This is a genomic window from Paenibacillus pinistramenti (assembly GCF_005869875.1).
GTDB classification, from domain to species: Bacteria; Bacillota; Bacilli; order Paenibacillales; family Paenibacillaceae; genus Fontibacillus; species Fontibacillus pinistramenti.
The window spans coordinates 519,045-634,387 of sequence record NZ_VAWG01000001.1; the positions used below are offsets into that span (position 1 = coordinate 519,045).

General features: G+C 51.7%; 82 protein-coding genes, 2 pseudogenes, 1 CRISPR repeat array and 1 riboswitch (2 of these 86 cut by a window edge). Of the genes and pseudogenes, 20 read left to right on the plus strand and 64 right to left on the minus strand.

The features are described 5' to 3' along the window. The 3 genes from FCN15_RS02380 to yicI all read right to left on the minus strand — a co-directional run. Positions 1 to 624: the 5' portion of an ABC transporter permease gene (locus tag FCN15_RS02380; protein ID WP_138493437.1), read on the minus strand. It extends 420 nt beyond the left edge of the window; only the first 624 of its 1,044 coding nucleotides appear in the window; it begins with the start codon at positions 622 to 624; its stop codon lies off the left edge, out of view. A gap of 150 nt (positions 625 to 774) precedes the next feature. After that, positions 775 to 2,559: a cache domain-containing sensor histidine kinase gene (locus FCN15_RS02385; RefSeq protein ID WP_238996465.1), complete on the minus strand. Its 1,785-nt coding sequence runs from the start codon at positions 2,557 to 2,559 to the stop codon at positions 775 to 777. A 185-nt stretch (positions 2,560 to 2,744) separates the two neighbouring features. Further along, positions 2,745 to 5,063, minus strand: a complete 2,319-nt coding sequence (yicI, locus tag FCN15_RS02390; RefSeq protein WP_138493321.1) for an alpha-xylosidase — start codon at positions 5,061 to 5,063, stop codon at positions 2,745 to 2,747. Between the two features lie 135 nt (positions 5,064 to 5,198). On the opposite strand from yicI, the gene FCN15_RS02395 reads away from it, so the two are divergent. Then, a complete protein-coding gene (locus FCN15_RS02395; RefSeq protein ID WP_138493322.1) occupies positions 5,199 to 6,095 on the plus strand; it encodes an AraC family transcriptional regulator in 897 nt (298 codons plus the stop codon). A 114-nt stretch (positions 6,096 to 6,209) separates the two neighbouring features. Further along, a complete protein-coding gene (locus tag FCN15_RS02400; RefSeq protein ID WP_138493323.1) occupies positions 6,210 to 7,172 on the plus strand; it encodes an S-layer homology domain-containing protein in 963 nt (320 codons plus the stop codon). A 142-nt stretch (positions 7,173 to 7,314) separates the two neighbouring features. Here the strand turns inward: FCN15_RS02400 and FCN15_RS02405 are convergent, their stop codons facing one another. Then, positions 7,315 to 8,895, minus strand: coding sequence for a response regulator transcription factor (locus FCN15_RS02405; protein ID WP_138493324.1), 1,581 nt, complete (start codon positions 8,893 to 8,895; stop codon positions 7,315 to 7,317). 799 nt (positions 8,896 to 9,694) lie between these two features. Here FCN15_RS02405 and FCN15_RS02410 point away from each other — a divergent pair. Beyond that, a complete protein-coding gene (locus tag FCN15_RS02410; protein ID WP_138493325.1) occupies positions 9,695 to 10,996 on the plus strand; it encodes an NCS2 family permease in 1,302 nt (433 codons plus the stop codon). A gap of 67 nt (positions 10,997 to 11,063) precedes the next feature. Here FCN15_RS02410 and wsfD read toward each other — a convergent pair whose 3' ends face one another. From wsfD to FCN15_RS02425, 3 genes are read right to left on the minus strand one after another with little or no spacing between them, the layout of a single operon-like run. Further along, the gene (wsfD, locus tag FCN15_RS02415) at positions 11,064 to 12,488 is read right to left on the minus strand and encodes a glycan biosynthesis hexose transferase WsfD (RefSeq protein WP_138493326.1); all 1,425 of its coding nucleotides are present in this window, start codon (positions 12,486 to 12,488) and stop codon (positions 11,064 to 11,066) included. Beyond that, the gene (locus FCN15_RS02420) at positions 12,485 to 12,973 is read right to left on the minus strand and encodes a GtrA family protein (protein ID WP_138493327.1); all 489 of its coding nucleotides are present in this window, start codon (positions 12,971 to 12,973) and stop codon (positions 12,485 to 12,487) included. Before FCN15_RS02420 ends, wsfD begins: the two co-directional genes overlap by 4 nt. Beyond that, complete coding sequence (locus FCN15_RS02425) at positions 12,963 to 13,985, minus strand: glycosyltransferase family 2 protein (protein ID WP_138493328.1); 1,023 nt, start codon at positions 13,983 to 13,985, stop codon at positions 12,963 to 12,965. Before FCN15_RS02425 ends, FCN15_RS02420 begins: the two co-directional genes overlap by 11 nt. Before the next feature lie 119 nt (positions 13,986 to 14,104). Here FCN15_RS02425 and FCN15_RS19100 point away from each other — a divergent pair, with 119 nt between their 5' ends. Then, entirely contained in the window at positions 14,105 to 14,248 is a 144-nt protein-coding gene (locus tag FCN15_RS19100) for a hypothetical protein (protein ID WP_162515268.1), read from the plus strand. 139 nt (positions 14,249 to 14,387) lie between these two features. Here the strand turns inward: FCN15_RS19100 and hutP are convergent, their stop codons facing one another. The 3 genes from hutP to FCN15_RS02440 all read right to left on the minus strand — a co-directional run bounded on the left by hutP (position 14,388) and on the right by FCN15_RS02440 (position 17,892). Next, complete coding sequence (hutP, locus tag FCN15_RS02430) at positions 14,388 to 14,846, minus strand: hut operon transcriptional regulator HutP (RefSeq protein WP_138493329.1); 459 nt, start codon at positions 14,844 to 14,846, stop codon at positions 14,388 to 14,390. A 154-nt stretch (positions 14,847 to 15,000) separates the two neighbouring features. Next, positions 15,001 to 15,819 (minus strand): SPL family radical SAM protein, encoded by an 819-nt coding sequence (locus FCN15_RS02435; RefSeq protein ID WP_138493330.1) that lies wholly within the window; start codon positions 15,817 to 15,819, stop codon positions 15,001 to 15,003. Positions 15,820 to 16,083: 264 nt separating this feature from the next. Beyond that, positions 16,084 to 17,892 (minus strand): sensor histidine kinase, encoded by a 1,809-nt coding sequence (locus FCN15_RS02440; RefSeq protein WP_162515269.1) that lies wholly within the window; start codon positions 17,890 to 17,892, stop codon positions 16,084 to 16,086. A 300-nt stretch (positions 17,893 to 18,192) separates the two neighbouring features. Between FCN15_RS02440 and FCN15_RS02445 the strand changes: the two genes are divergently transcribed. After that, positions 18,193 to 19,113, plus strand: a complete 921-nt coding sequence (locus tag FCN15_RS02445; protein ID WP_138493332.1) for an aldo/keto reductase — start codon at positions 18,193 to 18,195, stop codon at positions 19,111 to 19,113. 152 nt (positions 19,114 to 19,265) lie between these two features. Here the strand turns inward: FCN15_RS02445 and FCN15_RS02450 are convergent, their stop codons facing one another. The 4 genes from FCN15_RS02450 to FCN15_RS02465 all read right to left on the minus strand — a co-directional run bounded on the left by FCN15_RS02450 (position 19,266) and on the right by FCN15_RS02465 (position 28,757). After that, positions 19,266 to 24,890 carry a hemoblobin-interacting domain-containing protein gene (locus FCN15_RS02450; protein ID WP_162515270.1) on the minus strand — a complete coding sequence of 1,875 codons (5,625 nt, stop codon included), beginning with the start codon at positions 24,888 to 24,890 and terminating at the stop codon, positions 19,266 to 19,268. A 177-nt stretch (positions 24,891 to 25,067) separates the two neighbouring features. Further along, positions 25,068 to 26,864, minus strand: coding sequence for an extracellular solute-binding protein (locus tag FCN15_RS02455; protein ID WP_138493334.1), 1,797 nt, complete (start codon positions 26,862 to 26,864; stop codon positions 25,068 to 25,070). Positions 26,865 to 27,008: 144 nt separating this feature from the next. Further along, positions 27,009 to 27,887, minus strand: a complete 879-nt coding sequence (locus FCN15_RS02460; RefSeq protein WP_138493335.1) for a carbohydrate ABC transporter permease — start codon at positions 27,885 to 27,887, stop codon at positions 27,009 to 27,011. 12 nt (positions 27,888 to 27,899) lie between these two features. Further along, on the minus strand, positions 27,900 to 28,757 hold the full coding sequence (locus FCN15_RS02465) for an ABC transporter permease (RefSeq protein ID WP_238996483.1): 858 nt from the start codon (positions 28,755 to 28,757) through the stop codon (positions 27,900 to 27,902). 335 nt (positions 28,758 to 29,092) lie between these two features. Between FCN15_RS02465 and FCN15_RS02470 the strand changes: the two genes are divergently transcribed. Both FCN15_RS02470 and FCN15_RS02475 read left to right on the plus strand, forming a co-directional pair. Next, on the plus strand, positions 29,093 to 30,823 hold the full coding sequence (locus FCN15_RS02470) for a sensor histidine kinase (RefSeq protein WP_162515271.1): 1,731 nt from the start codon (positions 29,093 to 29,095) through the stop codon (positions 30,821 to 30,823). A 29-nt stretch (positions 30,824 to 30,852) separates the two neighbouring features. Beyond that, positions 30,853 to 32,529, plus strand: a complete 1,677-nt coding sequence (locus tag FCN15_RS02475) for a response regulator (protein ID WP_138493337.1) — start codon at positions 30,853 to 30,855, stop codon at positions 32,527 to 32,529. An 86-nt stretch (positions 32,530 to 32,615) separates the two neighbouring features. Here FCN15_RS02475 and FCN15_RS02480 read toward each other — a convergent pair whose 3' ends face one another. The 3 genes from FCN15_RS02480 to FCN15_RS02490 are packed head-to-tail and all read right to left on the minus strand — an operon-like array spanning position 32,616 to position 35,056. Next, complete coding sequence (locus FCN15_RS02480) at positions 32,616 to 32,816, minus strand: FeoB-associated Cys-rich membrane protein (RefSeq protein WP_420819533.1); 201 nt, start codon at positions 32,814 to 32,816, stop codon at positions 32,616 to 32,618. Positions 32,817 to 32,825: 9 nt separating this feature from the next. Next, positions 32,826 to 34,832, minus strand: a complete 2,007-nt coding sequence (feoB, locus tag FCN15_RS02485; RefSeq protein ID WP_138493339.1) for a ferrous iron transport protein B — start codon at positions 34,830 to 34,832, stop codon at positions 32,826 to 32,828. Then, positions 34,829 to 35,056, minus strand: coding sequence for a FeoA family protein (locus tag FCN15_RS02490; RefSeq protein WP_138493440.1), 228 nt, complete (start codon positions 35,054 to 35,056; stop codon positions 34,829 to 34,831). Before FCN15_RS02490 ends, feoB begins: the two co-directional genes overlap by 4 nt. A gap of 283 nt (positions 35,057 to 35,339) precedes the next feature. On the opposite strand from FCN15_RS02490, the gene FCN15_RS02495 reads away from it, so the two are divergent. Both FCN15_RS02495 and FCN15_RS02500 read left to right on the plus strand, forming a co-directional pair. Beyond that, positions 35,340 to 36,518 (plus strand): serine hydrolase domain-containing protein, encoded by a 1,179-nt coding sequence (locus FCN15_RS02495; RefSeq protein ID WP_138493340.1) that lies wholly within the window; start codon positions 35,340 to 35,342, stop codon positions 36,516 to 36,518. 122 nt (positions 36,519 to 36,640) lie between these two features. After that, a complete protein-coding gene (locus tag FCN15_RS02500) occupies positions 36,641 to 37,297 on the plus strand; it encodes a TetR/AcrR family transcriptional regulator (protein ID WP_138493341.1) in 657 nt (218 codons plus the stop codon). Positions 37,298 to 37,459: 162 nt separating this feature from the next. Here FCN15_RS02500 and FCN15_RS02505 read toward each other — a convergent pair whose 3' ends face one another. Continuing rightward, positions 37,460 to 39,436, minus strand: coding sequence for a glycoside hydrolase family 127 protein (locus tag FCN15_RS02505; protein WP_138493441.1), 1,977 nt, complete (start codon positions 39,434 to 39,436; stop codon positions 37,460 to 37,462). A gap of 145 nt (positions 39,437 to 39,581) precedes the next feature. On the opposite strand from FCN15_RS02505, the gene FCN15_RS02510 reads away from it, so the two are divergent. Continuing rightward, positions 39,582 to 40,379, plus strand: a complete 798-nt coding sequence (locus FCN15_RS02510) for a helix-turn-helix domain-containing protein (protein ID WP_162515272.1) — start codon at positions 39,582 to 39,584, stop codon at positions 40,377 to 40,379. A gap of 132 nt (positions 40,380 to 40,511) precedes the next feature. Here the strand turns inward: FCN15_RS02510 and FCN15_RS02515 are convergent, their stop codons facing one another. Both FCN15_RS02515 and FCN15_RS02520 read right to left on the minus strand, forming a co-directional pair. Further along, on the minus strand, positions 40,512 to 41,966 hold the full coding sequence (locus FCN15_RS02515; protein ID WP_138493343.1) for an amino acid permease: 1,455 nt from the start codon (positions 41,964 to 41,966) through the stop codon (positions 40,512 to 40,514). Positions 41,967 to 42,094: 128 nt separating this feature from the next. Then, a riboswitch (Lysine riboswitch) is annotated at positions 42,095 to 42,291 on the minus strand. Between the two features lie 175 nt (positions 42,292 to 42,466). Next, entirely contained in the window at positions 42,467 to 43,018 is a 552-nt protein-coding gene (locus tag FCN15_RS02520) for a DoxX family protein (RefSeq protein ID WP_138493344.1), read from the minus strand. A gap of 246 nt (positions 43,019 to 43,264) precedes the next feature. On the opposite strand from FCN15_RS02520, the gene FCN15_RS02525 reads away from it, so the two are divergent. Continuing rightward, a complete protein-coding gene (locus tag FCN15_RS02525; protein ID WP_138493345.1) occupies positions 43,265 to 43,750 on the plus strand; it encodes a DUF2975 domain-containing protein in 486 nt (161 codons plus the stop codon). Positions 43,751 to 43,840: 90 nt separating this feature from the next. On the opposite strand, the gene FCN15_RS02530 is transcribed toward FCN15_RS02525, so the two are convergent. The 4 genes from FCN15_RS02530 to FCN15_RS02545 form a co-directional block, all read right to left on the minus strand. Beyond that, positions 43,841 to 45,406, minus strand: coding sequence for a beta-N-acetylhexosaminidase (locus tag FCN15_RS02530; RefSeq protein WP_238996467.1), 1,566 nt, complete (start codon positions 45,404 to 45,406; stop codon positions 43,841 to 43,843). Between the two features lie 59 nt (positions 45,407 to 45,465). Further along, entirely contained in the window at positions 45,466 to 46,377 is a 912-nt protein-coding gene (locus FCN15_RS02535; RefSeq protein WP_138493346.1) for a carbohydrate ABC transporter permease, read from the minus strand. Positions 46,378 to 46,422: 45 nt separating this feature from the next. Continuing rightward, positions 46,423 to 47,301: a carbohydrate ABC transporter permease gene (locus FCN15_RS02540; RefSeq protein WP_138493347.1), complete on the minus strand. Its 879-nt coding sequence runs from the start codon at positions 47,299 to 47,301 to the stop codon at positions 46,423 to 46,425. 75 nt (positions 47,302 to 47,376) lie between these two features. Continuing rightward, on the minus strand, positions 47,377 to 48,594 hold the full coding sequence (locus FCN15_RS02545) for an extracellular solute-binding protein (protein ID WP_238996484.1): 1,218 nt from the start codon (positions 48,592 to 48,594) through the stop codon (positions 47,377 to 47,379). A 346-nt stretch (positions 48,595 to 48,940) separates the two neighbouring features. Between FCN15_RS02545 and FCN15_RS02550 the strand changes: the two genes are divergently transcribed. Then, positions 48,941 to 49,843, plus strand: coding sequence for an ArsR/SmtB family transcription factor (locus FCN15_RS02550; RefSeq protein ID WP_138493443.1), 903 nt, complete (start codon positions 48,941 to 48,943; stop codon positions 49,841 to 49,843). A 228-nt stretch (positions 49,844 to 50,071) separates the two neighbouring features. Next, positions 50,072 to 52,621 (plus strand): lipocalin-like domain-containing protein, encoded by a 2,550-nt coding sequence (locus FCN15_RS02555; protein ID WP_138493349.1) that lies wholly within the window; start codon positions 50,072 to 50,074, stop codon positions 52,619 to 52,621. 101 nt (positions 52,622 to 52,722) lie between these two features. Here the strand turns inward: FCN15_RS02555 and FCN15_RS02560 are convergent, their stop codons facing one another. The 6 genes from FCN15_RS02560 to FCN15_RS02585 all read right to left on the minus strand — a co-directional run bounded on the left by FCN15_RS02560 (position 52,723) and on the right by FCN15_RS02585 (position 58,970). Beyond that, entirely contained in the window at positions 52,723 to 53,763 is a 1,041-nt protein-coding gene (locus FCN15_RS02560; RefSeq protein WP_238996468.1) for an NAD(P)-dependent alcohol dehydrogenase, read from the minus strand. Positions 53,764 to 53,945: 182 nt separating this feature from the next. Further along, a complete protein-coding gene (locus tag FCN15_RS02565) occupies positions 53,946 to 54,800 on the minus strand; it encodes a carbohydrate ABC transporter permease (protein ID WP_138493350.1) in 855 nt (284 codons plus the stop codon). A gap of 3 nt (positions 54,801 to 54,803) precedes the next feature. Further along, a complete protein-coding gene (locus FCN15_RS02570) occupies positions 54,804 to 55,781 on the minus strand; it encodes a carbohydrate ABC transporter permease (RefSeq protein ID WP_138493351.1) in 978 nt (325 codons plus the stop codon). A gap of 67 nt (positions 55,782 to 55,848) precedes the next feature. Next, on the minus strand, positions 55,849 to 57,267 hold the full coding sequence (locus tag FCN15_RS02575; protein ID WP_138493352.1) for an ABC transporter substrate-binding protein: 1,419 nt from the start codon (positions 57,265 to 57,267) through the stop codon (positions 55,849 to 55,851). 264 nt (positions 57,268 to 57,531) lie between these two features. Next, positions 57,532 to 58,398, minus strand: a complete 867-nt coding sequence (locus FCN15_RS02580; RefSeq protein WP_138493353.1) for an NAD(P)-dependent oxidoreductase — start codon at positions 58,396 to 58,398, stop codon at positions 57,532 to 57,534. 53 nt (positions 58,399 to 58,451) lie between these two features. Beyond that, complete coding sequence (locus tag FCN15_RS02585; protein WP_203232066.1) at positions 58,452 to 58,970, minus strand: SRPBCC family protein; 519 nt, start codon at positions 58,968 to 58,970, stop codon at positions 58,452 to 58,454. Positions 58,971 to 59,252: 282 nt separating this feature from the next. Between FCN15_RS02585 and FCN15_RS02590 the strand changes: the two genes are divergently transcribed. Then, positions 59,253 to 59,687, plus strand: a complete 435-nt coding sequence (locus FCN15_RS02590) for a MarR family winged helix-turn-helix transcriptional regulator (protein ID WP_138493354.1) — start codon at positions 59,253 to 59,255, stop codon at positions 59,685 to 59,687. Between the two features lie 146 nt (positions 59,688 to 59,833). Here the strand turns inward: FCN15_RS02590 and FCN15_RS02595 are convergent, their stop codons facing one another. The 31 genes and pseudogenes from FCN15_RS02595 to FCN15_RS02740 form a co-directional block, all read right to left on the minus strand. Continuing rightward, a complete protein-coding gene (locus FCN15_RS02595; RefSeq protein WP_138493355.1) occupies positions 59,834 to 60,973 on the minus strand; it encodes a S1C family serine protease in 1,140 nt (379 codons plus the stop codon). A gap of 11 nt (positions 60,974 to 60,984) precedes the next feature. Then, positions 60,985 to 62,163, minus strand: a complete 1,179-nt coding sequence (locus FCN15_RS02600; RefSeq protein ID WP_238996469.1) for an FxLYD domain-containing protein — start codon at positions 62,161 to 62,163, stop codon at positions 60,985 to 60,987. A 6-nt stretch (positions 62,164 to 62,169) separates the two neighbouring features. Further along, positions 62,170 to 62,235, minus strand: a pseudogene (locus FCN15_RS19685) (zinc-ribbon domain-containing protein); the annotation flags it as partial. A gap of 361 nt (positions 62,236 to 62,596) precedes the next feature. Continuing rightward, positions 62,597 to 64,537: a subtype A tannase gene (locus FCN15_RS02605; RefSeq protein WP_138493357.1), complete on the minus strand. Its 1,941-nt coding sequence runs from the start codon at positions 64,535 to 64,537 to the stop codon at positions 62,597 to 62,599. 188 nt (positions 64,538 to 64,725) lie between these two features. Beyond that, positions 64,726 to 65,115 (minus strand): C-glycoside deglycosidase beta subunit domain-containing protein, encoded by a 390-nt coding sequence (locus tag FCN15_RS02610; protein WP_138493358.1) that lies wholly within the window; start codon positions 65,113 to 65,115, stop codon positions 64,726 to 64,728. Positions 65,116 to 65,175: 60 nt separating this feature from the next. Next, a complete protein-coding gene (locus FCN15_RS02615; RefSeq protein WP_138493359.1) occupies positions 65,176 to 66,165 on the minus strand; it encodes a sugar phosphate isomerase/epimerase family protein in 990 nt (329 codons plus the stop codon). A gap of 30 nt (positions 66,166 to 66,195) precedes the next feature. Beyond that, positions 66,196 to 68,685, minus strand: a complete 2,490-nt coding sequence (locus tag FCN15_RS02620) for a GH39 family glycosyl hydrolase (RefSeq protein ID WP_138493360.1) — start codon at positions 68,683 to 68,685, stop codon at positions 66,196 to 66,198. Positions 68,686 to 68,717: 32 nt separating this feature from the next. Beyond that, complete coding sequence (locus FCN15_RS02625; protein WP_138493361.1) at positions 68,718 to 69,686, minus strand: sugar phosphate isomerase/epimerase family protein; 969 nt, start codon at positions 69,684 to 69,686, stop codon at positions 68,718 to 68,720. Positions 69,687 to 69,713: 27 nt separating this feature from the next. Next, on the minus strand, positions 69,714 to 70,814 hold the full coding sequence (locus tag FCN15_RS02630; protein ID WP_238996470.1) for a Gfo/Idh/MocA family protein: 1,101 nt from the start codon (positions 70,812 to 70,814) through the stop codon (positions 69,714 to 69,716). Positions 70,815 to 71,032: 218 nt separating this feature from the next. Then, positions 71,033 to 72,124, minus strand: a complete 1,092-nt coding sequence (locus FCN15_RS02635; RefSeq protein WP_138493363.1) for a Gfo/Idh/MocA family protein — start codon at positions 72,122 to 72,124, stop codon at positions 71,033 to 71,035. A 25-nt stretch (positions 72,125 to 72,149) separates the two neighbouring features. Continuing rightward, positions 72,150 to 72,941, minus strand: coding sequence for a sugar phosphate isomerase/epimerase family protein (locus FCN15_RS02640; protein WP_138493364.1), 792 nt, complete (start codon positions 72,939 to 72,941; stop codon positions 72,150 to 72,152). Positions 72,942 to 73,156: 215 nt separating this feature from the next. Further along, on the minus strand, positions 73,157 to 73,795 hold the full coding sequence (locus tag FCN15_RS02645) for a TetR/AcrR family transcriptional regulator (protein WP_162515274.1): 639 nt from the start codon (positions 73,793 to 73,795) through the stop codon (positions 73,157 to 73,159). 102 nt (positions 73,796 to 73,897) lie between these two features. Further along, on the minus strand, positions 73,898 to 74,854 hold the full coding sequence (locus tag FCN15_RS02650) for an ROK family glucokinase (protein WP_138493366.1): 957 nt from the start codon (positions 74,852 to 74,854) through the stop codon (positions 73,898 to 73,900). A gap of 185 nt (positions 74,855 to 75,039) precedes the next feature. Next, positions 75,040 to 76,443 (minus strand): MFS transporter, encoded by a 1,404-nt coding sequence (locus FCN15_RS02655; RefSeq protein ID WP_138493367.1) that lies wholly within the window; start codon positions 76,441 to 76,443, stop codon positions 75,040 to 75,042. A gap of 194 nt (positions 76,444 to 76,637) precedes the next feature. Next, positions 76,638 to 77,690, minus strand: a complete 1,053-nt coding sequence (locus FCN15_RS02660; RefSeq protein ID WP_138493368.1) for a Gfo/Idh/MocA family protein — start codon at positions 77,688 to 77,690, stop codon at positions 76,638 to 76,640. 250 nt (positions 77,691 to 77,940) lie between these two features. Then, positions 77,941 to 80,499, minus strand: a pseudogene (locus FCN15_RS02665) (Ig-like domain-containing protein); the annotation flags it as partial. Between the two features lie 155 nt (positions 80,500 to 80,654). Further along, the gene (locus tag FCN15_RS02670; protein ID WP_138493369.1) at positions 80,655 to 82,388 is read right to left on the minus strand and encodes a family 10 glycosylhydrolase; all 1,734 of its coding nucleotides are present in this window, start codon (positions 82,386 to 82,388) and stop codon (positions 80,655 to 80,657) included. A 68-nt stretch (positions 82,389 to 82,456) separates the two neighbouring features. After that, positions 82,457 to 84,100, minus strand: coding sequence for an extracellular solute-binding protein (locus tag FCN15_RS02675; RefSeq protein ID WP_138493370.1), 1,644 nt, complete (start codon positions 84,098 to 84,100; stop codon positions 82,457 to 82,459). Positions 84,101 to 84,134: 34 nt separating this feature from the next. After that, positions 84,135 to 84,998 (minus strand): carbohydrate ABC transporter permease, encoded by an 864-nt coding sequence (locus FCN15_RS02680; RefSeq protein ID WP_138493446.1) that lies wholly within the window; start codon positions 84,996 to 84,998, stop codon positions 84,135 to 84,137. Between the two features lie 55 nt (positions 84,999 to 85,053). Beyond that, positions 85,054 to 85,980, minus strand: coding sequence for an ABC transporter permease (locus FCN15_RS02685; protein ID WP_138493371.1), 927 nt, complete (start codon positions 85,978 to 85,980; stop codon positions 85,054 to 85,056). A 54-nt stretch (positions 85,981 to 86,034) separates the two neighbouring features. Continuing rightward, positions 86,035 to 87,333: a 6-phospho-beta-glucosidase gene (locus FCN15_RS02690; protein ID WP_138493372.1), complete on the minus strand. Its 1,299-nt coding sequence runs from the start codon at positions 87,331 to 87,333 to the stop codon at positions 86,035 to 86,037. Between the two features lie 56 nt (positions 87,334 to 87,389). After that, a complete protein-coding gene (locus FCN15_RS02695) occupies positions 87,390 to 88,364 on the minus strand; it encodes an N-acetylglucosamine kinase (RefSeq protein ID WP_138493373.1) in 975 nt (324 codons plus the stop codon). 21 nt (positions 88,365 to 88,385) lie between these two features. Then, positions 88,386 to 89,375, minus strand: a complete 990-nt coding sequence (locus tag FCN15_RS02700; protein WP_138493374.1) for a LacI family DNA-binding transcriptional regulator — start codon at positions 89,373 to 89,375, stop codon at positions 88,386 to 88,388. A gap of 322 nt (positions 89,376 to 89,697) precedes the next feature. Further along, complete coding sequence (locus FCN15_RS02705; protein ID WP_138493375.1) at positions 89,698 to 91,665, minus strand: glycoside hydrolase family 31 protein; 1,968 nt, start codon at positions 91,663 to 91,665, stop codon at positions 89,698 to 89,700. Positions 91,666 to 91,715: 50 nt separating this feature from the next. After that, the gene (locus tag FCN15_RS02710; protein ID WP_138493376.1) at positions 91,716 to 92,600 is read right to left on the minus strand and encodes a carbohydrate ABC transporter permease; all 885 of its coding nucleotides are present in this window, start codon (positions 92,598 to 92,600) and stop codon (positions 91,716 to 91,718) included. Between the two features lie 41 nt (positions 92,601 to 92,641). Continuing rightward, positions 92,642 to 93,508 (minus strand): ABC transporter permease, encoded by an 867-nt coding sequence (locus FCN15_RS02715; protein WP_420819537.1) that lies wholly within the window; start codon positions 93,506 to 93,508, stop codon positions 92,642 to 92,644. A 218-nt stretch (positions 93,509 to 93,726) separates the two neighbouring features. After that, positions 93,727 to 95,373 (minus strand): DUF3502 domain-containing protein, encoded by a 1,647-nt coding sequence (locus tag FCN15_RS02720; RefSeq protein ID WP_138493377.1) that lies wholly within the window; start codon positions 95,371 to 95,373, stop codon positions 93,727 to 93,729. A 138-nt stretch (positions 95,374 to 95,511) separates the two neighbouring features. Beyond that, positions 95,512 to 97,311 carry a sensor histidine kinase gene (locus tag FCN15_RS02725; protein WP_238996472.1) on the minus strand — a complete coding sequence of 600 codons (1,800 nt, stop codon included), beginning with the start codon at positions 97,309 to 97,311 and terminating at the stop codon, positions 95,512 to 95,514. 11 nt (positions 97,312 to 97,322) lie between these two features. Then, positions 97,323 to 98,921, minus strand: a complete 1,599-nt coding sequence (locus tag FCN15_RS02730; RefSeq protein WP_138493379.1) for a helix-turn-helix domain-containing protein — start codon at positions 98,919 to 98,921, stop codon at positions 97,323 to 97,325. 246 nt (positions 98,922 to 99,167) lie between these two features. Further along, positions 99,168 to 101,525: a beta-galactosidase gene (locus tag FCN15_RS02735; protein WP_138493380.1), complete on the minus strand. Its 2,358-nt coding sequence runs from the start codon at positions 101,523 to 101,525 to the stop codon at positions 99,168 to 99,170. 13 nt (positions 101,526 to 101,538) lie between these two features. Then, positions 101,539 to 104,868 (minus strand): DUF5107 domain-containing protein, encoded by a 3,330-nt coding sequence (locus FCN15_RS02740; protein ID WP_238996473.1) that lies wholly within the window; start codon positions 104,866 to 104,868, stop codon positions 101,539 to 101,541. Between the two features lie 198 nt (positions 104,869 to 105,066). Between FCN15_RS02740 and FCN15_RS02745 the strand changes: the two genes are divergently transcribed. The 5 genes from FCN15_RS02745 (at position 105,067) to FCN15_RS02765 (ending at position 111,560) form a co-directional block, all read left to right on the plus strand. Beyond that, entirely contained in the window at positions 105,067 to 105,942 is an 876-nt protein-coding gene (locus tag FCN15_RS02745) for an AraC family transcriptional regulator (protein WP_138493381.1), read from the plus strand. A 235-nt stretch (positions 105,943 to 106,177) separates the two neighbouring features. Then, a complete protein-coding gene (locus FCN15_RS02750; protein ID WP_138493382.1) occupies positions 106,178 to 107,518 on the plus strand; it encodes a metallophosphoesterase in 1,341 nt (446 codons plus the stop codon). A 226-nt stretch (positions 107,519 to 107,744) separates the two neighbouring features. After that, a CRISPR array of direct repeats spans positions 107,745 to 108,244; the repeat unit is 32 nt; unit sequence GTCGCACTCTACGTGAGTGCGTGGATTGAAAT. A 542-nt stretch (positions 108,245 to 108,786) separates the two neighbouring features. Then, complete coding sequence (locus tag FCN15_RS02755; RefSeq protein WP_138493383.1) at positions 108,787 to 109,647, plus strand: inositol monophosphatase family protein; 861 nt, start codon at positions 108,787 to 108,789, stop codon at positions 109,645 to 109,647. Positions 109,648 to 109,707: 60 nt separating this feature from the next. Next, complete coding sequence (locus FCN15_RS02760; protein ID WP_238996474.1) at positions 109,708 to 110,046, plus strand: hypothetical protein; 339 nt, start codon at positions 109,708 to 109,710, stop codon at positions 110,044 to 110,046. 257 nt (positions 110,047 to 110,303) lie between these two features. Then, complete coding sequence (locus FCN15_RS02765) at positions 110,304 to 111,560, plus strand: stalk domain-containing protein (protein ID WP_138493384.1); 1,257 nt, start codon at positions 110,304 to 110,306, stop codon at positions 111,558 to 111,560. Between the two features lie 111 nt (positions 111,561 to 111,671). Here FCN15_RS02765 and FCN15_RS02770 read toward each other — a convergent pair whose 3' ends face one another. After that, on the minus strand, positions 111,672 to 112,382 hold the full coding sequence (locus tag FCN15_RS02770) for an SDR family NAD(P)-dependent oxidoreductase (protein WP_138493385.1): 711 nt from the start codon (positions 112,380 to 112,382) through the stop codon (positions 111,672 to 111,674). A gap of 102 nt (positions 112,383 to 112,484) precedes the next feature. Here FCN15_RS02770 and FCN15_RS02775 point away from each other — a divergent pair, with 102 nt between their 5' ends. Further along, positions 112,485 to 112,844 (plus strand): MerR family transcriptional regulator, encoded by a 360-nt coding sequence (locus tag FCN15_RS02775; protein ID WP_138493386.1) that lies wholly within the window; start codon positions 112,485 to 112,487, stop codon positions 112,842 to 112,844. Between the two features lie 104 nt (positions 112,845 to 112,948). On the opposite strand, the gene FCN15_RS02780 is transcribed toward FCN15_RS02775, so the two are convergent. Together FCN15_RS02780 and FCN15_RS02785 are read right to left on the minus strand one after the other, a co-directional pair. Beyond that, positions 112,949 to 114,274 (minus strand): glutamate-1-semialdehyde 2,1-aminomutase, encoded by a 1,326-nt coding sequence (locus FCN15_RS02780; protein ID WP_138493387.1) that lies wholly within the window; start codon positions 114,272 to 114,274, stop codon positions 112,949 to 112,951. A 125-nt stretch (positions 114,275 to 114,399) separates the two neighbouring features. Beyond that, on the minus strand, positions 114,400 to 115,343 hold the 3' portion of the coding sequence (locus tag FCN15_RS02785; RefSeq protein ID WP_138493388.1) for an LCP family protein. It continues 127 nt past the right edge of the window; 944 of the gene's 1,071 nt are visible here — the last part of the coding sequence; its start codon lies off the right edge, out of view; it ends in the stop codon at positions 114,400 to 114,402.

Consider the following 115,343-nt stretch of genomic DNA (forward strand, 5'->3'; position numbering starts at 1 on the left):
CCAGAACCAGTTCCCTTTTGCCATAAACTGAATCGGCTCGCTGATAATATGAAGATGCACGAGAATCTGGTTGATCACACCATCAATCGAAAGAAGGTTGGAGATAATCCCCGCAACGACTACCCACGATACAAAGTGAGGCAGATACGAAACGGTTTGTGTAACCCGCTTAAAGGCCATACCGCGCAGTTCATTCAGCAGAATCGCGAATACGATCGGCACGATAAAACCGAAGATCAGACCCAGCACACTCATTGCCAGGGTGTTTCTCAGTACCAGATAGAACTGGTCATCATGGAACAGCTTGACGAAGTTATCGAAACCTACCCACTTCTGTTCACTGAACGACTTGGCAGGCTTATAATTCTGAAATGCCATTGTCCAGCCCCAAAGCGGCAGGTAGTTAAAAACAAACAACCAAATGACAAAAGGTAACGACATAAGATACAAGTACTTTTGCTGCGCAATACTTCTCAAGACTCCACCGCGTTTCTTGGGCGGCAATCCGTTTGCGCTTTCATTTCCAGGTAAATTCGAATGCTTTCGGAACCGATCTGAACCAGATTTCTTATTCTTGCTTTGTTCCGTAGGCACAGAGGATACGCTCTCGTTTGCGGATGACATGTTCGCTGTTAGCGTTTCCATTGTATGACTCCCCCTCTCTGCTATGTCCTTATTGTAGCGTGAAAGGGCTTTCGGAAATACCCGACAGATTTGTGATAAAACCATATAAAAATTAGAGGTGTCACTAAAAAATCAGAGTTTTCCGATCCCCTACAGAAGAGCCAAAGGGATCGAAAAACTCATGCATGTGCCTTGCCCGTATTTACTTTCAATAACCAGTCCGCTGTTCTCCCCATAAGATAAAGTGAGGCGCTGATGGACATTGCGGAGTCCAATCCGGTTATTCTTATTCTCCTCTTCGGGTCCGGAGATCGACGCCAGCACCTCGCTTAGCTTCTCCGGCGTCATGCCGCTGCCATTATCCTCCACGCTGACTTGAAGGTCATCGCCCGCGATCTTCAAATTCACCGTTACTTCTACGACTCCATCCTTATTCTCCAGGCCATGAACAACGGCATTCTCAACCAGCGGCTGGACAATGAGTGCAGGAAGCCTGAGCATCTTCGCTTCCGGATCTACATTTAATGTAAATTCAAGCCTGTCCTCATACCGGAATCGCTGGATTTCCAGATAAGAAGAAACGATCTCCATCTCATTCTGCAGCGTCGTTTTTTCCCTGCCGACCTCGAGATTTTTGCGCATCAGCTTGCCCAGCAGCCTCACGACGTTGGCCAGTTCCTTCTCGCCTTTCAAATAGGCGTTCATCCGGATCGACTCCAGGGCGTTAAACAGAAAATGAGGATTAATCTGGCTGGCCATCATCTTCAGCTTGATCTCCCGTTGTGCAATTTCAAGCTGGTTGTTCTGTTCCGTCGTTTCGACGACCTGTCTCATCAGCTGGCCGATGCTTTCCACCATATAGTTGAACTGGCGGGCCAATTGTCCGATTTCATCAGTACCGTCGATTTGGGAGACAACATTCAGGTTCCCCATGGCCAGCTTGTTAAAGCGCCGGCTGAGCAGCAGCAGCCGCTTTGTGGTCAGAATAGAAACCGTATAGACAAAGAACAGCGCAAACAGCAGAACCAGCAGGATGATCAGAAGTCCGCCCAGACTGACCTTATTTGCTCCCTTTACAATGCTCTGGGTTTCAAATACCGAAATAACCTTGAGGCTGTTAAGGCTTGCTTCCGGATAAACTACGTCTAACACAACATAGGAATCTTTATTGTCGATTTCCTTCTTATATGTTCCTTTATCCATGCTTCCAAAGTTGTTATTAAAGCCGATGTCCTCCAGCTTCTTGCCGACCATTTCCGGATTCTTGGCCGCAACCACGTACCCCTGTTCATCGGCAATTACCGTTTCGAACGGCTCCTGCACCAGCAGCCGGTTCAATTCAGACTGGTTCATGACAACCATCAGCACGGCCGAGTCGCGGGAGTCATGGATAGGCACCTGCCGGAGCAGAGTCAGCCGGTTGACAGGCGAGCCCTCGCTGCCCGTTATATAGAGCCAGCTGCCGACCTTCGTTTTCACCGCTTTCTTATACCACACCGTTTCCTTCATTTCGGGCGTCAGCGGAATAATCTCCTGATTGTTGACAAGAGTCGGGTTGTTATAATAAATGCGGATTCCGGAAATCTCGCGGTACTGATTCTTGTAATCCCGGAAGTCTGTAAAATTCAAATAAGCTTTGGTCAGCTCCAGCGTATCTGAATACCGGGTGCTTACGACTTTCTTCATCTCACTGTCAAGCAGCAGCAAATCCGATACATTCTGCGGAATCTTCAGCATGTTCTCCATCTGCATCGTAATCCGCTCAACGTTGTTCGTCGCCTGTTCGACGGCCCTTTCAAGCGTCTGCTCACGGAAATAATAAGTTATGGCCGAGCCCACGATCAGAACCGGAATCATGACGATCAGGACATACGAGACGAGAAGTTTATGTTTAAGCTTCAGATTATTTGTTTTTTGTATGAGTTTATCCAGCAATGCCTGTGCCCCCTGCTCTTCGAGAAGCGCTTACAACAGCGCCCAAGCTGATCAGCCTTCTTCAACCCCGCTGACTTTCCCAACATTATAGCATACTGCTGCCCTGCCTTCCTGAAAAAGAGAAATCCGCGGCCGCCTGCTTGGAGGGGCGGCGGCCGCGGATTATCATTACATTATAACAAATACTATTTAAGCGTAATGGTCAAAGCAGCTGATCCATCAAACGCCGGAACATGAATCTTGCCGTCTGTCAGCTCCCCGCCTTGAACGGATGCGATTTCACCAGCACCGCCCAGCGAGACGATAAACGGTTTGCCAGCGCCTTCCGCTTTGATCGTTAACGTTTGGCCTTCCAGCGAAGCTGTTACCGTCAATTCGGTTTCGCCCTTCATATTCGGCACGCTGCGGCTCGCGGAAGCTCCCTGCTGGAGATTGTATACCGCAAGCTCGACGCCGTCCGCATAATCATAATCCGGACGGGTATTGTTTGCACCCAAGGCAAGAATGGTATTCTGACGGACAAACAATGGAAGACTCAGGAAATCATAAGTTTCCTTGAACCATTTGCCGCCTTGAACCGTTTCCCCTGTGAGCAGATGACTCCAGCTGCCCTCCGGCAGATAGTAAGTCACCTTGCCTTCTTCACTGAATACCGGTGCCACCAGCAGCGCATCACCCAGCATGTACTGGCGGTCAAGCAGGTCAGCCGTTGGTTCCTCAGGGAATTCAAGCAGCATAGGTCTCATCACCGGTACGCCGAGCTTGGAAGCTTCCACGGCTTTACCGAACAGGTAAGGCATCAGCTGGCATTTCAGCTTAGTAAATTTGCGGGTAACTTCCACAGACTCTTCATCGTAAGCCCAAGGCACCCGGTAGGAAGTGCTGCCGTGCAGGCGGCTGTGGCTGGAGAGCAGCCCGAATTGCAGCCAGCGTTTGAATACATGAGTTGGCGCTGTATTCTCAAAACCTCCGATGTCATGGCTCCAGAAGCCGAAGCCGCTAAGGCCCAGCGACAAGCCTCCGCGCAGGCTCTCCGCCATCGACTCGTAGTCTGCGTAGCAGTCGCCGCCCCAGTGAACCGGGAACTTCTGGCCGCCGGCTGTAGCGGAACGGGCAAACACAGCCGCTTCGCCTTCCCCGAGCTTCTCCTTCAGCGTTTCAAATACAACTTCATTGTAGAGATAAGTGTAGTAGTTGTGCATTTTCTCAGGATCGGAGCCGTCGTGATAAACCACGTCAACCGGAATCCGCTCGCCGAAGTCTGTCTTGAAGCTGTCAACGCCCATGTCAACCAGATCTCTCAGATAACCGGCAAACCATTCGCAGGCTTCAGGGTTCGTGAAGTCCACAAGCGCCATGCCCGGCTGCCACAGGTTAACCTGCCAGACGTCGCCGTTTGGCTTCTTCACCAGATAACCGCGCTCTTTGCCTTCCGCAAACAGACGGGATCTTTGTGCGATATAAGGGTTGATCCAGACGCAAACCTTCAGCCCTTTGGCTTTCAGGCGCTGCAGCATGCCTGCAGGATCCGGAAATACACGCTCATCCCATTTGAAATCCGTCCAGTGGAAATCGCGCATCCAGAAGCAGTCGAAATGGAATACGTGCAGCGGCAGATCCCGCTCGGCCATGCCGTCAACAAAGGAATTAACCGTCTCTTCATCATAATTCGTTGTGAAAGAGGTAGACAGCCACAGGCCAAACGTCCAAGCTGGAGGAAGCGCCGGTTTACCCGTGAGATTCGTATATTTTTCCAGAACGCCTTTCGGATCCGGACCATCAATCACGAAATATTCGAGCGACTGCCCAAGCGCGCTGAACTGCACTTTCTTCACTTTCTCGGAAGCAACCTCAAAGGATACGCCGCCCGGACAGTTCACAAATACACCGTAACCTTTGTTTGTTACATAGAATGGGATATTCTTATAGGCCTGCTCGGAGCTTGTTCCGCCGTCCTTGTTCCAGATATCGACAACCTGTCCGTTCTTCTGGAAGGCTGTAAAGCGTTCGCCAAGACCGTACACGTATTCGCCGACGCTGAGATCAAGCTCTTCACGCATATAAACATTGCCTTCGCTGTCTTGCACATGCGCTCCCGCTTTATATCCGCTGCCTGTAATCCGTTCGTTTCCTCTATAGAAAGCAAAGGAGAAGTGGGTGCCCTTGCTGATTCTTACGCTCAAATTACCGCTTGTGAGAACCGCCTCTTCATCGTTCTCCGTAATCACCGCATGGCTGTCATCTGCTGCACTGAGTTCGAAGTGTGGACCTGTGTCGCGGACACCGTCAAAATGAACCCATTTTACGCCGATTACTCCTGGAGCAGGAGCGTGGAATTTAGCTGTCAGCAGAACACCGTTGATCGTGTCCGCACGTCCTGTAAGAGGATGCGCCGCCACATACGCGTTAAGCGTATTGCCTTCCTTCTCCACCTCATGAAGCTGCACTGCCGGAATGATTGTATAACCTTCCCGGACCAACCAGTTGCCATCCGTAAATTTCATCTTTGATCACACTGCCCTTTCTTTGGCTTTTACAATTATTATTGTAAGCGTTATACTTGCATTATACTGATAAGGAACCTTTTAAACTAACATAATCAAACGGATTTATAACACGATTTTGACGAGGTGAAGGAAATGGATCAGGCTTTGAAGCAGATGCTTAAGGAAAGCCGCGTTCATGGCGGGCATTTGCAGCCGTTCGGCGCTTATTTGATGGAATATGGACCGGGCGAACACGTGGTAGATTGTCATTGGCATAATGAAGCCGAATTCTTTTACGTCCTGAAGGGCAGTGTTATGTTTCAGGTGGATGAGGAGCTGTTTCCCGTCCGTGCCGGTGAAGCCGTCTTTATCGACGGAGGCGACATTCACGCCGGTCATGCTTTCGGAACCGAAGGATGCCGGTTCTTTGCGCTCGTCTTCGGCACCCCGCTGCTCAGCAGCGCCAATTATGATGCGATTCAGCAGGCAACCGTTCTCCCGTTCCAGGAACGAAAGGCTTCTTTCCCGCGCCAGCTCAGTCCGAGAAATGACGCAGAGGCACGGCTGCTGAACCATCTGGATACCATTCTGGAGCTCTGCCAGCAGCAGACGCCCGGCTACGAAGCCGCTGTTAAAGGCCATCTGCTCCTGATGCTGCATGCAATCTCAGCTGAAGAAATCGCCTGTGACCGCAGCGTGAGCAATGCGGGAGCCTATACCCGGATGGAGCGCCTCAAGAAGGTGCTGCTCTACATCCAGCAGGAATACGACAAGCCGATCAGGCTCAAGGACCTTGCAGAGCTGATTCCGATGAGCGAAGGCCAATTCTGCCGGTTCTTCAAATCGATGACTGGACAGACGCCTGTCGATTATATCAACAGCTACAGGATCCGGCAGGCTGCCGGGATGCTGACCCAGACGGAGCGGAAAATTTCCGACATCGCCCTCGAGGTAGGCTTTGACAATATCAGCTATTTCATCCGTGTGTTCCGTAAAATGATGAAATGCTCTCCTTCGGCTTTCCGCCGCGGAGAGGCAGGCAGCTTCTAGAGGGGCACGCACGGGGGTCACTCCGTTAGGAAAGAATCTGCTGCGCTGCAACATTTTCCAGCCTTTCGCCGTCCAGAAGGATAATTAAACTCAAATAAGAGGTGACCCCAATCTATGAAAAAGTCTGTCAGAACGCTGCTGACCGCCCTTCTTCTCAGCACAGCCGCCCTTCCTGCCTGGGCCTTCTCCGATACAGCGACGGACATTAACGCCGCCAAGATCGAAGCGCTCGAAAGCGCCCATATTCTGAACGGCCAGCCGGACGGCAAGTTCAATCCCCAAGGCTCCATGACCTATGCCGCCGGCGTCTCCGCCATTGTGTCCGGCTTTGATTTGAAGCTGCCCGCCGAGAAGAGCACGGCTGCGGATTCCGCCGGCCAAACGAACAGCGGCGCCTGGTATTCGAAAGCTTTCGCTGTTGCAGCAGCCAACGGCCTGACGCTTCCAAGCGGCATAAGCCCGAACTCGGCGATGACAAGAGAAGCCTTTGTCAACCTGCTCTCTGAAGCGATTAACAGCACAGGAAATTATCCGACGATCCTGCTGTATACGGACATTAAAGATTCAGAGGAGCTCACTCCGGCTTACGCAAACAGCGTTCAGCATCTGCTCAATATCGGCATTAAGCTGCTGGACGAGAAAGGAAGCTTTCTGCCCCAGCAGACGGTCACCCGCAGCACCGCAGCAGGCTGGCTGTACGACGGCATTCAATATGTGAAGCTCATGAAGGGGCAGGAGAGCAGCGGTGCTGCTCCGGGGGCTCAGCCGCCGATCCTCTCAGTCCCGGCAAATGATCCATTATCCGGATATGCCCTTACCGTAAGCAAAGTCAGCGATAAAGTGAATGAGGTGACCATATCCGCCCAAGCCCCAACACCGGGTTACTCATTAACAATCACTTCCATCGTGTTCAAAGGCAGCCAGGCGCTGATCTATACACAGTCCGAGCGGCCTGATTCAGGTTCAATCGTCCCTCAGGTCATTACCGAAATTCAAACCAGCACCTACATTTCCTCCGAATATGAGCCCGTACTGGCTAACGGCGGCAGTGAATCGGCAGGCAGCTTGGCCAAATAAAAAAATCCCCATATGAAATTGCCGCAATATCGCATTCCCGCGCAAAAAAGGCGCCCCGAACCAGTATTCGGGGCGCCTTTCGTTATTTCGTTATTTCGTTATTTCGTTATTTCGTTATTTCGTTATTTCGTTATTTCATTATTTAATCATCCGCTTGCTCGGCACCTTCACATGCCTGATCGCCATGCTTCCGGTAGGAGGAAGGCGAAGTGCCGACATATTTGCGGAATTTGCTGTGGAAATAATCTACGTTCGTATAGCCGACTTTCTCGGCGACCTGGTATACCTTCATTCCCTGCTGCAGGTATTGTTTGGCGTGTTCAATCCGGACTTTGTCAAGATAGGTGTTGAAGTATTCGCCGGTTGCATTCTTGAACACTTTGCCAAGGTAAGCGGTGTTGTAATTAAATACGCCTGCAAGCGTCTCAAGCTTCAGGTTCTGGCCGAAATTCCGGTGAATGAAATCCAGCAGCGCTTTGATATCCTGGCCCTGTGACCGGGCAGACAGCGGTTCAGCAACCTGTGCCAGCAGCAAATGGACATGTTTATATAATGCCTGAAGATTTCTCTGCTGATAAACAAGTGCAATTCTGTCCGTATATTCCTTGAGGGAGCTGCTCAGCACCTCGTAGTTGATCGACAGGCGGGTCAGCAGGCTGCTCAGCAGCTCCGCATAATACCGCTTGATGTCCGCTTCCGAGGCGCCGGAAGACGTAAGCCATTCCCCGGCGGAACGAATTAAAGGGTCAAAGGCTTCTTTATTGCCGATGTCTACCGCATAGTACAGCTTGTCCTCCAGATGATCGGGCTGGGCCGCCTCTCCGGCCGGATGGGGCATCCATCCGCTTTCCGCGCTCAAAATCCCGCCTTCTGCTGCAAAAAAGGCATGCTTGAGCAGATCCCGCGCCGATTCAAACGACAGATGAACCTCTTCTAAAGACCTTACAAGCGGGCCAAGCGCCGCCGCAGCCTCTACCCGGCTTCCCTCAAGCGCTGAGGCAATTTCGTCCGAAAGCTGTCTGCGCATCTGCTCCCCGATTACAGCAGTTTTAAGGAGAATCCCGGACTGAAAATGAATGGAGAAGCTGACTCCCCGCCCGGCTTGTTCAAAATAGTCGCCGAGCTTCTTCTCCGCTTCCTCAAGCATTCCCATATCGCTCACTTTTCCCGCCTGAGTGCGGTAATCAATCAGCATGACCTGATATTCTCTCCATTTCAAGCCAAGACTCTCCGCCTTCGCCTCAAGCCCGCGCTGCTCTTCTTCCCCCGGCTGTGTAAGTAGCGACTGAATGAAGATGTCCCTGCTCCATTTCACGGATACATGGTCCCACTGTTCTTTCTCATGCTCCTGCTGATAATCGTTCCGGATCTTCTCCAGATAAGCAACCATTTCCTCTTCATCTACAGGCTTGAGCAAATATCCGTCCGCTCTATGCGCAATTGCTTTCTTGGCATAATCAAAGTCCGCGTACCCGCTGAGGATGAGAATGTGCAGCTTCTCGTCCCGTTCCCGCAGTGTCTGAATCAGCTGCAGTCCGTCCATTCCCGGCATCCGGATATCCGCAACCACCAGCTCTGGTTTGAGTTCTTCATATTTATCAATCGCTTCAAGCCCGTTAGAAGCGCTCCCAGCCACGGTAAATCCGCAGGATTCCCATGGAATAATCGCTTTCAATCCTTCACGGACTTTCGGTTCGTCATCCACAATTAATACCTTAATCAAAACCGGATCCCCCTAGCGGTTTCATTTTCGGCAAAAACCAATGATACCGAAATCACATTATACGGAATTTTAGCATAAAAGCATGTAAAACCGCATGTGCAGATAGTCCAATTTTAACATTAAACATTAAGATTACAAAAAGAGATTACAAAAAAAATCGCCGGATCAGCTCCTGTACGCGTATGCTCCTGGGCACTTGCGTCAGCTTCCAATCCGGCACTAAAGGGTTGTATGGGAGGAAATGTTCAGCGGAGGCCCCAGCCTTGCTGCCTCCGGAACAGTTCTAACAAGATGATGGTCCTGCCGCCGGAGGAAAGAGGGTAGTTCGCAGCCGGCGGCACGGGGACCTTACTCTGCTGTTCTCTTGTTCGATGAAGACAAGCGATTCTGCAGCGTCCCAACTTCCTCATTCCCCGGACAGAGAACGAGAGAAGGTCCTGCTTGGGCCGCTGCCCGCCTGAACATTCCGATTCACCGTATTAAATCTATTGTGTCAGCATTTCTGACTTAATAATGAATTAAACGCTGAATCAAACTGCAAAAACTGCTTCGTATGAGTTTTATTATAGGCATCAAGAGTGCTAAGTCAATAGTTTTCAGGCAAAAAGTAAGTTTTTATTCAAGATTGTGTAATGTATTCTAACACATATGTTTAGGAATACTCTTTTTCCAAAACGCACTCCTTTTCAAAAACATGGGCATAATGAAGAAGAATTCCTTGTGCTGGCAGAAACACAATTGTATGCTTACATATGCTGTTATTTTTTTCAGCTAGAATGAATGGGGGTTTAGGTAAGACATGAAACAACATTGGCTGTCTGGAAGTCTGGGATTTAACCCCGGGCAGCACAGCGTCAGGAAGGAAATCTTCGCGGGGCTGATTTCTTACTTCTCGGTTGTGTATATCGTTATGGTTAACGCCACGATTCTGAACGATGCGGGGATGCCGCTTCAGGCCGCAATGGTGGGCACCATCCTTACTTCCATGGCAGGCTGCCTGCTCATGGCTTTCTGGGGGAAGTCGCCGATTATTGTTGTGCCCGGTATGGGTATCAACGCCTTCTTCACTTATACACTTGTGCATTCCATGAAACTAAGCTGGCAGGAAGCACTTGCCGTGACAACGACCGCCGGCATCTTGTTTGCGGTGCTGGCTTTCTCTTCCCTTTACAAAAAAATCAGTGAAGCCATCCCGCACAACCTGCAGCATGGCATCACGGTCGGCATCGGCCTGTTTCTGACCTTTATCGGCCTGCAGAAAAGCGGGATCGTCATTGCGCACCAGACCACCTTCGTCACCATCGGGCATTTCAGCGACCCGAACGTCATCACGGCCTGCATTACGCTGCTGCTTGCGCTGGTTCTGTTTGTCCGCAAGGTGAAAGGGGATCTCCTGATCAGTATTCTGGTCGGCACTGTTCTCGCTTATGTGCTGGGAGCCTCCCGCCCCTCCTCCGCCAAAATGGAAGGCCAGCCGCTGCAGCAGTACGGCGAATTGTTCGCTCACCTGTCCTATGGCTCCATTGCATCGCTGGCGTTCTGGATTGCCGTGTTCCTGCTGCTGCTCATTATCGTCTTTGAAAATATCGGCCTTATCGTAGCGCAGACGCGGATGATTGACCGTCCCGAGAATTTTACCGGCGCCCTGCGCGCCCTGTCGATTTCGAACATTCTCGCCGGCATCTTTGGCAGCAGCCCGACCGTTGCCGCAGCGGAAAGCTCCGCCGGCATTGCCGCCGGCGGACGGACAGGCCTGTCGCCGTTTGTCACGGCCCTCCTGTTCGGGGCCACCTTCTTCTTCATCCCGCTGCTGACCTACATTCCGGACAGTGCGATCGCGCCGGTGCTGATCCTGATCGGCAGCCTGATGGTGCAGAATATCCAGCAGATGGATTTCCGCGATTTTACGGAAGCTTTCCCTGCTTTCCTGGTGATGGTGATGATCCCGTTCACCTACAGCATTATCGACGGCATGGCATTCGGATTCATCGCTTATCCCGTTGCCAAGCTTGCAGCCCGCAGGGGCCGGGAGGTCAAAACCGTCATGTATGTCATCACCGTCCTGTTTACAGCCAACTTTGTGCTGCATGCCTTGATGTAAATCACGCACCAAAAAGCCGCCTTCTATACCGGAGCGTAATGCCCGGAAGAAGACGGCTTTTTCCATCTTAGCGTCTGCGCCAAACCGGCAGGTTCACCACCTGATAAACGATCCAGGCAAGCCCGGTCACGAGCATCATATCAAAGCAGACGTTAAACATAAACTGATGCTTGCCCATGTCCGCCTGGCCGTCTCCGAGAATCGGCACCAGAAAGCTGAACAGTCCGACCAGGCCGATCAGCATCAGCAGTTCGCCCCGGATTCGGCTGGCCGTCCCGGAATGGCGGAAATATTCAAGCAGCGCAATCCCGTAGTAGAGCACATAGATCAGAACGATAAACCACAGCGTATGCGGTACATGCTTGTTCTTAAACTCGCTCCAGGTACTGTAAGTGTAGTCCAAGGCTCTTGGCGGCTTGTTCTCGCTCTTCAGATAAGTACCCAAATAATACGGGCGGATGCTCATCCCGTTGGAAGCGGCGTACTCCATTTTGCTGATAAATCTGGACGGGTGTTTGATATAGAACATCAAGACATCCATATGGGAGACCCGGCTGTAGAAATCCCCGCTCAGCGACGGATCATCCTGCTTGATCGCCGTTCCGGACTGAAAATAATTCGTTCCGGCCAGCACCTCCAGCCGCTCCGGCAGCCCCAGCTCCTTCAAATCGCCCTTGACGTCCGGAGAATCGTTAAGAACGCCGTAGAATACCGTCTGGTACAGGTTAATATGCTTCAATTCCTTCGGCGCTGCCACGTAGAGCACAACGGAAATGACGCACAGCGAAGCGGAGAGCCAGATCGTCAGCCGCCGCCAGCTGAAGTCACCGCGCAGCCTCATAAACCGCAGCCCGATCAGCGCATAAGCGATGCCAATCGGCGCATTTTGCAGCTTGGAGGTGGTCAGGACAAAGGCCGCGATAAAGAACAGCCAGAGCACCTTCTTGGAAGGCTGCTTCTGCTGCGTCAGCCAAAGCCCGATTCCAATTGAAAGCAGCATCGAAACAAGCGATACCGGCTCGCCGAATAACGAGTTGAAATAGGCGAGATATCCGATGTCATAGAAGACAAACAGCATGCTGAGCGCCAGGATAACAGCCACAACCCGGGAGCCGGATTTGCCGCTGCGGACAATGATCCAGGTGGCTGCCAGCAGCAGCAGGCCGTACAGCATGCCAAGAATGCGGATGTCGAAGGCGTCCGGATGAACCAGACCGCCGATCAGCCGCGCAGCCGCCACGATAATCAGCTGGGAGGACGGGTAGAAGCCCCGGAAGAAAGTATCGTAAGCGAAGTACTGGTGCGCATAGCCGAAGAACCGGTCGTCATAGCTCTCGCTGCCATCATAGTAATTGAGCCCGATTGAGCTCATAATCCGCAGGAAATCTCCATTGTCGGCAACGCCCACAAAGGGCTTGCCGATCAGTATGTACAATAACACGCAAAAGCCCGCCAAAACCGCGAAGGTTTCGGCGGTAAGCCATTTTCTCATAATATGCCGGATTCCTCTCTTTCCGGAGCTAGAGCCTCCGGTTCGCCGGATGCAGTGCTCTTGTCCGTAAAAGTTATTTTCTTCTGGCCAAAATAATTAAGAATGGTGTACAAGCCGCTGCCGATCAGCGCAGCCGCGTTATCTTTCAAACGGCCGCTTGCACCGGGCAGAACCCAATCCAGTCCAATGTCTGCCGCCTTACCGGCGATCCAGTATGCCGCAAAATAGCAGACTGCCGTAATCAGCATAAACTTCCAGGCTGTTGAGCCGATGCTTGCTTTGGATTTAAAGGTAAAGCTCTTGTTCATAAAATAGCTGTTGACGGCTCCCACCGCGTTGCCGATCAGCGTCGACGCCCAGTAGTTGAGGCCAAGCGCATTCAGGCAGATGAACGTAACGGTGAGGCCGATTACCGTATTTACAACACCAACGATAATAAAACGAATCAGTCCATGTTGAAACAGCTGCCTGAAGTTAGCGGCCATATCCGTTCACCTGCTCTGCCCCCAGCCCTTTGGAAGCGGCCGCGCCAGAAGTATTCTGCGCCGGCAGATCACGTTCAATGAGGTAGAGCGGGCGGCTCTTCACCTCTTTGTAGATTTTTCCGACATATTCCCCAATCAAGCCAAGGGAAATCAGCACCATGCCGCCGATAAACCAGACGGACAGCATGAGGGAAGTCCAGCCGGACACCGTGTTGCCCATCAGCTTGGAGATCAGCGAATAGATTCCTACGATCAGGCTGATGCCAAAGCACAGAAAGCCGGAGCCTGTTACAAACCGGATCGGCTCGACGCTGAGCGAGGTGATGCCCTCCAGCGCGAAGTTGATCATTTTCTTAAGCGGATATTTCGATTCTCCCGCAAACCGTTCGAGCCGGTCATAGTACACCTCTGTCGATTTCAAGCCGATCAGCGGCACCAGACCCCTGAGGAACAGATTGACCTCCCGGAATTTGGAGAGATGCTCCAGCGCCGCCCGGCTCATCAGCCGGTAATCGGCATGATTGTGAACCACCTTCAGCCCCATGCTCTTCATCAGTCTGTAGAAGCCCAGCGCCGAATTCCGTTTGAACCAGGTATCCGTGTCTCTCTTTCTGCGGACGCCGTACACGATTTCATAGCCTTCCCGGTATTTCAGCACAAAATCGCGGATAACCCTCACGTCGTCCTGCAGATCCGCATCAATGGAAATCGTACAGTCGCAGCGGTCCTTCGCTTGCATCAGTCCTGCCAGCAGCGCGTTCTGATGCCCCACATTGGCCGCCAGCTTTAATCCGGATACCCACGGATACCGGTCGTGGAGCTGCTCGATCAGTTCCCAGGTCCGGTCGGCGCTCCCGTCGTTCACAAACAGCAGGAAGCTGTCCTGGGTAATCAGCTCTTCCCGCATCAGCGAGGTGAGCACTTCGCTCAGCTGCCGCACCGTTTCCTCAATCACTGGCTCTTCATTATAACAAGGCACTACAATGCCAAGCTTTGGTCTTTGCCGATTCATCTGCTAACCACCTTATTTCCTCTCCCGTATGATCTCATGCTGGCCGAAAATCCTCCTGCGGACCCCTTTAGGTCCGGCAAATAATATTATTGTAACATTTTCACAGGGGACGATAAAGCTTGGCTTTGGGCATGAACCTCCGGGAGATGGCTGTTATCCTTATGCACGCCGTATTATACGCCGCGATGCTGAATACAGCCTTAAAAAGGCACGATTACACGGCCTATTTCAGCTCCGCCGTACCGGCCAGCGCTGCAGTCTGAAGATTATTCATGCCGGTTCCACCTGCAGCTTTAAATGATAATAAAAAAAGCCCATACCAAAATGGAATGGGTTCCGGCTAATGCTGTGCTGAATCTGCTAAAATATCCAAACAGGCTTGCTGGCAGGACCTGTTCAGCCTTAAATATGATTAAACCCAAAGCCGACGGCTTCGTGTTCAAATCCTTTTTTCGGCGCACCGATGGTGCCATAGACGCTGACCGCAATCCATTCGCCTTCGTGCTTGACCGAGCCCTCCAGCTTCCCGCGCACAATGGCAAAGGTCAAGCCGACCGTCCGCAGAATCTCTCCGAACTGGGTTACACCGCGACCCAAAGCCTGAATAGCTTCAATAATCGCGTGGTAGACCGCGTGTATCTCACGATAGGAACTGCTGTCAATAATGCCGTTGTTCTTCGCCGCCGTCTCCATGGCAGCCACAACCTTCGTAATATCCATCGCGCCAACCCGGCCGATCGTGTACCGGTAGCCCTGCTCGGTCAACTGCTTCTCCACTTCGCTGCGCCATTCATGTTCCTGCAGGATGGCAAGCAAAAGGGATAATTTACCGATTGGAAAAACGTCTGGTGAACCTGCCATTGTCCTCTCCCCTTGTCCTATAAAAAAGCTCCCCCAAATATAACGCGGCTTTCCGTTTGAAGTCAATCAAACGCGGCAGTGCGATAATATTCGAAAGCCAGGGCTTCCAGGCTCAAGGCTCAAAGCTCAAGGCTCCAAGCTCCAAGCTCCAAGCTCATGGCTCAAACCCTTCCTGGCTCACAAACACGTGTTCATCGCCAAACACTTCCTTCATCTGCTCATAAACGCGCAAATAGGCGGTAGGAGTAAACCATTCCTCCATGCCTAGCTGCCTGTACAGGGCGGAGAGCCCCATCCGGCCTGTCCGTTTCCCGCCGCTGCCGTCTCCCATAAAATAGTCATCCACGCAGACCCGGTTCGTCACCTTGGCCAGCTTGTACGCAAACTCAGGGCTGCCCGGCAGCACCGGGGCGATGGCAGCCTGGGTAGCAATGCCTGCCTCCTCTAAACGCTCGAGCGCTTTCAGCCGGGCTGCAATCGGCGGTGCATAAGGGGAAAAATGGCGCCGGATCTGATCCAGATCCGTCTCGACCGTCATGCTGACCCGGACGCGGTCTCCAAGCTGCTGCAGCAAATCCGTATCCCGGGTCACTAAAGGGCTCCGCGTCTGCACAAGCAGGAAATCAGGCGGCTCAGAGACCATGACCTCAAGCAGGCTCCTTGTAACCCGCTCTTTATATTCCACCGGCTGGTAAGGGTCAGTGCTGGACGACATAAAGATCGTCACTTTCCCTTTCTTCTTCGCCCGCTGAAGCTCTTTGGCGAGCAGTTCTGCCGCCCCGAGCTTTACATCCAGCCAGCTGCCCCATTCCTGACCGCGAAACAGCGAAACCGGCATCTGCCGGACATAGCAGTAGGAGCAGGCAAATGAGCAGCCCGTGTAAGGGTTTAGCGAATGCGTGTAACCGGCCAGGAACCCAGTCCCTTTATTCAGCAGGCTTTTCGGCTGTCTGTAATGAAGATCCGCCGCCATCCTGTTTATACGGCCTCATTAATGCTGCTGCGTCTGTCTTTCAAAAGGACATGATCGCTGTACAGCATCGAAACAAATTCAATTTTCATAATGAACCGCTCCTTATATGGGATTCATATACATTGTGTACAATTCAGTTTTATACCTCACTGTTCATGAAGTCAACTCAATTAAGGAAAATTCATTTGAATTCATCCGCACAAAAAAAACAGCTCTGCCCCGGATAACCGGACAAAGCTGTCATTTCGATTAATGTCATTTCAATTAATTGCCGACCGCAGACTGATCCTGCCTGGAGACAGGCGATTCCTGCTGAACCAGCTCTTTCGGACCTAACGGAATTTCAATCGTAAAGCAGGTCATCTCACTGCTGCTCTCCAGCAGCACTCGTCCGTTATAGTCCGATGTAATCTGCTGAACGATGGCAAGCCCCAGCCCGCTGTTGCTCTTCTTCGGCTTGGTGGAGAAGCCGTGTTCAAAAATTTTCTCCTGAATCTCTTCCGGAATCGGTTCACCGGTGTTAAGCACCTGCATGATCAGGGTCTTCTGCTCAATGTAGGACAAAATCGTTACCCGGCGTTTGTCTTCCTCCTCCTCCTGAACGGCATAGAAAGCATTATCAATCAGGTTGCCTGCAACCCGCACCAGATTGGTAATCTTCATGATGTCCAGATTCAGCGAATCAAACTGGGTGAACCGGTATTCGAACTGGATTTTTCGTTCCATAGCCTGGGCCATCTTCGCCTGAATCAGCCCGTTAAAAGCCGGAATCGGAATATCAATAATATCATTCAGGGACTTGTTGATGTGCGACAAGCTGTGCAGATACTGTTCCAGCTCGTCGTATTTCTTGATCTTGACGAGACCCGACATAGCGAAAATATGGTTCACAAAGTCGTGCCGGTACTCCTTCACGGTCTTGAACAAACTCTCGATATTCTGCAGGTACATATTCTGCACATCGTCCACAAGCTCGGTCTGTCTGCGGATATACCGCACAACGGCAACCAGCATCAGCGCTCCGATCAGCACAAACACCAAACCTACGATGGACATCCGGATTTCCTTGTGGACCAGATCAGAGGTCATCTTGTCCATATCCGAAGTGACGATGATCAGCATGCGGTCAAAGCCTTTGTTCACATTATCCTGCAGCGTGATCGGGGAATAGGTGCGAAGCACCATTCTCCCGTTAATCTCCATCACCTTATGAACCTTCTTCATCCCGTCAAAAGCCTCTTCCGCCAGCTTCTGATCGTCATCGGAAGTATATGTATATTCCCCGTACAGCACCATCCGCTCCGAATGCCAGACCGGGTTGTCCGGATTCGGGGCCTTCCAGTCCCCCTGCAGGATTTTATCGTTGAGGATGCCGACTTCCAGTACAAGCGGGTTGTTCTTCACCTGATCCGAAATATTAAATTCTACGCCTGCCTGCTCATGGAACCGGTTAATAATGTCTTCCGAAATATAGGGATCAATCAGATAATCCGTCGTGCCGTCGTTGTAGTATCCCCATTTGCTGATCCGGGTAGGATCTGCGGAAGACGTATCGTAGGGACCGGCCCAGAAGTGGGGCAGGTTCTCCCCGAAATTTTGAATAGGGGTGGCCTCATGCTTCTCCATCAGCTCCGCAAACACTTTGTTCCATTTGCCGCTGCCCCAGGTTTCCGTAGTCAGGCCGATCTCTTTAGGGTCTGTCGATTTTGCGCCGACAAAGTTATTTTGATCCTTCAAATATTTGAACAGGGTAAGCCCTTCAATGCCCAGTTTGTCCTTTACCTCTACAAGCTGCTCGTTCGTCACGTCTTCGAGTTTGTGGGGCAGCATGCTTTGGGCCGTTATGGCCGCAATCCGCAGCTTGTCCGCCAAGGCATCCTCAAAGAGCATTTCCCCTTTTTGTGTAATTTCCAAAGATGATTTAATATGGGAAGTCATAATCTCTATATTTTGCTTCTGTCCGTCAAGCAGCGTATTTCTCATGGTGTAATAGTAAATCGCATTCAGCAGAAGCAATAATGCAGCCGTGGCCAAAATATAGGTAATCATTAGCTTTCTAAATCTCAAATTCATTAACGGACTTCCCCTCTGACATTTCCCATTAAAAATGCTTTCACCTCCATCATACAAAATCTGCGGCATATTGACACGAAAATTTTACAAGATCAGCTGTTTTTTTCTTCGTTCTCAGCAAAAACAGAATAGCCCTTGAATCCGCCACCCGTGCGTGTCACAATAGACAAGGGTTAAGCGGTTTCAGTCCGGCAAAAGTGTTATCGCTTACATAGCAGACCGGTTTGCTTCTGCTTGTGCGGCGGCGCTGCAGGATGATGCGGCAGACCTCATTCAAACAATATGGAGGGTGAAATCATCATGAAAAAGATCAAGCTCGGAACCAGTTCACTTGAAGTTCCTGTTGTAGCCGTTGGCTGCATGCGTATAAATTCATTGGATAAAAACGAAGCCGAACGTTTCGTCCAGTCCTCGCTGGAGCTCGGCGCCAACTTCTTCGATCATGCGGATATTTACGGCGGCGGAACGTGTGAGGAGATTTTTGCTGAAGCTGTACATATGAGCCCTTCGGTCCGCGAGAATCTCATTCTGCAGTCCAAATGCGGCATCCGCCCGGGAATTGCGTTTGATTTCTCCAAAGAGCATATCTTAAATTCAGTGGACGGCATTTTGAAAAGATTAAATACCGAATACCTTGACGTGCTTCTTCTGCACCGTCCGGATGCGCTGGTTGAGCCCGAAGAAGTGGCGGAAGCGTTCGACCAGCTGGAAAGCTCCGGCAAAGTCCGTCATTTCGGCGTATCCAACCAGAAGCCGATGCAGATTGAGCTGCTTAAGAAATATGTGAAGCAGCCGCTTGTAGCGAACCAGCTGCAGCTGAGCATCACGAACGCCAACATGATCTCCAACGGGATCAACGTCAACATGGAGGTTCATTCCTCGATTGACCGCGACGGAAGTATCCTGGACTACTGCCGCCTGCACGATATCACGATTCAGCCTTGGTCTCCGTTCCAATACGGCTTCTTCGAAGGCGTATTCCTGGGCAATGAGAAGTTCCCTGAGCTGAACAAGAAGATCGATGAAATCGCTGCAAAATACAGCGTCAGCAATACAACCATCGCCATTGCGTGGCTGCTCCGCCACCCTGCGAAGATGCAGCCGGTTACCGGCACCATGAACACTGAGCGTCTGGCGGACTGCGTGAAAGCCGGCGAAGTTGTGCTGACCCGTGAAGAATGGTATGAAATTTACATGGCTGCAGGCAATATCCTGCCATAAGCAGTGCCGTTTAGCTGACGAAAAATAACCGGGCCGGGCCGGGCCGATGACCGGTCCGCGAACTGCCTGCCGGAATGGCCGATAATAGGCGGCCAAACAGACTGCAGCCCCAAGTCGCTTGCGACTCGGGGCTGCTCTCTTTTTTTGGACTACTAATTGCCGCTCGTAAGTTCGCCGGGGTTCGGATCAGCATTTGGATCAGCATTCAAGTCAGAGTCAGGGCCGGCGGAGTCTTCCGGCTGGTTCACATCCTGATTGGCAGCGCTGCCCTCCGGAGTGTCTTCCGGATTTCCTTCCGGATTTCCTTCCTGAGTGCCTTCTTGAGTGTTTTCTTGAGTGTTTTCTTGAGTGTTTTCCTGGATGACTTCCGAGCCTTCGGCGGCAGGATCAGGGAGGAGCGCATCCTGGGTGATGGAAGCCTGCTCATCCCCCGTGATTTTTCCATATACCTCCAGCTCCCACAGGGAATAGCCGTACTGCGTGCCTCTGGATGTCCCGTAGAACCGGACATGGCGCGCTTCAGCAGCCGCAGCGAAGATCAGATCGGCTCCGCCGTCGCCGGCATTTTCCGTATACCAGTCCGTCCAGTCATTCTCGCCCGGCTGTTCTGCCGTTGAAATCTGAATCTTATACGTTCGCCCGTAAGCGGCTTCCCAATTTAGCAGCACCGAGTCGATCAGGTAAAGCCCTCCCAAATCGACAGAGATCCACTGCGGGTCCTCTGAAGCCGATTCCCAGCGTGTGCCTTTATTGCCGTCTACCGCAAAAGAAGCTGACTGGACGGAGGTTGAAGCTGCTGCCTCTTTGCCCAGTGCTGCATTTGGCGAATCCGACAAAATCAGCTGCTCTGCCGTGCTGTCTGCGTAGCCATCAGCCTGAACGGAGACTGAATAGCTGCCCAAATCCGGGAACAGCGAAGGATCCAGCAGGATGCTCCCCGGCAGAACCGACACCAGATCCATTGGTGCCTCTGCTCCGTTGATGCTGACGCCGGTTATTGCCTTTCTCCAGCTCTCGTCATCCGGGAAAGTCAGCTCGATCCCGCTCCCCGCCTGATTATCCGCCGTATCCGCCGTCAGCTGCGGCGCTCCTTTAACCTCCAGCAGCCTGATGTCATCCAAGTGAAGCACCTGCTCCGTATCGGGCGTAGTTTCGCTGGCGGTAATGACGTTGCCGAGCAGATATTTCAGCGTAAAAACGGCGTCTGCGGAAGGCTTCAATACAGCCGTGTATACCTTATCTTCATCAGCCGTTATCGAGAAAGGCAGCTGCTGGTTGTTGTTATATCCCGTCAGTTCAATCAGAATCGGACGGTCCACGCTGGACCAGGCCCGGAAAGAAAGCACATACGTTTTACCTGCCTCCACCTTGACACCGGACTGCATCAGCTGGGTGTACCAGCTGAAAGGCACGCCCCACTGGGGATCCAGCCCGCCGTAATAATGAATAGTCAGCTCTGCGGCCCCGTCCTTCACCTCAAAGACCGAATCGCCCGGGTTCGCGGTCCACAGCTCCCAGCCGTCCTGCCCCTGATCAAAGCCGCCATTGGCCAGCAGATTTCCATTGCTTGCAATCAGCGCCTGCGTCACACTTGTATCGGCATAGCCGTCTGCTTTCACGGTAATTCTGTAAGAGCCGTCTGATGGGAATACCTCCGGCTCAAGAACAACCGCTCCCTCCGCTATGGTGTATTCACCGGCATCCAGCGCCGCGCCGTCAACCCATACACCGCTTACGGCTGTCCGCCAAGCTTCATTATCCTTGAAGACCAGTTCAATTTGCTGGCCGACCCGGTTATCCGCTGTATCTTCCGAAAGTGCAGGCGGCCGCTTCAATGGCGCATTCTGGACTTCAAGCACTATGCTGCGGAATGAGATGTCGTGGGAGCCGGCCGGTGCCTGCGGCGTTTTGCCCAGCAGGAATTTCAGGGCGACATTGTCATCAGCCGCTGCTTTCACCGTGTATTCGTAATGCTGCCAATCCGTATCCAGACTAATGAATCCGGAATCAAACCGGCGGTTGTAAGCCGCGTCTTCCAGCGTTACCTCCATGTCGCGGCGAACCGTAGATTTGGCGTCAAAGGCAAGCACATAAGTGAATCCCTTGGTCAGATTCAGGCCGGACTGGTTCAGCATGATGTTCCAGGCTTCCGTTCCAACGGAGCTTACGGACACCTGCGCGGTGCCATCCGCCGAACTGAAGCCGGCCGCCGCTCCCTGTGTAAACGGCTCCCAGCCGGTTAATCCTGCAGAGAAATCCCCGTTTACCAGCGGGTACAGGCTTACTTTGGAGTAGTCCACGTTGTTGTCAGTCGTGCGGACGAGCCGGATGTTATCCAGGGTTAGGGAAGCATGGCCTGCCGCTCCGCCGCCCAGATCAAAGATAAGCTGTCCTTCCGGATCACTGACCTGCACCGGCATAGTAAAAGTAACCTTCTGCCTGGCTGAAGCTGTGCCTAGCGCAATCCCTTCCTGCCCGGCATATACTGCGCTGCCGTCCTTGCTGACAAGCCTTACTCCTAGGCTGCGCGGGGAGCCGGCTTCCGCATCGAAGGTCAGCTCATACGTGTCGCTTTGCAGCAAATTAATGCCCTTCTGCACCAGCTGCACGGCTTGAGGACTGCTTCCTCCATTTTGGATGTCTACTTCCAGCTTCCGGGCATCTGCATCAACACTTGCCGCTGCCTCTGCCCCCTCAGTGATAAAATTCCAATATTCCATCCGGTCCATCGTGCCCAAATCAAAAGTGCCGTTGTAGACATGGTTGCCGTCATCCAGCGGCGTCTTGGCTCCATTCGGATCAACAGCCTGGTCCGTCTCCTCCAGCCGGACATTGCCGATCCAGACCGGGTTCGTGTTCAAGCCTGCATTGAATTCCAGCCGGGCCGTCAAATCGGTCTGGGCGCCCATTACAAACCGGTATTCGTAATGCTTCACGGAGGATTGCAGCTTGACGTCAAAGCTGTCTGAATAGGCGGCCCAGCCGTTATCGCCGTCGCCTGCCATTTTCACTGCAATGGAGCGCTCGGCTGTGGATTTGGCATCAAAGCTCAGCTTGTAGACATGACCTCTTACCAGCGGAGCATATTGAATGAGCTGCAGAGAATAATTCTGGCTGCCTGCGCTTACCGGAACGATCTTCGCATAGTTTCTTCCGTCCAGCTGCTCCACGGAAGCCGAGCCTGCTCCTCCGTAGTCCGGCGTATGCAGGAAGTTCCATTTGTCCGCTGACAGCGTCTGGCTGCTTGCCGCGATATCCGTCAATCCCTGCTCGAAATCCGGATCCGCTATATAGCTTCCGTCTACAGGCGTTCTGGCCTCTGCCGGAACCGGCTCTTTATTCAAAACGGGTTCAACCGGTGTTCTGTAAGGCTTCCCGGTCAGCTCATAAGCTCTTACATAATCTACTTCCATATCAGCAGGCAGCATGGAATCCGGCGGCAGCACATTACCGTCAAAATTACCGCCTACGGCCATATTCAGAATGATATAGAAGGGTTTATCAAACGGGGCAGGAAATGCGTATTTATCCGGCTGTCCCGCGCCCTGGCTGTTCCATTCATCTACCTTCTGGTAGAGGCTGCCGTCCACATACCAGCGGATTTCACCCGGCTCCCATTCCACAGCATAGGTGTGGAACCCGCTGCTGATCGACTGGCCGTCCGGGAACGTATAGTCCTTGCCGGTTGATTTATTGTTCGGCCATGGCTTGCCATAGTGAATGGTTCCGGATACAGCTTCCGGAAGGCGGCCCTTTGCTTCCATAATGTCCAGTTCGCCCGAGGATGCCCACACGCCGTATTCGCTGTCCTTCGGCATCATCCAGAACGCCGGCCACAGGCCGCTGCCTTCCGGCATTTTGATGCTTGCTTCAAACCTTCCGTACTGCTTGCTGAACGTCGGCGAAGTCCAAAGACGTCCCGAAGTATACGCCTTGCCGCCCATGGACTGCTTCTTGGCTGTAATAGTCAGCCTGCCGTCCTGGACCTTGATATTATCTTTGGTATAGTACTCCTGCTCGTTGTTGCCCCAGCCGTCAACCCCGTATTCGGCACCGGTTCCGTTCTGATAACCCCACTTGCTCAGGTCCACTCCGTTCGTGTCCAGCTCGGTGCCGGTTCCGTCAAACTCGTCATTCCAGACGAGCTCCCATTTGCCCATCGGCTGCGTGACGCTGGCATCTGCATATCCGGCTGCCTTGATTCTGACCGCCTGGTCTCCGGCTGCAGTGAACACGGAGGCTTTCAGCGCAAGAGTACCCGCACCTGTCTCATAGTCCGTACCGCTGGTCAGCCTGCGGCCGTTCACCGATACGCTTGTGATGGCGCGCCGCCAGGCGGAATTGTCCTCAAAAGTGAGGGTAAGATCCCTGCCGAGCACACTGTTGACCAAGTCCGGGCTCAGAACCGGTGCAGCCAGCGTTTGTCCTCCCGTACTGCCTCCATTGCTGCCGCCTCCGCCGCCCGAGCCTCCGCTGCCCGAGCCCCCGCTTCCTCCGCTACCGGAAGAAGATGCTCCAGAGCCTGCACTGCTGCCCGCCGGAGCAGGGCTCGAATCCGGCTGTGCGATTTGGGCAGCTGCTCCGCCTTGAATCTCAAAATCTATTCCCGGTTCAATCGAAACACCGTTCAGCGTTGTTTCTGAAGCGTGGGTTGTCAGCCGGCCTGCCGTGCCTTTCACGCTTAACCGGGTGCCGCCCGCCCCGGCTCCAACGTTCAAGCTGTCTATACTGGCCTGTTCGCCGGCTTCAAAGACCGACCCGGTCAAGATGCTCACTTCCCCAACAGTGGAGCTGCCTTCCAGAACGACACGGACCGGACCGCCAGCTTTGTTCACTATAATAGTTCCGATCTTGGAATTGTGAATATGAATGGATTGACTTCCGCCTCCATTAACATATAACGTTCCGGCTATTTGGAGGCCGTCAAGGGAAACTTCTTCTTCGCCTGCACCTGCCGTAATCAGCACATTGCCCTGAACCTCGCTGTTTGAGACAGCTGTGCCCCCGCTTGCGATCAGCAGCCCGCCGGCCGCATGTATTCCTTCATAAGCGCCGGAACTGGAGATGATTTCGCCGGCGAGCCGGTCCAGCAGCACGACCGCCTCCGCCCGGGAAAGCGGCTGCTGCGGCCGGATTGTCCCGTCCGCAAAGCCCTTGACCGCTCCTGCGGATACGAGGTCGGCCAGCGGCTGCACAGCGAAGCCGGCAATCGACTGGCGGTCTCTAAAACCGCCCAGCTCCTTCGCGGCATCCGCCTGCGGGAGCGGGAACAGGCCGGCGGCAATTTTAGCCGCCTCCTGCCGGGTAACAGCGGCCTCCGGCCTGAATTCCCCGCCCGGATAGCCGTTCATATACCCGGCCTGGCGGGCGGCCCTTACCTGCTCCGCATACCATTTGCCCGGCGGAACGTCGCGGAAGCTATCCGCTGATTGGGCGCTGAAGCCGAACAGCGCATTCACCAGCTTGGCGAACTCTGCCCGGCTGACCGTATCGCCTGGCCGGAAGGCTCCTCCGCTGCCGTCCACAAGTCCCAGCCCGGCCCATTTGCTGATGGCAGCGCCCGCCCAGCTTCCCTGAATATCAGGGAAAGGCAGTGCGGCCGGTTCATCCTGCTGTCCTGTCCCTCCGGCCGCTCCGGCTGAAGCCTCTGCTGCGGACGGCTCCGCAGGTGCCGCCCATCCCGCTGCCGGTATCTGGCCTGCCAGCAGGACAGCAGCAAATAACCCAGCGGCAAGCTGCCGCCGGAGGCGATTGATTTTTCCAGCTGATAACGTCATCCCTAATCGGTCCCCTTCCAGTTTCATATTCAGCTATTGATAGTGCTTCTTTCTTCTGGCTTCTGGCTTCTTGTTCTATAAAAAAGGAACGCATTCACCAAGGTGCTGCGTTCCTTCATTGTTAGCCCGATCTGGCTGGTCTGGCTGCTGTCCGCTCGCGGCTTGCTGCAAGAATGGCTACTTGTTGCTCGCGGATTGATACCACTCGTTCACTTCTTTGGTGATTTGATCGCCGCCGGATTTCTTCCAGCTCTCCACCATGCTGTCGAACTCGTCAATAGATGCCTGGCCGTAGATGATCTTCGAATAGGTTTGGTTGATCAGCTTGTTCAGCAGCTCATTTTTGGATTTCATCGTTTCGGTGAGGGGCCCCTGGAAGTAATTTTTCATCCGGATATCCTTCTGGTCCAGAACGATCTTCATCGCTTCGATATTCTCCGGCTTGCGGATCGCTGCCGTCTGGATCTCATAAGGCGTTTCAGGTTTCCCGCCGTTCGCAAGCTTAATCATCGTGTCCGCGTACAGGGAAGGAATCCGTGCCCCTTCAAATGTAAGCGAATAATAAATCGGTTCTACAAGATGGGTGCGGTCGGCGTAATCCGGGAACAGGTCCGGATATTTCTGCGGGTCCTTCGTAATCGTGCCGTCCGGCAGTTTCGCCCAATCGTAGCCTTCCGCAAATCCGTTCTCGAACTCGCTGCCTTTCGCCGGATTGGCCCAGTTGTCAAACAAGAAATTATAGTAGCGGAGCAGTGCTTCAGGGTGCTTCGCGTTCTTGTTGATCAGCATCCAGCCGTTAACGGAAGGGTTGCCGCTCTGCGCGCCGATCTTGCCGTCAGGGCCGGCAGGCAGCGGATAGCCTTTATATTTGGCGCCAGGCACATTGTTCAGCAGATCGCCGAACGGCCAGTCAGGCAGCCAGTTGCGGCCGACAATAGCGCCCGCCTGCCCCTTGGTGAACAGCTCGGAGGCCCCGGTTTCATCCTTCAGGCCGGAGTCTTTGGAAATGTAGCCCTTATCCATCCAGGTCTTCAGCGTCGCCAAGGCCTGTTTGGAGGCCGGATCAACAGAGCCGTAAGTCAGCGTGCCGTCCGATGCCAGGTTCCACTGGCCCGGAAGCGTGCCGTAATCGCCGAATACCCAGCTGATGTCGCTCATCCAGCCGAGGAATGTATTTTTAAAGCCGGTTGCAAGCCCGATGGTGTCTTTCTTGCCGTTGCCGTCCGGGTCCTGGTTCACAAAGGCGTCCATTATCTTCTCGAAATCGGCCAGAGTTGTTGGCGGCTGGAGGCCCAGTTTATCCATCCAGTCCTGACGCAGCCACAGCAGCATGTCATCGTTGTAGGCATAGTCGAGGATCGGCAGGGCCATCCGTTTGCCGTCGCGGGTAACGGCCAGCCAGGTGTCCGGGTTAAGGGCAACACCCTCTTTGTAGGTGTCGTTGGCGTATTTGTCAAAGAGCTCGCCCACGTCCATAAACTGGCCGGAGTCGATCAGCATGTTCACCGTTTCAATGTCCCCGCGGTAGGTGATGACATCCGGCATCTTCTCACCTGAGGAGAGCATCAGGCGCAGCTTCGTTTTGTAAGCGTCATTGGTATCAGTCACGACCCAATCGTATTTCACGTCAATGCCCAGATGCTCCTTCATGTAGCGCTGCAGCACGTTGTTCTCCATCGTTTCGCCTTTTTTGAAATAATAGTTCGTGCCCACACCCTTGACTGTTGTCAGCGTGATCGGCTCGGCATATTTGCTGCCGTCCCAGCCGGTTTCGTCCACATTGCCTGCAGCTGCATTTGAGCCGCCGTCGCCGCTGCTGCTGTTGCTGCCGCTGTCCGTGCTGGCACTTTCCACCGCTGCATTGCTGCTGCCGCCGTTTGAAGCTGAATTGCTCCCGCCGGAGCAGGCGGCCAAGCTGAACGACAGCAGTGCTGTCAGCGACAGGCCCAGCATTCTTTTCCAAGTGAATTGCATAAGTCCTTATCCCCCCAGAATTATAATTGAGAGCGCTTACCTGAATCTCCCTAGATCACTATAAATCGCCGCTTACCGCGGTTGAAATGCCCGAAATTTGATGCCGATGCTAATTTATTGACCTCTTTATTCCGCCCTGGTCCCTTATTCTTTCACCGCCCCCAGGACAATTCCCTTCACAAAATACTTCTGCAGATACGGATACACCACCAGCACCGGCAGAATGCCGATAAAGATCTGGGCGGCCTTGACCGTCCGCTGGGAAATATTTTTGAGCTCATTGACGTCCGGGTTGAGCTTGCTGAAATCCTGCTGTACGATGATGGTCTGCAGAAAGGTCGCCAGCGGATAATTCCGGTAATCATTGATGTACAGCAGCCCGTCAAACCAGGCATTCCAGTTCCCGACGATCGAGAACAGCGACATGGTAGCGACCGCAGGCATGGCAAGCGGCAGGTACACCCGGAACAGAATGGTAAAATGGCCTGCCCCGTCGATCAGCGCCGCCTCCTCCAGCTCTTTGGGCGTCGCCTTGAAGAAATTCATCAGCAGGATCATATTGAACACCTGAACCGCACCCGGCAGCACCAAAGCCCAGATCGTATCCATCAGATGCAGGTTCCGCACCACAATATAGCTCGGAATAATGCCGCCGCTGAACAGCATCGTGAACACGAAATACCAGGCGTAAGCATTGCGGCTCTTGAACGACGCCGAATCCTTGGATAGAACATAACCCGCAAGCGTAATGACGCTCATCGTAATGAACGTGCCCAGCGCCGTCCGCTCCAGAGCAATGAGGAAAGCCCGGATGAAATTCGGATTGTTCATCGTTTTGGTGTAGGATTCCAGATTAAAGCCCACCGGCCACAGCCCTACCAGATGGGAGTTGGCAGGCGCGCTGGCGCTGAAGCTGACCGCAAGGATATGAATGATCGGCAGAACGCACAGCAAACCGGCCAGGCTCAGCAGAAGATAGTTAAACACTGAAAAAATCCGGTAGCCCGTTGTTTTATGATACATGCTCCGCACTCCTTAAAAGATTTTGTAATCCGCCAGCTTGTAAGCAATCCGGTAGCCGATCACAATGAGCACAAAGCCGACAACCGATTTGAAGATGCCCACCGCCGTGCCAAAGCTGTATTGGCCGTTCAGGATTCCTGTCCGGTACACGAAGGTGTCGATGATATCGCCTTTGTCGTAGACAAGCGGGTTATACAGGTTAAAAATCTGGTCAAATCCCGCATTCAGAATGTTGCCGATCGCCAAAGTCGCAACCACGATGACAATGGGGGCCAGCGACGGGATAGTGACGTTCAGCGTCTGCTTCCACCGGCTTGCCCCGTCCACCTCGGCCGCTTCATACAGCGAAGGATTGACGCCTGCCAGTGCAGCCAGGTACACGATGGTGCCAAACCCGAACTGCTGCCAGACATCGCTGATGACCACCACCGCGCGGAACCAGCTGCCGTCGCCCAGGAACAGGATCGGCTGAAGGCCAAACCAGTTATGCAGCAGCGTATTGATGATTCCGTCGCTTGCCAGAATGTCGTTCAGAATGCCGCCGAGAAAGACCCAGGAGATGAAGTAAGGCAGATAGACTAGAGTCTGAACCGACCGTTTGAAGGCGCTCTTCCTCACCTCGTTCAGCAGCAGCGCAAACGCAAAGGGGACCACAATGTTAAAAATAATCTTCAGCCCGGCGATCAGCGCCGTGTTGATAATGACCTGCTTGCTGTCCGGATACTCGAACATATACCTGAAGTGCTCCAGGCCTGCCCAGGCCGACCCCCAGATTCCGTCGTACGGCTTATAGTCCTTGAATGCGATTACAAGACCGCCCAGCGGCAGGTAGCCAAAAATAAACTGCAGCAGCACGGCCGGCAGCAGCATAAGATGAAGCGGCCAGGTTCGCCTCAGGAACCCTTTCTTCCCGGTGTGCTGCCCGGCTGCAGCTCCTGATCCTGTCCCAGATCCTGCTCCGGCTCCCGCTCCCGCTCTTTCGGCTGTAATTGGTGTCTCCATGCCAAAAATCCTTTCTTGACCGTATTGATGCCGCAGGCTGTACGGCTGATTTTTGTGGATTGACATCGCCTGCGTCCTCCTGCAATAGTAAGTATATAATTCACAAATTTTTCCGTCAGCGCCAAACATTTTGGAACGATACCCGATTTTTTGTTTCCTGCATCCCTGTCTTCGGAGGAGGCTGTCAATTGCGGACCCTGCATTTGAATACGTTTACAAAAATAGTCGGACTGGTGATGCTCCTGCTCATCCCGATTCTGGTGCTGTACTGGTTCTCCAACCGGACCAGCGTTCAGGTGGTCTCTGAAGAAGCCGAGAAGTCCATGTACAAGGACCTGTCTTATTTCGCTGCGCAGACGGCCAATGTGGCCGGGCAGCTGTCCCAGAGCGGCCTGATCATCAGCGAGGACATCAACGTCCGCTCGCTCGAATTTCTGGAGATTGCTTCGCTGTACGAGCAGATGAATGAGAAGCTGCGGATTGACGAGAAGCTCCGGCTCAGCATGGCGACCTCCAGCTGGGATACCACATTAAGCATTTATGCGCCGGGAACGGCTACCTTTGTCTCCTCCAACGCTTCCCTCTCCTACGACCCTGACCAGATCAAGCGCAATTTCTCCCGTGTATGGCGGTATACCGAGGATGTGCCGGCCTATTTCCGGGGACAGCCGCGGTTTATCCGCTACATGACAGACCCGTATGACGCTCCTTTGGACAAAGCCGCGCTGATTGTTGAAATGAGCTTCCCGGCCAACGATTTATCCAAGGCTTTGGACAAGTTCAAAAGCGGCGGCAAAGGCGATCCCTTCTTCATCACGCCTGAAGGCACAGTCATCTCCGCCCAGGATGCCGATCTTCCGCTGCAGTCGGAACTGATCAGCCAGCTTGATCTGGAGCAGCTGACGCGGAAGCCGTTCACCCGTTACACGCTGCTCGGCAGCGAATATGCCGCAAGCTGCGTCTGGATGCCGGAGCTGAGTCTGTACCTGGTCGATTACATGCCCATTCAGGATGTTGTCCGCCCTATTACAGCCAACAGCTATCTGTTCTACAGCTGCATCTTCTTCCTGCTGATCGGCAGCACGATTGCCGCTTACGTCCTGTACAAGAACGTTCAGGTTCCGATCCGGGAGCTGATCCGAGGGGTGCGGCGGCTGCGCAAAGGCGAATACCCGACGCTCAAGGTATTTCATCCGGGGAACGAATTTCATTTCCTGCTCGTCAGCTTCAACGAAATGGCCAAACAGATCGAACAGCTGATCCAGAACGTGTACCTGGAGGAAATCCGCTCCCGCGATGCGAATCTGAAACAGCTGCAGTCACAGATCAATCCTCATTTTCTGTATAACTGCTTCACGCTGATCCGGAGCCTGACGAGACTCGGGGAAAAAGAAACGGTGATGCAGCTGACGCTTCACCTCAGCAAATATTACCGCTACACGACCCGTTCGGAGCGGACTACGGCCAGGCTGGAGGAAGAGCTGGACCTGGTGCGCAGCTACCTGGCCATCCAGGCGATTAAAGTCCAGGACCTGAAGTACAGCATTGAGGTGCCGGAAGAATTCGGGCAGCTGGAGCTGCCCCGCCTCATTCTGCAGCCCCTGGTGGAGAATGCCGTCCTGCACGGCATCGAGCCGGCGGGAAGCGGAACGCTGCACATCCGGGCCGGCATAGAGGACGGCTGCTTCTTCGTCAGGGTTGAGGACGACGGCATCGGCTTGAGCGAAGAGAAGTGGAAGGCGCTGACTTACGAGATCACGATGCCCCCGGCCGAGGACAAAGGCTGCGCGCTCTGGAACACAAGGCAGCGGATGCTGCTTCAATTCGGACCTGAAGCGGGGCTGCGGATTGAACGGCGGGAGGAAGGCGGCGTGGAGGCGGTGCTGTACTGGCCGGCTGAAGCGTCCGCCGCCGGCGGACTGAAGATCTCCTAAATTCGTAACCGTTCAGAGGGGGAATTCCTATGTACCAACTGCTTATTGTTGACGATCAAACCGTACTGGCTGATGACCTTGCCGACATGCTGCCCTGGCATACAGCCGGCATAGATGTTGTCCATAAGGCCTATTCCGGGCCTGAGGCTCTGGAGCTGATGGTCGAGCATCCGATCGACGTTGTCGTGACGGATATCCGGATGCCCGGCATGTCGGGGCTGGAGCTGATCGAAGAGATCAGGAAGAACTGGAAGCATGTCAAATGTATTCTGCTGACAGGCTATGACGATTTTGAATATACGAAGCAGGCGCTCAAGCTGAAATCCAGCGATTATCTGCTTAAACCCGCCGAGGACGAAGAACTGATGGAGGCGGTACGGAAGGCGCTGCAGGAGCGCAAGCGGGAATGGCAGGAAATATCCTCCATGCAGAAGGCGATGTACGCCCTGCGCGAACAGCTGCCGAAGCTCAGGGAGTACCTGCTGCTGGATCTGCTTAGCGGCAAGGAGCCCGCCAATTCAGCAGCGCTGGCCGGCAGGCTCGCTATGTACGAGCTGCCCCTCCGCCCCGGCGCAGAATGCCGCATGCTGCTGCTGCGGCTGGAGCCGCTTCCGAGCGGCTATAATGCCGGGGACGAGGCGCTTCTCGAATACGCGCTCACCAACATGGCCGCCGAGCTGTTCGGCGACCGGATGCGGCTTTGGAGCTGCCGGGACGCAAACGGTTTTCTCGTTTGCGTCCTGACGCCAAAGCCGGGCACCGGCGCGGCCGCCGGCTCCGCAGCGGCGGCCGCGCTGGAGAATGAGCCGTCCGGCTCTGCCTTCGCGGAGCTGGACGGCTGGGTAGAGACGCAGGCTGTACAGCTCCAGCATGCGGCCAAAACGTACCTCCGCACGGGCATATCCGTGCTGGCAAGCAAGAGCGGCCAGTTCCCCGGTGACATCGCCTCGATGTACCAGTCCTCCCTGGCCGGCTTCCGCCACTTCATCGGCAGCGACAGCGAGCTGTTTATGTCGCTTGCCCGCGAGCCCGAGCGCGGCGAGCCGCGGCTGCTCGGCGAGCTGTACCGCGCGCCGAGCCTGGGCACGCTGCTGGAGCTCGGCCAGTGGGAGGCCGCGGAGCAGAAGGCCTCCGCTATTTTTCGGGAGCTTCAGGAGGAATGGTACGGATCGCAGGAGCACATTCTCGAAACCTACCTGGCCATCGCGTCTTCCATCGCGGCGCTGATCCACCGGACCAAGAAGTGGCTGGCCGACACGATGGGAGAGGATTTTTACGCAGTGGCCAGCAGACAGCCGATTCAATCGGCGGAAGAGCTGCAGCAGTGGACGCAGCGCGTTATGGATCACTTCCGGCGTTCGGTCAGCGGCGTAGAGAAGGATTCGCGTTCCGCCATCCTCCGCAAGGTCCAGGACTTCATTCACGAGCATTTAGACAGCGCTGCGCTGCAGACCATTTCGGAGCATGTGCACCTGAACCCCTCCTATCTTTCCAAAATCTACAAGCTGGAGACCGGCGAAGGAATCAGTGAATATATCCTCCGCATCCGGATGGAGAAGGCCGCCGTCCTGCTGGAGAAATCCCCGGACAAAATCTATGAAATTTCGGAAAGGCTCGGCTATCAGAAGCCCAGCTATTTCATCCAGCTGTTCCGCAGGCATTTTGGGCTGACTCCGCAGGAGTACCGGAATAAGCTCGGAGTTTGATGACGATTAACTAAGCAGCACAACAAGCCCTGCCGGGATTGTCCCGGCAGGGCCTTTGCGCTGTGATTCTCTTTATTTGTTCAATTTTATTTTTCCTGGGACAGCGGGAACGGACTTCCCTTTGACGAACAGGCTGTGGTACAGCTCTTGTTCATTTCGCAGGTGCTGCATTTGCCTTCTTTGCTCTTCTTCACGAACCGGAACAAAGTCCAGCCGGCATAGCCAAAAATAAGGACACCGATCAAAATGTTCAGCAGCATAACTCCACCTTCTTTCCGGTTATTCACAGGAATTTATTAATGCAGCCCCATCCATTTACCGCCCTGGTAGATCACCAGTGCAAGAATGTAGGCAATAACCAGGGCATAGCCGACCGAGAACCAGGTCCATTTCGTGGAGGAGGTCTCCTTCTTGATTACCGCTACCGTTGCCAGACAAGGGACATACAGCAGCAGGAAGACCATAAAGCTATATGCGGCAAGCGGCGAATAATAACCTGCAATCAGCCCTTGAAGCGAATCTGTATTCGGGGCTGCATAGATGATATTCATCGTTGAAACGACAACTTCCTTAGCGAGAAAACCCGTAAGCAGAGAAGCTGCGGCCTGCCAGTTCCCAAAGCCTAATGGAGCCAGCAGCGGGGCAATCGCGCCGCCGATCAAGGCCAGGAAGCTGTGGTCCATATCAACCGCCAGCCCTCCCGGTCCCGCGTAGCTCAGGAACCAGATGGCGACCGAGCCGCCGAAGATGAACGTTCCGGCTTTGCGGACAAAGCCCTTCCCTTTCTCCCACGTGCTTCTGAACAGGGTTCTCCACTGCGGAAACCGGTATGGCGGCAGCTCAATGACAAACACGGAACCGGATTGCTTTAGCAGCGTTGAGGAGAACAGCTTGGCCAGAATCAAAGCGACAACGATGCCCAGGACATAAAGAGATAATACAATCAAAGCCTGATTATGCTCGAAGAAGGCCCCTACAAACAGGCTGTACACCGTAAGGCGTGCAGAGCACGACATCAGCGGAGTAAGCAGAATGGTCAGCAGCCTTTCCTTCGGCTGTTCAATCGTACGCGCGGCCATGACTCCGGGCACGTTGCATCCAAATCCTATGATCATAGGGATAAAGGCTTTTCCATTCAAGCCGATCTTCTCCATGAACCGGTCCATAACCATGGCCACCCGGGCCATATAACCGGAGTCCTCTATAAATGAAATGAGGAAGAACAGCATGAAGATCTGGGGCACAAAGACAAGCACACCGCCGACCCCGCCGATGATTCCGTCCAGGACCACCGCCCGGATAAAGTCAGTCGCACCGATCGCATCCAGCCCCTTGATGACCGCATCCCGGAGAGGCCCGGACATAAAGCGGTCCAGCAGATCCGAAAGGGGCGAACCCGCCCAATCAAAGGTAAGCTTAAAGATCAGGTACATAAACAGCAGGAAAATGGGTATGCCCAAATACTTGTTAGTGACATACTGATCCACCCGTTCGGAAAAAGGATAGTCCACCGTCCTCGTCCGGGTAACGCATTCTTTCAGAATCCGCTCGATATAATCCATCCGGACTTTGCGGATATAAGCATGCAGGAACTGGCAGTGCCGGGCTTTGATCTCCTGTTCCGTCCTGCTGTACAGAAGCTCCAGCTCTTCTGCAGGTAGATGCTTCTCCAGCAGCTCCCGCACCAGGGCGTTCCCTTCAAAGAATTGAAGCGCAAGCCACCGCTTGGAGGCAAATTCAAGCGCATCCAGCCTTTCGATTAAGGCTTGCACCGCCGGCTCAAGCACCTCCCCGTAATCGATAACAAGCGGAGTCCCCTTGCGGCTGCCGGCTTCCCGGAACTGATCCGCCAGCAGGCCGCAGTTGAAGCCCGTGCGGGCCACAATCGGTACCACCGGCGAGTTCAGCAGCAGGGCAGACAGCTTCGCTTCATCAATCACAAAGCCCCTTGCTTTGGCGACGTCAATCATATTCAAGCCGATCAGCAGCGGGTGCCCGTATTCCAGAAGCTGCAGCGTCAAATAGAGATTCCGTTCAATTTGTGAGGCATCAATGATGTTCAGGATGAGCGCAAAATCCTCGGACAGCAAAAACTGCGTAGCCACGCCTTCATCCCGGGAAAGGGGGCTCAGGGAATAAATGCCGGGAAGGTCGATTAAATGCCCGGCTTTATTTTTAAGTACCCCGACCTTCTTCTCGACGGTTACCCCTGTCCAGTTCCCGACATATTCATAAGAGCCGGTCAGGATATTAAATAAAGAGGTTTTGCCTGTGTTCGGATTACCGGCTAAAGCAATGTTCATGAAGGGGCAACCTCAATTCGTCTGGCATCGCAGCGCCGGAGGCCGATCCATTGTCCGCCTGCCTCCACGGCAACCGGTCCGCCGAATGGAAGAATCCGCTTCATCCTCACGCTTACTCCGTCCGCAACGCCCAAATCCATTAACCGGCGGCGTACCATCTCATTTAAGCTCTCCATATTGGTAATTCTGGCCTTACAGCCAGGCTTTATATCCGCCAGCACCATCTCAGTCAACTCCACTCCAGATAACAAATGATAATAGTTATCAATTATGTATGTTCATTATAGGGGATTGCTTAGAGCCCGTAAATAGACCTGGTGAAATAGCCGTAGAGCCGGATACGGTGATCTCCATTAATAGCATCACTTACTAGAAGTCAATATAATAAAATTGCCATACCTGTCTGCAGAAATTTCATATATATTTGTATTTTTCAATTCGGTATATTGGTTTATATAAATTTATTAATTTTTATTAAACTTTTCCCGGAAAGAGGTTGTTCGAGAAATGCTGAAGCTAGACACTGCTTCCAAATTAAAAGAGATATTGAACACAAGTATAAGCAGCCATGAAATTGCGGGCGCAAGTATTATGGTCATTAAGAACGGCAGCGAAGTTTTTTATCACAACGATGGTTTCGCTGACCTGGAAACAGGACGCCCAATAACCAGGGATTCCATTTTCCGTTTATATTCAATGACAAAGCCTGTTACCGCTACTTCTATTATGATACTGCTGGAACGAGGAGAAATTGACTTATTTGATTCAGTCAGCAAGTTTATCCCCTCTTATAGAAACCAATTAGTTGTCAAAGAAGGGCAGTTAGTTCAAGCAAGCCGGGAGGTCACTATACTCGACCTGTTAAATATGACTTCCGGCTTACTATATGATGGACCGGATTTGGCAGGCCAACAATCCTATGCACTATTTCAGGAATTGGACAGCCGGCTGTTCAGCGACAATCCTATGACCACCATGGAGTTTGCCAGCCGGTTAGGACAAGGCCCATTATCGTTTGATCCAGGATCAAGCTGGCAATATGGTACATCTGCAGATGTACTCGGCGCAATTGTTGAAGCAGTTAGTGGAATGCGATACGGGGAATTCCTGAAGAAGGAATTATTTGATCCTTTGGAAATGCATGATACAGGTTTCTGGCTGCCGGAAGAAAAGAGAGAACGCTTAGCGAAAACCTATCAGGATGATGGCACAGGCGGATTGAAGCTGTACTCAGGCAATCATCTTGGCATTAATCATCAAATGGACCGGATCCCGGCATTTGAATCAGGAGGCGCAGGTTTAGCCTCAACTATAGATGATGCAGCCAAATTTACAACGATGTTAATGAACCAAGGTTCCTTTAACGGTGTTCAACTCTTAAAACCCAGAACTGTACAATTTTTAACATCAGCGTCATTAACGGTTAATCAGCAACAAGAGTTCTCGAATTGGTATTCCTTGCGCGGCCACAGCTACGGGAACCAGATGCGTATCATGACTGATCCTGCGCAGGCCGGGTTCATCGGCAGCACCGGCGAATATGGCTGGGATGGCTGGTTAGGCGCTTATTTTACTAACAGTCCCCAAGATAAGTTAACGATACTGTTTATGGTACAGAAGAGAGATGCCGGTACCCTCTCGGTCACACGTAAGTTACGCAATATCGTCTTTAGCAGCGCGTTTTGAAAAAGTACAGGCATTTGCATCCTTAAAGAAGTAAATGTAAAAGGCCGTAGAATCATGTGATTCTTCTCCATTGGAACAACAAGAGTGCGTTTCAAAATCTATCACTATTCTTGAGGTGTAATATGACAGAACGTGCAGTATTTCATGATTTTGTTGAAATGATTAATACTATGGAAATGCCAAATGGAAAAAGAAAAATCATGATTGCAGCGCTCGAGCTGTTCTCCGAGCAAGGATTTGATGGTACAAGCACCGCACAAATAGCTGAGCGATCTGGGATGAGTGAAGCGACACTCTTCAAATATTATAATGCCAAAAAAGCATTATTACTGGCTATTATCTCCCCTATTATAAGCAGCTTAATCCCGACATGGGGTGGAGAATTTCAACGCAAACTGAAGCAGTGCGATAACGATTTACGTTCACTTATCCATTTTATTGTAGAAGATCGCTGGGCTTTTTTATCAGCTAATGCTCCGGCTATTACCGTTCTTCTTAATGAACTTATGACAAGCAAGGAAGTTCTATCACTCTTTAAGTCAACAGTCGATCAGCATTTAAGCGTTAACGGATCAGATATCTTGAAAGTTTTTCAAAATACAAATGAACTAGATGTTGAACAAGACTTTAAGTCTATATGTCGACTGTTTATCGGACAATTATTAATTTTCTTTCTAGAAAAGGTAAGATTCAACATAAGAGCAGATGTGACTCAAGAGAGTGAAGACTTAGAAATTATAAAAAATCACATTTACAAAGCGTTGCGCAAAAATGATTAAACCTCCAAGTTTCTGACGACACGAAATACGAGGCGACCAATAAAGTGAAGGACTTCCGCCGCTTGGCGGCTTCGATTATCGTATGGCTTGCTTAGGTTTGCATACACATTCTAGTAAAAATGGACTGGCATATGCCCAGTCCATTCCTGTTTATATGAATGCTTATTCCCTAATCCACACCGTCATCTCGCCCGGCTTCCGGTTACCCCAAAGCGTGTAAGGCACGGCGGTCAGCTTCTGCAGCGTAAGTTCAGCCGGCTTGGTACCATACAGCGCTGCCGGCTCCTCCGGTGCGGTCAGCCGGAAGCCGTCTGCTTCAAGCAGAACCGCATCTTCCAGGATGCCTTCGGTCCCGATAACCTCGCGGATTTCAGACTGCGGCGGCAGGCTGAGCGCCGGCAGCAAAGCCCCGTTGTCTGCTTCCTCGAAGCAGTACACCAGCGGTCCCCGCTGCAGGGCGACTTTACCGGCATCCGCTCTGGCATTCGGATTCGCGTAAATCCGCTGCGGCTGCATATCCAGCGCAACGGCAAAGCAGTCTCCCTGCTGCCAGGTCCGCTCCAGATAAGCATAGCTTTCCCGGATGACCGGCGATACCGGCTTGCCGTTCAGCGTAAACGCCGTTGCCTTCGACCAGGAAGGCACCCGCACGGCCAGCGTAAATGTTCCGCTTCCTTCTATTTCCTGAACCGTCAGTCCGGCCTCCCCCTGCCATGGCAGGGCGCTGTCCAGCTTGATGACGGCTTTGGTCTTCCCGCCGAATTCCACCGCCGTCTCACTGCCGATGTACAAATGGGTATACAGCGTGTCCTCGTTTGCCGTAAATACATACTGGCCCAGCGAAGCGAGCAGGCGGGTGATGTTTGGCGGGCAGCAGGCGCAGCCGTACCATTTTTGCCGGACGGGCTTCACATGGTGCCGCCCCGGATTTTTGGCGCTGGCTTCCGGCCAGACCTCCATCGGGTTGACATAGAAGTAGTGCTTGCCGTCCCGCGCCATGCCTGCCGTAACTGTGTTGTATAAAGCGCGTTCCAGCACATCCCCGTATTCGCCTTTCATCTCCAGCTGCAGCATGCGTCTTGCAAAGAAGATCAGTCCGATCGAAGCGCAGGTCTCGGAGTAATTCGTGTCATTCGGCAGATCATAGTCAAATGTAAAAGCTTCGCCATGATGCGTAGAGCCGATGCTGCCGTTGATATACATCTGCTTCTGCACTATATTCCGCCATAACCGGCGGCAGGCCTCCAGCAGGCTTTCATCCCCGGTTTGCAGCGCCAGATCGGCCATGGCCGTGTACATATAAACCACCCGGACCGCATGGCCTGTCGCAGCTTCCTGCTCCCGCACCGGCTTATGCGCCTGGAAGTAGTCCATCGCCGGCGGGTTCTGCTGGATCACGCCCGGAGACCAGTGCGTGGTCCGGCCGCGCCGCTCCCACTCTTCAAGGAAGAAGCTCGGCTGCTGTCCTCTTTCATTGATAAAATGCAAGCTCAGGTCCAGATAACGCTGCTCCCCTGTTGCCTGGTACAGCTTCACGAGCGCAAGCTCGATTTCCTGATGGCCGTCGTAGCCGCGGATTTGTCCTTCACCGGTGCCGAACACACTTCCGACATAGTCTGCCATCCGTCTGGCCACGTCCAGCAGCTTTGTTTTGCCGGTGCCCTGGTAATACGCTACAGCCGCTTCAATCATATGGCCCGCGCAGTACAGCTCGTGGCATTCCATCAGATTAGACCACCGTTTCCCCGGTTCAGCCACTGTATAAAATGTATTGAGATACCCGTCCGGCTGCTGGGCGGAAGCAATCAAGTCAATGAGTTCGTCTGCTTCGCGCTCCAGCTCGGCATCGGGCTTGACAGCCAGCGAATAACCTACGGCTTCGAGCCATTTATAAAGGTCGCTGTCCTGGAATACCATCCCGCCAAAGCTGCCTTCCGCAAGCTTCGCTGCGATCCGGAAGTTGGATACCGCATAGCTTGGCTCAGCGTCCGGAATCCGGTCGTTAAGCGCTTCCAATTGATAAGGGATCACCGTGTCCCGCACAAGATCAAGATAGGGAGTCCAATACGCATCCTCGATGCGGACCGACTGCAGCTGCAAGGGCTCCGAAGGAGCAGAGGGCTTCACACTGTTGTTCATCATTTCACTCTCCATTTATTTGGTTCTTATTACCATAGTAATGAAAAAAAAGAGTCTTGTCGGTAGAGGTTCCGGTATAATAGGTGTCAAAAACTGACTTCATTAATAGAAATGGAAAAGAGGATGACCCATGTTCCCTTTATACTTGGATAAACCCTATAAACTCCGGATGGGCGGACAGTTTATGTCCGATGAACAGTGGTCGCACATGGAGCGGACAATCGAGGATTATGAGCTGATTATCGGGGTGTCCGGCGTTGTATTTCTGGAAGCGGACGGCCTCATGTATGAAGTAAAAGCAGGTGATATGCTGATTCTTGAACCCGGGGTCAGACACCGGGGCAACAAGCTTTCCCTGCCGGGGGTTTCTTTCTATTGGTTCCACTTTCTGTTCCCGGAATGCACCGCCAGCGAACCGGACTGCCGGATTCCGCGGTATGCAAGCTGCCCCAATCCGGGACGCCTGCATATTCTCGCGCGCCAGCTCCTTCATGCGGCCAGCGGCGGCAGCCGGATCCGGCAGGCCGGGGACTATTTTCTGACCTCGCTGTTAATCGAACTGGCGGAGCAGCTGCAGGACTCCGAGGGACTAGACGCGCTCGATCCCCAGCTGCCGAAGCTGCTGGAATGGACCCGGCTCCATGCGCTGGAGCCTGGCATATCCGTAGAGCAAATCGCACAGGAGATGGGCTACAACAAAGATTATCTGTCCCGCATGTTCAAACGGCGGTTCGGCTCCGGCCTGCTGCACTACATTCATAACCTGAAGCTTGAGGCCGCCAAGGAGCTGCTCACCGGGAGCCCTATGCATGTGAAGGAAGTCGCCGCCAAGGTCGGGATACCGGACGACAAGCAGTTTGCGAAATGGTTCAAGAGGCTCGCAGGCGTTACGCCGACCGAATACCGGAAAGCTTTTACAAGGACGCATCTGAACAACACCTAAAGCGAACTCCCCGCACAAAAATCCCCTTCAACGGGACTCCCCAGCCTGTTAGGCAGAAGTCCCGTCGAAGGGGATTTCAATTTCACTCATTTAATCATTCATATATCTTTATTATTTCCTATATTATTCCAATTAATTGTCCGTATTCAGATCGCATTCGGTCAAAGGAATGACTTTGGTCTTCTTCGTCCATTTGTAGCCGAGCCACAAAGCGATCACAAGCGGAATGCTCAGGTAAGAGGCGGCCAGCCCGACCCAATCCACACTGCCATCGGAAATGACGGACATGCTTTGGCCTACGACGACAACCGCACAGATCAGGAAGGCGATGATCGGCCCAAACGGGAAAAATCTTGCTTTATAAGGCAGATCGCTCAGGCTGCGGCCCTGCGCGGTATAAGCCTTGCGGAAGCGGTAATGACAAATGGCGATGCCGAGCCAGGTAATAAATCCGCACATACCTGACGCGTTCAGCAGCCACGTATAGACAACTCCGTCCCCGAAAAAGGAAGCCAGAAACGCCAGCATGCCGACAGCAGCGGTCAGCAGAACGGCATACACCGGAATCCCCCGGCGGTTGACTCTTCCGAACAATTTCGGCGCTTTGCCTTCCTTCGCCAGGCCGTACAGGACCCGCGACGAAGCGTACATGCCCGAGTTGCCGGCGGATAATACGGACGACAGAATAACGGCGTTCATAACGGATGCGGCAAATGCCAGTCCGGCTTTCTTAAATACCAGGGTGAACGGGCTTGCGCCGACGCTGCCCACGTCCCCTTTCAGCAGGTCCGGATTCGTATAAGGAATCAGCATGCCGATAACAAAGATGGCCAGAATATAAAAGATCAGAATCCGCCAGAAGATCTGCTTCACCGCTTTGGGAACATTGTGGCGGGGATCGTCGCTTTCTCCTGCTGCAACCCCAATCAGCTCTGTTCCCTGGAAGGAGAAGCCTGCCGCCATAAACACGCCGAGCAGCGCCAGAAAACCTCCGTTAAACGGGGCAGCTTCTGTCGTAAAGTTGCTGAAGCCGGGCGATTTGCCGCCCATAATGCCAAAGATCATCAGCACACCGATGATCAGGAATGCAATAACGGTCACTACTTTAATGATAGCAAACCAATACTCGGATTCGCCGTAGCCTTTAACGGATAAAATATTCAGTCCCAGAATAACGGCCAGAAACAGCAGACTCCACAGGAAGGATGAGCTTCCGGGGAACCAGTATTTAATGATGAGCGTTGCTGCCGACAGCTCGGCCGCGATCGTAATCGCCCAGTTGTACCAATAGTTCCAGCCCAGTGCGAAGCCGAGTGCGGGATCCACGAACCGGCTTGCGTAAGTGCCGAACGAACCGGATTCCGGCATGTAAGAGGCCAGCTCGGCCAAACTGGTCATCAGGAAGTAGACCATAAATCCAATCGCCGCATAAGCCACAATAGCTCCGCCCGGTCCGGCAGAAGAGATGGCTCCTCCGCTGGCTAGAAACAGCCCGGTTCCGATTGAACCGCCCAGGGCAATCATAGTCATGTGCCTGGCTTTCAGTCCGGTTTTCAGTCCGGACGCAGGGTTTTGGTTCTTGCTCATAATAACGCACACTCCTTTAGGTTGTTTGAAGATGCCCCTAAATTCATGCAGGAAGATACAGAAAAAAGACCGCAGCTGCTATTCTCGCGCGGTCTTAGGATAACCTTATAGGGTCTGCCTCAAACCTTCATGAAGATAGCACAACACGGAGTTTCGGCGAAAAACATCCGTGACAGTTCTGTCCCTTTCGGAAACAGCCCCAGCATCATTCCCGTTCAGAAGCCTGGGAATCACACTTCGGCGGGTATGCCTTTCTGCCGGGATCCTCAGCTGCTTCTAGCCTTCTCCGGCGGTACTCATCATAACCGCGACCTCTACCTCATCAAGTTGATGAGGCCAGCTATTTAATTATCAGGGTAATACGGAATCTCATTATATAACATTAATCTGCCATAGGACAATAACATATTTGTGGTAATCCGTTATTGAAAGATACCCGCCGGGCTGAAGCGCCGGCCGGGTACCCTTGTTCATGAGAGGTGAACTTCCAGCCTGCTCATTTACGCTGTATGTCTTGTTTTGAATGGTGCTGGAGCCGGAGCTTGTGTTTCGCCGCCGTCACCGCGGCCAGCTTGGTTCCGTTTGAACAAGCCGCGGAGGAAAGGCATTACCCAGCGGTCCAGGCCGATTTTGCCGGCATTTGCAGCAGCTACAACCAGGAAGATTTCAAGCAGCAGCATTTGCGCGTTTGTGCTTACTGTACCCGAGAAGAGGAACGCGGTATTCATCACGACTGCCATTAATGCGGCGAAGGTAGTGAAGGTACCGAGGATCAGGCCCAGGCCGACCAGGAATTCACCGGCAGGGATCAGGACGTTGAAGAATTTCACGCCAGGCAGTGCGGCATGCTGCAGAAACGATGCCCACCAGGCCTGTACGGCGGGATTTTCACCGGTGCTCTTCGCGATTGCTCCCTGCAGGAAGCCGCCGGCGTCAAAGCCTTTTGTCAATTTCTCAATGCCGTGGGTCATCCATTGGTAACCGAGGTAGATCCGGACGATGGTCAGCAGCCACATTGCAACTTTGTTCGTTCTCAGCCAATTGTTAAACATATAAATCTCTCCTTTTGATTAATTTCTATTGTCTTTGATGTTATCGCTTTGTAAGTTTTGTAAGATGATCATCTCTTATGGCTTTATTATATGTGATTATTTTCACAATACATGTGATATAAATCACACTAAACGTAATTATTTTAAAAATGAACTATATTGTAATTAAAACAATATAATTTTATTGAAAAACGATAAATCAGATGTTAAAGTCATCTTGTCATCAAATTAGCAGAGGTGCTTCTAATGAATGTTAAACATGGCTCTACCGCTTTCTTAAAGGCAGTCATTGTTCTGATTGGAATTGCGGTGCTTGCATTTTGTATATTTGTCGTGCCACGCGTGGCGAATTTTGCAGCCGCATTGTATCCAAGTATAGCCGTAATAAAATATCTCGTTCTCCTCGTGATGTATGGAGCGGCTGTGCCCTTTTACATTGCTCTCTACCAGGCTTTCAATCTGCTGCAATACATTGCCGTGAACACAGCGTTCTCCGAATTATCTGTAAAGGCGTTAAAGAACATAAGGTACTGCGCAATTACAATCAGCGGCTTGTATGTATTAGGTTCGCCCCTCTTCCGCCTTATAGCGGAGAAAGTTGACCCTCCTGTCGGATTTGTAGGGCTCATCCTTATTTTTGCTTCGCTGGTGATTGCCGTATTTGCCGCTGTACTCCAGCGTCTTCTGCAAGAAGCGATTAATATACAGTCCGATCATGATTTGACCATTTAAGGTAGAGGATTTGCCAAAAAAAAGAACACCAGTCCGGGTACAGCTTCGGGTTGGTGTCCATGATTGAAGAGCTTGCAGCCGAGCTCGGAATTATATGGCGCCGGCTTTGTTGAACAATTGCTTGAAAGCCTCATAGCTGGCATGCCGCTTCTCCGCTGTCCAGGCTTTCTCCGCCATCGCCCGCAGCGGCTCGAAGATCCCTGAAGCTACCTGCTCCTCCGTTTGGGCATCCGGGGTATCGCACCAGATCGAGAAAGAGCAGCCGAGGAGGCTGGACGGGTAAGGCTGCGCATACTCCTGCTTCTCGGTTTCACTTACTCTCGGAAGCAGGCCGGGGTGCCAGTCTGCGTATATTTTTTCTCCGGTGGGGTATTTGTATCCCGCATTCTCCCCTAATACATAATAAAAATAAGCATCATTATAGTTGATCAGCTTGCAGCCTTTGTCCATAAACGTTTGGGCGGGAGCCATATTCTTATGCCATTTGGTCCAGTACGTAATTTCAATAGAAGCTTTAGGATTCACATGCTGGTGCTGGTCTTGGCGGTACAGGCCGTCGTTCCAGGCCCGGACGGTAAACCCTTTGTCTTCCAGATATCCGGCAGCCTCGTTGATGTAATGGATGTATGTATCTACTCCCTGGCCCTCCGGAATGCCTAGTGTTTCTTTGGCGTACTGCTCCAGCTGAGGATAGGACGAGAACTGCTCGAAATCAATAAATTCATCGCCGCCGATATGGAAATAAGGACTGTCCTTAAAGAGCTCCGCATATTCGCCAAGCAAATCCAGAACAAACTGTCTGGCCTCGCGGTTCGTAAGATCCAGCGCGCCTTTGGCAGGTGTTCCTGACGAATCCTTCAGCAGCCATTCGGGATGTTTCTTCAGCGCCTGCCCCAAATGTCCCGGCGAATCAAGGGATGGAATGACCGTAACGTGATATTTGCCCGCGGCCCGCAAAATCTCCCTCAGCTCTTCCTTTGTCAGGAACTGCGGCGACATCACCTCCGGATGGCTCTCGCACTCCAGGGTGAACCCTTCATTCTCCGAAAAATGCAGCTGCAGCACGTTAAGCTTCAGCCACGACAGCTCTTTAACCCGCTCGATAATCCATTCTTTGGTGTAAAATTTCCGGCCGATATCAATATGCAGCGCCCTTTCTCCAACGGCGGGATAATCCACGATCGTCCCGTAGGGCAGCTCCCCTCTTGCAGCCAGCTGCTGCAGAATGGTACGCAGGCCGTACATGACGGCTCTTTCTGTTGGCGCTTTGACCCTTGCGTAACTGCCGATTTCAATGATATAACCTTCGCTGCTGCCGGATGGCGGGAAGGCGCCGGCCTCATCGGGACCCGCAAGCTCGACTACCAAATCCCCTTCCGCAGCGGCGCTGACCGGGCCGGTTTCAATAGGCAGAAGCTCGGCAGCCAGAAGCTCGGCAGCCAGACTCCCGCCGGAAGTCATAAGCTTTGCCGCAAATGCCGCCAGCTCATCACGGACAAGTCTAACGGTTTCGGTTAACACCTGGCTTTTGCTGGACAGAGCATTCTCCAGGATCAGCATTTTGGAGCCGGGATTTAGTGTCCACTGGCCCTCGGGCGCCGTGACATACTGCTGTACGCTCGGCACCGAATAGACGGTCTGATTGGGTTGTGCCATATATGATCACCTCACTCAAATCATATAGGAACGGATATAAGGGGGCAAGCCTGCCCCCTCTACCCTTTTATCCCGGAATTGAGATTGATGGACTGCACAAAATACTTCTGCGCGAACAGGAACAGCAGCAGGGTCGGAATAATCGCTAAGATCGCCGAGCCCATCAGCTGGCCGATCATCCGGTAGTTGCCGTAAATATCCTGCAGCAGCAGCAAACCTGCGGTAACCGGCATTTTGGTGACATCTGTATACACGATTACCGGCCACAAGAAGTCATTCCAGGAGCCCGTGAACGAGAACAGCGCACAGACAATAAGCACCGGCTTCACAAGCGGCAGGATCACGGACAGATAAATCCGGAAATCGCTCGCTCCGTCCACACGCGCCGACTCATCGAGATCCTTCGGAATGCTGTTCATAAACTGCCGGACAAGGAAGATATTCCCCATCCCGGCCAGCCCGGGGATGATCATTGCGAGGGAAGTATTCACCCAGCCCAGCGCATCTATTATTTTATAGGAAGGAATTAGATTCACGACGCCGGGAAAGAAGGAAATGCCCAGCAGGGTGAAGAACAGCGTGTCCCTTCCTTTAAAGGTCATCCGCGAATACCCGTAACCGGTAATGGAGATCACGACAACCACCAGCAGAGTGTGCAGGGTGGCGATAAACACCGAGTTCCACAACCACTGCATAATCGGCGCAGTAGAAGTGTTCTCCAGAATGGCCTTGTAGCTCTCAAAGGTCCAGTTCTCCGGCAGCAGGCGGAAGCCTGAGGAAACGACCTCCGTCTGCGAGCGGAAGGAGGTGGAAATTCCGAAGATGATTGGAATCGCCCAAATGACGCAGAGCGCGGCAAGAAACACATAGGCGACGGCCTTTGAGATTCTGCCGGCGCGCGGCTGATCCTTCTTCTGGGCAACAGGCCGGACCTTGGTCAAATCCTTATCTATGCTAACCTGGGTTGACATTTACAGCACCTGCCTTTTTCTATTCCAAGCGTTAGTCTTTGCGGTTTAATTGGCATTCCGGTTCATCACATAATATTGAAGGGCCGAGATGACCAGAATGACCAGACCAAGGAGCACCGCCATGGCGGAGGCCATACCCGCAATGGATTCCCCGGTGCCGAAGGCCAGCTTCCGGATAGACATCATCAGTACCGTCGTGCTTTCCTGCGGACCGCCTTTGGTCATCATCAGCGGCTGTCCAAACACGTTAAAGGCGCCTGCGGTCGTCATGACAAACGTATAAATAAGCGGGAACCGGATAGACGGCAGCGTAATGCTGAAGAATCTGCGGACCGCTCCGGCGCCGTCCATTTCTGCGGATTCATACAGATCCTTGGCAACGCCGCTCAGCGAGGCGCGGTAAATAATCATGTTCCCGCCTACACCGCCCCAAATCGTCAAGACAATGATAATGATCCAGGCATACGGCTGGTTCGCTGCCCATACCGTCTCCGAATGAAACACATTACCGGTAACCCCCAGCTGCTTGTTGAAGATCAGCGCCCAGATCAGGGCGGCAGCCGAGATCGAGATCAAACCCGGAATATAAATGACGGACTGGATGAAGCTTTTCCCCTTAACCCCCTTATGCTCCAGCGCCACCGCAATCATAAGCGGAATAACGATCAGCAGCGGAACACTCAGCAGGACGAAGATGAACGTATTCTCCAAGCCGTTGGTGAACTGCTTATGAAACGTAGAACCCGAGTCAAACAGAATCGTCTTGTAGTTGTCGAGTCCAACCCAGACCGGGTCGCCAATCAGGTTCCATTTGGTAAAGGAAGCATAGATCCCGTAGATCGTCGGCAGGAGGATGAAGACAATAAACAAGATCAAATGGGGGCCGACAAAAAACACGGGGGCCAGTTTAAATTTTTTCGTCATACCAGTTCTCCTCCCGGAAAAAGAAGCGCGCCGCACCCGCAGCTTATGAGGGTGCGGCGTACGGCCGCCTCCTCCTTATTTTCCTGCTTCTTCTCCCTGCTCGCTCTGCGCAATCTTATCTTCAACCGTCTTCTGAATCGTCTTCAGGCCTTCGTCGATGGAGATTTTGCCGCGCACGATATCTCCGGCATAAGTATCCAGCGCTTCCGAAATGTACGGATAATATTCATAGGTGTAAATATGCAGCGACTGAATCTCTGTGTCGTCCTTGGTGAAGAAGGACTGCATATATTTTTGATAATCCGGGCTGGAGTTTACGTCTTTACTTGCAACGATCTGGCCGGCTTCAGCCCACTTGATGGAGTTCTTGCGGATGAATTCCAGGAAGGCTGCAATCCCCTGCTCCTTCTCGTCGGTCCGGTCCTCTTTGTTAAACATCGTGAACAGGTGAGAGGAAGCGCGGTTCGTAAATTTGTCCGGAGTCGGCGAATAGACGTTGGTGACGCCAAAATTCAGACCCTCAACCTTGGCGTGTGCCGTAGAGCTCCAAGTTCCGTCGGTGGAGAACAGCACATTGCCAGACTGGAACATCAAGTAACCGTCTTCCCCGGTCGGTGTCATTAAGCCTGCGTCATTGATTTGCTTCAGGGACTCAAACACCTGCTTCATCACCGGTGTATCAACGGCTGGCTTGCCGTTATCCTCAATGTCCCCGCCAAAGTTCTGCACTTGAGAGAACACAATCCAGGTCAGCAGCGCATCGTTGACTACGTAATCCCCTTGCGCCAATTTCCCTTTAAGCGACAGCATTTCGTCAAATGTAACGACGTTGTCGTCCAGGAAGTTCTCAACGTTATATTTCTTGAGCAGATCCTTGTTGTAGTACATCACCACGCTGTGGATATCAAGCGGAATCGTGTACTGCATGTTATCAATGTTCCCGACGGACCACGCCTGCGGGAGATAGTTATCCTGCTTAAGCTCCGGCTGCGCATTCATCACATTGGTCATCGGTTCCAGCAGCCCCTGCTTCACATAGCCCGGCACACGGTCGGCGTGAATAATCGCAAGGTCCGGTATTCCTTTGCCTGAATTGAGTACGGTAGATAATTTCGTGTACATGTCTGAGGTTACGATGTGCTTGACTTTAATATCCGGATTGGTGGCATTGTAATCCTTGACCAGCTGATCCATGTAAGCTCCGTCATCCCCGGTAAGCGGCGTCCAAAAGGTAATGGTCTTCTTGCTGCTGCCGCACCCCGATAATACTGTTGCTGCCACAAAGACAAGCATGATAACAAAACTCAGCTTTTTCTTCAACTCGTTCTCCCCCTGATCATTAATTAACAAAAACATTAACTAAAGGATGAATTTGTAAAATACTTTTGTCGGGTTCAGTATACTTCGGTCTTGAAAGCGGTGTCAATAACAAATTAATAAAATGAATTGTAAAATTAACCACATAATTAATATATTGATTAATTAAAATGCGAATAAACGGTCAATTAAAATGGCGAAATTAATAAAATTGTTAATTTTGGTATAGACAAACTAAAGGAATATGTTATGATCGTTGCAGCAGGCAATACTAGAAACCACCTAGATAATCCTGGAAAATTTATTGAAAGAAGTGACGGCTTTGCAGCTTGAAATTGATGATTCCTCGCTTATTGTGTATGAGGCTCTTGCCAGTGAGGTCAGACTCCGGATGATTCAGCTACTCTCCAACAACAAGATGAACATCAAGGAGCTCGCCGAGGAGCTCCAGCTCAGCAGTCCGATCGTGACGAAGCATGTCCAGAAGCTGGAGGATGCCGGCCTGATCCGCACCGAGAAGATCCCTGGCAAGTCCGGCCTGCAGAAGGTGTCCATCCTGAAGGTCGATCATATCGAGATCAATTTCCCGAAGAAAATATTCCACTCATTCGCCTCCTACGAAACCTCCGTCCCGATCGGCCAATATACGGACTTCAGCTTGAAGCCGACCTGCGGGCTGGCCTCGGAGAAGGATTTTATCGGTCCGGTAGATGAACCTAAATATTTCATGGATCCCAAACGCGTCGATGCCCAAATTCTCTGGTTCACTCACGGGTTTATTCAGTACCAGGTAGCCAATTACCTGAAGCAGGATGAACAGCTGCAGCAGTTTGAGATCAGCATGGAGCTGGCCTCCGAATTCCCTTTTGCCAACGATGTATGGCCGTCCGACATTACCTTTACTCTGAACGGGCATGAGCTTGGCTGCTGGACCAGTCCCGGGGATTTCGCGGATACGCGCGGCAAGCTGAACCCGGATTGGTGGCCGAGCAACCTGAACCAATACGGACTGCTGAAGACCATCCGGATTACCAATCACGGAACCTATATGGACGGCGACCTGATGTCGTCCCTGTCAGTGAATGATCTGGATGCCAGCTGTGAGCGCTGGACCTTTCGGATCGAGGCGAAGGAAGATGCGGTGAATGCGGGGGGAGTTACGCTGTTCGGCAAGAAATTCGGCAATCATCCCCAGGATATAAATTTTAAAATGTATTATCTTTAATCCGCGGCAGGGCGGCTCAAACAAGGACTTTTCACATCCAATGCCGCCCCCTCTCCCCAAATATCCCTATTTACAAAATCGAGAAGACGTTGTTATAATCACCAACGTTACTTGAAAATAGTTCCACGAAAAGGAGGTTTACGCATAAATCACCAGAAATGGAATCTTTCGATGTCTTTTAGTTTGATAGCTTGTAACCGTTTACATTAAACGAAAGGAGCATGTCGAATGAAGAAGAAACGCGTCATGAGCATCATTACGTTTTCGCTGTTCAGCACCCTCCTCGTTGTCCCTTCCGTACTAATCGCCGCTAACAGCTCGAATTCGAATGGCGCAGCCGCTCAAACGTCCGCAAGCAGCAAGCCCCCTGTTTATCAAGAGGTGTCCGTACACGATCCGTCTATTGTCAAGGCCGGGGATACCTATTACGTATTCGGCTCGCATATCGAAGCGGCCAAATCCAAGGATCTGATGAGCTGGACACGCTTCACCAACGGGTATACAACGCCGGGTAATACGCTTTATGGTGACCTGTCCGCCAACCTCAAGGAGTCCTTCGCCTGGGCCGGCGAGAACGATTCGGACAGCAAAGGCGGCTACGCCGTATGGGCGCCCGATGTGTTCTGGAATAAGGATTACGTGAACAAAGACGGCTCCAAAGGCGCCTACATGATGTATTACAGCGCCTCCTCCACCTATATCCGCTCCGACATCGGCTTTGCCGTGTCGAAGAATATCGAAGGCCCTTATACTTACGGCGGCACGGTCGTCTATTCCGGATTTACGCAGAATGACGCCACCGACAAAGACAGCGTCATCAACAAGAAATGGACAAACACCAATATCAGCAAGCTCATCAGCAGCGGCACCCTGTCCGGCCCGCGTTCGGACTGGTTCAACACTGACGGCTCTTACGCCAACCTCACCTACCCTAATGCTATTGATCCCAATCTCTTTTACGATAAAGACGGCAAGCTGCATATGGTTTACGGCTCCTGGTCCGGCGGCATCTTTGAGCTGGAAATTAACCGGAAGACCGGCCAGCCTGTTTACCCTGGCAAAGACGGCTTAACCTCCGACGGCCGGCTCATTGACCGGTACTTCGGCACTAAAATTTCCGGCGGCTACGGCAAATCCGGCGAAGGTCCTTATGTGGTCTACAACAAAAGCACCGGATACTATTATCTCTATGAGACTTACGGCTGGCTGGGCGCAGACGGCGGTTACAATATGCGGGTCTTCCGCTCCAAGCAGCCTGATGGTCCTTTTGTCGACAGCAAGGGACAAAATGCGGTGCTTCCGGGAGATGTGGACAACGCCCTCTACGGCAACAAGCTGATCGGCAACTATCTCTTTGACCGCAAGGTCGGCGATCCGGGCACCGGAACGGGTGTCGGGTATGTATCCCCGGGCCACAATTCGGTTTTTCAGGATAACACTACTGGACAGTCCTTCCTGGTGTTCCATTCCCGGTTCCCGAATACCGGGGAAATGCATGAGGTCCGCGTCCAACAAATCTTCATGAATAAGCAGGGCTGGCCGGTCGTCGCTCCTTACCGGTATGGAGGAGAGACGCTGAGCAAGGTTGACCAGCAGGATGTAACAGGCACCTATAAATTTATTAATCACGGAAGCAGCACAAGCGCCGAAATCCAGCTGTCCTCGCTGATCACTCTGGACAAGAACGGCAAAGTATCCGGAGCCGTGTCCGGCACCTGGAAGAGCACTGGCCAATATCAGGCTTCCTTGAAGCTGGACGGAGTAACCTACGAGGGCGTATTCGTGCGCCAGTGGGACCCTGTTTCCCAGAAGAAAATTATGACGTTTACCGCGCTTTCCAAGGACGGCGTGACCGTTTGGGGCAGCAAGCTGCCTAACGAAAGCGACAGCGAAATCGTTGCAGATGTGGTGAAGGACTTGAATCTGGGTGATACCAGCCAGGTCGTTTCCAGCCTTACCCTTCCGACGGAAGGAAGCCGGAATTCCTCTATCACTTGGCAGTCTTCTAACCCTGAAGCTATTACGGCAGCCGGTGAAGTTCATCGTCCTGCCTCCGGCTCGGAAGCTGCCAAGGCCGTCTTGACCGCTACCATTACCAAAGGCAAATCATCATCCGTCAAAACTTTTGATGTCACCGTTCTGCCTTACGTGGATGCCGAGCTGACCGCCCAGTATTCCTTTGAAAATGATCTGAGTGATTCAACCGGGCTCAATGGAGAAGGCACCGTCATCGGCAGCAAAATCGATCAGTCCGGCGGAACGATTACCTATGCAGACGGACATAACGGCAAAGCCGCCGTATTCGACGGCGCGTCAGGTGTTCTTCTTCCGAAAGGCTTGATCAGCAGCAGCTCTTATTCCGTATCCCTCTGGGTCAAACCGGAACAGCTGACGCTGTATACGACCACCTTCTTCGGCGCCAAGGACAGCAATAACTGGGTCAGCGTCCTGCCTATGGGCCCATCCTCCAACCAGACTATGGTCTGGTCCGGCAGCGAAACCTGGTATGACGCGCCTGTCGGCTCCGGCATCAAGACAGATGAATGGACCAATCTGGCCTTCTCCGTCGATCATGGAACCGTTACGGTCTACGTAAACGGAACTGCCAAATTCACCGGCAGCAACTTCAAGGACCTGTTCACAGAAAGCGAAGGCACATTTACCCTTGGTGTTAACTGGTGGGATCCGGCGTTCAAAGGCTTGATTGACGAGCTGAATGTCTATGAAGGCGCCTTGACGCCTCAGCAGGCAGAAGAACTGGCGCAGCAGACGCCGTAATGATGTAATTACTGCATCTGGCATGCCCTAAAAAAAAGCACCCTTTAGAGCTCCGGCTGACCCTTGCGGGTTACCAGCCGATGACTCTAATAGGGTGCATTTTATTTTTCTATAACAGGCGGCTTCAGGTTGACGATTACCTTTCCTCTGACCCGTCCTTCTCCAAGATACCGCAGCGCCTCGGGCGCTTCGTCCAGGGAATATTGCCGGTCAATCACCGGGACCACTGCGCCTGCTTCAGCCAGCTCCTTCCACACCTGCTGATCCTTATGGCTGGGCTTATGGATGAGAACCGCCAATTCTTTCTGATGGAGCCGTGCGCTGAGGGGACCTGCAAGCATAGTCAGCAGGATGCGCGGCATTGGACCGCCAACCATCACATAAGTGCCGCCTGTCTCAAGCGCCCGCTTGATCGCGGAGAGCGGCCGGCTGCCGACGACATCCAGGATGACGTCGTACTTTTTGCCGGTTCGGGTAAAATCCGTCTGACGGTAATCGATGACATCGTCCGTGCCCAAGGAACGCAGCAGTTCCAGCTTGCCTGCGCTGTCCACGCCGGTAACCTCGGCGCCGGTCCATTTTGCATATTGGATGCCCAGTGTCCCGACACCGCCTCCCGCCCCGTTAATCAGAACCTTGTGCCCCTTCTTCAGCCGGCCCTTATCGCGCAGCCCCTGTAAAGCAAGTACGCCCGCCTGCGGAATGGCCGCTGCTTGTGCAAAGCTTAGTCCTTCCGGCTTAGGCGTTAGGGCATCCTTCCGCGCGCATGCAAATTCCGCAAAACCGCCCCATCCGCTGCCGGACAAATCTCCAAATACTTCGTCACCTGGGCGAAACCGGCTGACTGCCGATCCCACTGCAGTCACCCTGCCCGAAACGTCTGCCCCCAAGATCGGATAACGCGGTTTGCTCAGCGCCCCCACCCGGTTAACAAAAGGTTTGCCCCGCAGCAGATCCCAATCCCAGGAATTGACGGAGGCCGCATGGACCTCGATCAGCACCTCATTTTCCTTCGGGACCGGAATTTCGACCTCTTCCACGCGGAGAACCTCCGGCATGCCGTACGTTTCATAGACCAGCGCCTTCATCCTTGCGGACCTGTGTTGTTCTGGACCTGCGGAAGCTTGTGTCCCTGCTTTCATCGCCGACCTCCAATTGGTTATAGGGTTTTGGGACTTATACGTGAAGCGGGAGCTTTTGTTTCAAAAAATATACCGCCCTAGCTGCTAGGACGGCATAATCTATTTTATGTGGTTTGGAAGGCTTCATAACCAATCCGAATCTGAAATAGCCGAAACAACTGAAACAGCCAAACTTGCTGCAGCTATTCCTTGACGCCGCCCAGCGCCACGCCCGCAATAATGTACCGGGACAGCAGGAAGTATACGATGAACAGTGGCAGCGCCGTCAGCGCGAGGCCCAAATAAATCGAGCCGAACTCTGTCTTGTAGATGTCACCGCGAAGCAGGCTGACCATGACCGGCATCGTATATTTTTCCTTCTGGGTCAGCAGGATCAGCGGCATGAACAGATTGTTCCAGTTGCCGACAAAGGCAAAGATGGCTTGTGTCGCTATAGCCGGCATCATCAGCGGCAGGATTATCCGGTTGAAGGTTTTGAACTCACCGGAGCCGTCTACCCGCGCTGCCTCCACAATCTCTATAGACAGCGTGGCAAGCAGGTATTGGCGCATGAAGAACACCACCGCCGGGGCGGCAATCGCCGGCAGAATCAGCGGCAGGAAGCTGTTCGTCCAATGCAGCTTATACATGAATTGATAGAACCCGATCGCGCTTGCCTGGGCAGGCACCATCATGACGCACATGATGAAAGTAAAGAACGGCTGGCGCATTTTCCAGTTATAGGCGACCAGCCCGTAAGCGGTCAAAGAGGAGAAATAAACCGTACAAATGGTAGCGCAGCTCGAGATAATGAAGGAGTTCAGGAAGCCGCGGACCGGATCAAAGCTTTTATCCAGCAGCACATGCAGGTTGCTCATCAGGTGAGTCGACGGCAGCAGCGAAAGACCGCTTTGGATTTCCGGTGTAGAACGCGTGGCGTTCACAAACATAATCCAGAAAGGAAGGATGCTGAGCACCGACAGCAGGATGCAGACGATGTAAATGATCGTTTTGCTGATTCTCCGTCCAGCGATTTCGCTTCTTTGAACTTTTTCCATGCGTTACACCTCCCGCGCAGCTGCTGCTGCAGCTTTTTCACTTTTTAAAATAGCCTTCTGGGCCTTTCTCATCTTAGCCGCACCACGGTCGCGCATCAGATAGAACAGCAGCCCGGACAGAACCGCCGCGATAACGAACATGATCATGCTCGCTGCTGCGGCCCGGTTATACATATAACTTCCCTTGAACGCCTGACCGTAGATAAACATGGAGGTTGTCAGTGTTGAATCGTCCGGCCCGCCCGCCAGGAACAGCTGCGGAATATCGAACATGGTCAAACCGCCGATCATCGAAGTAATCAGGGTATACAGCAGGATGGTCCGCAGGCTTGGCAGCGTAATTCTGAAAAAGATTTGAAAACCGTTCGCGCCGTCAATCGCCGCAGACTCAAAGAGAGCCGGGTTGATGCCCATAACGCCTGCGATAAGCACGATCATCGTGTTGCCGTACCACATCCAGAACTGAATGAACGCTACGATGCCTCGGGCTGTTGTCTTATCCTGCAGAAAATAAACCGGAGCATCAATCCATCCCAGCTGCTGAAACAGGCTGTTTATTGGCCCCATGGGATAGGCAAACAAAGAACTGAAAAGCACCGCGATGGTACTCGCAGTGATAATATTCGGCATATAGAGCAGAACCTTAAACACGCCTTGTCCTTTGATGTTCAGACGCCGGTTTGTGAACCAGGCCGTTAGCAGGAGGGCAAGGACGATTTGAGGGATAAAGTTCACAATCCAGAGAATTCCGGTATTGATCAGCGACTTTCTGAAGGAAGGATTGTCAAACAGCAGATCCTTAAAATTTTGAAAAGGGTTATCCAGGATGTGGATCGGTTTCGGAATTAAGCCTTTCATATCCGTAAATCCAATGACTGCAGTGTATAAAATGGGATACAGCGAGAAAATCAGAAATGCAAGGACAAATGGCAGGGTAAAAATGTAGCCGTACTTTGAATAGTTGACACCCTTGCGGCGCATGCTCTCACCTCATCTATGGATTTGAAGGGGCGGGAAATTTCGCCCGCCCCTTCTGTTCCTTCTTTCCTTATTCGCTTTCGATGCCAAGCTGGTCTTTGACCTGCTGCTTGAAGGTTGCGATCGCATCCTCACGGCTCTTGTTGCCGGCAGTGTATTCGCGAACCTGGTCGCGCCAGAGCTTGTTAATCGTTTCGTCGTACTGAGTCAGGTTCTTACCGGAAGCGTTAGCGTTAGCCGGAACGAATACGTCAAACATATTTTGCCCGCCGAGCAAAGGTACTTCGCCGTTTGATTTGGACATGACCACGGAAGAAGCTACACTGTCCTTCGTGCCCTGCTCGCCTTCCTTCATAGTACCGTTAGCCCAGTAGTATTGAAGGCCAGTTTCAGAGGTATCCAGGGTAACCCACTTCACAAAGTCAGCAACAGCCTGCTTCTTGGCGTCGTCTTTGGTAACGTTCTTGTTAGCCAGCAGCCAGGTGCCTCCCCAGAAGAAGCCTGTCGGCGGTTCGGTAACCGCCCAGTCGCCGTTCGTGTCCTTCACCTGACCGTTCATCACGTAGTTGATGAGCCAAGCCGGGCCGAAGAAACCAAAGATCGGCTGTGCGCCGGAACCTGACATATCCGCATACCAGGCTTCCGTCCAGTCTGTAGTATCGTTATGATAGCCGTTGTCTTTCAGCTTCTTGGAGAGATCAAGGAACTCTTCGCGTTTCGGATCGATATGAAGCTTGCCATCCACGATCCAGCCTTTATCGGAGCTGTTCTCAATCGGGTGCCAGATATCGCCGTCACCGGAGACGATGCCGTATCCTTTAGCTTTCAGCTTCGCGGCTGCATCAAAGAACTTATCCCAGCCGGGTCCAACCTCATTTTTGATCGCTGCCGGATCATCCGTTCCAAATACATCCTTGGCAATCGAGCGGCGATAGATAAAGGCACCGCCTGTCGCCTGATAGCCGAGGCCTTTCAACTGGCCGTCTTTGCTGCCGATATCCACCGAGTATTGGGCAATGCCTGCATCCTTCACCATTTGGTCGTCAAGACCCAGATCCGCGTAGTTGACCGCATAATCAGATGCGTCACCCTGCGTATATTTAAGTACAAATGCCGACTCCGCTGCATAGATGTCAGGAGCGTCTTTGCCGCCGGAGGCCAGAGCCTGGTCAAGTGCCGGCTGATAAGCGCCGTCGGTCGTTGCAATTACCGTTGTTTTGAACTCCACATTTGCGTCCGGATGCGTCTCGATATACTTCTTGGTCATGTTCGGAATTTCGTCAGTGAAGCTCCAGAGGTTGATGGTAACCTTTTCACCTTTCGATGTAGTTGAAGCTTCAGCCGTACTGGCTGTAGAATTTGAAGCATTCGAGCTAGGGCTGGATGAATTGGAAGTGGAATTGGAATTTCCCCCGCCGCATGCTGCGAGAACCGTTGTCATCACAAGCATGGTTGAGAATCCGGCGAGAACGCGTTTCATTCGTTTCATACTTTGCCTCCCCTTTTTATTGAACCCTTATAATTTGTAACCGCATACATAATTATAGGGCCGACAACCGCCCGGCATAAGGAACCAGCTATTGGGGAAAATTCCACTTTTTTTGGATGATATCCGGTTGAGGCAAAAAAATAAAACAGCAGCAATCAAGGCAAAGCCTGCCCTGACTGGCCGCTGTTCTTAAGCGTACAAATTTATTGTAATGGCTCCAACAGGATTAAATTTCCTGGCTGCCATCCTCATTTTTCTTCCATCCTAATTCTTCTTCAGTTCCAGATAAACCGCCGCCATATCCAGCTTCCCTTTGCCGTTCTCCTTGGCCGACAGGTAAGTTGCATTTGCAGTATCCGCAAGCGGCAGAACTGTTCCCAAACGGCCTGCTTCCGCCTTGGCCAAGCCTAAATCTTTGGACATCAGCTCCAGCATAAATGCTGCCGGGAATTCCTCATGGCGGTACAACTCTTTCTTCCCTTGAAATAGAGGTGAATTCATCCCGGACTGGGAGATCATCTCCAGCACGCTGTCTTTATTCAAACCGGATTTCTCTGCAAAGATAAGAGATTCCGCAATCCCTTGTCCCATGATGCCCAGCAGCATATTGATAGCGAGCTTGGCTGAGCTGCCTTTTCCCGTAGAACCGAAATGGATCGTCTTCTTGCCCAGCACATCGAAATACGGCTGGCAGAGCTCGACTGTCTTCGTTTCTCCGCCTGCAAGGATGACCAATTGGCTCGTTCTCGCTGCGCCTACCGAACCTGATACGGGAGCATCGATGTAGGTACCGCCGTGTTCAGAGACCTGTTTGGCAAGAGATAGAGAATCCTCCGGTGAAAGGGTACTCATGTCTACGATTATTTTTCCTTCTGTTATGGCCTCCAGAACGCCATTGTCCTGCTGCAGAACCTCACGCACAGCATTTGAATCAGACAGCATTAGAAAAATGATATCCGATCGTTCAGCCAGTTCTTTCGGAGAATCCAGCCTGCCTGCTCCCGCTTCCACCAGCGAGTTTGTTTTACTAATAGTCCGGTTGTGGACCTGCACCTTATGTCCAGCTTCTAACAGGTTCATAGCCATTGGTTCTCCCATGTGGCCTAATCCAATCCATCCGATTGTCTGCATGCTTGTTATCTCTCCTGTAATTTGTTAATCAGTTAACAGCTGAATCAGAGTGTTCAGGCGCGTGCCTGTTTGGCGGCTCCGGCTAGTCCTTCAATCCAGTCTTGATGGCCGTTAATCATCGGGTTGGGTTTAGCAGCGGCCATCTCTCTGGCATCTTTCCCGTTTTGCGTTTCTTGGGTAAGAATGCGCACCCGGCCTCCAGGCAGATCTTCAATCAGCCAGGCGTGGTGCACATGCAGAGCATCCGCGTCCGTTGAATGCTCTTCCCAGCCGTGCCAGGCCAGCCGCGCAGGCTTGCCGTCAGCAGCAGGCTCATGCTCCAGCACTTCCGCTTCAATCGGGAACCCGAAAGTATTGAACCGGAAGCGGGCTCCTTGATGGAGTTCCGGCCCCGAACCATTAAGAAAACGGATGTCAGCGACATTGCTGTAGTAGGATTCCCATTTTGAGGTGTTATTCAGATACTCCCAGACCTCAGCGGCAGTTAAATCGGCCACAATAATTTCATTGGAAGCAAAGTTGTCTGTCAGGCCAGGCAGGTAGCCTTCAGGCCAAATAATTTCATTCATCATCGTTAGTCCTCTCTTTTGTATGTTCTCTCGCTTCATATTTTCACAACGACCTTCAGTGACTATATTAAACTATTGTTGCATGTACATGCAACTATTAATTTTTACACGGTGACCGGTATTACATGGAATAGACAGCTTGAAATAGGCAGCATCAAATGACGATCTTCTTGGGCGGTTAGTGGACATAGACTCTAAACCATCCGTATAATGAGGGAATAATGACTATTTAGACCTTACAAAACCATAAATGAATTCAAAGAAAATTTAAAGAAGAGGTAAACCATGAGTAAACCGATAAATCAAGCTTTAAATGAATGCCTGTTCTTCACGGTGAAGAAGCTGGACCGGATTATGGATAAAATTGCAGAAGAAGCTTTCAAGCCTACAGGCTTGTCTCCAACCTACGGGTTTATCCTATTGGCCGTTAATGAGAATCCGGGCATTACGCAGAAAGAGCTTTCAGACCTGCTGCATACGGCGCCCTCTACCATTGCCCGCTTTGTCGACAAATTAGAAAGCAAACAACTGGTGCGCAGCGAGCATTCGGGCAGAAGCGCACTCACTTACTTAACGGAATCGGGCATTGAAATGGTTGATCAGGTAAATAAAGCTTGGGATACCCTGCACAGCCTATACGGCCAAATTCTCGGGGAACAAGAAAGCGATGCGCTCTCCTTGCACATCGGTCAGATCGGGGATCAATTGAAGTTGAGGTAGCAGGATACCTCGGCCTGCTGCTGGAGGGAATATACGATGCGGCAGCAAGCAGATAGAAGGCAGTACAAATAAAGAAGCCGCAGGCTGCGGCTTCTTTATTTTACATTGGATTATTTTATATCCTTCATTCAAGCCCGATGCTCCGTTTATTCAATCTTCTCCCCTTTGCCGTGGAGAATTTTCAGCTCCCCGTTCTCATAACCGACCGTGTAGCTCATCCGGTAACCCTGATACACCGTACCGTTCTCCCGCCGCTCTTCGGCAGTAATGTCCACCCCGACAGCAGTTTCGTCCCCCTGCTCCTCAAGCGTCATGGTGCCGAACGTGATCGAACCGGTATTCAAGTAACCGGCCCGGAAATCTTCGTAGCTTATTCCGCTCTGCCAGTCGCTGCCCAGCAGGGAATAAGCCGTAACATAGTCGCCGTCACTCAGGCTCTGATAGAAATACGCCACAATATCCCGTTCGTCCCCATACCCGTCACCGCTGTCCGTATCATATTCGGCCCCGCTGCTAAGCGATGGCAGCTCAGTCATCGGATTCTTCGACCACTCCTTGGCCTGCTGCAGCACGCTGGTGATCGGGATGCTGAAGCCGATTCCGGAGTCCTCGGTAGCTGCTGCCGAATTGATGCCCAGCACCTCCCCCGTTTCTGTACTGACAAGAGGACCGCCGCTGTTGCCATGGGTAATCGGTGCGGAGATCTGGTAGAGATTAGTGTATGTATAGGGATCAATATCGAAGCTCCGGCCAAGCCCGCTGATAATGCCGGTCGTTGCCGTATTCTCCAGCCCCAGCGGACTGCCGAGCGCAAGGATTTCATCTCCGATTTCAGCCTTATAATTCTCAGCAACAGGCAGCGGATCAAGCTTCTTCAGCTCTGGCACGCGGACGACAGCAATATCGGTGTCCGTACCGATGCCGATCACCTTGCCTTTATATTCTTCATGATTCACTGTCCGTACTGTCACCTGGTCAAATCCGGATAAAACATGAGCGTTAGTTAGAAAGTCGCCTTGGTCATTATACAAAAAGCCGGACCCAAGCCCGTCTCCGCTTTCAATGGTGACCACGCGTTTCTGGCTGTCTTCGATAATTTCTTTAAGCGTCTTTTTCGTTTGTGTATTCAAAGCTGTCTCGGCAGTCTTCGCTGAAGTCTGCACCGCGAGCAGCGGCTGGCCGTTCAGCTGCTTCTCCGCCGACTGGTGAATGAAATACGATCCTCCGCCCCCCAAGCCGAGGATGACCAAAGAGGCAGCCGTGCTGATCCATAATCCTTTACTCATGTCCATGCCCCCTATTCCAAATACCAGGATGCGTTAACTGCCGAGACTGTCGCCTGTTCATAGACCCCGTAATACCAGGTCGAGAAGCTTCCCGATTCTCCCGGCTCAAGCCTGAACGGCGAAACGTCGGCATAAACCGTGCCTAAATACGCACCCGTAGAGCTGCTGTACAGCTCAAGGCTGACGCTTATTGAATAAATCGGCCGAGTCGCACTGTTGACGGCCGTTCCGCTGATCATAAGGTCGCCGTAGTTGTCCAGCACAGCTTCAACGTTTGAGACGGACACTGCTGCTGTCCGATTGTTCAGGTCCTCTTCCGCCGCTTTCTGCTGGGCAAGCTGTATCCGCTCCGCCTCAGCCTGCTCGAACTCCTGCTTGGCCTGCTCAATCTGCGTACGGTATGCCGTCAGCTTCTTGTTGGAAGTGTCATAGGACAGCCCGTTATCCACCTCTTCCAGCGCTCCAGAAAAATCCTTCTTCCGCAGCTTCTCTTCTGCGGAAGAATAGCTGAGTCCAACAATCTTGCTGATGATCTGACTCTTGACGGCCGCTGCCTCCTTGCCGCTTAGCCCGCTGATGGTATCCAGCTTGTCGGCCAGCGCATCCACTGTAGTCAGCTTGTCCAGCTCGCTTTTGACCCGAAGTACGGTTAGGGTAACCTGATTCGATTCAAGCTCTTTCTGAAGCGGCGCAAACAGCGGCTCTTCCCGCCCGCCGATCGTATCCGAGATCTTCGTCAGCGCCTTCTCCCCTTCATCCAGCTTCTGCGCCTTCAGCTGTTCCGAAGCGCCGGCCAGCTGGGTTTGAAGCTGAGCAGCCTTTGCGGCAAGCTCCTGATCCCGGGTCAGCGCGTCGTAATGAGGCCGTTTGTCCTGAGCCTTCTGCAACAGCTTGACAGCCTCTGAATAGTGCCCTGCCAAAGCCTCCTTCTTCGCCTGCTGCTGTAAAGACATAACCTCCTGGTTCACGGACTGTTCGTGCTGGTTATACAGAGCAAGCCCCAGACCCATGGCTCCGGCAAGCAAAGCTGGTATAACCCATTGAAAGACACGTCCGCGCCGTCCTATAGATGCGGATTCCTGCTTCGGCATCAGCGTCCCGGCCGGATCAACAGGCACAATATCTGGCTGCCGGATGGCCTCAGTGCCCGCCGCTATCTCCAGAACGGCCTGCTGTATTTCCGCTGTCAATAATCTTGCACCGCAATTATCGCAAAATTTTTGTTCCGGAGCATGCTTTGCCCCGCACTGATGACAATACACCTTGCTTCCCCCCAAATTTCTCTCTAAGCAGCCGGTGCATACCGCACCTCTTCTGAATAATGATTAGGTCCTAAGAGATTTACTGGTTCTATAGACCTAACTCGCTAGCTTTTACTATACCATAATATGGGTATCTGCAGCCGATTATTTTGACAGTTTCCGGCACCTTTCCGCTTTGTTCGATAACGTCCTTCATCAGTGAGCCAATTGATCATGACAAAACAGCAAAAAACCCTTGAAAACGCCGGTTTATCGGCATTGTTCAAGGGCTCTGCTGTGCCTGTATTCAGGTAATTCTGCGCTGCATTCCGGCTGTCCGGCCTGCTCAATGGCTCAATGGCTCAATGGCTCACTTGCTCATTTACTCACTTACGGACTCGTTCACCCAGGCGATAAAATTATCGGTGCTGTTCCCAGTACGCTCAGCTGTTGTATGGCCTTGCCCCCAGACGGTTGCAAAGTCTACGTCTTTGACACCGTCGTAATTTTTCAGTGCGAGAGCCAGATTGGTTTCAACCGTCAGAGCGGTATCTCCCTGCTCAATTCCGGTATGAATTCTCCAGTGGGAGGCTACCTTGGATGTCTTGTAGCCGTCGTAATAATCCGTCAGGTAGTACATGGGATTATACATGTCCATGCGGGATTGAATCGTGCTGCCGAACTTATCAACAGCCTGCAGATCCGTCTTATAGGCTGAGATAAAGGAAGAATCCCAGTCGCTGAACGCCGCATACTTGTCTTGATTCTTCTCCAGCAGATCAGCTAGTACAGAATCAAAATGCAGGGAGTCGCTTTCGTCGTTGCCGAATACGTTGTTCTCCGCCTGCTTGAGGTTCAGATCATCGAAGGCTCCTACGTCTTTGCTGGCATTTTTCATATGGGTTACAAAAGCTTCAATGCTTGTAATCTTGGCCGTATTGGAAGCAGCATCATACTCGACCCACTTCTCATCTGAATTCAGGGAATCGATATAATCCTGAGCCGTTTGATAGGTTGTAGACTCAGCTTCTGAAGAACTGCCTGCCCCGCCCGGAGCACCGCCGCTTGGCGCTTCACCGCTTGGCATATCGCCGCTTGGAGCATCACCGCTTGGGAGGTCGCCGCTTGGAGCTTCTCCGCTAGGCATTTCCCCGCCAGGGGCACCGCCGCCGGCAAATCCGCCGTCGCCCATGGAACCTCCGGAGGTTTTCGTGTACGGGAATGTCGTATCGCTAAGGAAGTTATTCAGGGATCTTTCAATGACGGACAGGAGATAGTCGTAATACGTGCCGGAAGTATAAATTCCGTTATCCGATTTCTCCAGCGCAAGAACGGTTCCCTGTTCATCCTTCAAACCGAGTTCGTTCAGATAAGCCGCATAGGCCTCGGCTAAATCATCAGACAAGGCAGAGGTCCAGGTATCGTCCGCACGTGTGCCTGTGGTCGCATATTGTCCCATGTTCCATTCATAGGCTTCATCGGCATAGTCCAGGCTTGTAATCGGACACCACGCCATGGCGCCGTCAATTGCATCGCTGATATAGCTGCCGCTCGTATCGTACATGGCTGCGCCGATCGATTCAAGATACTGGTAGTACAGCTCGCTGTCACCGCTCGCCCCCATCAAGGCACTCTGTGCGCCGCCGCCGCTGTGGCCGAATGTGTAAATATGATCGGTGCTGCCTGGTAGAATATCCTCGTTAAAACGGTAATACCGGACCGCGGCCTTCAGATCCGTAACTCCCCATGGAGCGCCGCCGCTGTAGGTCAGGTTATTGCTGTCGTCATAACCGTTGTCCCTGCCGCGCAAGCCGGCATACACGTATATAAATCCGGCTTTCATGTAGCTTGACAGGCCGTTATAACTGTATTCTGTCGCCGCTTTCTGAGCGGAGTAACCTGCCGTATTGACCGGGAAAACAATCGGCGCCGTTTCAGCGGTGTAGCCGTTCACTTTGCCTTCCTTGTTGATGGTGCATGTGTAGGTTCCATCTCCGTTAGCGGCAGCGGTCATGTACTCGCCGGGAACATAGATGGCCATCGTTTCATAATCTGTCGTTTCGGGCTTAGAGCTGTATTTCACTCCAATCTGCCAGTAAACGTTGTTGTCCTTGTCATAGTTCCACGCGCTGTTGTCAAAAGTCAGGCTGGTATTGTCCTGCTTGTAGCTGCTCAGCAAATCTGCAGCTGCTGATGCGCTGGCGCTGGGAGCGGATGATGACTCTGCTGCGGTGTTGGAGGAGCTGCTGCTGTCACAGGCGATCAGCGACAGGGACATCGTTCCAACGAGTGCAACTGTTAATGTCTTCTTGAATAAGTTCATGCTTGACCTCCGAAAAACTTTGTCTTTGTTCGCTTTAGTTCATTTCAGACTGCTTATATTCCTAGGATAGTATACATCCCGATTTGTGAAATAAAACGGAATTCAGCGAATTTTAAGGAGGAGTGTTGACAAAAAAAGCCCCTGACAACCGCCTATCCGGCAGTCAGGGGCTTCGGATGAATATAAAATTATACCGCCATGGTCTTCGTTTGTGTGCCTGAGAAAGGAACCGGGATGTAAGCCACGCGTGTAACCTGCGTCAGCTTCACTTTATGCTCTCCTTCGGAAAGCCCGCCCTCCTGCTCTACAAAAATAATGCCCTCCTGGCCGTATTCCCACTTGTAGAAAGTGACGGTTGCCATTTCGTCCAGCGTGAAGTACAGCTCGCCGTCCAGGGAGAACCGGATGTTCTCTCGCGGCACAGGCTGGTCGTCCACTTCTACCAGGATATCGTGAACCATGGACAACGGAATTCCCCGATAGTAGGTGATTCTGGTGCGCATCTCATAGCCGACGGTTTTACCGTCTTTCTTCACATTTTTAAGACTGTTATCTGACAATACATAGTTATCAAACATATTTTCCCCTCCTGCTCCTTAAATATAGTTTCTTAAATATAGTTACTTAAATATAGTTACTTAAATATATTTTTTAAGCATTTCCTGGTGCTTTCTGACCTGGGTTACCGCATCAATTTCGGTGCCTGGAAGGGCAAACCGTCCACCCTCATATTCACTCGCGATATAGCCGTTGTATCCTTTCTCTTTCAGGTAATCAATGAACTCCTTATAAGGGACGGAGTATTCGACGCCTTCCTCTGTCATTTCAAAGAATTTCCCGTGGAAGTGCTTAATGAACGGAAGATACGGATCAAGCACGGAGAAGTCATGGTTCTCGTAGCCGCCTGCAAACAGAACATATTCCCGGTCGACCCAGGACCGGATTTGGCTCTCCAGTTCATCCGGAAGCACGCGCTGATGGCTGATGGCTTCGACATCTTTTCCCTTGGCAAATTCATTGTCGATGTACTCGGCCACGGCCGGGTTAAGACCCTGATTCAGGAAAAATGCCGTGGATACCCGCGGATGCTTGCGGCAGAAGATCCCCGTATCTACAACCAGCCCTACATAAGGAGAATTCAGCTTGAACATCAGGTCGGTAAATTTCTTGGTCTCCGGATTATCGAACGCCATGCCGCCATGAACTTCAAGAGCCATGACCACGTTCAGCTCCTCGGCCAGCGGAAGAGCATCTTCAATAATGTCCGTAGGCGTCAGGGACACAAGGCGCACAAGCGGAATGCCGAGCTTATGGGCAAGGTGCAGCTCTTTCTTGAGCAGGGCCAGGTTCTCTTTCTGAGTCAGCCGGCGGTTCTTGTACAGCACGGTGTTGATATAAATGTCGTTGCAGACCGGAGTGATGCCGTTCTCACGGATGATGCGGTGCCAGTTCGCAATGTCCTCGTCCGACACATCCGGTGCATTCCACAGCATCTGGTCGCTGATGATTTCGACGCCTTCCACACCGATAGAAGCCAGCTCTTTGATGCAGTCTTCAAGCGTCATTTTTCCCCGGGCATATTCATCCTGATAACTATATAAGCTTACGCACCGTTTAATATTGGACATGATTCATCCCTCTTCTCTTCATTAATCGCTTTAAATAGCGTCCACGCGCAGTTCCAGTTCAATCAGACTTCCTTCATGGGGGCGCAGTGAACTGGTGATTTCAATCCAGCCTTCCCTAACCTCCACATGCTCGACAGAGATGCAGGGAACACAGGTCTGCTTCAGGAACAGAATTTCGTCAGGTCGTATATCGTGGACAGCGCCAAATCTTGTCCATTCCTTGAGGATGCTTCCCCGTTCGCTGCTTAAAATAGTCCGCTTCAGACGGTAAATCCCGTCTCTGAGGCCTTCTACCCTAAACTTGCGGGTCTGGGGTTTGGAGAACCTGCCAGCCTCCGGCTGATGCCGGGACGCTCCCATTTCCTCCACCTCGTCAACCCGCTCCCCAAAATGCCGGTAATGAAAGCTGAGCAGCTGATAGCGGTCTCCGCTGCGCTTGGTCAGCAGAAAGTCACGGCCTCTGCCGGCAATATGCCTGCCCATCCGGTTCAGGAAAGCAAAGGCATGATAGGCGGGCTTCTTGATCCCGTTCTTGGAGATGAGCCCAGCTCCCCCGTACAGCAGCCGTTTGGAATCGGTAAATTCGCTGTAGATGTCGGAATAAATCCAATAGCCCATCATGCAGTTCTCGGTTAAAACCTCCGACATATTCTTGAGAATATAGGAGGCCTTAAAGAGGCTGTCGTTCAGGAAATCCCGATTGGAGACACTGAAGCTCCATTCCGAAACATGAAGCGGCAGGTGCCCCAGGTTATGCTCAGCCAAGGCCGTCCGGATGGATTGAAGGGTATGCAGCATCCACTGTTCATCCGGCGAATGTGCGAACACGGGAGCTTCGTCCCCGCTGCTTGGAGTGAATTCATACGGATACAAGTAGACAGACAGGAAGTCCGGCTGGATCTCCCTTCTCCCCCAGCGGTCCAGCAGCATCGGCAGGTAACGTCCCTCCAGATCCATGCTGAGCCCGCAGCCTCCCAGCCGGGCACCCGGCAGCAGCTCTTTCATTTCCCGCCAGGTCATTTCGAACCGGACAAAATATTCGTCAAACCACTGCTCCATCTCTTCCGGACGGTATATACAGTTGACAAGCTGGTCGGCCTCTTCGGTAAGGAAGGCATGCTTGCTGGAATGCCATAACTCAAAGTACCAGCTCTCCACCTCTTCGCTGCCGTACCGATTGATGCAGTGAATAAGGAAAGCACGGATCAGACGTTTCCACTCCTCCGCTCCTCTTGATTTCAAAAAGGCTGGAGTCGTGACCATTTTCTGGTTCAGATTCTTCTGGATTAGCTTTGGCTTGTCCCCAAGGTCGATATAGGGCTTAAGATGGTTGCGGATCAAGGCATCAATGACTTTATCCACGTTGTTAAAGTTATAACCGGCATCCGGATCGGACGGGTCCTTGATCAGCATATCGTCACTGAAGATTCCCCAGATGCGTGCGTAGGAAAAGCCCAGCTCTCCATGGATCAGCGGCAGCTGCTCCTGCAAATCGGAATTCAGCAGATCCCGCGCATAGCCGATATTAATCAGCTCCTTCCAGCTCCGCTTCCGGGGCTCATATTCAGGCAGAACCTGAATGACGGTAACAGCAGGTTCCTGCTGCAGCCGGCTGTCCAGCAAGGCCTCCAGTCCGTATGCTTCTTCCATGGATCCGAGGGTTCCGGCAGCATTCGGCATAGAGTCCTGCGGGGATGCCTGCTCAGCCTTGCGGTATTGGGAAGGGCTGACCTGGTACGTCTCTCTGAACACCCGGTTAAAGGCAGCCAAGCTGGGAAAACCGCTGTCCAGCGCAATGCGTGTAATAGGCTGATCCGTATACAGCAGGTAAGCGAGGGCATGCTCCAGACGGATTTTGTTCAGATATTCGGAAAAAGTCATCCCCATCGTCTTCTTGAAAGACTTGGAGAGATACGGCACGGATACATAATGCAGCTCGGCGACTTCATTCAAAGTCAGCGGCTGTTTGAAATTCGCATGCACGTAAGCGCAGATCTCCAGGAGCCTTTGATTCGGCTTGTTTGAATGCTGCGGAGATTCCGGCTTGTGCTCCTCAACCCGGTAATGGTTTAACAGCAGGTACAGCAGTTCAAAGGTTGATTTGATCAGCATGACCGGCTTGAATTTGCCGGGTTTGACTTGGTGACTCAGAATCTCTGTAAAAATCCTTCTTAACTCCTCATCCGCCTCTTGTCTGCTGCCGGCGGAACTGCAGGAAAACCGGGAGCCTTCGGGGACATCAAACAGCTTCAAAACATCCAGCGGCAGCTGAAACCGGGCAGCCAGCATCTTCCCCGCGGACTCCAGCCGGTATTCCTCGCCCGGATGAAAGAGAATAAAGTCATCTGCTCCGAGCGTAAACCGCTGCCTCTCATCATGGATCGTCAGGCTCCCCTGCAGTACAAACAGGATTTGAATGTCCGGGCTGGCAATGGAGCCGGAGTCCTTCTCGGTAAGCATCGAGATTTGTAACGAAAGCTCAGGCAGAACCCGTAGTAAAGGGTGATGGCCGTTCTCCATTGCCCAGCCTCCTCTCTTGGTGAAATTTCCTTCTAAACCCACCACATCTCTGCTGCCGGTTCACGGATCAAAAGGGGCTTCAGCGTATCCACTGCTTTTGAGAATCCCTCGTTAACCGACATCAGTCCGTCTTCATGTTCAATGCTGACGACATAGTCATAGCCCACTAGGCGGAGCGTGCTGATGATGTCCGCCCAGGTCTTGGTGTCATGTCCGAAGCCTACGGAACGGAAGTTCCAAGCCCGGTCCATCAGTGCTGTATACGGCTGCATATCCGTTACTCCATAACGGTTCACGTTCACAGGGTCGATGGCTGTGTCTTTCGCATGGAAGTAGTGGAGGGCACCTTCACTTCCCAAAATTTTTACTGCCTGGACCGGATCAATTCCCTGCCACCACATGTGGCTTGGATCCAGGTTCGCCCCGATCACTTCACCTGCAGCTTCACGAAGCTTCAGCAGAGTGGCCGGCGTATGGACGGAGAAGCCTCCATGCAGCTCCAGCGCAATTTTTAAACCTTTGTCCCGTGCAGCCCGCCCGGTTTCCTTCCAATAAGGAATGACTTTGTTCTCCCACTGCCAATTCAGCAGCTCGCCGTACTCATTAGGCCAAGGCGCTACCGGCCAGTTCGGGTATTTGGCATCGTCCGAATCGCCGGGGCAGCCCGAGAATCCGACCACAACAGGAACCTCCAGTCGTTCAGCCAGATCAAGGGTCTTCATAAATGACTCGTGATACTGCCGGGCGATCTCCTTCTGGGGATGCAGCGGGTTGCCATGGCAGCTGAGCGCACTGATCATCAAACCTCTGGATTCAAACGCGTGCTTGTACGCTTTCAGCTTCCCGGCGTCCGCCAGCAGCTCATCCGGATTGCAGTGATGATTGCCGGGAAAGCCGCCGGTTCCCAGCTCGACCGCATCCAGACCTTTGGAGACGATAACATCCAGTGCCTCTTCCAGAGGCAGCTGCTGCAGGAGTACGGAAAAAACTCCGAGTTTCATAGCTGCTACACCTTCCTCGCTGTTGGATTAAAAGAATACCGGTTCTCCGGTTTCAGCCGACTTGTAGATCGCCTCGAGAATCTGGGTAACAACCAGTGCCTGCTCCGGCTTCACCAGCGGCTCTTTGTCGTTCAGAAGAGCATCGACCCACATGCGTGCTTCCACGTCATTGGCTCTGCGGCTTTCTCCGCTGAAGTAAGCGACTCCGCCGCCGTCGGAAGGAGCTGTCTCAACCAGCTGTCCGTGCTGAGCGGTATTGAATACCACATAACCTTCGTCCAGGAAAGCCTTGCCGCGCATTTCCGCGCCGGCTTTCGTTCCGCACAGCGTAACCTGGGCTTCCTTGCCGTCCAGCACGTTGAGGGCCCAAGCCGCTTCGAGGTAAATCGTGGCGCCGTTCTCCATTTTGATAAAACCAAATGCGGAGTCCTCTACCTCAAAGGTTTCCGGATCCCATGGCCCGAACATATTGCCCATCGGATTGTCCTTGAGCTTCTGATAAGTGGAGCCGACTACCATCTTTGGCTTGTAGTTGTTCATGTTCCACAGCGTCAGATCCAGCGCATGCGTACCGATATCGATCAGCGGGCCGCCGCCCTGCTTCGATTTATCCGGGAATACGCCCCATGTCGGAACCGCTTTGCGGCGCACCGCATGCGCCTTGGCGAAATAAATATCCCCCAGCTCGTCGTTCTCGCACGCTTCATGCAGCGCCAGCGAATCGACACGGCAGCGGTTTTGGTAGCCGATCGTCAGCTTCTTACCGGTGCGTTTGGCTGCATCCAGCATTTTTTGCGCTTCTTCGGTATTGATGGCCATCGGCTTTTCACACAGGACATGCTTGCCGGCTTCCAGCGCATCAACAGTAATATAGGAATGGGATACGTTTGGTGTCAGTACGTGAACAACATCCAGCGATTCGTCTTTAAGCAGCTCTTTGTAATCTGTGTATACGCTTGCATTTTCGACCCCGTACTGCTTGGCTGCTTGTGCCGCGCGCTCCTCGATAATGTCGCAGAAGGCTACCAGTTCAACTTCGTCATTCAATGCGGCCAGCGCCGGAAAATGCTTCTGATTGGCAATACCGCCGCAGCCGATAAATCCGAATCTTAACTTTTTCTTATTCAATGTGAATTCCTCCCATAAGAAAATCATGTTTATTTACTACCGTTAAATCATTACTTATATTTAATCATTAACTAGTAGTAAACTTATGATCTTACCTTACCACGCCTTTTTGGGTTTGGCAAGCAGAACATTATATTATTGTAAGCGTGATCATTATGGACATAAAAATAGCGGCAAACCTGAAAATTCCCGGTCTGCCGCTGTTCGTGATGGATAAATTAGGATCTGGAAAGAACCAGAGACTGTGCGTTCTGGACGCTGACAGGCGCTCCTGACGCAGCGCTTTCATAGAAGGCGTCAACAATTTCGGCAAAATAAAGGCCGTCATCAGCCGGGGCAATCAGCTCCTGACGCTCGTCTTTAATGCAGTCTACAAAATGCCTGAACTCATTCTTGAGCTGCAGGTTTGGATTGAGCTTGAGCTTAGGAGTAATATCCAGACAAATATCAGAGCTTTCGCCGAACAGCTTCAAGGTGCCGTTAACCAGACTGGCCCCGCCTTTTGTTCCGAGCAGCTCCACATAGAAGCGGTCTTCTTCGATGTTGGAGGCCCAGCTGAAATCAAAGGACAGACTGGCCCCGCCCTGCAGTGCCACATATCCGATCGCCGCATCCTCCACGTTAAAGGTCCCGCCTTCAATTCCCTTGTACCCGTTCCGGTTCCGCGCCGTCGTATGGACAAAATTCTGATAGGTGCTTCCGGCCACATACGATGCCTTCGGGCTGCCCATGAGATAGAGAGCCAAATCCAAATAATGGGCCCCGAGATCGATCATTACTCCGCCGCCGGAACGGGCTTTATCGGTAAACCAGGTGCCTCTGCCCGGAATGCCCGCGCGGCGGATCCAGCCCGCTTTAGCGCTGTAAATTTCACCGAGACTGCCCTGATCGATCCATTTCTTCAGAAAGACGGCTTCGTTCGTAAAACGGTTGTTCAAGCCGATTATCACTCTTTTTCCAGTCCGGTTCCGGACCTCTAAAATGCGGCGTGCTTCCGCGCTGCTGATGCTGAGCGGTTTCTCACAGTGGACATGCGCTCCATGAGACAGGGCATATTCCGTAATTTCGGCGTGAAGGAAGTTCGGCGTCACCACGCTGACGATATCCGGGCGCTCCTTGGCGAACATTTCCTTGTAGTCTTTGTATACGTTAGGGACATTATATTTTTCAGCCATTCTGGAAGCTTTGCTCAGGTCAACGTCGCAGATCGCGGCTGCTTCAACATCCTCCAGGGCCAAATATCCGTGAATATGCTTCTTCTCGGCGTTGCCGCCTGCTCCGATCAGCGCGTACTTTAATTTCGCTGTCATCCTGTTCACCTCTTCATGTTTATGCTTAATCTTCAAGCAAAAGCTTCTTAAAATAAGCTGCCGAGTAATCGATCCCTTTGTCCGCAAGATCATCCGGAAGAGCCGATTTCCGCGGTTCTATGCTTAATCCGGCGTCATAACCGGCCGCACGCAGCGTCGCAATGAAAGACGGCCAGTCGGTCTGGTCCATGCCGGCAGGCGGTTCATCGACCTTAAGTCCGTTGACGAGCAGCGAGCCCTTCAAATGCACATGATAGAAGCGGTGTCCCCAGTCCAGCGCCTCCTGCAGATAATCCCCGCCGAAGAAGCGCGCATGCGACGGATCAAATTTAATGCCCAGCTCTGGAAGATGACCGTGGATAATCCGCCAAACTTCCGGGGTATTGACGAAATTGACTTTCCGGCAGTTATACGCTGAAACCTTAACATTTTTGGGTTTGGCATAGTCCAGCAGTTCTTTGAAAAAGGCGATGGCTGCCGTGCAGTTCTCGTAGAAGGACAATTCCTCTACATAGTTGCAGCCGGCGACAAAGCTGGGGCATTCAAGCGCGCTCGCTGCATCAATCAGCTTGAAGCACCGCTCCAGTTCGTCCTGCAGAATTTCCCCCTTCTCGTTAATACGAAGAGATTTCCAGCGGCCAATTGAACCTACCTCCACACCGTACTGCGCCTTCCACTCTGCGATATTCTCCAGCTGCCCGCAAAATTCTTCGACGCTGTCTCCCTCGTTAATGCAAAACTCCAGAAAGCTTAAACCTCTGTTTCGGGCTTTGGCAAAGCTTTCTTCCTTAACCGGAGCAATGATTCCCAGCTTCATGTGATTAACTTCCTTTCCTTCATATCTATCGAATGATTTATCAATAATAAATGGTTAACTATAAGTAATCCTTTAGTTGTAATTTACCAGACTTCGCTGCTTTTTGCAAGCGCATAAAAAAAAAGATGGAGTCCATATCGGAATCCATCTCGCTAATCTTTAATCTTTAATCTTTAATCCTTAATCCTTAACCCCAACCCTTATCGGGTTCAAGATTATTTTTTCAAGTAATACAGCACAAATGACTTTGACGTCTTCGCAATTTCTTCAAAACCAACCTGGTGCTCTTCTTCCAGCAGCTTTCCCCTGAAGGCCAGACGCTGCATTAAGCTGATGATCATCTCGATGATAAAGAGGCTGGTTTCCTCCAGCTTCAGATCCGGCCGGATTGACCCGTCGCGGACACCCTGATCAATGTAATTGTGCAGGACCCGGCCAATAGTGCCGTCGCTGACCAATTCACGGTAGGTTGTCTGCAGCTCTTCGCTCGGATAATGATCGCGGTAGGTATGATCAAAGAATCCGATATATTTCAGATGATCCGGATGCGTATTCAAGAATAAAATCCAAGCGTCCAGATAGCCCTCAATGCTCTCCAGCCCGCTCTTCCTGGCCGTTGAATGACTCTCGATAAATTCGGTAAGCTCACCGAGTATCTTTTGCTGAACCGCAAAGATCAGCTCGTCCATTGAATTAAAGCATTTATAAAAGGTGACTTTACTTAAATTCGCACGCTCACAGATATCCTTAAGTCCCACGTTAGTAAAATTATGCTCGATAAGCGCATTTTGACCGGCCAAAATGAATTCTTCGCGGTTTCGGTTCCGTACATCCTGGTGCCATGTGGTCGCCATAAAGAACCTCCCTTCCCCTATGCACGAGTTAACCATTTATCTTGAGTTAATCATTAAATAGGATAATACAGGCAGCTGTAAAAATCAAGCAGACTTCTCACTTCAGCCAAATAAATGAAGCCCTGCCGCTCCGACTACACCGGCGTTATTGCCTAATACTGCGGGTACGATGTCTACATTCTCCCTGGCGTTCTCAAGCGCATATTCACGGAAGTACCGGTCGATCTGATCCAGCAGATAGCTTCCGGCTTTCGCCACACCGCCGCCCACTACGAAACGCTGGGGGTTCGTAACGACAGACAGCAGTGCCATGGATTTGCCCAAATATTTTGCCGCCCGGTCCACGATTTGAACAGCTGCCGGATCACCCGCTTTAGCCTCATCCAGCACATCTTTTGCAGTGATTTCCCGAATAGCGGCCAGTGAAGTCTGTTCACCGCGGATCACCGCCTCTTTGGCCATGTAAATAATCCCGGTAGCAGAGGCAACGGTCTCCAGGCAGCCCTTTTTACCGCAGCCGCAGGCAATCGCTTCGCTGTCGGGAACAACGTTCAAATGTCCGATTTCGCCGCCCATACCGTTAAACCCCTGGCACAGGCTGTTCTTGACGATAATTCCGCCGCCTACACCGGTACCCAGCGTATAGCAGACCACATTGGAAATGCCTGCCCCTGCTCCGCCCCAGACCTCTCCCAGCGCCGCTGCATTGGCGTCATTGTCAATCTTGACCGTTTTGCCTAACCGGGCTTCCAGAATCTCTTTAACCGCAACATTTCTCCACCCCAGGTTCGGAGAAGCCTTGACCAGCCCTTGCTGAAAATCCAAAAATCCCGGAATTCCGGCTCCGACGCCGGCGATCTGCTCCCAGCTGCAGCCTGCCCTGGACACCAGCTCTCTGACATAAAGTTCAATATTTTGCAGAACGCCTTCCGCCCGCTTGTCCGCCTCTGTCGGTCCTTCATAAACGGCAAGCAGCTCACCGTCCCCGTCACATATTCCAGTCTTAATGGTTGTTCCTCCCAGATCGATCCCGATGTAAAATGACTGCTTCGTATTCATTCTGATTCCTCCTGCATAATTGTTAATTATAAATAAATCATTTACTAATAGTAATCTATTGTTCATAAAAAAAGACAATGCCATAAGTTTAAAATCTTACAGCATTGCCTTTTGGGGTTAATGGATAGCACGACAGCTGAATAGATTTGCTGATTAGATTTACTGATTAGTTTTACTGATGAGCTTTAATGCGCGCTTCTTCTTGCTTCCAGCTCACTTACTACCTGCGGATGAATGGCGTCCAGCTTATAGAACGAAATCGCAATGATTTGCAGGACTGTGCAGACAAGCGGGATGGCAAAGAACAATACGTTAATCGCTGTAGAGACTCCTGCTGTCACGTTCTCAGCGTTGTAACCGGTCAAAGCAAGCGTATATCCAACCACAGCACTTCCCACAGCCATCCCTACTTTTGTAGCAAAGCTGTAGCCTGCATAAAGCGTGCCTTCCGCTTTTTTGTTAAACTTCCATTCATTATAGTCAACAGAGTTAGCAATCATGCTGAAGACGGCACCAGAGCTGATTCCGCCGAACACATTGGCGAGGAACCACAAAGCGACAAACATGACCATATTGTGTTCAAACAGCGGCATGACCGCCAAACCAATCATAAAAATAATCTGCGCGATAATGTTGCCTTTTCTCTGCTTAAACTTCTTCAGAAACGCCGGTGTAATGGCAGCCGAGCACAATACAGATACGTAGAGGGCAGGCAGCAAAATCGAAATCATCCCCGGATTATGCAGAACATGCAGCGAGAAATAGATGGTAATGGATACGGTAGCACCTGTCCGGATAAACAGCAGGAGAGAGAACAGAATAGTCGCTACCCAAGGCGCATTTCCGAAAGCGCTTTTATAAGTCTGAATAATAGAACCTTTTTCTTTAACGGCTGACACCGGCTCGGCATAACGCTCTTTGCAGTTCTTGTACACGACCAGGAACATCATCGCGCTCAGGACAGCGAATACAATAGTTGTGACCAGATACCCTTTTTGTTCATTGCCGCCGCCAAAGTAGTTCACCATCGGTGTCGTCAAAGCGGTTACAATAATACTGCCGACCGCCATGCCCACCATCCGGTAGCTGGACAACTGGTTCTTCTCTTCCCCGCTGCGCGTCATCAGCGGCATGAGTGCTCCATAAGGCACATTGACAATGGAGTATAACAGACCTGCAATAATATAAGTAACGGAAGCGTAAATGATCTTGCCGGTTGTTGAAATATCCGGACTGGTAAAGGTCAGAATCAGCATGATCGCGAACGGAATAATTCCGAACAGAATGTAAGGACGGGCCCGCCCAAGCCTTGTGTTTGTCCGGTCTACAAATCCGCCGATCACCGGGTCGATGATCGAATCCAGTATCCGTGCCACCAGAATTAACGTCCCCGTTGCAGCAACCGGAATCAAAGCGACATCCGTATAAAAGTAAAGAAGAAAGCTTCCGACGATCCCCCACATCAGATTAGAACCCAGATCTCCAAGGCCGTAGCTGATTTTTTCCTTAAAGCCCAATTTCCCGTTCTCCTGCTTGCTGCTTATCTCTCCGAGCAGGGGCATTTCGTTTGCCAAGTTCGTAGTTTGCATGGATACCTCTCCCTTATTTAATCGCTTTCAATATCTTTAGCATTGGATCCGCTTTCATTATAAAATAGCGCCTGCCGGATAGCTTTTTTATATTTAATCAATTAAGCGCTTTAATTTAATCTATTTCCTGCTGGCAGCCCCTGCGGCCAAAGACTCGGATTAAATTCAGCTCATTCATTTTTAACCTGATGCAATTATTCAAAAGGAACTGCTTGACGGACACGGTCTGATTCAAAGGCAGCCTCCATGACTTTCATGACCCTAAGCACTTCACTGTTCTTTACTAAAATTTCTGCCTTGCCCTCCAAAGTGTCGAATACATTCCGGTAGAAATCCAGAATGCTGGCCTTCACAGCCGGCAGCTCAAGCTCCTCTATCGTTTCGTCATTTCTTGGCGCCATCGTCTTCGTCAGCCCGGCCCCGGCTGCAATCGGCTTGGCATCATTGCCTTCCCGCGTGCGCAGACGTACCAGCCTGCCGTTCATTTCCCAGTCTTCAATAACTGCTGTTCCTGCATTCCCGCACATATACCACTTGGGCAGTGTAATAAAATGGCTCGTTCCGACCTCAACAAGCGCCGTCTTCCCGCTCTCAAAGGTAAGAAGCAGTCTGAAGCCGTCGTCGACTTGTTCTCCAGTGACATAAGTGCATGTGCAGTAGACCTGCTTGACCCTTTCCCCGATCATCAGCAATAGCCTGTCGATCAAGTGCACGCCCCAATCGAGCATCATTCCGCCGCCGAACTCCGGTTCCTTCCGCCAATCTCCAGGAATTCCGCGCGACCCTTGTACTCTTGTCTCCAGATGAAACACCTCGCCGAGCAGCCGCTCATCATAAATCTTCTTGATGGTCAGGTAATCCTCATCCCACCGCCGGTTTTGATGAACGACGAACAGCCTGCCGTACTGGCCGGCTGCCTCCAGGATCTCTTCCAGCTCCCGGCTGTTCAGCGTAACCGGCTTCTCGCAGATGACATGCTTGCCGGCCTGCATAGCTTGAATGGCCATTTCCTTATGAAGATGATTAGGCGTCGCAATGAGAACCAGATCAGCAAGCGGGTCGTTAAGCGCTTCCATAAAACTGGAGTAGACGTTTAGACCGGCCGCTTCCGCTGCTGTCCTCTTATTTCTGTCAATATCCCAAATACCCGACACCAGATTGGCGCCCAGTCCTGTCAGCAGCCTCGCATGCTGGCTCCCCATGCCGCCGTAACCAATAATCGAAATGCCGTGCTGCCCCGCTGTCATCAAAATCACTCCTTTAATAAAAACAATTAAAAACAGTCAAATCATTTACATCACTTAAACGGTTAACTAATGGTAAATTATAATACAAAAGTACCATACAGCTTAAAGCTTGGCAAGAGATAATTTGGAACGGAATTAGAGCACTGCTTCCTCCCCATGTATCTCTAATTGGAACCGCGAACCTGTCACCTGGGTCCGATTACACAAGAAAGCCGGCGCACATGCGCCGGCTTCACCAGTCTGTTAACTCTTATGTGGTATGAAAGTTGAAATACTGAAGCGTTCCAACCGGATAGGAGTTCCACTCGCCTGGAAGGTTGTAAGTCGCGGAACCGGATTTAATTCCCGATTTACGGATAATGGTTCCGTTATTCGGCATGAACTGCGTTGTTCCGTTAGGGTCGCCTAATACGTCGATCGTAACGCCGTTCTTTTTCAGGACATAGCCTGTTGTAAAGTTGGTGTTTGTTTCTAGTAACATCATCTCATCATTATAGTAGGATACAGGCACGATATCGAAAAAGTCATAGAAGATGGAATCGATAAAGATATAAGGCATGCCTTTCCAGAACGAAAAGAGAGGCTGGCTCCACACTTTAGAAGCATGAGTTGATGAATTGTATTGATGAATTTCAAGGGTATATCCGGCATTCTCTATAGGATTGGAAAGATCACCTACCGGATTGTAAAACAGCTGTATAGCCGTCCGGGTTTTGTCCAGGGACAGATATTGTGAAAAATATAAATCCTCAGATCCCTGAGCACTGACGCTTACCTCGAATACAGCTGAAGTCCCGTCTGCAGCGACAACCCAGTAGAGCTGGGAAGGATCACCGTTCCAGGTCCAAACCGTTCCGTTAAGCGTAGTCGGTCCAGTAAAGGTCGAATCCGGTGTACCCGAATAGACTTTAAAGGAGGTTTGACCCGGGAACAGGGTTGACAGGTCATAGGTAATCGGATCATTTACCCCTTGCTTGGTCCGCACCGGAACCAATCCATTCGCTGCAAGAGGAGCATTCGTTACCTGAAGATCATAGGCAGCCGTGCCGCCGTTCCCGTCATCTGCTGTGATGGTTACCTTCGTGCTGCCTGCCTGGTTACCAGGAGTAAGAGTCAGCATTGATCCGCTGATGTCCGCATTTACCATTCCGCCTGATGCAGGAACTGCAGTAAACGTCAGGGCATCTCCATCATCATCGCTGAACAATTGAGACAAGTCGTAGCTTCTTGCATTTGTAACTCCTGCAGTCAGCACCTGCTCGTAAATGGAAGCAACGACCTGAGGCACCTGATTGGATGATGAGCTAGACGAACCGCCGGACGAAGGATTAGTCGGCTCAGACGGCTCAGTCGTCGGTTCTGTTGACGGTTCTGGTGACGGTTCTGGTGTTGGTTCTGGTGACGGATCAGTCGAACCGGCTGATTGAACAGTTACCTCGAAGGAAGTCGAAGCTGTTCCCCCTCGGCCGTCCGAAGCATTCATTTCAATGGTTGTCGTTCCTGCTGTCAGAGCTTGTATCTTTAATGTTGTTCCATCAACTTCTGCTGAAGCAACCGACGAATCTGTAGAGACTGCATCGTAAGTTAACGAATCTCCGTCAGGATCCGTAAATACGGAACCCAGGTCAAGTGAATAGGACGCTTCGCCAACCGTAAGCGACTTGTCGGCAGGCTTGTTTTCCTCCGGATCTTGGTTCGTCGGAATTTCAGGCGTAACGCTGATCTGGAAGGTTTCTGTCACTTCTCCTCCCCGGCCGTCTGCTGCTTTAACAGTTACCGATGAGCTGCCGGTGTTTAATGGGGTAAGCGTAAGCACATTGCCATCCATAACTGCCCGTACAACATTCGGATCAGAGTTATCCTCGACACTATAGGTTAAGACATTGTTTTCAGGATCGGAGAAGAAATGATTCAGGTACAATTCAATATCGCCTGTATCGATTTCTTTCGTCTGATCCGGAATTCCTTCGGAAGTCGGAGATTCATTGACCGTAACCACAAAGCCGGTCGTAACCTCGCCCCCCTGGCCGTCTTCTGCTTTAAGCTGAATCGTTGCAGTTCCTGAGGATACCGCATGGACGGCGGCTTGACTGCCGTTAACGGATACTGAAGCAACGGATGAATCTGACGAATCTGCTGTAACGATTACAGGGTCGCCGTCCGGGTCACTGAATACTGAAGACAAGTCTAAGGTATAATCCGAAGCTCCTACTGTGACCGTTTGGTCACTTGGCTCTTGGCTTACAGCTGGATTTTGATTCTGACCCGGTACAGCTGTGACTTCCATTTTAAACGACTGGTTATTACTTCCGCCCCGTCCATCAGAAGCCTTGACCGTAACTTGGGTCTGACCTGCCGCTGCCGGTGTTAATACCAATTGATCACCCGTCAGGGTAAAGGTGGCAATGGAAGGATCATCGGCTGAAACCTCATAGGTCAGCGGATCATTTTCCGAATCTGTAAAATAGGTGCCTAAAGATAAGGCTACATCGCCGCTTCCCGCCTGTTTGCTTTGATCAGGGATGCCTGATGAAACAGGAGCTTCGTTGACACGGACCTTGAAGCTCGTGGATGCTTTTTTCCCAAGCTGGTCGTCTGCCGTAATCATAATTGTTGAAGTACCTTTGGTGAGACCTTTAATAAACAGGTCCGTTCCGTCTACGCGGACTGAACACACCTTTGAACTCGACGACACTGCCGTATATTTGAGCTCGGACTGCTCCGCATCTGTAAAATGGCCCTGCAGATCAACCTGCAGCTCAGCATCCCCCACCGTTACAGCTTGTTCGGTATACTTCGTCTTGAGCACGGGCGCAGTGTTCGCTGTTTAGCACTTATGTAAATCCATCCTAGTAATTCTATTAAAAAGCAAAAACCCGTTCCTCTCCAGGAACGGGTTCGTGCTACTGCAGCTCTTTAATTTCCATTAGTTGGCTTAATCTCTAAAAGTTCCGTTTCATCCGTTTAATTCGTAATCTTCACATTACCAAAGACTGCTTTATTCTTGGAGTCGTCCCCCGGATTACTGAGTGCCAATCCAATGTATATCTTGTTATTCATCGGCACCTGAATGCTTCCGACCTTCTGCCAAGTCGTCCCGTTGGAGGAAATGGAGCCGGTGAAGGTATTCCCGCTCCGGGTCAGCTTCAGCCATTTTGGAGCCGTTGCCGCCGCCGTATGATCGGTCATCAGGCCGGCGGTCTCTGTGCGGTACTGGAAGGTTGCACCATTCTCGGGGGTAAGCATCATATCTACATGCTTCGCGTCATGATTCAGCGTCTCGCGGATCATGACACCGGCCTTGGCCCAGCCGTCCATACGGGTTGTGGACTGTACCTTCACAATGATCTCTGCGTTGCCTCTCAAAGATTGATAGATATAATTCAGCTGATCGCCATGTCCCCAAATATCCGTTGAAGTGCTGCTCAATGTAAATTGCTTATTGGAAGAACTGTAAGTGACGCTCCCCGGCTGGGAACCGATATTCCGCGCCTTCCACCCGGCCGGCAGCTGGGCCGCATAGTCCTGGTCCTCCGGAGATGTCCAGTCCGGCGTCGGCCAGGTGATCCGTTCGTTGATTTTGGCCAGCTCATCTTCAGGCCATGCCCCGTAAGAGAAGAACGACAGGCGTGTCACATCCGGATAATTCTCGCGGATTCCCTGGTAAATCTCCTGATATTGATCATCAGTCCAGTCATTATCCAGCGTTGGCACCACGGCCGCCTCACTGCCGCTGATCCGGTCGCTTGTATCCTTCAGAATGCCGTAATCCGTACTGTAGACCCAGTCGCTGTTGAAATCCCAGTCGTCAAAGTAGGCCATAGGCGCCACGAAGTCTACAGAATCCTTGAACTTGGCTGCATTCTGCCCAACCTCCGTAAATTCCGGCGGCAGAATATAGACGCCGAGCTGTACTTCCGGGTTCGAGGAATCGGTAATATCCTGGCGGATATCGCCAACATACGCCCCGATCTGTTCGGTTCTCCATTCATTCCACTGCTGGCGCTTTGCAGAATCCTTGTCGAAATCAATGGTGAGCGGCGAGTATCCGAACTCTGCCTTATATTTGGCAACCGTATAATCGCTGACGTCCATATTGTAGTTGTCAAAGCGGAGCCAATCCAGCACAACGCCGTCCACCGCATAGTTATCAATCACTTCCTGAATAATGGAGCGCTCATACTGCTGCACATCCGGATTAATAGGATTGACGAAGTATTCGCTGCCGTTGGAGCCTGTAAACGGAGTCTGCACCCCGTCCACCAGCGCCTGCATCTGCCACTCCTTATGCTTCAGGAAAGCCTGCTGATCATGGAACTGCGGAATCCAGGCATGAACCTTGATCCCGGCAGCATGAGCTGCCGTAACGACCTCCTGCAGGGCATCGAAATTCTCGTAGCCCTGAGCAATTGGAGCGATGTCGCTCTGGTAAAATACACTTCCGGACGGAACCTCATCATCCTCATCCTGCTTCACGTTCATGCTGATGACATCGACTCCGTAGCGTTTGGCCATCTCGACAAAATCCTGGACATCCGCCTTGTTCTTAAACTGGTTAACGGTTCTTACGATCACTTCTGTTTCAAAAGGAGAATTGGTCTCCTCCTCACCCTTGACCGAAATGGAAGTACTTGTTACCGAGAATGCCAGCACCAAACTAAGCACCGCTATGAACCTCGCTCTCAGCGTTAATGTCATCTTCCCGCCTCCATTAGAATAATTGGACTGCTATGATCATATTTTGCTATTTTAATATTTTGGCAAAATTATTTCGCGTCGCCGATCTTCTTGACGTTCTCCTGCCATTTTTCGGTCCGGAACTGGAGCAGCTTCTCCAGGCCTGCTTTTTCAGCGTTATTCTTCGCTTTCTCCAGAGCCGACAGCACCCCTTCATCCGATTTGGCCTGAACCATCTGGGCGAAAGCAAGGGAATAAATATCCTGGACATTTTGCGCGATGATGCCGGTCTCCGTATCCGGAATCGGATCGGTATTGACAAACTCCGTAATGTCCAGTGCCGTCTTCCAGGTCACCGTGGACTGCGCCACCGTCTCCCAGGATTTTTGGTTGGCGGCAAGCGATTCCTCAATCTTCATCTTCGCTGTGTCAATGAAGGTGGTATTGCCCGCCCAGTTGAAGTCCTCGAACTTTCTCATCGTCTCCGAGCGGTCGTTAGCAGAAGCCGTCTTGTATTTCTCGTTCGGAATCGGGGCTCCGTCCGCATCCTCTTCGTCCCAGTACAAGCCTTTCGGACCAAAGAACAGAACCTTCTGTCCCTCCGGACCTGTGATCCAGTCAAAATAAGCGAAGATCGCCTCCGGATCCTTGGCTTTCTTCGTAATGACATTGACATTCCAGCCCAGTGTCTCAAAGCCGCTGACAAATACCTTGTTCTTGTCGAGTCCGGCTTTATGAACCGGCCAGATGATTTCATAGCCGCTGTCCGGATTGCTTGCTGTCAGCGCGCGGTGCCCCTCGGCTCCATAAGTAGTGATGTTAGACTCGATCATGACCGCTACCCGGCCGGTGTTTACCTTTTCTTTAACCGCATCCTGGGTCTGCTGCAGCGCATCCTGCGTAATCAGCCGTTCACGGAACAGCTTATTGATGTATAGCATCATTTCCTTGAAAGCAGGGTCGTCATAGATAGAGACAAGTTTATCGCCTTCCGGGTACCCCATCAGGGAGATGAACTTGCTGGTGGCATTCTCCCTGAAACCGCCGTACATAATTTCAAGGCCTGCCCCCTTCTCGCCGACCTCCAAAGGCACGACATCCGGATACTTCTCTTTCACTTGGAGCAAATACTGATACAGGTCATCGAAGGTTTCCAGCGCCGGTCTGCCGAGCGCGTTATAGATGTCTTTATTGACCATCCAGCCGCCGTTCCCGAATTGCCCGGAGGTATACCAATTCGGGATTTGATAGATTTTCCCGTCTTCAGACCGAAGCAGATTCAGGGTGGATTCCTTCACATATTTCTTGAAGTTCGGATACTTCTCAAAATAATCATCCAGCGCAACAAGCTGCCCTGCCTGCACGAGCCGTTCCACCGTTGATCCCCGGTCGGTGAAGATCACATCCGGCAGATCGCCGCTGACGATCATCGTGTTCAGCTTTTCCGCGGCCGCTCCTCCGGATTGAATCGGTTCAACGGTCACCTTCCGGTTCTCCTGAATCCATTTCGTCGCCTCATTGTCTCCCCAAGGCGCTGTGGTAAGCCAGTCATAGTTGCCATAGAAGCTGAAGGTTAAGGGCTTGATTCCGCCGCCGTCACCGCTGACAGCCGCAGTATCTGTTGTTCCCCCGTTAGTCTCTGAAGCGCCGGAATTCCCGCCTCCGCCGCAGGCCGTGAGAAGCAGCATCATGGAGGCCATCAGAAGCGATGCCCATTTCAAACGATTGCGCATTCTTTCCCCTTCTTTCTACACAATTTGGAGACTGCTATTCTTTCAAGGAACCGATCAATACACCCTTAACAAAGTATTTTTGGAGAAAAGGGTACGTTAAAATAATCGGGATCGTCGCAATCATCATGGTAGCCATGGTCAGTGATTTGGTCGTAATTGTCCGGTTCCGGTTCATATGGTCCAGGGCGATAGCATTAGAGGAGCCGATTTCGGTCATGATGTTGGAGTTCATAATCTGCCGCAGCAGGGTCTGAATCGGAAGCAGGCCGTCCTTGGTAATATAGATCGCCCCCGTGAACCAGTCGTTCCAGTATCCCACCGCTGTAAATAATGCAATTGTGGCGAGCACCGGGCCCGAGACCGGAATGACGATTTTGAAGAAGATGCCGTAGTTGCCGCAGCCGTCGATTTTGGCCGATTCTTCCAGACCATCCGGCAGATTGGAGAAGAAGGTGCGGATGACAATCATGTTATAGACGCTGATAATGCCCGGGATAATCAGAACCCAGAAGGTGTCCAGCATTCCCAGCGAGCGGATAAGCAGATAAGTCGGGATCAGCCCTCCGCTGAAGAACATCGTGATCATGAAGAAGACCATATAATATTTTCGAAAAAGCAGGGTCTTCTTGGACATTCCATAAGCCAGCAGCGCCGTGAAAAAGACGGATAACGCCGTTCCGCTGATCGTTCTGAGGATGGTGATCCAGAAAGAATTGAGCAGGCGGTTATCCTGAAACACAATATAATAATTTTCCAGTGTAAACACTCTCGGCCACAACGTTACGCCGCCGAGCGCCGTATCGCTCCCCTGGTTAAAGGAGATGACCAGCGAGTTCCAAAACGGGTACAGCATAATGACCGCAAGCAGTGTCATCAGAATATAAATCGTTCGCTGCATGATTTTGTCGCCCAGGCTTAGTCTCACACTTTCCCCCTCCTTCAGGTAGCAGATCCTACCAGAGACTAACTCCTGCCCGGCGGGCAATTTTGTTGGCCGATACCAGCAGAATCACACTGATTCCCGCTTTAAACAGCCCTACTGCAGTTGCATAAGAGAATCTGGCATTCAATATCCCAACACGGTAGACATAGGTGTCAATAACATCGGAGTAAGGCCGCAGGATCGGATTGGTTGCCAGCAGCAAAATGTCTTCGAAGCCTGCACTGAGGAGATTGCCGATGGCAAGAATCATAAAGATGATGATGATAGGGGCAATACTGGGGAGTGTAATCAAGTAGATTTGTTTGAAGCGGCTTGCACCGTCTATTGAGGCGGCCTCATACAGGGTTGGATCAACGCCTGCAATCGCAGCCAGGTAGACAATACTCGCAAATCCGACATCCTTCCAGACATTTACGCTGACCAGAATCGACCAGAAGTATTTCGGAACCGCCAGAAAGTTCACCGGCTCACTGATCAAGCCCATCCGTTCCAGCAAATAGTTCACCGTTCCGTTGTCAACGGACAGCAGCGAGAAGACAAAACCGGATACAATGACCCAGGACAGGAAGTAAGGCAGATAGCTGACCGTCTGGATAAAGCGTTTAAAGGTCATGCTCCCGATCTCATTCAGCATCAGCGCAAGAATAATCGGGGCAGGGAAGGTAATGACCAGCTTCAGCAGGCTGATTACCAATGTATTTCGCATCACATTCCAGAACTCCGGAGCCTCAAAGAACATTCTGAAATGCATGAAGCCAACCCAGGGACTCTTCCAAATGCCGCTGAAAATATCGTACTGCTGGAAGGCCATTACCACGCCGTACATAGGAATATAGCTAAATATGAAAATGAAGATAATGCCCGGCCAAACCATGGATTGCAGATCCCATTGATTCCTAAATTTCTTCCAATTGCCTGGTTTCCCGGCCGCTTTCATCCATTTTCCCTCCTTCGGGACAGTCTAGAGCAATCTAGGATAATCTAGGACAATCTAATGAAACAACGGCAAGTACGATTTATTCTTCTCCAGCATGTCATCCAGCAGCTGTTCCGCTGCGGTGACCGAAGGCATCAGCGGATGATGAACCATGGCCTGCAGGGCGATGTCCCGGTCCCCGTGCACGGCGGCCTCGATCGTCAGGCTCTCGTACTGCTTGACGGCCGCCAGCAGGCCTTTGACGGCCGGCGGGATTTTTCGCAGCGGGATCGGCAGCGGTCCCTGTTTGGTGACCACGCAGTTCACCTCAATCGAAGCGTCCTCGGGCAGGAAGTCGATAATTCCGCCGTTCCTTACATTCAGCGTCTGGATATCGCGGGAATCGTTATAGATGGACCGCATCAGCAGCACAGCCGCTTCCGAGTAATAGGCCCCGCCGCGCTGCTCCAGCTGCTTCGGCTTCTCCTTCAGCTCCGCGTTCCGGTACAGCTGGAACAGCTCCTCCTCCACCTTCTTCACGACTTCTGCGCGCGATCCGGTCGTTGCCGCCGCTTCCTTCTGTTCCTCCAGCATAGCGTCCGTCATATAGTAATAACTGAGGTAGTAGGAAGGGATGGCCTGAAGCGCGTTCAGGAACCGGTGATCCCAAGCATCAAACGGCACATTGCCCGCCTTATAGCTCTGGGGGTAATCAATGAGCTCCTGCAGCCTGCTCTCTCCGTCAATGACGACATCAGAGACCCAGTGCAGATGGTTGATGCCAACAAACTCCGAATAAATCTTCCCGATGGGAAGCCCGAAGAATTCGGAGAGCCATTTTTGAAACCCGATCGGCGAATTGCACAGTCCCACGCTCTTAACTGAAGAATATTTGTGAACCGCCTCAGTCACCATGCCTGCCGGATTTGTAAAATTCAGCAGCCACGCATCGGGAGCAAGCTCCTCGATGTCCCTGCAGATCTCCAGAATTACCGGGATGGTCCGAAGGCCCTTCATCATCCCCCCGGGACCTGTCGTCTCCTGGCCGATGACATTGTAGCGGAGAGGGATTAATTCGTCCCACTTTCGCGCTTCCAGCATGCCGACTCGGATTTGGGTGCAGACAAAATCTGCGCCGGCGATAGCCTCTCTGCGGTTCAGCGTCTCAACCACGGTAATCGGCAGTCCGGACTTTGCGATCATACGCCTGCTCAGCTCCGCGATAATCTGCAGCTTCTCCCTCCCCTCCTCAATATCCACCAGCCATACTTCGCGGACGGGAAGCTCTTTGTGATGCAGGATAATGCCTTCCATGAGCTCAGGGGTGTACGATGACCCCGCTCCGATGACAACCAGCTTCAATGTTTCTCCCATGAGTGCTCCTTTCTTCGCCTATTCATTTTGTTCCCGGCAGGGTGATCTGCTGCAGCCTAGTCTGCGGGTACTTTGCCTTGTGACAGGCGGTCAATCACCTCTTGTTCCACAATCATGCCGCTGCTTTCCATCGCCAGAACGACCGAGCCGACAACCGGCTCACGGGTCAGAATCCTTAACCTGCCGTTCGGGGCCGCCTCCTTCACTCTCGGCTCAATGGCCCGCCGGATAATGCCGGAGCGGTCGCCCTTTGTCAGCAGACTGCCGGCAAGCACGATGTCAAAGCTGTCCTGCTCCATGTCCAGCCGGCGGATGGTCGCTGCTGCAGCCAAACCGAGCTCATCCCCCTGCTTCACCAGCAGGCCGGCGGCAACCGTGTCCCCTTCCTCAGCCGCCTGAAACAGCAGCTCTGCAATCTGCGGGGGCAGTTCTCTGAAATGATCCAGGTAATCCTCCCTTAACTCCGAAACGTTGGGGTAGCCCAGCAATCGGATTAAGCGTTCAGTCAGGACCGTGTTAGTCTCTCTTCCCTCATCCGCACGGAGGACGCTGCGGAAGACCTCCATACTCAAATCGTAGCCGCCGCCATAATCGCCGAACCGGTAACCAAATCCGCCGCATTGGTAGGCAGCTCCGTCCCGGTTTTTCCCGGCGCAGTTCACGCCCGAGCCGCAGATCAGCACAATCCCATAGCTCTTCTCTGTACCTGACCGCAAGGCATTCCAGGTATCGCACGAAATCTCCGTCCGGGGAAGGCCGAGCCGGCTGACGATGGGCCGCAGAATTTTAAAATCAATCTCTCTGTCTGCCCCCGCAAGGCCGAACCAGGAGTAATCCAGCTGCTCCTTTGTCAGCCCTGACGCCTTAACCGCTTCCGATACGGCCTGCTGCAGACTGCTCTCCGCCTGCTCGCGGTTCTTCTGGTGATTCCCGTTCCCTCCCCTGCCTGAACCTATGACCTTACCCTGTTCATCTGCAATTATGGCGAAGGTTTTGCTGCCTCCGGCATCCACGCCCAAAAAATACTTCACCGATCGATTCACTCCTACTATTCAGGTTAACCTTACAGATGCGGTGGATTCACGCACGAGAAGCTGAGGAGCGAGCTTCGTTACAGCAGCCGGCATCACCTCCCCGTGGATTAACTGCATCAGCAGATCTACGCCAATGCTGCCCATTTGCGCCTCAGGCTGCCTGACCGTAGTCAATCTGGGGTAAAATTCCCCAACGAACTGCTGATCATCAAAGCCAACGACCGAGATATCGTGGGGAACCAGAATCCCCTCCTCGCGAAGAGCCTGAACAACCCCGAGGGCAATAAAGTCATCCCCGCAGAAAAAGGCTGTCGGCAGCTTATCCTCACGAATCCACCTCTTGGCCACCTCATAGCCGCTGCTTACCGTAAATCCGCAGTATTCCGTGCCGTAAGGCGTCAGCCCGGCTTCCTCCAGCGCCTGGACATACCCCCGCTTGCGCTCGGCAACGCTCAGAAACACAGATGGGCCGCCGATATAGGCAATCTGGGTATGTCCAAGACCGGTCAAATGCTTAGTCGCTTCATACCCGCCTTGGAAGTTGTCAACGACAACACTTGGAACATCCTCATGCTGAAACTGATTATCCAGCAGCACAAAGGGAATGCCCTTCCTTCTCAGCTCCTCAACATATTCTTTCTCCTCGAGCGGAGACAGCAGGATAATCCCGTCGACACGGTCCTTCTGAAACAGAAAGTTAGCGCTCTCATCCTCATTCTCAGCTATGGACAGGGCCAGGAAATAACCCTGCTCCGCCAGCTTGCGGTTCACCACGCGGATCACGCGGTCATAGAAGGAGTCGTTAAAATTGGTAATGGACATTCCAATGACCCCCGTCTTGCCGCGCACCAGGCTCCGAGCCGCTGAATTGGGCTGATAATTCAATTCCTCCATGGCTTTGAGAACCTTCTGCCTGTTGGCTTCCCGTACAGATGGTGAATTGTTAAGGACCCGGGATACGGTGACTACGGAGAGTCCAGACTTTTTGGCTACATCATGAATGTTCATCTAAGATTCCAGGCCTCCCTCGCTTACAAAGTTTAATCGTTTTAACTTTTAGGTTAAATAAAAAAGAGAGGCCACTCTCTGCAAAACAGTATCCAGCCTGAAAATCAGACACTTTATGTCAGTTATCCCCTTATTAAGGGAAGGTAAAATGGTAACAAAAGTTTAAAGGTTTTTACTTTGGTTTGATAATATCACCGTTTCCAATATCAGTCAATCCATAAACGGAAGCCTGCTTTATAGAAATTTTTTTCACCATTCAAAGTAAAAATAATCATAAAAAAAGAGCCACAAAGGTGGCCCTCTATACTCATTCGCAAGCCTCTTACACAATCGGAAGGTTTGCTCCGTTTCTTAAGAGAACCGGAATCCGTTCCAAAGGCGCATCCATCATGATACTGCTGCCGCCCTGGAATGCTGCCCCAGTATAGGGATCCACCCAGTCCGCTCCCGCCGGCAAATATACGCTTCGGCTCCTGTCCCCTTCGTACAGAACCGGGGCGACGAGCAAATCCGGGCCGAACATAAACTGGTCTGCTGGATCCCATGCTTTCGCATCCTGGGGAAAGTCATAAAACAGCGGGCGCATCGGCGGCGTCCCCTTCTCATGGGCTTGCTGCATCAGCTCCGTAATATAAGGACGAAGGCGTTCTCTTAAATGCAAATAATCGGCCATAATTACATAAGCCTCTTCCCCATAACTCCACACTTCATTCGGGCCGCCGCTGGCACACAGTCCTCCTCCGGCTGTACCGGCGGGCGCATTCCAGGGCAAACGGTCACCGTGAAGACGGAATACCGGACAGAAGGCGCCGTATTGAAACCAGCGTACAACAAGCTCCCGGAAAGAAGGATCGTCCGGATGGCCTCCATGAAAGCCCCCAATATCCGTTGTCCACCAAGGAATCCCTGCGATCGCCATATTCAGTCCCGCAACCACCTGATAACGGAACACTTCAAAGGTAGAGGCAATATCCCCCGACCAGACAAGCGCACCGTACCGCTGGCTGCCCGCCCATGCTGTGCGGACAAGATTAATAATATTGGTCTGCCCTTCTGACTCCATTCCTTCAAAGAAGGTTTGGCTGTAGCGGCTTGGATAAATATTTCCGACCTGCTTGCTCGATCCGATATGATACCGGTAAATATCATGATCGTAGACGGTTAACTCAGGCTCCGCCTCGTCCAGCCAAAAGACCTTTATGCCGTAGTCATAATAATTTTTCTTGATAATGTTCCAAAGGAAGCGGCGTGCCTCCGGATTTGTCGCATCAAAGACAGCATTTTGCCCGAGAAACTGGAATTGGGTACGGACACCCCGATCCGAACGAAGAAGGTAGCCCTTCTCCAGCATCTCCTGATAGTTATCGCTTTCCGTCTGAACGGTCGGCCATACGGATACCATGAGCTCAATGCCCATCTCTTTCAATTCCTCAACCATCGCCTTTGGATCCGGCCAATATTCGAGATCAAAATTCCAATCCCCCTGGTTCGTCCAATGGAAGAAATCGATGACGATAACCGAGATCGGCAGATTCCTCCGCTTATATTCGCGCGCGACTTCCAGCAGCTCTGCCTGATTGCGGTAACGCAGCTTGCACTGCCAAAAGCCCATCGCATAATCCGGCATCATCGGTACCTTCCCCGCAGCTGAAGCATAAGCCTCCTCAATTTCCGCCGGCGTATCACCTGCAGTCATCCAGTAATCAAGCTGCTTCGTAGACGGTGCGCACCACTCCGTGACATTCAGGTTAAAATTCGCCCGCCCGACAGCCGGGTTGTTCCACAAGAAGCCGTACCCCAGGCTGGATAGGACAAAAGGAACGCTGGACTGCGAATTCCGGTGCGTGAGCTCCAGCTGGCAGCCCTTGAGGTTCAGAAACGGCTGCTGGTATTGCCCCATACCAAAGAGCTTCTCAGCCGGATCGGATTCAAAACGAAGAGTCAAATAGTAATCGCTGCTGCCCGTATGGGCGGTAAGCTCCCTGCCTCCATATTTAAGCTGATAGGTGTACTCACTTTCCCGAAGCAGAATCTGGCCTTGTTGATTGAAAAAGGTTACCCGGCCGCCTCGTGTAACCTCGGCCTTTATTTTCCCATTCGTTATAGTTGCCTTGTCATCCCGAATATCAATGACCGGCTCAGACGGTGAAGCGGGCAGCAGCGCCCAGTCCTCATCTGCCATTTCCGAATAAGAAGCACGCACACGCAGCGAATGGTCTCCCCATGGCTCAATCCACAGCTGTTCATGATCATACTCCCAGATCAACCGCGAGTTATGCGAACGAAACATTGGCTGTTCACCTCCGTGATGGATATTCAAGATGATTATACATTGGACGTTTACCCCTTCACAGCGCCGACTGTAATTCCTGTAACGAAATACCGCTGCACAAACGGAAAAATAACAATCATTGGAGCCGTTGCAATAACCGTCATTGCCAGCTTAAAGGTTTCCTTAGGCGTATCCAGATTCGTTACATGCTGCGCCATTTGACCGGTCAAGTTGATGGAAGACAGCATTTTGTAGAGTAAATATTGAAGCGGCACCAGATCATCTTTATTCGTGAACATCATTGCTGTCCACCAATCGTTCCAGTAGGCAAGGATCATAAAGACCCCGATCGAGGCTAATGCAGGCTTGATCAGCGGCAGCACCATTTGCAGGAAGATGCGCAGGTCCCCTGCCCCGTCCATTTTTGCGGATTCAATTAAGGCTTCCGGTACCGACTCCTTGATAAAGCTGCGCAGAATTAAAATGTACATCACATTAAACATCGGTCCCAGGATCAGAACGGCATACGTATTGGACAGGTGAAGATTGCTGCTGACCCAAATGTAATAAGGGGCAAGTCCTCCGTTAAACAGGGTTGTGAAGAACAGAAAGAACGAGAGGCCGTTCCGGTATTTGATTTCTTTTCTGCTGATAACATAGGCGGTCATAGAAGAAATGAACAAAGACAACACTGTACCCACTACTGTTATGATTATAGATACTTTAAAAGCAGACAGAATATCCTCCGGGTACCTGAAAATAAACTTGAAGGCGTCAAGCGAGAAATCGCGCGGCCAAAACCAGTAACCCTTGGCAAGAACCGAGCTTTCCGAGGAGAACGCGCCGGACAGAAGCACGATAAACGGAAGCAGACAGATCAGAGCGATTATGGATAATACCGTATAAGAAACAGCAGTAAACATCGGCGAAGCATTTAATTTTCCTCTAGCCATCCTGTCAACCATTCTCTTTCACCCCCAAGGAGATTGAATTTTTAAAATAACGCCTGGTCTTTGTCATAGCGCCGAACGATCCAGTTTGCCAGCAGAATGATGATTAGGGTAAGCACGGACTGATAGAAGCCGACGGAGCTGGCCATTCCAAAGTCTGCTGTGCCCATCAGGGAACGGAAAGCCAAAGTGTCGATAATATCCGTCGCATCCATTAAAGTGCCGTTATTCCCTATCAGCTGATAGAACATGTCGAATTCTCCCCGCATAATCCGGCCAAGACCAAGCAGAATCAGAATAACCATCGTTGGTTTGATCAGCGGCAGTGTGATTTTAGTGATTTTTTGGAACCGGGTCGCCCCGTCAATCGTTGCTGCCTCGTAGACCTCCTGGTCGATGCCGACAATGGCCGCTAAATAAAGCACACTCCCATATCCCACCCATTTCCAGACATAGAGGAACGGAAGCAGGAAATACCAATATCCCGTGTTGGAGTAAATATCTATAGCGCTGAGATGAAAATAGCCGAGAATCCGGCTCACGATGCCGTACTCATAATTTAGAAAGTTATAGACAAAGGCGGACACTGTTACCCAAGAAATAAAATAAGGAAGAAACATGAAGGTCTGAGTGACTTTCTTAAACCATTTTTGCGTGATTTCGGAGAGAAAAACAGCGGCAGCAATTGAGAAAATCGTATAAGCTGCCAGGAAGATTACGTTATATACAATCGTATTGCGGGTGACGAGCCATGCCTTCCCGGATTGAAAGAAATAATCGAAATTATCGAATCCGACCCAGGGGCTTCCGAAGATGCCGTCCCGGATATTAAACTCTTTGAAAGCCATGACGATTCCAGCCATAGGGATGTAGGAGAAAATCATATAATAAACAGCCACAGGGACAAACATGGCGTACAGCAGCCAGTGGCGGCGAAGCTCGCAAAGCACTCCTTTACTTGGACTTGAAAGTCTCCTTCTCTTGACTGCGGCAGCCGCATGTCTGGATTCCATTTTTGTCGACAAATGCCTCACATCCTTCTTGTTAGTAAGCCCACGGTTAAAGAAAAAGGGGCGGCCGCGGATTAAACGACTCTCCCCCTTCTCATTTCGTCACTTAGCTGCTGCGCTTATTTCGCTTTGCTCTTTAAATATTCGGACGCCTGAGCTTCCAACTCGGTCTTAACCTTGCTGATCCCTGCTGCATTCATCTTCGACACCAAGGTATCAAAGGCAGCGTCGACATCCTTAACCGAACCAACGGTCAGCGGCAGGAAATACTGGGATGCAACGTTCTTCAAATTGGCTTCCTGACCCTTTACCTTATCTGAATTAAAGGCAAATTCCGAGAATGTAGCAGGAACCAGATAATCCTTGGTTTTGTTGTAGAGCTCCAGATAGTTCGCTGTCCAGTCCGCACTTGGCTTCAGATAGTCCTTATCTACAAACCAAAAGCCTGCAGCGTCAGGAGGATAGGTGTTGGTGTCTGTGGTCACACCCTGCGGCAGCGTTAATTTGCCGTCCGAAGTAAATTCATAGTTCTTGCCTTCAATTCCATAGTAATCCAGATGAACGTAAGACTCATCCTCCATGATGAGATCCAGAGCCTCCATCGTGCGTTCCGGATTTTTGGAGCCAGCCGCTATGGCCACACCATTATTCAGCCAGCTGTTCGCAATCGCATGACCGGACGGGGACAGCTGAGGGAACACGTAAGTATCAATCCCTTTCGCTGTGGCCGCAGCCAGAGTCGCCTGAATATCAATGGAGTTCCCGAACGCTACGCCCGATTTGCCATCGGCAAAGTTATCCTTGGAACGGGTTTTGTTGGAATATGGGTTCTTGTTCACATAACCCTTGTCATACCAGTCCTTCATAATTCCGGCTGCATACTTGAAGGCGCTTTGCACCGGTTCTTCCGTAATACTGAGCACTTTCCCCGCCGGATCTTCCCAGTCGGTATAGACGCCCACTGACATCGGATCCCCGGAATCCATTGGAGCGGATGAATAGGCGAATTTCTCATTCACCAGATAGTCGAACGGAGTCGGCAGGTCATATTGGGAATCCAGATTGAGCGGGATCATATCCGGGTAGTCCTTCTTGATTTCAGCAAAATACGGCTCCAGCTCAGAGAATTTGGTGACCTCCTTCAGACCCGCTTTATCCATAACATCTTTGCGGAGCACAAATAAGTTCACTTTACGGTCGGGAGTGGTCGTTGGAATCATGTACTGCTTGCCGTTAACCTCTGCTGCTTTGTAGGCGGCTGCATTTTGTTTGGCATAATATTTAGGCATGTAGGTTTTGAACATGTTCTCATCCAGCGGCAGGAAGGCATTTTTAGTTGCTTCAGCTACATAGAAGTTCCAGTCCGCGGCGAAGACAAAGTCTACATCTTCCCCGGAGGCGAGCACAAGCGGATACTTGGAGGCGACATCGCCCCAGCCGATATAATTCAGCTCCAAAGTGGCGTTAATGTCTTTCTTCAACTTGTCGTTCAGCTGATCAAGCACTTCAGGCATTCCTTTCGGCTGATCGCCAAGCAGATAACCGACAATCTTAACCTCCTTGGAATGATCGACCTTGGTCTCTTGCGAAGCGTTTGAAGACCCTGCAGAGGAATTCGAGCTTGAGCTGGCGGTGTTCCCGGATTTTCCCGAATTGCTGGAATTGCTGGAATTGCCAGAACCCCCGCCGCCGCACGCCGACAGCAGCAATACGCTTGAAAGGAGCAGCGCAGAAAGAGCAAACCCTCGTTTCTTTAATCTGATCAATCAGACAACCTCCCTTGAATTTCAATTCTGTCGCACATTTTAAAACGCTTTCAATTTATTGAATTGCTTTATATTTGCATTGTACCGCCCTGCCCTCCGGCTAAGGAATCGGTTAAAATTACGATCTGCTTCGATTTCCTAAGGTGCTTCTCCCTCTTCATTCTCCTTTCTCTGCTCCGGAAGCTTCAGCAGCACCAGAGTCCCTTCTCCCGGTTCGCTTCTGAATTCCATACCATACGGCGTTCCAAACGATAAACGGATGCGTTCCTCCACATTCCTTAATCCGTAGCCTCCCCGGGTCTTCTTGATCGGCCCAACAAACAAGCTTTTCAGTGTGCTTTGGCTCATGCCGACGCCGTCGTCCTCTACCTCAATGATCAGCATTCCGCCCTCTGTTCTCGCACGGATGCTGATGGTCCCTGTCTCGGATTCCGTTTCCATAATGCCGTGAACGATTGCATTCTCAACAATCGGCTGAAGAATGATTTTTGGAACAATACAGGACTGAATTTCCCGGCTGACCTCGAGATCCAGGCGAACGCTGTCATTAAACCGCATATTGTGAATTTGAACATAAGCCTCAACATGTTTGAGTTCATTTTCCAGAGTTACAAGATCATGACCGTTTGACAGACTAAGCCGGTAGAAGACCGCCAGCTCCTCCACAACCCTGGAAATTTCGCGGGAACCTGCGTGCAGAGCCATCACATTGATCAGATTAAGCGTGTTATAGAGAAAATGCGGATTGATCTGCGCTTGAAGCGCTTTCAGCTCTTTATCCTTTAATTCTTGTCCCAGCGTGTACTTATCGTCCATTAACTGTGAAATATTGGTCATCATGCCGTTAAAGTTCCGGGACAGCTCCCCGATTTCATCCTCGCTGGTCGGAAGCGTTTCAATCTGGAACTGGCCATATTTCGCCTTTCTGACCTGGGAGATCAGCAGCCTGAGCCGCCGGGTCGCCGACCCTGCTACCAGATAAGAAAGAATGAGGGCAAGAGGGACGATCAGCAGGAAGATGAGTATAATCCGGTTGCGGATTTTGTTGCTGGAAGCAAGAATGTCTTTGTAGGGAACCAACAAAGCCACGGTCATGTCCGTATGCGGAATGGCTTGAAGCCCGAATACAACCCGCTGGTTCTGAAAGCGCAATTGTTCGTTCCAGTAAATGTCTTCAGCGTCCTCTGAAGTACGCCCCCTCAGCAGCTCTTTTAATTCTTCGCTCGTAATCGTGAATTCGTCTGAAGTTCCCAGCACGTCCATTCGTTCGTTAAATAAAACGGTTCTAGTGTGCGGAGTAATGACTGCGTGATTAAGAACAGACTGCATCGCCTCTGACTTAATCTGTGCCCGGACAATTCCGTCAAAATTCTGGATATTATGACTGTTGGGTATTTTGCGGATGACGGTAATATTATGGACTTGGTCAGCGGCCTCCCCATCTATGGCGGACGAAGGCAGCCAGGCGCTCGCGGAATAAGATTGGCTGAACTGCTTAAACCAAAGACTCGATTCAATCTTGCCCATATTTAGATAGTCCGGGCTGTCCGCTGCTTTCCCAAGGCCTTCCTTCATGTACAGCTGCAGCGTCGAAATATCCTCGTTATTTCGGAATTGATTCAGCACTTTAGCCAGCTTATTGGCATCCGTCCCCCAAAGGTTGACATCCGCATAGACGGAGGCGTCTGTGTTGACGTTAGTCTGGACCAGATCATTAAAGGCCACAAAATTCAAGACTTCCGTGATCGACTGGGATTTGTATTCCAGGTATGATTTGGTCTCATCCAAGATCTTGTGGACCGAGAACATCATCTGTGCTTTATTTTCACGCTGGGTAAGGGTAAGATGAATGGCCAGAAGCAAAATAAAGGGCAGGCAGGTAACAACCAAGTAGCTGAGGAACAGCTTGCTGCGAATATTCCATCTGCGTAAATTCAATCTGAAAGGGTTCATTTCGCGATCCTTTCACGGTATTCAGAAGGCGTGCATCCGGCATACCGTTTGAAGAATGTGGCAAAATAATTCGCATCCGTAAAGCCTAGGTTAACGGCTATTTCATAAAGCTTAAGGTCCCGGTCGCGCAGCAGCTCCCTGGCTTTCTCCAGCCTTGTCTCATTGATGAATTCCTTGAGCGTCTGAGCGCGCTGTTTTTTGAAATAGGAGCAAAGATAAGTTTCGCTGAGGTTCACATGATCTGCGATGGTTTTGATGGCGAAGCCCTTTTCGTGAAAGTGAGAATGAATATATCGAATAATTTCTCTCATTTTTCCAGGCATGCAGGCCTGATGGGCGGGAGGGTCTTCCAGCGGAGCCAAGAACGAGAGAACGAAAGACTCCAGTCTGGATAACGATGAAATCGAATCAATTTCGCGCCATATATATCTGCGTTCCGTTTCTTCGGTCTGCTCCGTTATCCCCTGCAGCGCGGCCGTCTCCAGGATGGCTAATAAAATTTGAAAATAGGTATCCTTAACCCGGGCCGTATTGCGGTCCCTGCTAAGCAGCGCCTTCCGGGTATGCTGTTGAATCCGTGTCCTTACAGCAGCCATTTCTCCGCGCCGTAATTCATCCCGCAGCTGGCGGACCTCCTCCCAATCTGTCTCCAACAGGCCAAACTGCATATCTGGCTGATAGAATAAGGGGGAAGGATGTTCCCGGTAGAACTGCATAATCCCCGCCTTAAGCGCCTTCTCATAGGAAGCTGGAAGCTCCTTGCGGGTATGCGCCGTTTCCCCTATTCCGAAGTGCATTTGAATGTTCGGGTCTGCAAGCCTTAGCAGCTCTTCAGCGAGATGATCAATTACCTCTTTGTGCTTGCGGTAGGTTCCGTCAAAGTCGCCTGGCAGGATGAAGATGAGCCAATTCTGAGAATCAAAGCCGAAGATGGCTCCGCCTGTTTGCTCTGGAGGAAGCAGGTTAATCTCCTGCAGCATGCGTTCCTGTACACCGGATGGATCCTGTGGAATTAAGGAAGCATTCCAGTGCAGGGAAGCTGCTCCCACTGTATAAGGGCCGCTTAAAGGGAGCAAGAAGGTTTCCCTGCTTAGAAGAGCCTGTTCAATATGTGCAGACTGCGGGTGCTGGATAAGCTTCCGGACCATTTCCTGCCTGAGAAAAGGAAGACTTCGATCCGCATGCTCCTGCAGACGGCGCTTTTCCAATTCCATTCGCTCCTCTTCTCTGCACAGCAGCATGGCATCTTCAATAGCCTGGCGGACTTCATTCAGGACAATCGGTTTTTCAATATAGGTCAGTGCCTTAAGGTGAATCGCCGATTTCAGGTATTCCTTGTCTAAATAGCCGCTGAGAAAAATAATGATCGCCTTGGGCGCGATTTTGCGGTACTCTTGGGCAAATGAAATACCGTCCATCTTGGGCATCTTGACATCACACAGTACGATTTCAGGTTTCATATCACTGGCAATTTCGAGGCCGTTCTGCCCGTTTCTTGCCGTCTCCACCTGGTCAATGCCTAGTTCGTCCCACGGAACAAAATCTTTCAGAAAATCACGGGTACGCTCCTCATCGTCAATGATCAATACTTTCATGCTGCCTGACCTCCTTTATCGAACATCTCCTCTTTCTCTCCATTATAAGGAATAACTGGGTTTTGATAAGCTTGGATATTCCATTTCTAACCATCCGGATAAACACACAAGAACTGAGTCTGCCTGCAGGGACAGAGTTCAGTTCTTGTTCTCATGGGGTTCCTATGCTGGTAAATTACATGGTGCCTGGATCCGATTTCCTTTGAATTTTTATTTCCGTTTCAGAAACCTTTCTTTCGAAAATTTTTATTTCACAGCAAGCACAAGCTCGTAAACCGGTTTCAGAGTGATTTCATCCATTTGAGCAATCCTTTCAGATGACGTTTCGCTCCAGCCGGCCATGGTGGTTTGACTGTTGACCGTCTGCCCTTTTCGGATCGGCGAAATATAGAGATACATGCCTTTGTCCAATAAGCGCTCTTCAAATGCCTTCAAACCGATCTCCCAGGTCTTATTATTTGAAAAATTATCGTGAATCAGGTCCCCGTCGATAAACGCGTTCCCGATATCCCCTTTATAATTGATCTGCAGAAGCACTTCCTTGATGCCTGTGAAGCAGTCTCCCGAGAAGAAGATTGCAGCCCGATTCTCCTTCTTATGCTGCACTTGAAGGCTGCCCGTGTAACGGGGAACCTGGAAACGGTAGGCTGTAAATAGGCCTTGCTGATTACGGTCTGTGAGCTCTCCGGGTGAACACATCGACAAGCTTTCAATATCCGGAAAAATCTGCAGATCCACCTGCTCAGAGCCAGGCGATTCAAGGCGAATTAAATCCCCATCGACTAGCAGAGCGGATGAGGTCAGAACTGCATGCTCCCTCCCGTTGATTCGAATCTTCCAGAACTGCAGACTTTCCGAATCGGAGAGCGTGACCAGATGAACCGTTTCTCCGGCCGTGCCTCTCAGCGAAACTACCTCTCCGTCTGCAGGAAGAATGGTAATCAAGCCGCCGATCCCTGTGCCCGGTTCTGTCCGGCCGCCCGTCCATTCAGCAAGGGATGAGGCAGCAAATACATATTCAGCCGTCATTCCTTTAGGGCGTGCAAAGAAATAGTATCCTTCCCCGTCCGCTTCCAACCGGGTGATCAGCTGTGCCGCTGCGGACTCCAGCAGAATGCCGTCCAGATTGAACCGGTACGGAAGTATGGCATAGCTGTCTTTGGCAAGCCGTAAATCCCCGTTCACAGGAAAGCGGATCTCCCTCTCTGCCGTCTGGACCGTAACTCCCCCCTCAATTTGGAGGTCATGGGTTTCCGCATGGTCCTGGTAGTTGTTCAGGAAGAGCAGGCCCGAGCCGTCAGCTGCCCGGACTGCATAACGGAGTGTCCCGGTATCGTTAGGATCCATCTGCGATGTGTCTCCCGGCAGGATCGTCTTCGTCCGGCAGAACCAATCTTGATAGGCTTCAAAAAAATAATGCTGCAGCCTCGTCCGGTGATACGACTCTCTCAGCTGGCCAAATTCGCCGATACAGGCGTTAAAATCATAGGAGATTTTTGGTGTGGCCAAATCATTAAGAAAAACATCCCTCTTACCTTTGGGATTGGAACCCCCGTGGTACATGTAGTAGCCGATCAGATTACAGCCTTCCGCCACTTTGATGCCCGTCATTGCCGGTACGCTGATGTAGGGAAAGTCAAACCGGTACTTGTAGAAAGGGGTCATGCCTCCGCCCATTTCACAGCAGGCGTACGGATAATCCTCCGGAGTATACGTTGGCTCAAAGTTATAGGACGACGGAATATCGTTATTATGTTTGTCACGGAAAATATACTCAGGCGTTGCCGGATGCTCCGTAACCCCTTTAAACCGGTCCACTTCGTAATAGATCCAGGGCCACTGGGAATACCCGCCCCAGAGCGGCAGCATCTCACCAGCGGGAGCGTTGGCTCCGCCCCAGCCGGTGCAGGTGTAGATGGGGGTGTCGATGCCCACCCTGATCGCGATTTCTTTTAATTTCAAGAGATGGGCTTCCCCATCCTCCCCCGAAGTCATCCACTCGTTATTGATTCCGGTCGTGAGCGCCCACTGGGCAGCGGAGTGGCCGTGTTCATTTTCCAGCTGCGTGCCGATCACAGGTCCGCCCTCCTTGAACAGCAGCCCCTGGACCTGAAGGCTGATCTGACGGTAGAGCTCTTCTACATAGACCAAATATTCCTCGTCATTGGAGCGGACCTCGAACGGACGGCCGTACAGCCAATCCGGCAGGCCGCCATTGCGCATCTCGCCATGATCAAAAGGACCGATGCGGATGATTACATACAGCTCATGTTTGCCGCAGAGCTCGATGAACCGTCTTAAATTCCGGCGGCCTTCCCAGTCGAAGACGCCCTGAATCTCTTCATGCACATTCCAGAAAATATAGGTGCAGACAATGTTGATGCCGCCCATTTTCATCTTGAGCAGTTCGTCCTCCCAGGCTCGTTCGTCATATCTCGAGAAGTGAAACTCCCCGCAAATGCCGAAGAAGGGGCTGCCATTTCGCTGCATAAAATAGTTCGTAAAGCTGATTTCTTCTCCGGCAGGGCTTTTGCCCTTCATATAGTTCTTGTTATAGTCAATTACTTTGTGATCCTTGCTGGCATCAATAGAGTAGCCCGGCATATGAATAAACCTCCTAGTATTGAGTCGGCTGTAAATGAATAGATGCGCCTGTATGACTGCAATCCAGCTTCAGCACCTCTTCGAACTCGGCCTGTGCTTCCTGCTGTCTGCCGAGTCCAAGCAGTCCTAAACCTCGCATGAACCGGCAGTGAATCACATTCTTCCTGTTCAAATCTTCATCAAAGACAAGGAAGTCCGGAAGCGAGACGGCAAAATAGTCCATTTTCACATCGTCAAACAAATGCTTCTCCGCATAGTCGATCAGCTTGTTAAACCTGCGTTTGGCCTCATGTTCATGGTTCAGCTTCTGCCAGGCAAGCCCTTGGTAATAAATCATTTCCGGCGGCTGGTCGTTATAGAACATTGCGCTTGCCGGTTCCTCCAGTCCTCGTGAGGCTGCTTGATAAGCGGCCCGCGCCTCTTCCTGTCTGCCCTGCCCTTCGCAGGCAAGGCCCAGGTAATAGTAAATATGATTCTCCTGAGCACCGGCCAGCTTGCCTTCTCCGAGATTCGGCGGGTAAACCAAGGCCTGCTTAAGCTGTTCTTCCGCCATCTTGAATTTCCCTTCAAAAATCTGCTGTTTGGCCAATTCGACATGGGCCAGCACATATTGGCCTGTCACCTTGCCTTCGCCGCCTTCCCAAGGATGGAAGTTCCGCTCAGCCAGGAGACGGACAGCCTCCTGATGGTCACCGGTCAAATTATGCAGCGTGATGTATTCCAGGTACAAATCATCGCGTTCGGCGGCAAGCGGTGCCCGTTCTTTCAGAAACTCCAGCCGGCTGATTGGAGACAGCCCGATCTTCTTGTACAGCTGATCAAGCTCGAATAGAACGCGGGCGTCGTGCGGGCTGCACGCCAGTGCCTTCTCAAGTGAAGCCTGTGCGGCTGCAGCATCCCCCAGCTTATTATAATAGGCTAAAGCCAAATTCCGGTGAACGACTGAATAGCTGTCATCTATACTGCGTGATTTCTCCCAGTGCTGGACTGCCTCCAGATGGCGCTTCTTGTCATAGAGCAGATTGCCTAGATAATAATGCGCTTTGGCATCTCCAGGATTTGCTGTTATAGCCTCTTCCAGCACCTGAAGCTCAAACAAGGTATTCGGGAAGCAGTAATCAGGACTAAGCTGCTCCCCGGCACTGTAACAGCTGAGCGCTTCATCCTGCTGTCCGAGCCTGCTGTACAGATAACCAAGTGAATAGTGAATCATGGGATACGCCGAGCTGTTCAGCAGGCGCAGCACCTTCGCAGCGTCTTCATACAGCCCCGCATCCGCGTAATCAGAGGCAAGCGCCAGGTAATTTCCTGGCTCATCGCGCAGCAGCGCCTGAAGCTGGCCAAGCGCTTCGGCAGTTTCAGATTCCCGTCCCAAAGCTTCATTTAGCAGCCACAGCTCGAAATAGGATCCAAAATCGGCGGCGTCCAGACTTGTTGTTTCTTTGGCGAAGTGCTCGGATTCAGCTAATCTTCCCAGCTTACGGAGCAGTGCTGTTTTCAGGCTGCGGGATTTGTAATTTCGTGTATTCCGGACCAGAGAGCGCTCAACCAGCTCCAGCGCTTCTTGATATTTTTCCTGTTCGGCCGCGATCTGCGCCAAGCTGAAGTACCCGCTGTCCTGCCATGCAGCACTCCAAACCGCTTTATACAGGGAAGAGAACGCTTCCTCCAAGCGTCCTTGAAGCTTTAAGCTGAGGCCAAGCTGATAATACGCCTCCCCGTCATACGGATTTGGATTCCGCCATGTGATCCGCTTGACTGCCCTCCGGAAATGCCGCTCGCTCTCCGCGAACAATCCCCTCCGCAGCAGCAGAACGCCGTAAGCCGTGTTGATCCGGCTGTCCCCCTCATCCCGCTTGAGGCCCTCGAGATAATACGGCTCTGGATCAAACGTGGCGTGCCGGTACTGCTCCAGATGCAGACCTGCCAAATACAGCTCTTCATTGGTGACCAGCTCGGACGGCTCAAGCAGCGGTTTGGCTGCATCGGGCACCGGTTCAATCGGTTTAAGCTTTGGAGCATAGGCCACTAGCAGCCGGCCCTTCGCATCTTTAACGGTTAATTGCAGCTCATGCTCAAGAACGTCCTCCGGGAGGGTGACTTCGGCTTCCAGCGTTTGTGACGGTGACAAATCCAGCCTGCGGGAGAATAGGATTCCTTTAGGACCAGACAGCTCTACCTGCGCATCTTTATAGATTGAGGTGGCATACGCGCAAACCTTTGCGGTGCCCTGCTCTTCGCTTACCTCAAGATTGACGGCCGCCTCGGCGGTTGCATTTTTAACGATTCCGATATTCTTATAAGGCATGAAGTATTGGATAAAAGTCTTCTCCTCATACGGCTGAAGCCAGGTAAAATCCGGCTGGTTGTCTGTAAAGACACCGGTCATCAGCTCGATGTAGGGGCCGTCCTCATCTGTCAAATTACGATCCCAGGCCTGTCCGAAATCTCCATTGCCCCAGGTCCACTGTTTCTTGCCGGGCGAAATATGATGGTTCGCTACATGCAGAAGTCCGGCTTGCACCGAATGGTCGTAACCGCCGACAAAATCATAATCCGATTTGTAAGCCATATAGGAGGTCGGCACCGGGATGTTCTTGTACCGGGAGATATCAACGCCGGAGGAGTAATCCACTTTATAGTAGGTTCCGATTGCAATCGGAAAACGCGAGACATCCCGCTTGCCATGATCAAAGACCGCAGTTACATCCGGCGGAAAAACCGACTGCGTATGATCGTTAACCGCTACGGCCGGATTCGCCCACCAGAGGAAGGTTTGCGGCTCCGGGGTACGGTTATACAGCTGGGCTGAAATTTCCAGATAAGCTTTATCCGGATACAGCGTGAAGCCGGCGGTCACCTTTGTTCCATACATCCGGTCGATTTCGCTGACCCACACGGTTGCACTGCCGTCCTCCTTCTCCTCCAGACGGTATTCCACCGGACCGAAGGTGTTGGGTCTGTGATGCTGAGGCCAGTTAAATTCAATACCGCCTGAAATCCAGGGTCCGGCAAGCCCGACGAGCGCCGGTTTGATGACCCTGTTGTAATAAACAAAGTCATAGTTATTAGTTCGGTCTACCGCGCGATAAATCCGGCCGCCCAGCTCCGGCATGATTTCAAGATGAAGATAGTCGTTCTCCAGGAAGACCATCTGATAGGAAACCGGCTTCCTGCTGTCCTCAATCTTGTCAATGACAGGGTGAGGGTATACCTTGCCGGAGCTGCCCTGGTATACGCGTTTTTCGAGAAACATCGGATTTTTATTAGGTTCGCCTGCGGCGTATGTCGGAATCGTTACCGCTTCTTCCCAGATCCTTGTTCGCGAGATTGTTTGGGTCAATGCAGTCCCTCCTTTGCAATTGTTTAACTTCTGCTTCAACCTTACAGGAACGGGGATACGGCCACAATCCACGAAGTTCGGATCATCATGGACTATTTTCGGATTCGGGATTATATTAAATTCAGGATTATATTTGATTCAAGATTATATTGGCTTTACTTTCTTGACTGCCGGATTTAGGAGGAGGATTATTTGCTTATGAGAAAAAAGGATGGCTTCGATGCGGAGAAAATCCTTGTTCTGCCCGCCTATTTGCTCGAACAGGTTGCTGCCCATCCGATTACCAGGCTGTTTTATGTAACGGACATCGGCTTTTTCCCCAAGGCCCATTATCATTACCGAGAACGCCCGGACGGCAGTGAAACCTTCATTCTGATCTATTGCGCGGAGGGTGAGGGCCGTGTCTCCATAGACGGGGTTCAGCATGTGCTGGGCAGCCGTCAGCTTATCGTTATTCCAGCCGACACCCCACATTCCTATTGGGCAGAAAGTGCGGCACCATGGACGATTTACTGGTTTCATTTCAATGGAGAACAGGCCGGAAGTTATGCCGCCTTGCTCGGAGGCCGTCCAGGCCCGCTGACCCTTTCACCGCAAGATTCCGAGAAGTTTATCGCCTTATTCCATCAATGCTTTGACTTGCTCTCAACCGGTGAGTATTCCGTTTCACGACAGATTCTAGCCATGCAAACGGCCGCTTATGCCATCAGTTCACTGGGACTTTTAGTCGATCGGGCAGAAGAGGACCGCCAGATGCAATACATCCACAAGGCCATCCACCTCATGAACCTGAGACTGGAGCAGACCCTGACTTTGGATGAAATCGCCCAGTATACCCAAATCTCAAAGCAGCATCTCAATCATCTCTTCAAATCCGAGGTTGGTTTTGCCCCGGTGGACTATTACCTTCGTCTGAAAATGCGGCGAGCAGGCCAGCTTCTGGATCTGACAACGCTCAGCGTGAAGGAGGTCTGCCATTCGCTTGGCTTCAAGGATCCCTATTATTTTTCACGGCTGTTTCACAAAATCATCGGGATGTCGCCTACCGACTACCGGAACAAGCTTAAGGGCTGAGGGGAGGTCAGCCTTGCAAACGCCGCTCCTATCGGGACGGAACCAGAACCAGATGAGGCAATTTTATTTAGAAGCATTAAAGAAAAACAGCGGAACCACCAGCGGAAACAATTATGCTCTGCCAAGTGAAAAATATCGCTGTCACCTTCTTCCCGTCCTAATAAAATAGGAATGCTTTTTCCAAAGATATGTCTTTGCCGCGCAAATCCGGATACCATTATAAGGAGTTATTAAGATGCGACTAAGGGCCCTGCCTCTGATTCTGTTACTGTTTCTGCTCGTGTCCTGCGCTAAGGCCTCAGTCCCTTCGCCTCGAACTACACTTACTGAAGACGAACCTTCACCAGCTCATCTAAAGCTCTATGTCGCCACAGACCTGCATCTGCTGGCCCCCTCTTTGCACGATAACGGAGCCGCATTCCAAACCTACATCCATAGCGGAGATTCTAAGCTGCTTCAATATTCGGATGCTTTGATGAACGCCTGGGTGGCTCAAGTTATCCGGGACCATCCGGACGCAGTTGTTATCAGCGGCGATTTGACGAATAACGGCGAGAAAGAAAGCCACCGCTGGCTGAAGGATAAGTTAAAGAGTATTGAAGATTCCGGCATTCCTGTCTACGTTATTCCTGGTAATCACGATATTTCCAACCCTTGGGCAAGAAACTTTCGCGGTGATCAGCAATATAAGGCCGCGTCCGTCACACCGGAAGAGTTCTCGACCAACTATGCTCCCTTTGGTTACAGCGAGGCCTTCGAAACCGACAACGCCTCCTTAAGTTATGTAATTAAACTAACCAAAGACTTATGGTTACTCATGCTCGATACGAGCCAATACAGCAATAATCAAGCTTTAGGGTACCCGCAAACCGACGGAGAGCTGGCTTCTTCGACACTTGCGTGGGTTCAGCATATCGGTGAACTTTCAAAATCGAATGGCGCAAAGATCATCGCGGTCATGCATCATAATCTGTTTGATCACAGTGATTTTTCGAGCAGCGATTTCACGCTAAATAATAACGGAGAGACATTGAACGTATTGGAGCAATCGAATATTCATCTCGTATTGTCCGGGCACATCCACATTCAGGACATTCAAACAAAGGATCATGTCTCAGATATCGCGACAAGCGCCTTTGAGGTTTACCCCCATCAATTCGGGGTTCTGGAGTATTCTACAGAAACCGCATCACTCTCGTACCATACCCAGCCGATTGACGTGGCCTCCTGGGCAGAGGCAACAAATCAAACCAATCCGGATCTGCTGGGCTTTGCAGCGTATGCGAAAGATTTTTTCCGAAACGCCTCCTACACAAAAGCAATCAAAGCGCTAGAAGGACAGGGTTATACAGAAACAGAGCAAGAGCAAATGGCCGCGGTCATGGCGGAGCTCAACCTCCATTACTTTGCAGGCACCATGGATACGGTGGATCCCGGAGTGCTTAAATCAGCAGGCATGCAGTTATGGCAAAACGCGGAGCCGCAATTTATAAAAAATTACGTCCTCAGCATGGGGAGCAAAACGACAGGAAACAATTCACTCACAGTGAATCTGTCCAGCGGAGCCGCGAGATAACAGTTAAGGCAATAAATACATCACGCTTCAAACGCGGCCAGCTTGGTGCGAATGAGAAGCTCACATAAATTCCCCGGGGTATTCGCACCTCAAATCTTGTCGAAAAATACGAGAAACAACCCTTTTAGGCGTAAATCCTAGATTATTCGATGCTAATTCCTTATGATAGATAATGAATATGTCTCTAACTCTTCTGTTTCTAAGATGAATGCGGGGCATTTTCGCTGTCGCACTCTACGTGAGTGCGTGGATTGAAATTCCCATGCCGTCCTGCGTGGGGTCGATATAAGCCTGTCGCACTCTACGTGAGTGCGTGGATTGAAATTAAGGTTAGCAGGAACACGATAAGCAAAGCTTGCTGTCGCACTCTACGTGAGTGCGTGGATTGAAATTTTTTCTCCCCTTGCTTATCCCAGTGCCATGCGGTCGCACTCTACGTGAGTGCGTGGATTGAAATTGCAGTAAACAGCGATGTGTGAAATGAGGTGACCTTGTGTCGCACTCTACGTGAGTGCGTGGATTGAAATATGCCGCCGATGATTCGGCTGGCGGTTACCCCGGGTCGCACTCTACGTGAGTGCGTGGATTGAAATTAATGTGATGATGGATACGGCCATTATTTTCAGCGTCGCACTCTACGTGAGTGCGTGGATTGAAATATTGTGGTTTACCGTAAAGAATCCCATTTGGAAAAGTCGCACTCTACGTGAGTGCGTGGATTGAAATCTGCCGCCCAAGCACGCAGCTCGGACAGTGTACCGTGTCGCACTCCGCATGGAGTGCGTGGATTGAAATACGAAAGGAGATTCCCCAATGGTTACAAGTCTATGTCGCACTCCGCATGGAGTGCGTGGATTGAAATCGGAAAAATAGTCTGGCACTGTTGAAGTCAAATGTCGCACTCCGCATGGAGTACGTGGATTGAAATGCCCTAAGGTGCCTAACGTCATACTCAACCAGGCGTCGCACTCCACATGGAGTGCGACAATTTTATGACTTTTTACATAAATACTGAGATCTGCATGCTTGGCTTGTGTTAAAGTTGGTCATGATATAACCTTATACAAAAGCTGCGCCTTCAAAGCTCAATTTTTTTGATATTAAACAGCTCTAGTGATTGATGAAGCCATAAAGATATGTTTGGATGTAAGTAGTTCTCGAAATACTGTAAGCCTTTTTTTGGAAAAATGGTGCAACTTTATTCCCCGCCATACGTATTTTTACAGAAGCGATTAAGCAGAATGGTATAGAAAGTAGAGGGATCAAGATTGGAAGACAAGAAGAAACCCGCCTATGTTGTGGGCAGCAAAACCTATACCGCAGTTGCCATCAATGCGGCAGCTAAAGCCGGTGAATGGATTAAGAGCCGCGTGGGCATTTATAAACAGCTGGATACCAAAACATCTCCGCAGGACCTTGTAACCGAGGTAGACAAGGGCGCTGAAATTATGATCCGCAAGCTGATTCAGACGCATTTTCCGGATCACGATTTTTTGGGCGAGGAGAGCGTTGAACCGGGCGCTGAGGCTTCTGCCAAGGCGGTTGCCGGGTATGCGGATTCCGATTATTTGTGGATCGTCGATCCGATTGACGGGACTACGAATTTTGTGCATGGCAATCCGTATTTTTGCGTCTCGATCGCTCTGGCGGTTAAAGGGGAATTGACAGTCGGCATTATCTATGACCCGATGCATGATGAAATGTTTGTGGCCGAGAAAGGCAAAGGCGCGTACGTGCATGGCAAGCTGATGGCGGTTTCCAAGGAAGCGGCATTGTCGGACAGCCTGATGGCCGTCGGATATAATCCGGATCGGAGCTTCGCGCTGCCGCTCAACATGAAGGGGATTGCAGCTTTGGCAACGGAGACAAGAAGCCTGAGAACGTTTGGTTCAGCGGCGCTGCAGCTGGCCTACGTAGCGGCCGGGCGGCTGTCCGGCTATTACGAGGTGGGTCTGAACGCATGGGACATTGCAGCCGGTGTGCTGCTGGTTACGGAATCAGGCGGTAAAGTCACCGATACCAAAGGCGGCACGTACACGCTGCAGACCAGACATTTGGCTGCTACCAATGGCCTGATCCATCAGGAGCTGCTGGAATCGCTGTCGAGATCGGAAGCGACAGGTCTTTAATGTAATGTGTGTTTCGAGTATCCTAACCTTTCATTATTTAGATGTAAGGAGGCTTTTTCGATGAACGGCGAGAAGGACAAGGAACTGGAAGAGAAGCTGTCGGAGCTTCTGACCGAAGGGGTAATGGAGGATGGAGCCGAAGCTGACCGCCAGGAAGAAGGGCGCAGACGGTTGTCCCCCAAATATGAGGTCCGCATTCAAACCACGTTTGACCCGGTTGTGGAGGAAACGCTCAAATATCGCAGCATGGCCAAGGAAATTGACGGCCGATATGATAAATACGTGAATGATAAATACGTGAATGATAAATACGTGAATGATAAATATGTGAATGATAAATACGTGAACCCGTCAGGCACTAAGCGGCCGGATGGCCAGAACACGGATGAGAACCGTTAAGCGGCGCGCCAGCGGGCGGCAGTCAGCGATCTTGTCCCGGGAACCTTCTGAAATGTTCACGAACCTCCGAGCAATCGGGGGTTCTTTTTTTTGCTGTTCATTCTCCCATAGCCTGTAAGCGCGGTATTTCCCTCAAATTAATATTTATTGACTTAAAAGGAACGCGGCAAGTAGAATACACTCACTGGAAGATAAAGACACGCCGTGTTTTTAAATTCAATGTATGAATCCAAATTAAAGGGAGAGAAGAAGACGGGATGAGAGGAATAAAGTTGAAACGCGCTGCCGGAAAAACAGCCGCCGGACTGCTGCTCGCAGCTGTCCTGGCCGTACCTGCGCAGGCATTTGCGGCAGGCAGTTCAGGGGAAGTTTATAACATCGTTGCACTGGGGGATTCGGTGACAGCCGGGTATGAGCCGGCTATGGCCGCGCAAACCAATCCGGTTCCTTACGGGTATGTCGACCGATTGAAAGAACAGGCCCTGTTCCATGGACGGACACAGCTGGTGAACGACGGCATTCTGGGCCTGACCAGCACGGGCTTGGCTAATTACACAGCAGCCATTGAGGCGGGAGCTTCTGTCACTGCGGACACGATACAGCCAGGCGTGGCAGATCCCAGAATTGATCAGTTTGCGGCAGGTATTTCTCAGGCCCAAACGGATATAAAGGCAGCCGATCTAATCACCATTACCATTGGCGGCAACGACATTAAGCCTTTGCTTGAGGAGGCAGCTACCCTCTCGGACAGCGACCTGCAGGACAAAGTGAAGACCATTCTGGACAGCTATTCGAGCAATGTTACCCAGTCCATCACCGCATTGCGCCAGCTGAATCCAAGCGCACTGATCGTCTTGGCTGACCAGTATCAGCCCGTTCCGGCGATAGCTTCGCAGGCGAATTACGAGAAGCTGGAGAAGGCGGCGGCCTTGTATACTGCAGCGGTGGATGCTGTAGTGAGCCAAACGAATACGGCTGCCGGACCAGTTAAAGCGGCGCACGTTGCGGAAGCATTTGTGGGCCATGAGCTGAGCTACACGCACATTTTGGAGGGCGATATTCATCCGCAGCAGCTTGGATATGAAGAGATGGCCAAGGTATTTTCCAATGTCATTTGGGGTGAATACCGCCAGACGCAGGCCGCACTAGGCAAAGAGTCGATTTCCATCGTGATCGGCGGGCAGGAGTGGAGCTCGTCCAATAAGCCGATCGTCAAGAACGGCCAAACCTTCGTCGCGATCGGCGACATCGTTCAGGCAACGCATGCGGTGTCCAAATGGAACAGCAAAACCAGCACCGTAACCGTCACGCTGTCCGGACGCACAGTCACGATTCCGGTAGGTTCAACCACCATCCAAGTGAACGGCACCAAGGTAGCCACTTCGGCTCCGGCGTTCCTGAATAAAGTGGGGACCAACTCCAAAACGTATGTGCCGCTGGCTCTTCTGGCATCCGGTTTGGGCTTTGACGTGCAGTACAGCTCTCATTTGAAGACCGCATTTATTAATCTGTAATCAGCAATCCTATAGCGTATATTTCCGACAAAAAGCCTCTTACCGGGGATGGCCCATCCATCCGGTAAGAGGTTTTTAATGTCCGGCGGCCGGCCGCCGGCCGCTTGCAGATTACCAGGCAAATATTCCGTTCTCGTCCAAAAATTCGCCGTTGCGGCGCTTTCCGTCGGTCGCGTAGCCTACAATGATAGCCGCTCCGGCTTCCTTGGTTTTCCCGCCAGGGGCGTTCCCGTTTAAATCCGTAGTCGTGAAGCCGGGGGTTACGGCAAACACTTGAGCGCCGCTGTTTCTGACTTCATAAGCCATCGAAAGCGTCATGGCATTGTTCGCCGTCTTGGAGGAATTGTAGTCGAACGCGTTTAGGGTAGAGGCGGCATTTTGCATATGGTTAAGGGAAGCCATGTCCGTAGATACATTCACAACGGTGCCCTCATTCTGTTTGATCAACGGGAACAAACGCTGGTTCAGCCGGAAGGTCCCGAAGAAATTGACTTCAAACGCGCTGCGCAGATCTTCCTCTTTGGTTTCGGTAAAAGAACGGGAAAATGCGCCCGGCATACCGGCGTTATTAATCAGCAGCTGCAGGTCCGGGAAGTCCCGCTTGATCGTGTCCGCGGCTTGTTCAATGCTGTTCAAATCGGTCATATCAATCTGCAAAAATGCTGCCTCCAGCCCCATGGCTGCCAGCTCAGAAACGGCTGCTTCCCCCCGTTCGGCGCTGCGGGCGCCCAGAATCACTTTCCAGCCGGCTTCGCCAAGCTGTTTGGCGATCTCAAATCCAATGCCTTTATTCGCTCCGGTTACAAATGCGGTCTTCTTCATTCCAATCCCTCTTTCGTTATAGTGGTTTCTTCTGACGATTACAGGTTACTATGCTACACTTAGTGTAGGTCAAACCTTAATTTTCTAAAAGTGAGGACAAACATGTTAACGATCGGACAAGCGGCTAAAGAGGTGGGACTAAACATAGGGGCGATCCGGTTCTATGAACGGAAAGGGCTTCTGGAGCCGGCTGCCCGGAGCGGGCAGAATAACCGCCTATATACGGAAGATCAGCTGAACTGGCTTATCTTTATCAAATGCCTCCGGGAGACCGGGATGAGCGTGGAGGACATCAAGAACTATCATGACAAGGTCCAGGAAGGGACCGCGACGCTGCCGGAGCGAATCCGGCTGATTCAGGAACAGAAGCAGAAGCTGCTGGAAGATATTGAACAGAAGAAAGCGCAGCTGGTTCACCTGGAGCATAAGCTGGAACGGTATTACCGCGGCGAAAATTATTAGGCGATCTGTAAATAGGCGATCTGTAAATAGGCGATCTGTAAAAAAATACGGCAGGCTCACCTCTCAACCCTTAGAAGGGGAAGAGGCGAACCTGCCGTTTCTTGTTATTTCATCCGTCTGAACGCCTCATGCGCCGCAGTCAGCGTCGCATCAATGTCTTCATCCGTATGCGCCGTAGTCAGGAACCAGGCCTCGTACTTCGAAGGGGCCAAGTTAACGCCCTGGTTCAGCATGTGGCGGAAGAAGGCCGCAAAGGCTTCGCTGTCCGTATCCTGCGCCTCATCGTAGTTGGTCACCGGATGACCGCAGAAATGAGTGGAGAAGGAGCCGCGGATCTGGTTGATCGTCAGCGGAATGCCGTACTGCGCTGCAGACGTAGCGAGACCTTCGGTCAACCGGGTCGCCAGGCGGTTCATTTCGTCATATACGCCCTCGCCCTGCAGGACCTCCAGGCAGGCGATGCCCGCAGAGATGGACGCCGGGTTGCCGGCCATCGTTCCGGCCTGATAAGCCGGGCCGAGCGGTGCCACCTGCTCCATGACCTCCTTGCTGCCGCCATAGGCGCCGATTGGCAGCCCGCCGCCGATGATTTTGCCAAGCGCCGTTAAATCCGGCTGAATAGCTTCATGATTGCTGAGACCGGCAAAGGTTTGGGCGGAGCCGTAATGGAAGCGGAAAGCGGTGATGACCTCGTCATAAATGACAAGCGCGCCGTATTCGCGGGCCAGTCTGCACAGGTCTTCGAGGAAGCCGGGCTTTGGCATGACCATGCCGAAATTGCCGACAATCGGCTCGACCATAACGGCGGCTACGTCGCTTCCCCACTTGTCCAGAGCCGCTTTCAACGCCTCAGCATCGTTAAACGGCACGGTAATAACTTCTTGAGCAATGCTGGCCGGGATGCCGGCGCTGTCCGGAATGCCAAGGGTGGAAGGGCCGGAGCCAGCGGCAACGAGCACCAGATCGGAATGGCCGTGGTAGCAGCCGGCGAATTTAATGATCTTATTGCGCTTCGTATAGGCGCGGGCGACGCGGATCGTTGTCATGACGGCTTCAGTGCCGGAGTTGACGAAACGAACCTTGTCCATCGAAGGAATAGCTTCCTTCAGCATTTTGGCCAGCTTGATTTCAAGCTCGGTCGGAGTGCCGTAGAGCGTGCCGTTCGCTGCGGCTGCCGCAATAGCTTCCGTAATATGCGGGTGGGCATGTCCGGTAATAATCGGGCCGTAAGCGGCCAGGTAGTCGATATAGCGGTTGTCGTCCACATCCCAGAAGTGGGCTCCGCTTGCTTTCTTCATGAATACGGGCGCGCCGCCTCCAACGGCTTTGAAAGAACGGGAGGGGCTGTTGACGCCGCCTACAATATGTTTGAGGGCTTCTTCATAAAGCCGCTCCGAATTAGGACGATTGGTGTGCGTGTTCAAGTTCATAACTTCCTCTCTTGTTTACTATGTAAAGCGACAACAGCGGGGGAGTGTTCCTCCCGCCGCTGTTCTCTATTATACCTTAATATGCAGTTTCATCTGAATATGCAGATTCGTGTGTTATTTGCGTGTCACGGGGACGGCGTCGGAGCAGCCTCCGCATCGTCGGTTCCGGAATTAGAGTCAGAGCCGGAGTCAGAGGCTCCGTCAGCTGAAGCGCTGGCATCCGGACTTGCCGAAGGTGACGCTTCCTTGTTCAGGGCGTCCTGCACATACTGCTTCAGCTCGTCTTCGTCTTTCACGCCGAGTACGGAGGCTCCGCCTACTTTTTCCTCTTCAAGAAGATCCATCGGAGGAATCTGCTCACTGGACGTCATCTGTGTTTTGTAACCGACGGAAGCCAGCTTCCACATGTCAGTCACGGACAGGTTGGTATCCACATAAGGGTTAACCTTATCGAGGATGGTCGGCAGATTCATGATGGAGGTGGTGTTCTTCAATTTGTCGGCCACTGCAGCCAGGAAATTGCGCTGGCGCTGGGTCCGCGCGAAGTCGGACATCGCATCATGGCGGAAGCGGACGTATTCGAGTGCTGTTGTGCCGTCCAGATGCTGCATGCCTGCCTTCAGATCAATGTCATATTGATGATCGTCGGCGGCGCTGGTGTAGTGCATGTCTTTTTCCACATTAAAATCAATGCCGCCGACAGCGTCAACCAGCGCAATAAAGCCCTGAAAATCCGTATAAACATAATATTGAATCGGAATTCCGAGCAGATCGGACACGGTTTTCATCGCGATGTCTGGGCCATGGGTGATGGCGGTATTAATCCGGTCTTTGCCGTGGTCCGGGATATCCACATAAGTATCACGCATAATTGAGAATAGAGAGCCAGTTTTGGTCACCGGGTCGATGGATGCAACCAGCATGGAGTCGGAACGCGGTACTTCGCCTTTCTGCAGGCCGCGTGCATCAACGCCCATAAGCAGAATGTTAACCCGCTCTGTGCCTTCCCATTTCGGCGGTTCATCGGCTTTGGTATGGCTGGGCTGGACTTGATAGAAGGGCGAATCTT

Excerpts from the sequence above, each read along its gene's own strand:
- yicI (WP_138493321.1), bottom strand. The coding sequence starts at position 5,063 with ATGAAATTTACGGATGGCAACTGGTTGGTCCGGGAAGGTTATACAATC.
- FCN15_RS02395 (WP_138493322.1), top strand. The coding sequence starts at position 5,199 with ATGGATCAGGCTTTGAAGCAGATGCTTAAGGAAAGCCGCGTTCATGGC.
- FCN15_RS02400 (WP_138493323.1), top strand. The coding sequence starts at position 6,210 with ATGAAAAAGTCTGTCAGAACGCTGCTGACCGCCCTTCTTCTCAGCACA.
- FCN15_RS02410 (WP_138493325.1), top strand. The coding sequence starts at position 9,695 with ATGAAACAACATTGGCTGTCTGGAAGTCTGGGATTTAACCCCGGGCAG.
- wsfD (WP_138493326.1), bottom strand. The coding sequence starts at position 12,488 with ATGAGAAAATGGCTTACCGCCGAAACCTTCGCGGTTTTGGCGGGCTTT.
- FCN15_RS02420 (WP_138493327.1), bottom strand. The coding sequence starts at position 12,973 with ATGGCCGCTAACTTCAGGCAGCTGTTTCAACATGGACTGATTCGTTTT.
- FCN15_RS02425 (WP_138493328.1), bottom strand. The coding sequence starts at position 13,985 with ATGAATCGGCAAAGACCAAAGCTTGGCATTGTAGTGCCTTGTTATAAT.
- hutP (WP_138493329.1), bottom strand. The coding sequence starts at position 14,846 with ATGGCAGGTTCACCAGACGTTTTTCCAATCGGTAAATTATCCCTTTTG.
- FCN15_RS02435 (WP_138493330.1), bottom strand. The coding sequence starts at position 15,819 with ATGGCGGCGGATCTTCATTACAGACAGCCGAAAAGCCTGCTGAATAAA.
- FCN15_RS02440 (WP_162515269.1), bottom strand. The coding sequence starts at position 17,892 with ATGAATTTGAGATTTAGAAAGCTAATGATTACCTATATTTTGGCCACG.
- FCN15_RS02445 (WP_138493332.1), top strand. The coding sequence starts at position 18,193 with ATGAAAAAGATCAAGCTCGGAACCAGTTCACTTGAAGTTCCTGTTGTA.
- FCN15_RS02450 (WP_162515270.1), bottom strand. The coding sequence starts at position 24,890 with ATGACGTTATCAGCTGGAAAAATCAATCGCCTCCGGCGGCAGCTTGCC.
- FCN15_RS02455 (WP_138493334.1), bottom strand. The coding sequence starts at position 26,864 with ATGCAATTCACTTGGAAAAGAATGCTGGGCCTGTCGCTGACAGCACTG.
- FCN15_RS02460 (WP_138493335.1), bottom strand. The coding sequence starts at position 27,887 with ATGTATCATAAAACAACGGGCTACCGGATTTTTTCAGTGTTTAACTAT.
- FCN15_RS02465 (WP_238996483.1), bottom strand. The coding sequence starts at position 28,757 with ATGCTGCTGCCGGCCGTGCTGCTGCAGTTTATTTTTGGCTACCTGCCG.
- FCN15_RS02475 (WP_138493337.1), top strand. The coding sequence starts at position 30,853 with ATGTACCAACTGCTTATTGTTGACGATCAAACCGTACTGGCTGATGAC.
- feoB (WP_138493339.1), bottom strand. The coding sequence starts at position 34,832 with ATGAACATTGCTTTAGCCGGTAATCCGAACACAGGCAAAACCTCTTTA.
- FCN15_RS02490 (WP_138493440.1), bottom strand. The coding sequence starts at position 35,056 with ATGGTGCTGGCGGATATAAAGCCTGGCTGTAAGGCCAGAATTACCAAT.
- FCN15_RS02495 (WP_138493340.1), top strand. The coding sequence starts at position 35,340 with ATGCTGAAGCTAGACACTGCTTCCAAATTAAAAGAGATATTGAACACA.
- FCN15_RS02500 (WP_138493341.1), top strand. The coding sequence starts at position 36,641 with ATGACAGAACGTGCAGTATTTCATGATTTTGTTGAAATGATTAATACT.
- FCN15_RS02505 (WP_138493441.1), bottom strand. The coding sequence starts at position 39,436 with ATGAACAACAGTGTGAAGCCCTCTGCTCCTTCGGAGCCCTTGCAGCTG.
- FCN15_RS02515 (WP_138493343.1), bottom strand. The coding sequence starts at position 41,966 with ATGAGCAAGAACCAAAACCCTGCGTCCGGACTGAAAACCGGACTGAAA.
- FCN15_RS02520 (WP_138493344.1), bottom strand. The coding sequence starts at position 43,018 with ATGTTTAACAATTGGCTGAGAACGAACAAAGTTGCAATGTGGCTGCTG.
- FCN15_RS02525 (WP_138493345.1), top strand. The coding sequence starts at position 43,265 with ATGAATGTTAAACATGGCTCTACCGCTTTCTTAAAGGCAGTCATTGTT.
- FCN15_RS02530 (WP_238996467.1), bottom strand. The coding sequence starts at position 45,406 with ATGGCACAACCCAATCAGACCGTCTATTCGGTGCCGAGCGTACAGCAG.
- FCN15_RS02535 (WP_138493346.1), bottom strand. The coding sequence starts at position 46,377 with ATGTCAACCCAGGTTAGCATAGATAAGGATTTGACCAAGGTCCGGCCT.
- FCN15_RS02540 (WP_138493347.1), bottom strand. The coding sequence starts at position 47,301 with ATGACGAAAAAATTTAAACTGGCCCCCGTGTTTTTTGTCGGCCCCCAT.
- FCN15_RS02545 (WP_238996484.1), bottom strand. The coding sequence starts at position 48,594 with ATGCTTGTCTTTGTGGCAGCAACAGTATTATCGGGGTGCGGCAGCAGC.
- FCN15_RS02555 (WP_138493349.1), top strand. The coding sequence starts at position 50,072 with ATGAAGAAGAAACGCGTCATGAGCATCATTACGTTTTCGCTGTTCAGC.
- FCN15_RS02560 (WP_238996468.1), bottom strand. The coding sequence starts at position 53,763 with ATGAAAGCAGGGACACAAGCTTCCGCAGGTCCAGAACAACACAGGTCC.
- FCN15_RS02565 (WP_138493350.1), bottom strand. The coding sequence starts at position 54,800 with ATGGAAAAAGTTCAAAGAAGCGAAATCGCTGGACGGAGAATCAGCAAA.
- FCN15_RS02570 (WP_138493351.1), bottom strand. The coding sequence starts at position 55,781 with ATGCGCCGCAAGGGTGTCAACTATTCAAAGTACGGCTACATTTTTACC.
- FCN15_RS02575 (WP_138493352.1), bottom strand. The coding sequence starts at position 57,267 with ATGAAACGAATGAAACGCGTTCTCGCCGGATTCTCAACCATGCTTGTG.
- FCN15_RS02580 (WP_138493353.1), bottom strand. The coding sequence starts at position 58,398 with ATGCAGACAATCGGATGGATTGGATTAGGCCACATGGGAGAACCAATG.
- FCN15_RS02585 (WP_203232066.1), bottom strand. The coding sequence starts at position 58,970 with ATGATGAATGAAATTATTTGGCCTGAAGGCTACCTGCCTGGCCTGACA.
- FCN15_RS02590 (WP_138493354.1), top strand. The coding sequence starts at position 59,253 with ATGAGTAAACCGATAAATCAAGCTTTAAATGAATGCCTGTTCTTCACG.
- FCN15_RS02595 (WP_138493355.1), bottom strand. The coding sequence starts at position 60,973 with ATGAGTAAAGGATTATGGATCAGCACGGCTGCCTCTTTGGTCATCCTC.
- FCN15_RS02605 (WP_138493357.1), bottom strand. The coding sequence starts at position 64,537 with ATGAACTTATTCAAGAAGACATTAACAGTTGCACTCGTTGGAACGATG.
- FCN15_RS02610 (WP_138493358.1), bottom strand. The coding sequence starts at position 65,115 with ATGTTTGATAACTATGTATTGTCAGATAACAGTCTTAAAAATGTGAAG.
- FCN15_RS02615 (WP_138493359.1), bottom strand. The coding sequence starts at position 66,165 with ATGTCCAATATTAAACGGTGCGTAAGCTTATATAGTTATCAGGATGAA.
- FCN15_RS02620 (WP_138493360.1), bottom strand. The coding sequence starts at position 68,685 with ATGGAGAACGGCCATCACCCTTTACTACGGGTTCTGCCTGAGCTTTCG.
- FCN15_RS02625 (WP_138493361.1), bottom strand. The coding sequence starts at position 69,686 with ATGAAACTCGGAGTTTTTTCCGTACTCCTGCAGCAGCTGCCTCTGGAA.
- FCN15_RS02635 (WP_138493363.1), bottom strand. The coding sequence starts at position 72,124 with ATGACAGCGAAATTAAAGTACGCGCTGATCGGAGCAGGCGGCAACGCC.
- FCN15_RS02640 (WP_138493364.1), bottom strand. The coding sequence starts at position 72,941 with ATGAAGCTGGGAATCATTGCTCCGGTTAAGGAAGAAAGCTTTGCCAAA.
- FCN15_RS02645 (WP_162515274.1), bottom strand. The coding sequence starts at position 73,795 with ATGGCGACCACATGGCACCAGGATGTACGGAACCGAAACCGCGAAGAA.
- FCN15_RS02650 (WP_138493366.1), bottom strand. The coding sequence starts at position 74,854 with ATGAATACGAAGCAGTCATTTTACATCGGGATCGATCTGGGAGGAACA.
- FCN15_RS02655 (WP_138493367.1), bottom strand. The coding sequence starts at position 76,443 with ATGCAAACTACGAACTTGGCAAACGAAATGCCCCTGCTCGGAGAGATA.
- FCN15_RS02660 (WP_138493368.1), bottom strand. The coding sequence starts at position 77,690 with ATGACAGCGGGGCAGCACGGCATTTCGATTATTGGTTACGGCGGCATG.
- FCN15_RS02670 (WP_138493369.1), bottom strand. The coding sequence starts at position 82,388 with ATGACATTAACGCTGAGAGCGAGGTTCATAGCGGTGCTTAGTTTGGTG.
- FCN15_RS02675 (WP_138493370.1), bottom strand. The coding sequence starts at position 84,100 with ATGCGCAATCGTTTGAAATGGGCATCGCTTCTGATGGCCTCCATGATG.
- FCN15_RS02680 (WP_138493446.1), bottom strand. The coding sequence starts at position 84,998 with ATGCAGCGAACGATTTATATTCTGATGACACTGCTTGCGGTCATTATG.
- FCN15_RS02685 (WP_138493371.1), bottom strand. The coding sequence starts at position 85,980 with ATGAAAGCGGCCGGGAAACCAGGCAATTGGAAGAAATTTAGGAATCAA.
- FCN15_RS02690 (WP_138493372.1), bottom strand. The coding sequence starts at position 87,333 with ATGGGAGAAACATTGAAGCTGGTTGTCATCGGAGCGGGGTCATCGTAC.
- FCN15_RS02700 (WP_138493374.1), bottom strand. The coding sequence starts at position 89,375 with ATGAACATTCATGATGTAGCCAAAAAGTCTGGACTCTCCGTAGTCACC.
- FCN15_RS02705 (WP_138493375.1), bottom strand. The coding sequence starts at position 91,665 with ATGTTTCGTTCGCATAACTCGCGGTTGATCTGGGAGTATGATCATGAA.
- FCN15_RS02710 (WP_138493376.1), bottom strand. The coding sequence starts at position 92,600 with ATGGCTAGAGGAAAATTAAATGCTTCGCCGATGTTTACTGCTGTTTCT.
- FCN15_RS02715 (WP_420819537.1), bottom strand. The coding sequence starts at position 93,508 with ATGTTTGTCCCTGTGGCTGTTTATTATATGATTTTCTCCTACATCCCT.
- FCN15_RS02730 (WP_138493379.1), bottom strand. The coding sequence starts at position 98,921 with ATGAAAGTATTGATCATTGACGATGAGGAGCGTACCCGTGATTTTCTG.
- FCN15_RS02735 (WP_138493380.1), bottom strand. The coding sequence starts at position 101,525 with ATGCCGGGCTACTCTATTGATGCCAGCAAGGATCACAAAGTAATTGAC.
- FCN15_RS02745 (WP_138493381.1), top strand. The coding sequence starts at position 105,067 with ATGAGAAAAAAGGATGGCTTCGATGCGGAGAAAATCCTTGTTCTGCCC.
- FCN15_RS02750 (WP_138493382.1), top strand. The coding sequence starts at position 106,178 with ATGCGACTAAGGGCCCTGCCTCTGATTCTGTTACTGTTTCTGCTCGTG.
- FCN15_RS02760 (WP_238996474.1), top strand. The coding sequence starts at position 109,708 with ATGAACGGCGAGAAGGACAAGGAACTGGAAGAGAAGCTGTCGGAGCTT.
- FCN15_RS02765 (WP_138493384.1), top strand. The coding sequence starts at position 110,304 with ATGAGAGGAATAAAGTTGAAACGCGCTGCCGGAAAAACAGCCGCCGGA.
- FCN15_RS02770 (WP_138493385.1), bottom strand. The coding sequence starts at position 112,382 with ATGAAGAAGACCGCATTTGTAACCGGAGCGAATAAAGGCATTGGATTT.
- FCN15_RS02775 (WP_138493386.1), top strand. The coding sequence starts at position 112,485 with ATGTTAACGATCGGACAAGCGGCTAAAGAGGTGGGACTAAACATAGGG.
- FCN15_RS02780 (WP_138493387.1), bottom strand. The coding sequence starts at position 114,274 with ATGAACTTGAACACGCACACCAATCGTCCTAATTCGGAGCGGCTTTAT.